The organism is Enterobacter sp. BNK-16, from assembly GCF_048684955.1.
Lineage (GTDB): Bacteria > Pseudomonadota > Gammaproteobacteria > Enterobacterales > Enterobacteriaceae > Enterobacter > Enterobacter bugandensis.
On record NZ_JBLQTQ010000001.1, the window covers coordinates 3,360,897 to 3,470,723 of the forward strand.

The window sequence follows — 109,827 nt, forward strand, 5'->3', positions numbered from 1 at the left end:
GCCTGAGATTCAGGCCAGGGCATTGAGTGCATCTGCATTGTCATAACTATTCCCCGAGGCTTTGCGCCAGGATAACTTTGACGAGCCGCTCAGCAGCTGATTTCTGCGCCGGAACGGAGGCAATTATCGTTGGGCGGTCCTTTTCTGCGTTAACACAGACGCCACCCCACCGAGCAATCAGGAAGAAGTCTTCCATCTCAGAGGAGCCCGCATTGCTTGCCAGATCCTCAATCATCTGGACGATATCGACTATTGAGTGGTCAGCCATCAGCCGCTGAACGGCGTAGCCGAAGGCATTGATCATCACCGCGTGGAACTGAATGTAGTCACGCTTGTAGTCCGCCTGGCTGGTGCCGTGGCGAATCGCTTCGATCTGCGTCAGGACCAACCAGGCCTCCCAGATAGATTCGATGTCGCCCATTTCCAGCGGCTTACTGCCCGCGTTGGCAAACTTTGCCGTCGCGTCGCTAAGCGCCTTGAAGCTCACCCACAGCTTACTTTTCGCTGGAACGACGTTGTGCTCGAAGTCTGTCACCTCTGCGAAGGTGTCGTTCTGAGACAGGAACGTCACCATCCCCTGTGCAACTTCATTACGCCCGTCATAGGCCATGTTGATCGCAGCGGAAGGTTTCGAGACGTTGTTATTGATATCGGAGAAGAACTGCTGGCGTGCCTTCAGTGGGAGATTATGGGTCAGCATCAGCGGGATGCTGATTGGCTCTCCGTAAGTCCGGCAGAACTCAGCTAACCCGGCGGCGCGGTGCTGGCCGTCGAACAGCTTGATCACTGCATCCATAGGGAAGCGTGCGACGCCCACATTCGTATTGCCGAACTCTTCAAACTCAATATCCGCGTCGCAGTTGCCGACCAGTGGCGGGATGATGAAGGGCTCTTTATTTTGGTAGGCATTGACGAGGTACTGGTAAAACTTCTTCACTCGCGCCTGGTTAATTTCGCGTTGAGAACGCTCGAGCGTGCTGCCGTGATTGTCGGAGGCAAGTATGCGCGTCAGCGCGCGGGCAGGTGCAGTGATCATGTAAGTCACAGTACCACCCTGCGTGCCGCGCGACGCCGGGAACTCAAAGAAATAATCGCCTACTTTGCTCATGCCGCCTCCTGCCTTTCCCGATATTCCTCAGCGAGCCGCTGCGCCTTTAATGGATTGCTTACCACTTCACCCCATGGCATTAGCCAGCCGTTACCAATGAAGGGAAGGCACAGCGTGCCAACCCTGATGTCGTCGTGAGCGTGAGTCATAGGATGGACTCCATTTCGTCGATGTAGAGGCCCTGAGCGATCAGGCGGCTACGGCGGGCGGCACGTTCAATGCACTCCTGCCGTCGGCCTTCTTGTGACTGCTCTATGGCGCGCCGGGTGAACAGGCGCGATTTACCCTGCGGCGTTACAACCTTCGGCTTCGTTACGAGGTCGAAAGTGCGGTCACAGATGCCGTCCTCGTTGAGCCATTTTTCCGACTCAACGATCTGCGCTATCTGTCCGGTGCCGCGGGTAATGCCGTTGGCTACCCGGTTAAACTCGATGAGCGTTACGCCAAACTTCTCAGCGATTTCACTGCCGGTTACCGGGCGCCCGCGCGTCTGAATCATCCAGATAACGCGTTCACGGAGGCCGGAGAATTGCCCGGTTCGCCCGGGCCTGCGGTAGAATGGCGTGCGTTTCATTTCCACTGTTCCCCGAATGTGAATCCGATCTCCGCCAGCGCCTCGTCCATCTTCTCAACGAACTCCGGCACCATTTCGTTGAAATCGGTCATGTACTGCGGATCCCGCTCAACGACGACATGGTGAATGCCTTCGCGTTTCATGCGCGGGTCGTAGTTGGCAAAGAACCAGGCGTCTTTTCCAGTCACCCACATGCTGTACTGCACCTGGGCCATGTACGCAGACTTGATGGCTTCGAAACCGCCAAGGCGGAATTTCATGAAGTCGCGAGAGGTGAAAGGGCATTTAAGCTCAAGGCCGAACCCGTTACTGCAAAGGCCGTCAGGGGAGCACGCAGTGCGCATGCTCTCGTCACGGAACAGGATCGGAGACTCCGTGACTTTCACGTCAGTTGTGAACTCAAAGAGGGTGCGGGCGTCTTCCTCGTACTGCTTTCCCCAGGCCAGCGCCTTGGCGTTAACCTCTGGCGCTACGCCGGTGCATACCTCGGCGAGTAGGGTGTGGAAGTAGGACATCTTCATGTCTGTCCATTTCTTTCCCGATCTTGGCTTGGCGATGACGTTGTGTACTTCAGAGGCGGTGATAACGCCTAGGCGTAGCCTGTGCCATGCCTCATCACCCTGTTGGATAGTTGTTACGTCAATACCGGTCCGGGACAGGATAATTTCTGGTGTCATGCTGCCGCCTTAGCTTTTTTCTGAAGGAAGTTGAACCCTTTCTGTGCCTCTTCTTCAGTAAGGTCTGACGCCTCAAGAATTGGCCGTTTGAAGATGTCGCTGCACACTGGTAGGAAGTCTTTCTCCCAGTCTTTATCCAGGGTCGTTAAGAGATCGGTTATCGCCTGCAGCGTTTCTTCGCTTGCTGCTGGTGGAAGTGCTTCAGTGGTGTTGCGCGGCGTGACGTCACGGATATCAACGTCCAGTGATTTGCCTTCCATTTCTTCGGCGGTAGGCTGCTGTCCAATCTCAGGCCATGCCTTACGCAACGCCTGGGCTTCTGCGCATTTCGCCAGCTGGCCGTACGGGCGCTTTTTCCACATCGCGTTCGGCGCCGTAGTGTCGCGGCCGCCGGTGGCGTAGTTTTCAATCCAGTATTCTTTAGCGCTGAACTCGACGATCTCGCCGCTGGGCATGCGCTTGTAGACGGTGTATTTGCACCACTGAGGGAAGGTCACCTCGACACCAGTAAGCGTCTGAGTTACATCGGGTCCGAACTCAGGCTCCCGGGCCCCGGCATAATCGCCAGAACGGTCTGCCTGAATGCGGTAAAGCCCGATGCCCGGCATGACCACGTCGCGCCAGTCACCTTTACCTGTTTTCGAGTCTTTGACGTACATCGGAACGAGGTGGACTGGTTTGAGCAACGGATCCAGCTGGCGGGCGCGGCAGTAGTCAAGCGCCATCATTACCGATTCGTCTTTGGCGCCAGGATAGATGCTGTTCTTCAGCGCGCTCCAGGTGGAGACGTCGACGCCTATCTCCTGAAGCGACGTCGCTGTGATTGTTAATTCTTTTGCCATCGTTAATCCCCTCAAAAATTAAAACGGGCAGCCGGTACGGTGTTCCCAGTCGTATTCCGCCTGGGCGTAAGCAACTGCCGAAATGAAATCGTTGTAGGCCTTGCCAGCGTCATCGCTGCGCAGTCCTTCATATGGTCTGGAGTCAATCGGGACTGAGAAGTGGAAGAGGCCGGACGGCTCTTTCGGCATCATGTCGATGATTTCCCGAGCCCGGTCACCGATCCACTTCTCTTTCTCGTCGGTGAGCTGCTGCTCAGCCCAGCGCCGATCTTCGATGCGGTCGTAAGTGAGGTATGAGTTCATGGTTGCCTCAGTAATGAATTTTCGCGCAGGGGATCAGGTCATCTTTCAGAGCGGTGAGCACTTCGATAGCCTGTTCGCGGGTTAAACTGGTGTGGCTGGTGAGCGCGTTAACGATGTTGGTGCCGACCGTCTTGCGGTGCTTCACGTCAGCTTCACGTTTTGCCTGCTCATCGGCGATGAGCTTCTGCTCAGCCAGACGGGCTTCTTCTGCCTGTTTTGCCTTGAGGCGCTCAGCTTCCACTGCCGCGGCTTTTTCGCGTTCTGCCCGGGCTTCTGCTTCCTGCTTCTCGCGTGCCGCACGCTGTTCCGATTCAATGCGCTGGCGTTCCGCCAGTTCAGCGCGGGATTTCTCTTCGGCTTCACGGCGCGCTGCGGCCTCAATCTCCGCTTTGTGCCTCGCTTCGGCATCGCGGCGGGCTTGTTCTGCCGCTTCGCGCTTAATGCGCTCTTCGTGCTCACGCTGTGCCTGTTCCGCCTGTCGGCGCTGCTCTTCGCGGTCACGGTCAAACTTGTCATTCATCAGCAGAGCCATTTCGTGGTCTGCCTCGATCTGCGCGGCACGCTGGCGGTCGAACTCTTCGTTCATCACCAGCGCTTCGTCGTGCAGCGCGTTCATGGCTTCTTCAGCCTTAATGCGTTCCTGCTCTGCTTCCCATTCGGTGAGGGGGCGGCGGGTGGCATCACGCAGCTCGTCACAGGCATCAACGAAACGCTTAATCTCGGCCTCAGCAGGGCGCACAGCCTCTTTCAGTCGCTTCAGGTACTCACGGCCAGGCTTTTCGATTGCCGTCTTACTGCGGGACACCTGCGCCGCCAGAGAGGCGACACGATCACGGCCTTTCTTCGTGGACAGGTCCGGCACTTCGTTTACCGCCTGGCGGATTTGCTCGAGATAAGCGTCAAGGCCGCCCGCTACGTACAGCACTGGCGCCTGCTCCGGCTTGATTTCGATGACAGTTAAGTCCGTTACTTCGCTCATGGGTTCTCCTGAAATTTGGATGTGCAGATCCCGCCCGCGTAATGCCAGGCCGATCGGTTGAATAGGGTGGTTAGTGCTGCGCGATGTCTTTCGCCGGGAACTCGCCGTCGCGGAGGATGCTTTCTACTGGCCAGCATTCAGCTGTTACTTTTTGCTCTGTAGCTGCCTGGCTGCATTCCTGCTGGCTGTCGTAAACGCCGAGAATGACGTCCTGATAATCACCGTTGGTCATTGCCACGGTCAGAACGAGTGCGAATAAAGTTTCCATCAGTGAAGAGTCCTCCCGATAGCGACGGCGTAAAGGCGCTTTGCTTCTTCCCACGCCGGAGCATTGCGATGGAGCACCGCAAACGACGCGAGCCGTTGAGCCTCTCTGATCTGCTGCTGGTTTACCATGATTTCCTCTTGGCCTTATCGCGGCGAACGGAACGGTTAATACAAGACTTCAACGCATTTATTCAGTGTTTCAATGGGCGGTGGATGGCCGCCGGTTGTCATAACTAAGCCGCCTCGGTGAAGCGACTGAGGTATGAAAGTCGTTTGATTACGCACCATTGCCGCTCTCCCTGAGCCCGCCGGGCGTCCGACGCATGGTTTAAAGACGCGCCGTTCGTCTATACGGTTAACAATAGCTAAAGCGATTATTTGAGTCAATCGCCTAAACGATATTATTCATCGTTAAAGTGATAATGCATTGAATGTTAAAGCGATATTTTTTTGGGGAATGGCGAAAAAAGTGATGGCTGTTGGGTTAAAAAGTTGGGGTATGAGGGAGGGGAGGATTGAGGGCAATAAAAAACCCGCCGGAGCGGGTCGATGTTATTCTGTTTCTGGATTTAATTCTGGTGTTGAATATCCATTCAAATCGAAAGTGAACTGACGAGCCCCAGACTGATAAAAATCGGCCTCGATAATCAGTTTCTTATGTTTCGCTATGTCCTGTAGAAACACTTTTGGATTTTCTAAGTAAATAACGTCAGTACTGCCATTATTTGGCCTGAGTGTTTTGTATTTCTGTATTTTCTCGTCATCAAATTTCACATTGATATGACAACCATCATATGAAGGACAATTGAATTGCCCTTTAGTGATGATGAGGATTGCTTTATCGAGTTGAATATTATCAGGGTTTTCACCTTCTTTTAGTTCAACTCTAGGGGAGCGCAGAACCATCGCCAGCCATGATCCGCCTTGATATGGTGGCTGTAAATCAACAGGTCGCTTAGAGTTAGTTTGCAGAATTTTCTCAGTTGTACCACGCATCTCATCTTTAGAATATGTTAACAACCATCTAGCAGACATTGCCTGAGACGAAATCAATGCGGTGCTTAAAAGTGCAAATTTCAACCATTTCATGATTTTAGTATTTCCGTATTTTTTATTTAAGCGAATCTTTTATAGTCAACAGACTGCCTAAGCAGAACTTTGGCCATCACATAAAATGTATCTTCATCTTCAGGTTCAACGTACCACTTTTCGTAAATCGGGTTGTCGGATATTACTGCGAGGCGATCTCGCTGCATCTGAAGACGCTTAACATGAAGTGTTTTGCCGAAGACGAAGACGTAAACTCCGTCACCATCAAAATGCGTAACGCCGGTATCAACGAAGATCTGATCTCCAGGCGAAATGGTGCCATCCATGCTGTCGCCGTTAACCGTAATGACTTTGACGTGTGTAGCTGGCCGGTTGCCGAACAATGCGCGCGCCTGCTCATTCGTGTATTCGATGGCCCGGATGGTTTCAATGAAATCGCTGGTGACAATAGTGCCCGGTCCAGCGCTGGCTTTAACGTCGAGTACATCCACGCGGTAAATCCCATTCAATGACGGCTTAACCTGGTATAGCGCAGTAGGTTCTCTTACGCCACTGGAAGCCATTTCCCCTTCACCAGTAGATAGCCACTCCGGCCGCACACCCAGAACAGAGGCGATCTCAACAGTCTTACGAGATCCGTTAGCGTCCTTGAGTAATTTATTAACGCTGGACTGAGCCATGCCGACATCTTTGGCTAATCGGCCTTGTGTGTATCCAGCATATTTCATTGCCTGCGCCAGGCGCTCCGAGAATCCCATATTCACCTCTGTTAATGACTCCTTTAACTGTATCGCTCAAGCGATTATTTAGCAAAAAATCGCCTATGCGATTGACATTCGCTAAAGTGATAACCATAATCGCTTTAAACTGATAGCTGAGGTGATTATGAAGACCCCAACAGTAGAGAAGAACTCCGCAGTAGAGAAAGCGATCGCCATCGCTGGCAGCCAGAAAGAACTGGCAAAACGTTGCGGTAAAGCCCAGTCCACTATCTGCGATTGGCTTAACGGAAAGAAGCGCATCTCCCCGGTTCACGTTCCTGAGCTGGTGAAAGCGGTTGGTGGTGAAATCCAGGCTCATGAATTCCGCCCGGACCTGCCGTCCATCTTTCCTCACCCTGACAACCATGCCGCTTAACGGCGGCCCTAACCGCGAAAGGGAAAGCAATGCATTCACTTGCGTATCAACAAGGTAACAAATTTTCGCCAACGGCGATGATTTACCATAATCGCCGGGAACCTGATTCCACGGCGTTCAACATCGATGGGATCCGCGCGGCTGTTCGCGCCTGGGCAGCTGACTGCCGCAGCCGTGAATTTGTCGCCGCTCTGATTGTTGAAGAGTGGCGGGCTACCGGCGGCACCGGTCTGGATATCCCTACTGACTCGCACCGCCAGATGCAGAAGGTATTCCGCTGGATCGACGGCGACACCGAATACGCCGCCAACAACATTCGCCAGCTGGCCCCGGCAATCATGGCCGTCCTGCCGCTGGAGTACCGCAACCGCCTGGCACCGCAGAATGACACGATGTCGCTGATCGCCTCTGCGATGAAAGAGTGTGCCGAGGCTAAACAGGCCGTGCTTCTGGACGCTCCAGAACATCAGAAGCTGAAAGAAGTAAGCGAGGGTATAGCGTCGCTGTTCCGCCTCATGCCGGAGCAGGTAGGCCCACTCATGACGATGGTCACGTCGATGCTGGGGGTCATGTGAGAACTACAAAAATGGCGAAAGCCGGTCTGCGCGAACAGAACCGACTTTCTGGTGCAAATCGTTTGGACTCTTTGCAGGAGTAAGTATGTCAAACACCGCCAAAGTAATCAAATTCCCTGCGCAGCAACCGGCGCAGCAGGAGAATCGCATGGCCGATCTGGAAAATGGCTATCTTCGCCTTGCTAACCAGATTCAGGATGCCCTGTGTTTCGTAGAGCTTTCGGGGCGTGAGTTCCGCGTGCTGAATGCTATTGTTCGCCTGACGTATGGCTGGTCCAAGAAAGAGGACCGGATCACCAACAGCCTCATTGCAGATAAAACCAGACTGGCCGTTAAGCACGTTTCTGAAGCTGTGCTCAGCCTGGCTTATCGCAACATCATCAAGATGCGCAGAATCGGGCAGACACGTTACATCGGGATCAACACGCTTCTGGATAGCTGGGCTTACACAAAGCCAAAATGTGCAAAGTGCCCGGTCAGTTTCCCGGTCGCTGAAGTTGTAACGCAAGTTATTACCATCCCTGAAAGCGGGGATAGAAAAAACACCTTTAAAACCATCCCTGAAAACGGGGATAACCACCCCCAAAAACAGGGAGAGGTATCCCTGAAAATAGGGAACACCAAAGACATTCTTCCAAAGACAAATATAAAACCTAATACCCCCTCTAATCCCCCAAGGGGGAAGGACAAGTTTGATCCGCTCGATGTTGACGTTCCTGACTGGCTAAACCAAACCGCCTGGCAGGAATGGGTTGCTTACCGCAAACAGTCTGGCAAGCCGATCAAAACTGAGCTGACCGTCACGAAGGCATTCAAGCTGCTGAAAGAGTGCCTGGAAGACGGACACAATCCGGTCGACGTGATCAACACCAGTATTGCGAATGGTTACCAGGGACTTTTTAAGCCGAAGTTCGCTATCAAACCAGCTTCCAAGCCGGATCTCGACTTCAACAACACTGACTGGATCTATGGGGTGATGCCATGAAATCTCTTTCAGAGCAGTTACGCAATCACGACCGCGAGCAGATGAGCCGCATAGCCCACAACCTGCCTGAACAATACGAAGTTCGCCCACGGCTTGAGCAACTCGCGCTGATATTCAACAACCTGTTCAACGAGCTTCGCGTTGCATTCCCTGCAAGCATGGCGAACTTTCGCACCCAGGGTGATGTAAACGAATTCCGACGTCAATGGCTCATGGCGTTCCAGGAGAATGGAATTTACACCATGGACCAGGTTGAAGCAGGTATGCGTGTTGCACGTAGCCAGGAGCGGCCATTCCTGCCGTCGCCGGGTCAGTTCGTCGCCTGGTGCAAGCAGAGCGGCGGTGTGCTGGGCATCACCGTTGATCATGTGATCGCCGAATACTGGGACTGGCGTAACCGTTCGTTCGAATTCACCTCCAGCGAGCAATTCCCCTGGTCGCAGCCGGTCATGTACCACATCTGCGTTGAATTGCGCCACCGCAGCACAGAGCGCCAGTTAACGCATGGTGAGCTGGCGCGCGAAGCGGGCGATCTGCTGGACATGTGGGAGAAGCGAGTCACGGAGGGTAAGCCAGTGCCGCCGGTACGCCGGTCGATTGCAGCACCGGCTGCCGAACACGGGCCGACGCCGATCCAGCTGCTGCTGGCGAAGTACAACCGCAACAAGTCTAACGGGATGGTGTGAGATGACCATAACAATCCGTGAACAGGTGCTGGCAGCCCTGCGAAATAACCCAGGCCTGAACAACGCCAAGCTGGCAGGTCTTATCGGCTGGACACCAAAAAGATATCCGGGACGGTGAGCACGTTGCTGGCCGAAGGTCTGATCAGCTGCGAAGGCAAGTATGGCCAGCGTCTTTACAGCCTGACCAGTTACGGCATGCGCTTCGCCCCTGACACGATACCGGGCATGAAGCAGGGTAAGTCGAAGTTAATTCAGCGGACGGACACTAACGTGATCTGCCAGGAGTGCCGCAACAGCGCGGTTATGAAGCGAGTATTGATGGTTTGGGGGAAGGCAGGGGTATGAAAATCGAAGATATCAAAAACGTTGCGGTGTTCTTCAATATGAACGGCAAGACAGTAGCGTTACGAATGGATGCTGAGCAGAAGCGGATCGTCGCATTAATGGCGCTGAACACGGCTGATGCTCGGGCAGAACTGATTGAAGTGCCGCACATGACTTTACCAGCAGACCCAATCATGGAGGAGGCCGCCCAATGAGCAACATCGACAAACGCGCATTACGTGAAGCTGCGGATAGCGTTATCCAGAAATACGGTAGTGAATGGTTTGAAACAGGTCGTCAACTATGCACTGTCCACAAGTCAAAGATAGAGCTTATCGCCGCCGCCAACCCCGCCACCGTGCTGGCGCTGCTGGATGAGCTGGAAGCCAAAGATAAATGCATTTCTGAGCTTAAATCAGCCATCAAATCAGCAAATGAACGCTATGAAAACCGCACTCCAACACAATGGGCTTATGACCAGGCGTGTTTAGCCATTGAAAAACACCGGACACGAGCCGATTCCGCAGAGAAGCGGATTGCTGAGCTGGAGGCGAAGCTCGATACCGCAGATAAATTGCAAGACAGCGCGTTTCGTCATGGTCTTCAGCATGGCTTCAGTTTAGGTCAAACTGATAATCAGGCTGGATTTGAAGAGTGCTTATCAGCATATGGCACCGGTAAAGGAGAAGCATCATGAGCACTATTGCCAAAGAATGGCTGCAGCAGAAAATTGCCGAAATGGAAGCCACCCGCGATGAAATCCCGTTCGGCCTGGACGAAGACGACAGCAAGACGCTGGCGGCGCTTCGTATCGCGCTGGCATCGCTCGAAGCGGAGGCTGTGGGCTACCTCGACGCTGAATACGCTGAGCTCCTAAAGTCAGGGCATATCGAATCATGCTCTGTATATGCCGAGTCTGGAGAAGGATGGATAGCGCTATACGCCGCCCCGCCAGCGCCGTTATCTGTGCCTGATGACGTTAGCTGGGAAGATGTTCCAGAGGAAATAACCGAAGACGATATGGCTCTTGCATCAGCATGGGCGCATGGATTCAATCAGTGCCGCGCCGCCATGCTTCAGTGTGCCAAAAACGCCGAGTCGCGCTGCACCATGAAGACCGCGCCAGCACTGGATTCTTCGCCAGAAAATGCCGAGTCGCGCTGCAGCAACTCTCCGGTGATTCCGGATGGCGGCGAGCATGGATTCTGCCATAAGCACCCGGATACCAGGAGGCTTACACATCCGTATAAGCAACTCTCGACCTATCCTCCTCGGCCCTAAACGTACTGCCCTAAGTGCGACCCTGAAGTGGCTAAGTGGGTTGAGCTGGATAAGCAGCTTAGGAAAGATAATTAACAGGTTGTGATAAAAATAATTAGGCATCGTTGAATATGCATGACGATGCCTATTATTTTATTGAAAGCTTTGGAACTGCCTTTGTGTGCTAATCGCCGTTAGGCTTATCATTAAGTTCTTTGATCCTATTGATAAATTGCTGATTTAACTGCTCTTGGCCATGTATCACAACTCCGAGGAAAAGCTCCGGAAGCTTTTCTTTCAGTTGATTTAAATTTGTTTCAAGGTGGTGTTTGACTTGAATTTTGTCACTAAGCTTACGAGATGTATCTTGAAATGCTTCGAAGTTTTTTGAAGCTTCTTGAGTTTTTTGGTTAAGCATGTTTTTGACTTCTTGATAGTCACCAAGCATTTTTTCGGCTTGAGAAAATCTTCCTTGCAATACACTATGCTCAGCCTGAAGAGAGTGATACTTCTCCTTCAGGCTTGAGCTTTCATCTATAGTTTCTTGTATTTTTGCCTTAAGTTGTTGAACCGTCAATTCTTCATTTGCTAGTTCTCGGTTAAATGCAATAGAAGCCTTTGCTCTTAGTTGCTCGGTGTCAATCTTATTTAGAAGATTCAACCTTATTCTTGAATAGTTCTTTTTAATCACATAGCCAAGTGGTCTATTTTGAGCGAAGGTTACAATGGCTGAAAAGAGGGGAAGAATAATGAGGATTATTCCTGTCATAATGGCTGGATATCCTAGGCTAGTTCTAATATCCGAATTTTGAGCTATCCATCCGATTTTATCTTCGATATTCTTATCACTGAAGATGGTAATAAGAATGCTTTTCCAGTTAAATGCAACCCATGAGAAAGCATAAGCGCCAATGATGGGGTTTTTAATCCGTTCTAATGCATTTGCCTTTGACGCTGCTAATAGTTCCTTAAAAAAAATCAAGCATTTCTTTCCCCAGAAAATGGATGTGTGTTCATTTTTGTTAAGAAAACAGAAAGTTATCATAGAAAACTAAGTATTGGAATTGTGGTTTGATTTTCAATAATCAACCCGCCATAATCATGTCATCGGAGCCTGAACAACTCCGGTGACTTCTGCGCATTTAAGGGGACTTAAATGCGACCACAATCTGAACTCCTCACCTTGTCACAGATGCAGAAATGCACCTGCGATTTTCTGCGTTTTACGGTTTCCGTTAAGGGGGCCGTATGACTCTGCCCGTAGACGGCATCAAACTCCATCGCGGTAACTTCGCGGCCATCGGCCAGCAGATTCAGCCATTGCTGGATGCCGGACAATGCTTCCGCCTGCAGGTGAAGCCGTGGCGCGAGAAGCGCAGCCTGTCGCAGAACGCGCTAAGCCACATGTGGTACACGGAAATCAGCGAGTACCTCATCGCCCGCGGTAAGACCTTCGCTACGCCTGAGTGGGTCAAAGACGCGATGAAGCACACCTATCTCGGCTACGAAAGCAAAGACCGGGTAGACGTCGTGTCCGGAGAGGTGACTACGGTTCAATCCCTCCGCCATACCGCCGATCTGGAAACCGGCGAGATGTACATCTTCCTGTGCAAAGTCGAAGCATGGGCGATGAATATCGGCTGCCACCTGACCATCCCGCAGAGCTGCGAGTACCAGCAGCTGCGCGATAAGCAGGAGGCCTGATGTCTACTCCACTTTCCCGCGTGATCACAAACGAAATCTTCCGCGTTCCGGCGCGCCGCCAGCGCAAGCCAGCGGTTAAGCCGTCCGACATCCAGACACTGAAAGACTACACCGCCCGCCTGGTGGATCAGAAATGGCTGCGTCTAGCGGCACGGAGGGCGCATGGCTAAGTTACCGCGCCGCAAGTGCGCCCACAAACCGTGCCGCCAGTGGTTCCACCCGGTACGCGATGGGCAGGTGGTTTGCTCATTCGAGTGCGCCAGCTCGATCGGCAAAGAACAGACCGCGAAAGCCCGTGAAGCCGCTAAGCAGAAGGAAGTGCAGCGCCAGCGTACCGAAGAGAAGGCAGGTCGCCAGCGGCGCGCTGCACGTCGTAATGAGCTAAAGCCGATCCGTCACTGGGTGCAGATGACTCAGCGTGCCTTCAATGACTGGCGACGCGAAATGCTACTGGCCGCCGGGCATGGGTGTATCTCCTGCGGAACAAAGACCGCTTTTGCCTGGCATGCCGGGCATTACCGTACGACTGCCGCCGCGCCACAATTGCGCTTCAATCCGGATAATTTGTGGCTTCAGTGCTCCGCGTGCAACGTCCACAAATCAGGAAACATAGAGGCATACCGCGCAGCGCTGGTGGAGTTAATAGGCGAAGAGCACGTGCTGGCTCTGGAGTCCAACAACGAAACCCACCGATACACCCGTGAAGAGCTGGAAGGCATTCGCGCTCAGGCCAGAGCGAATCTTCGCGCACTGAAACAGCAGGAGGCCGCATGAGCCACGCCGACCTCCTCCAGTACCAGGCAGAAAGCGTTAAGCGCGCCAGCATGCCGCCAGTAGCAAAGCACAGCGAGACCAAAACCAACCAGCCACAGAAGGAAGCCGCATGAACAGTCAGCAACTGGAATACGTACGTCAGCAGCTCATTGTGGCGACAGCAGACCTCAGCGGGGCGACGAAAGGGCAACTGGTGGCCTTCGCCGAGAACGCGCAATTCACCGCGACGGCGCGCAGCCGGGGCCGGATGAAAATTGCCGACCCGGTCACCGGCCGCAAAGTTAACCCTGACGGCCCGGCGATGAGCGGCAATCAGTCCCGCGCTAAAGGCTCATCCATCGCCCTTGTCAGTCCGGTAGAGTTCGGTACTGCGTCCTGGCGCCGCGCTGTACTGTCACTGGAAGAGCACCAGAAAGCATGGCTGCTATGGAACTACAGCGAGAACATCCGATTCGAGTATCAGGTGTCGATTACGCAGTGGGCGTGGGCCGAGTTCCGCGAGCAACTCGGCGCGAAGAAGGTGGCGGGGAAGACGATGGAGCGCCTCAAGAAGCTTATCTGGCTGGCAGCACAGGACGTCAAAGCCGAGCTGGCGGGGCGTGAGACGTACGAATACCAGGCGCTAGCAGAGCTGGCGGGCGTTGCGAAATCCACCTGGACAGAAACGTATCTGCCTCACTGGCTGGCAATGCGTAACAGTTTTAAGCGACTCGATAGCGGTGCGCTTATCTCAGTAACGCGATCACGTTCACAACAAAAGGCGACAAATTTAGATGTAAGTCTTGCAAAACCGAACTGAAACGCCTATATTTCATGTAAATCTGATATCGTCGCCATAGCTTCACAGGTCGACTTAGAATTAACAGCCTCGCCATCGTGCGGGGCTTTTTTATTTGAATAAAAATGATATCCCTAGCTTTACAAGGAAGATGAAAATAGCGATATCGATAATCATATGAATAATTCGATCCGCTATGTCCGGATTCTTATTAATTCTGTACCTGCCGCGTCTACGTCTAGCCATTTGTATCTCCTTTAGGGAATGTATCGGCAGTAATGCGAAGAAACTTTATTCAAAGGCTCACTCATGTGGGCCTTTTTTAATTCAGGCTCCGGGAACCATCATCGACACGCCTACTTGTTAAATCGTCCCGAGGGCCTGACCCTTTTCAAACACACAGCACCCGCTAACGACGCGAGGTGAGAGTATGTATCGCATGGAAAAAATAACCACTGGTGCTGCCTATGGCGCTTCAGCCGGGAGCATCCTAAACGGCATTCTTAATGCCTACAGCCCCGAGCAGTGGAACGCTATCGGCGTGCTGGTGGGTATCATCATTGCCGTACTGACGTATCTGACGAATCTCTATTTCAAGATCCGCGAAGACAATCGCCGCAGCAGGAGCCGAGATGAACCCGACACTCAGGAATAAGCTGGTGGGTGCCATTGTTGGCGGATCCGGAGCCATCACCATTGCGGCAGTAATGCTGGGAAATGCGGATGGGCTGGAAGGTCGGCGCTATTACGCCTATCAGGATGTGGTCGGCGTCTGGACCGTTTGCGATGGGCACACCGGTACCGACATTCGCCGCGGTCACCGATACACAGACAAAGAGTGTGACAACCTGCTAAAGGCAGATCTGCGAAAGGTGGCAAACGCCATCGACCCGCTGATCAAGGTGCGCATCCCTGAGCCTACCCGTGCCGCGCTTTACTCCTTCACCTACAACGTGGGCTCTGGTGCCTTCGCCAGTTCCACGCTGCTGAAGAAGTTGAACGCCGGTGATGTGCCGGGGGCATGCAAAGAACTGCAGCGCTGGACATATGCCGGTGGCAAGCAGTGGAAGGGGCTGATCACCCGACGCGAGATTGAACGTGAAGTCTGCGAGTGGGGCCAGAAATGAGCCGACTAACAGCAATCATCTGCGCTCTCGTTATCTGCCTGCTGGTTTCCATGGCCTGGGCGATAAACCACTACCGCGACAATGCCATCACCTACAAAGACCAGCGCGATAAGGCGACGGTCCGGGCAGACACATCAGAGGCGATCACCAGCAACGTGATCACCACGATGAACCTCATCCGTGACATCTCACAGGCTACACAGAATGCAAAGAACAAACTGGCCCAAAAAGGTGAAACGCGCATTTTCTACATCAGGCAGGCGCTTGAAGGCGATCCGTGCGCTAACCAGCTTGTTCCTTCTGCCGCTGCTGACAGCCTGCGGGAATACGCAGACAGTTTACGTTCCAGCTCCAGTGGTGCCGATAAGCGCTGACCTGACAGCAGACACACCGATCCCCAGAATGGTGGTTCCGTTCACATGGCAGGCAAGTCTGGAGTTAAACGCTCAGCTCTACACGGCGCTGGGGCAGTGCAATTTGGACAAGGCAGGGATTAGAAGTATCGAAGAACGCCGAAGCGCTTCGCCAGTAGCAGACAGGTCAGATTAATGATCGCATTGACTCCATCGGCGTAAGCGATAGTCAGTTCGAAAAATTGGTTTTGGGACATTTTACCTCCTATAGAAAGAACGAGGCAGGTGAATCCTGCTCCTACAGTGAGGGTTAAGTAGTTTCCTCCTGCAGAGGAAAATTAATGCGACATCCCTCAAGCTCATTAAGAGGCTCTCAATGTCCGACATCTACCAAATTACGCTAACTACCCAAACAGGCGAAACCTTCACGGGCAAGATGTCACGACGCCAGCCTGAACTGGTAAACGGCTTCGTGCCGCTGGCGACGGAGACCGGCGAGTGGCTGTATTTTGCTCCGGCCGATGTGAAGCGCGTTCAGTTCACGCCAGTGGCTGAAGAGGTCTTTATATAAAAACGAATGGAGCAGTTGAACGTTGAGGTCTTTGATACAAATAGAAATGCATGAACTGCTCTAAGAAAAGCCATCTCCGCTTGGTTTAACGGAGATGGGACAGGAGTTCGATTACTCAGTTGTGTTTAAAATGTCTTCACGTAACTGTATTAGCCTATCTCTTATTGTCAATCCGCCATTTTTGTTGGGGCTATAGGAAGTGCGAATTACATCTGAAGGAGAGGATTCTGACAGGATGTTGTTAACAGCAGAACTAACTCCTTTCGCTTGTGGAATCCATAATGCAACGTCAGCTTCATAGTTAAATGGTTTCGATGTTGAAAATGCATTTCTCGTCATGTTGCTGCTGCCGATCAAGGAGAATACTGGCCCGTTTTTAGTACTTGCTATAAATACTTTTGCATGCCACTTATAGCCCTTAACTTTCCTCACAGCCAGGTTTACGCCTGCAGAAGTCAGCGAATTATTGAAGTCATCAAAAGAGAATCTCCATTGAGGATTATGTATCCCAACAGTGATTACTTCTGCATTTGAAGTGGCAAGCTTTTGTGCAAGGTTACCTTCTGTCGAGGCGCAATAAGCCGATTTAAAGTTATCTTGAAAGAAGCCGCTACATATAATTACTTCTTTTATATCAGGTAGTTGTACTGCGCTGAGTAGTAAGTTCCGAAAGACGTTAGGTACTTGCTGATTTCTTAAGAGTATTGCGATGCTCATAGTTGCTCCTTATTATGCAAATATTTTTTGTTATCGGTCATATTCTCATCATCTTTATTTAATAATAACTCCAAAAAATGGTGTCTCAGTCCCGAGTTAGGAGATTGAAAATGGATTGTCGGCCATACCCACCAGTTAACTTCATCGATTCCGAGAACTGGCAGTCATACACTAGGCTGATCCCCGCTAATGAAGTGCATGAGTGGATAAACCGCCAAATCCTCAGCGATACCGGCAGCATCCATAACCCTGACCACGAGCACCTGTTAGAGGCTGATCTCTGCTTCATGTGGGCGTCTGAATCATTCGCGAAGAAGGGACGCTACGTTCTAGGCCAGGCCGAACAGGTAATGCTCCGCGCTGGTGGATGGCAGAAAGCCAGAATGGAACAGCAGATGCATGAATGGTTCGGGCGCATCCCGAAGTTCATCATCACGCTGGCGGCCGATTACTGTTCACAATGCAGCGACCTCGAATTCTGTGCGCTGGTAGAGCATGAGCTTTACCACATTGCCCAGGCCACTGATGATTACGGCGCGCCTAAGTTCAACAAAGAGACCGGGCAGCCAGTGCTGACACTGCGCGGCCACGACGTCGAAGAATTCACTGGTGTCGTACGTCGATACGGTGCCAGCAAAGAAGTACAGGAGCTCGTTGATGCGGCGAATTCGCCAGCAGAAGTGGCTCACATCGATATAGCCAGGTCATGCGGGACATGCATGTTAAAGCTGGCCTAACAATATGACTGATTATGACAGGCAGGTAATCCATGGCGACACTGAAAGGTGAGGTCAAAGCCTTCATCGTTCAGTCCCTTGCCTGCTTCGATACTCCATCTCAGGTGGTTGAGCTGGTCAAAAAAGAATTTGGCCTGAGCATCACTCGTCAGCAGGTCGAATCTCACGACCCGACGAAAGCAAACGGCAGGGGGCTGGCGCAGAAATGGGTTGAGCTATTTCACGAAACCCGTAAGCGCTTCCAGACCGAATTAAGCGACATTCCGATCGCCAACAAAGCATATCGTCTCCGTGCACTTGACCGGATGATGACCCGCGCCGAGGGAATGAAAAACATGGCGTTGGCTGCTTCGCTGATGGAGCAGGCCGCCAAAGAGGTTGGCGACGCATATAGCAACAAACAGAAGGTCGAGCACACCAGCCCGGATGGCAGCATGTCACCGAGACCGACGACAATTCGCCTGGTAGGAGTTGACCCAGCCAATGGAAAGCCAAGTTGACCTCCAGATACCGGCCAAGTTAGTCCCCGTATTCGCGACAGAAGGGATCCGCTATCGTGGCGCTCACGGTGGGCGCGGTTCCGCCAAGACCCGCACGTTTGCACTAATGACCGCAGTTAAAGCGTACCAGGCGGCAGAGGCCAATATCAGCGGCGTGATCCTCTGCGCGCGCGAATACATGAACTCGCTAGAAGAGTCCTCCATGGAGGAGGTGAAGCAGGCGATTCGCTCTGTCCCATGGCTTGATGATTACTTCGACATTGGCGAGAAATATATCCGGACAAAGAACCGCAGAGTCAGCTACGTATTCTGTGGACTTCGCCATAACCTGGACAGCATCAAATCCAAAGCACGAATTCTTGTGGCCTGGGTTGATGAGGCCGAGTCGGTATCCGCTACTGCTTGGAAAAAGCTTCGCCCGACAGTTCGAGAAGAAGGCTCAGAGATTTGGGTCACCTGGAACCCGGAGAAGGAAGGCAGCGCCACCGATAAGCTCTTCAGAAAGAACCCGCCAAAAAGCTCCATGATTGTCGAGATGAACTATGTGGACAATCCATGGTTCCCTGCGGTGCTCGAGGAGGAGAGGCAGGAAGACCTGGCAAACCTCGATTACGCAGACTATGCGTGGATCTGGGAAGGAGCTTACCTCGAAAACTCCGACAAGCAGGTGCTGGCAAACAAATACGTCGTGCAGAGCTTCGAAGACGATCTCTGGCAGAAATCAGAGCGTTTGTTGTTTGGCGCCGACTTCGGATTCGCGAAGGACCCCAGCACGCTCATTCGCATGTTTATCCTGGATAACAACCTCTTCATCGAATACGAGGCTTACGGAAACGGCGTTGAGCTCGACGACATGTGGAAGTTCTACGCCGGGAAAACAGACGCCACGCCGAAGCAACTTATCGACTGGAAGGTTACCGATGAGGCCAAATTCCCAGGCATCCCTGAAGCGCGAAAATGGCCTATCAAAGCCGACAACTCTCGCCCTGAGACTATCAGTCACATCAAAGGGCAGGGGTTCAATATCTCCGCTGCTCAGAAGTGGCAGGGTAGCGTAGAGGACGGCATCACCTGCCTGCGCGGGTTTAAGAAAATCATCATCCATCCACGCTGCAAAGAAACAGCGAAAGAGGCGCGGCTTTACTCGTACAAAACAGACCGCATCACTGGCGAAGTTCTGCCGGTTATCGAAGACAAAAATAACCACTGCTGGGATGGCGTCCGGTACGGTCTCGATGGGTACATCAAGCACAAAGCGCAAGTCGGCGCAGTATTCTTCTAAGGAGCATCGCCAGTGAGCGAACAAGATAACGGCCTTAAACTGGCTGTGAACAACCTCGCCACTGAAATGCGGCGAGCGAATTACCTGAATGCCATCGGTATCGGTGGTGGCAACACGAAGCGACCGACGCTTTACCAGGAATTTGGCTACCCGCTCGAGATTACCTTCAACGACTTCTACAACATGTACCGCCGCAACGCCGCTGGCTTCGCTGTGGTGCATCGCCTGCTGGATGGTTGCTGGCAGGACTATCCGGTCATAGTTGACGGTGATGAAGCGCAGGAGGCGGAGAAAACAAACGCCTGGGAAAAGAAAGTCACCAAGTTCATGAAGAAGCTGTGGCCGAAGGTGAAGGATGCCGACCGCCGCAATATGGTTGGGCGATACTCCGCGCTGCTGCTGCAGGTGAAAGACAATAAGTCATGGAACGAGCCAGTAGATACCAAACTGGTGAAATCCCTGGGCGAGTCAGCGCTGGTAAAACTTATCCCGGTATGGGAGCCGCAGTTAACTGTCGCCGAATGGGATAACGACCGTCAGTCTGAAACGTTCGGCCAGCCGAAGATGTTCAACTTCAACGAACAGCCGGTCGGTGATAAGCCTTTTGTCGGTCCGATGCGCGGAGAACCGGTACACCCGAGCCGCGTTATCTTGTTCTGTGAAGGTTCTGAAGACGACAACGTGCTGTCCGGCATCCCGCTGCTGGAGGCTGGTTTCAACAAAGGCCTCGATATCGAGAAGATTTCCGGCGGTGGCGCAGAGGGCTTCCTGAAGAACGCCAGCCGTCAGATTGCCGTCGAATTCAGCAAAGAAACCGATATGAATACGCTGGCTGACCAGGCTAAGAAGGCTGGCTATGCTGATCTCGGCGAAGCGATGGGCGACAAGGTCAATAAGCTTAACCGGGGTACCGATGCGGCGGCCGTGATGCAGGCCGGGCAGATGCACGTTCTGAGCGTTACGCCTGGCGACCCGGGCCCAACGTGGGAAGTCACCGCGAACGAACTGGCCGCCTCTGTGCAAATCCCGTTCACCATCCTGTTCGGTCAGCAGACCGGGCGCCTGGCGAGCGACGAGGATAAAACGGACTGGGCTATCCGACGCAACACGCGTCGCAATGGCTTCCTGACAGACCGGATCACCGCGCTTCTGGAGCGATTCTGGACGCTTGGAATTATCGACCCACCGACCAACGGAGAGGTCACCATTTCGTGGAGCGACCTGCTGGCGCCCGGCGAGAAAGAGAAGATCGAGAACGCTTCGAAACTCGCTGACATCGTGCAGAAAACCACGCCTTACTATGGTGGAGACGCGCCGTTTACCGCAAATGAGTTGCGCGAGATTGTGGGGCTTGACCCGCTACCGGAGCCAAAAGAACCGCCGAAACCGGACGAGAAGGTGACTACCGATGATCCACTGGCCGATGACACCAGAACAGACGGCAAAGGTGGGGTTGCCGATAGTTCCGCGCAGCAAGGTTGACCCGACCCGATCGGCAAAACAGGTAACCGCGATGTACCGGGATATCGAAGGTCGGTATCTCGGCATCAAGCGTGCGCTGAAAACTCTGTTCGACCAGCGCCTGACCGGGCGAGAGCGAGAGGTTAACAGCCACAACTGGCATTTCCTGTGCCACGACCACGGCGAGGACATGCGGCTCTACCAGGTCAACGCTGGCAAGTTCATCTACGACATGTCTGCCCAGGAACTGGCTGACCTGCTGGAAGCAGTGCAGGGCATTCTCGATGACCATCTGCTGGATGGGGGCGAGCAAAACCTCTGGGCGATGGATTACGTCGTCGCAGAGGCGCAGCGTGGCACGCTGGAGGCGTTCAACAACCTCTCGCAGCAGTCGCAGGTGTACGCCAGCCAGACGACGTTACAGCAGCTTTTAAGCAGCCCCGGTCACCTTAATCAGGTGGCGGCGGCCAGGCTGACAACGTTCAGTGACTGGAAGGTCATCAGCGATACCGCCCGTGGCGACCTGACCAACATCATCACCGATGCGGTTGCGCGCGGCGTGAACCCTCGCGAGACGGCCAGCGTCATTAGTAAGCGCCTCGATGAGTCGATGTCTAAGGCGAAAACCATCGCTCAGACTGAGCAGGTCGGTGCGCTTCGGCAGGCGCAGTGGAACGAAACGGACTGGGCTGCCGACAGGCTGGGACTGAATACCGGCCTGCTATGGCTGTCAGCGCTCAAGCCTACGACGCGCACCTGGCACGCCAGCCGACACGGTAAGGTCTACACCACCGAAGAGGTGCGGGACTTCTACGCTGAAAACGGCAACCGGTACAACTGCTATTGCAGCCAGATTCCGGTGCTGCTCAACGACGACGGCAGTATTTTCAATGAAGGCCTGAAAGAAAAGTTGGCGAAAGAGCGCAAAGGTTGGAAAGGTTCTAAGTAGTGATATCATCATACTCACGAGAGAATGACATGCAGGTGAGTAATGAGCAGTGTAACTGCGGCAGAAGTAGGTTCTTTTTTTCTATCTCTGGTTGTGCCTGTTATCACAGGTGTTGTTGCGGCGGGATTCACAGCATATTTTGCCCTAACAAGATTCTACAGAGAGAAATGGTGGGAGAAAAAACATGCCGCTTATAACCAATTGATAGAAAAACTGTTTGAACTTAAAGACCTATACATCATTGCATCTGATATTACGGAGATGGAATTCGAAGCTCATAGAGGCGAACGAGACCCTCCAAAAGCTAAGGTTGATTGGCATAAACTGAATGAAGTGAGATCTCAAGTTCACAGACTTTATGTCCTATCACCTATCTCATTCAGTGGTAATGTCAGAGAGTTATTGGACAATCTTCTTACTCAAGATACTGAAAAAAATATCAGCATCTATGAAGAGGGATATCTTGAATTTATTGCTTATCACGAAATGTCAGGCGTCATACAGTCATCCATTGATGCAATAGTCGCAGATGCAAAGGAAGAGCTTAAGTTCAAATAAAATTAAATGAGGTCGCCACGGCGGCCTTTTTTATTGCCTGAAATCCACCAATGAGGACCCAGCATGAAACGCAACCGCGTTAACGTGCTGACCGTCGTCAACTCCGCTTCAAACATCACCACTGAAACCATCGACGGCAAGCCACATATCGTGGTTCGCGGCATCACGCCTGTCGTGGACGATATCGTGATGAACCGGAAGTTGTACCCGGCAGCAGAAATCGAAAAGGCCTACAACACGCTTGAGCGTAACCCGATGCCGCTGGGCCATCCGAAAGTTGACGGCAAGCATGTGTCGGCGCGCGATGTCCGGGCGGTAAACGAGTATCACGTCGGGGCCTGGCTGCAGAACGTCAGTCACAATGACGGCAAAGTGACGGGCGACATGTACGTTAACCGCCAGTACGCCGAGTCGAGCGAGAAGGGCAAGCGCCTGATTAACCGTCTGGACGAGATGCTGGCCGGTACCAACTCAGACCCGATCCACATCTCCACCGGCCTGCTGTATTCCGGTATCGCCGCCAACGGCGAGTCGAAGGGCAAAAAGTACAACGAAATCGCCACCAACATGATGTTTGACCATGTGGCGGTGCTGCTCGATGAGCCTGGCGCCGGTACGCCGGAAGAGGGTGTGGGCATCTTCGTTAACTCAGAAGGCAATGAGCAGCAGATAGAAGTTGCCCGCATTGCTGATGGTATCGACTGCACCCGCGACGGCCTGCTCAACAAAACCAAATTCTTCTTCACCAATGCCTCCAACTTCTCTTTTGACGACATCTCCCGCGCCATCAGCGACAAGCTGCGCGAGGGTGATACCGAAGATAAGTGGCTTTGGCCTGAAACGGTGTGGCCGGACAGCTTCATCTACCGCAATGACACCAAATACCTGAAACAGAAGTACCTCATCGATGATGACGGCAAGGCCGTGTTCGTCGGCGAACCTGTAGAAGTCGTGCGCAAACCCACTGAGTACGAGATTAAAACCAACGGAGAGAACGATCCGATGAAAGAACTGATTATCAATGCGCTGCAAGCCGCTGGTAAGCCGACTGAAGGCAAGTCCGACGCCGAGCTGATGGACGCATACAACCAGATGAAGGCCGAAGAAGCCAACGCCAAGAAAAAAGGCGATGAAGAAATCGACCCGGAAACCGGCAAGCCCAAGAAAAAAGAGCAGGCCACCAATAACGAAGAGATGCCAGCATGGGCGAAAACGCTTGCCGATCGCGTGGACGTCGTCTTCAACAGCCTGAACGCGAACGCCGACAAAGAGAAGGGTGAAAAGCGCGCAGCTGTGAAGCTGGCGATGAACATGAGCGATGAAGAAGTCGCAGATCTGGACGGCAAGGCGCTCGATGCTATGTACGCCAAGTGCCAGACCTCCTTCGGCCTGAACGGTGCATTCCGCCAGGCTACCAACACCCAATCAGTCAGCGAAATGCCGGAGTAAAAAATGGCTAAAGACGGAAAACACGTAATTCACGCGGGCGGTATCTTCGCAAACCCACAGCTTCACCGTGAAGGTGCTGCAGCCGCTGATACGCCTCCCGGTACGATTGGTTTCTTCGATAACACCACGAAGAAATTCACCGCCTCCGTGGATGGCAATGAAGCCGCGATCCTCTACGTAGCCAACTATGACTACCTGCGTTGCAAAACCGTAGACGACGTCATCAAGGCTGGCGATTGGGTTGTTGCTTTCCACCCAACCCCAGGCGTTTTCTTCAACGTTCCCGCCGCAGCAGGCACTTACACAAAAGGTCAGCCGCTCTCAGTTGCTAACGGTCGCGTTAAAGCTGTCGGCACTGATGAATCGGTCCGCTGCTATGTAGAAGAAGACCGCTCATACACCATTGCAACGGCAGGTGACCTCCTGCGCGTGGTCATTAAATAAGGAGCACCTGAATGTTTGTATTCTCCACTAAGCAGGCGACCGAAACCGGTAACCTCGAAGCCAACATGGCTCAGTTCAATGAACTGACGTTCGCTCGCAACTCCAGCGCTCAGGCCGTGGCAGACTTTATTGCTCGTTCCCGTGTTCGCGGTGAAGCGGCAAATGCCCCGGTACTGGATGCGGTAAACGCAGTCGACGATATCCGCCGTCTTTACAAGGCCTATGACCAGACCGTGCTGAAGCAATTCGAACCGAATACCGAATTCACGCTGCTGAACGACCTGATGCCGCTGTCTCGCTCTGTTCGTCTGGAAGAGTCTGTGTACGAATACGCTCGCACCGGCGGCCGTGGCTGGGCGCACACTTCCATGTCCGGTCAGATTGGTGCTGCGCTGGATGCGAAGTCTTATACCTTCGATGGCACTATGGTGCCGATCCATGACAGCGGCTTTAAGTTCAACTGGCGTGACCCGCTATTCAACAAAGGCTCCGCGCTCTCATCCCTTGCCGATGCTCAGGCAGGATCTGTTGATGATGTGCGCCGCCAGTATGTCGACTACATCTGGGAAGGTTTCCGCGATGCGGCAGGTAACTACATCAAATTCGATGACAAGACCTGGAAGGGTTTACGTCACGATGAGCGTGTGGCCCAAGTGACACTGACTGTTAACTTCGCAACCAGCACCGACCCGAAAGCCATGCGTGCCGCGGCGATCGCCCTGCGTGACGTCCTCAAGCTGCAAAACATGCAGTACGGCCAGCAGACGTGGTACGTCTCCAGCGAAATCATGTCCAACTGGGAACAGTACTTCGATGTGAACTCTCTCCGCACCGTGCTGGAAGAGATCTCCAAACTGTCAGGCATCGCAGCAATCAAAGAAGATGCTGAGCTGACCGGCAACGAAATCGTAATCGTGCCGCTGCAGGCTGGCGTGATTGCTCCTATCGTCGGCCAGGCGTTCGGTACCGTCGCTGATCCGCGTCAGTTCTACAACTCAGATTACGTTTGGCGTACCTGGGGGGCTGCTGGCCTGATGGTCAAGCAGGACATCAACGGCCACTATTCTGTTATTCACGCTTCAAGCTAAGGAAACAACATGGCACTCGTAAAGGTATTGGTAGCAAACCTCTTTGCCGGTGCCAGCCTTCAAAAGCTGGAGGCTGGTCAGGTTTATGACGTTGATGACTCAATCGCTGAAAAGTGGATTGAGCAGGGCAAGGTTGAGAAATCCACTGAGAAGAAGGGTGAAAAGCTCGTCTTCGAAGTGGCTACGCCGTCTGCGCCGGTTGCATCCGGTGCATCCGATTTGCAGTCAAAACTCAACGACGCCCTTGAGCAGCTGAAGCAGGCGCAGTCAGACGCAGAAACAAAAGACAAGGCTCATGCCGACGCGCTGGCAGCAGAAACCAAACGCGCTGACGAAGCCGAAGCAGCACTGGCGGAAGCAATCAAGAAGGCGAAATAACCATGGCTGACCCAATCACAGCGGCAGACGTGCAGGCGTTCCTCGGTGAATTGGGTTACTCCATCCCGGGCGCGCTGCTGGAGCCGATTCTCTGCGTGGTGAACAAGATTATCCCGTGCCTCGATGGCGCGGGGCATGACGAGTGCACCGCGAAGCTGATCCTGATGTACGCCGCCGCGCTTATGGCTACGTCGTCCGGCGCGCGCCGCATCAAATCGCAGGGGGCACCGTCAGGCGCGTCACGCTCGTTCGATTACAGCGACGACAGCATCACATGGCTGCGCGACTCGCTGGCCCGTCTCGATACCAGCGGATGCACTGGCGAGTTGCCGATCAGCGCCGGTAACAGCGTCGGCCTGTTCCTGGTGGTAGGGGGCTGATGATGACGTACAAATCAGTGACGGAAGGCAAGCCGAAGCCTCTCACCCGCGTCTGGGTGATGACCGACACCGGGCGGGAGACTACCGGCTACGTTAAGTCGGATGGCGAGTGGTTCATCAACTGCCCGCGCATCCGGGCTACTGGCGCGAAGGTGCTGCGCTGGAAGGAGGGCTGATGTCATCGGTAGCGAACTGGTCATACACAGCCACAGCGACCATCTGGCGAAAGCTGGAAGGCAATGACGAATACGGCGATCCGCTGGGCTATGCCGAACCTGAGCAAATCCTCTGTGATTACGAGGGGGGGCTCAGCAAGAAGTTAGCCAGCCTGGGCACCGAAATCGTCGTGAAAAATACCGTCTGGACGGAGTTCGCGCTGGCGGCCGCAGGTGATTACCTGCTGATTGGCGTGTCAACCGAAGCCGACCCGGTTGTGGCCGGTGCCGATGAGGTGCGGCAGGTTATCCGCTATGGCGATACATTCGATCGCCTGACTGATGATTACGCCATCCTGACTGGAATCTGATAAACCTGTGCAATAATGGCCCAAAAAATTAACTGGAATGATAGGTGATGGGCTTTCAATATTGGCTTGCGGTATGTGGGATTTTCCTGACCGGCCCCTTTGCGTTTGTTCAGTCGATTATCTTTTTGCGACGAGGTGTCTATACAAAGACATTTAAGGGGACGACGCGAAAGGAGTACATCCATAAAGACAGCAAGCCTATTGAATACTGGTTCAGCGTTATTGCTCAAATGATTATTGGCGTTGTAATGATTGGCTTTGGATTCTGGTTATTAGATGACCTGCCTGCCTTTCATAACTGGCACACTGAAATCCGCGCAATGCTCCCTTTTTGATTCAACTTTAAATGACACCAAACCTCGCTCAGGCGGGGTTTTTTTATTGCCTGGAGAAAACCATGGGCATCAAAGTGAAAGGCATCAGCCAGGCGAAGAAACACCTGAACGATATCATCAACGATGTGAGGGGGCGCAAGGTGATTCGCGCGCTGCAGTCGGCGATGATTCTCATCGGTGCGCGGGCGGCCTATTACACTCCAATCGATACCTCCACGTTGATTAACAGCCAGTTCCGCGAAATCGACGCTGGTGGCGTGCTCATCACCGGGCGCGTCGGCTACTCAGCCAACTATGCTGCGTACGTCCATGAGGCATCAGGCAAGCTGAAAGGTCAGCCGCGCGCGCACTTTGGTATAACCAGCAACCGATCTGAGTTCGGTCCGCAGAAACCGAAAGAGTTCGGCGGCGGGACCGGAACAGGCAACTACTGGGATCCGCACGGTGAGCCGCAATTCCTGACCAAAGGCGCAAATGACGAGCGCGATAATGTTGACGCGGTGATGCGCAAGGAGCTTTCGTTATGACACCCATGATGCACGAGCGGGTGCGCAACATGTTCGGCGACGCCGGACTAACGACTGGATTCACGGTGCAGCAGTTGATGTATGACGACCCGGGAGACCTGTCGAAGGCAATCATGGTATTCAGGCCAAACGGCGGGTCAAATATACGCACCGATCTGGGCTCTGAGTATCACGTCCTGGTCGATGTCGTAGGCGCGAAGGACAAGCGTAAAGACGCGCTCAGTGCCGTGCAGCGCATCGTCGATTACGTTCAGGCCAACCCCATGGCTGACGAGTGCGTCGGCTACATACAGAACATGGGCGCAATCCCAGCGCCGGTGCTCACAGAAGAAGGGCGAATAGTCTTCCGACTCCAGTTCGCCTGCACTTACGGCGAATAGCCATCCCAACCAAATAACCCGCTTCGGCGGGTTTTCTTTTTTATACGTCAAAGAGGAGTTTCACATGGCTAATTGCCAGAACTCGAACGAGCGCCTGTTCGGCGGTGCGGTCGTGCTGGAAGTCGCCGATGGTTGCCCGGACGTCAAGCCACTTGAATCTGAGTGGATGGCGCTGGCCGCTGGTACGTCGAAGGGCTTCGACTTCAACCCGAACTCGGTTACCTCTGATGCGGATGACGGCGGCGGCTATGTCGAGACCATCATCACCAACAGTGACTTTACCCTGAGCTTCGAAGGCGAAGTGCGCAAGAAGGACAAGCTGGATCAGTACGGTGTCGGCAAGTTCATCAAGTATTTCGCTGACGAGCTCAAGGCTAAGCGCCAGCCGGGTATCTGGGTGCGCATGGACTACGGCCCGGTTGAATTTATCGGCTACATGAACATCACGGCGCTGAGCTCTGACGGTGGCACCAACGATATCGTCACATTCTCTACCGAGTTCAAAGTCGGTGATGCGAGCACCATCGAAGTTAACGAAATCACTGCGGTTGCGGTGACTGGCGTGACGGTAACCCCGACTACCAGCACTGGCACGGCTGGCGGTACCAGCACCTTCACGGTGAATATCGCACCAACCGGCGCAACCAACAAAGACTTCACTGTAGCGACTACCGATGCGACCAAAGCAACGGCCACCGCCTCAGGCAACACCGTTACCGTGACGCGTGTCGCCACCGGCAGCGCGCAGATCATCATCAACACCGAAGACGGCAACTTTGTAGCCGTGCATACGGTTACCGTTACCTAACGGACATTCCAAAGGGCGGCGTGCTGCCCTTGATAATGACCGTTTACTGGAAGGCCTATGACCGCTTTAACCGATATTGGCGAACTCTCTATCAGCGACAGCCGCGAAGGCGGAAAAGATTACCTGCTGCGGCCTTCATTCGAGGCTATGACGAGAATCGGAACTCCGGAAGAGATTGTGCAGGCATACGCCACCATCCACGGCAATGATGTCGCTCAGCTCATTGAGGTTTGCGCTGGCACGCTGGGACGCTTTCCTGAATGGCTTTCTCCATCATTCAACCGCGCCGCTGAGAAACTGTTATCAACGTGTATGCTGGTTCTGCAGGCGTGCTGTGATGAGGACCTGACGCCAATGATTGGCGAGTGGAAGGGCTGGAAGCACTGTGTGGTCTATCGCCCGGGGCAGATGCCGAAGAACGACATCATCGTGCTGGCTCAGCACCTCATGCAGCACGGCGTCGTCGGCAAAGCTAAGGTCCGCCAGCTGCAGCGGCACGAAACGGGCGCGAGAACGAACGAATTTAAAGCCTTCGACTATATCAGTGCAGCGCGCAGTCACTTTGAAATGAACCGCGCTGAAGCCTCTCAGTTAACGATGACCGAGTTCCAGATGCTTCTGGCGGCAAAATACCCGGACCAGAAAGGCTTCACTCGCGAAGAGTACGACAGCATCGCCGACGAATACCTGGCTAAACAGGCCGCACGCAGGGCAAAAGCAAAGCAATAACCGGAGAATGACATGGCAGGTGAGAAGAACGCCGGTAGCATCGTTTATGAAATCAGCGCCGACGTTGAGCCGCTGCTGCAGGGCGGGAAACAGGCCATTGATGCTCTGGATAAACTGGATGCTGCAGCACAGCAGTCCGGCAAGGGGATGGATAATCTCGACCAGAGTACGTCTCAAACTGGATCCGCGTTTACTGAACTGGCCGGTTATGCCAACTCCATGGACAACCAACTGCGTAAGCTGAACACCAACGTGAGCGGCATTGCCCGCGCTATGGAAGAGGCCCGCAGCGGTACCGGCGGTGCGAGCAGCGAATTCAGCCGTGCAGAATCCATCATCGAGGCGCTGGGTAACCAGCTGGCTGTGCTGGACGAAGCGCAGGAAAATGGCGCGCGTAGTGCCGCAGTTCTTGCTGCGCAATTGCGTGCCGGGTCGAAAGCGACAGACGAAGAAAAGCAGAAGATCGGCGAATTGACCGGGCGGCTGTTCGACATGAAAGGCGCCGCTGACACATCGATGGGCAGCAACAAGGGCTGGAAGTCCAGCATGCAGCAGGCCGGTTATCAGGTTCAGGACTTCATCGTACAGGTGCAGGGTGGGCAGTCTGCGCTGGTGGCATTCGCTCAGCAGGGCTCGCAGCTTGCCGGGGCGTTCGGTCCTGGCGGTGCTGTGGTTGGTGCTGTGATTGCGCTGAGTTCTGTTATCGCAGGCGTGCTGATTACTTCGCTGAATGGCGGCAAGAACGCCATGGACGCACTGAAAGACGCAGCTGAAGCGATGGATAAGGTGATCACCATCTCTCAGAATGGTGTGGCCGCACTGTCAGATAAGTACGCCAACCTGGCAAGAACCAACGCCGAGGCAGCAACCATCCTGAGAAATCAGGCGATGATTGAGTACAACGCTGCCATAGCGAAGATCCCTAAATCAATCAACGATGCGTCAAACTCTATTGTTGGCTTCACCGATAAGCTGAAAACGTCATTCGTAGGCGGTATCGCGTCGATTGACGAATTCAATAAAAACCTTTCGACCGTCGGCGTAACAGCTGACACCTACTCTGCAGCAATGGAGCAGGCAAGGAGCGCCGGGGCGAAATTCACCGTTAACGCTAACGCGATCCAGAACACTGTTACCACGCTTGCGGATAAATTTGGTATATCGGAGCAGCGAGCATTCGAGTTAAGCAAGCAGCTTTCTGATGTAGCCAATAATCCATCACCTCAGGCACTTCAAAAGCTCGTTCTTGAACTTCAGAACACAGAAAGTTCGACAAAGTCGGGAACGGAAGCTGTTATTGCATTTTTGAGACCGCTGACTGAGTTGGTTGCTGTTGCTGGACAGGCCGCAATCAACACGGCCAGCATGAGAAAGGAGATCGATAACCTTACCGCTGGCCAGAAGAACCTGATCAAGCAGTCAGAGCGCAACCTGGCACTCTCGAAGTTGCAGGGCGAGGCCCGCGCGCGGCTGCAGGCGCAATACGCCGCTGAAGATGCCGGGTTTGCGAAGGATGATCCGCATGCCAAGCAGATGGAAGATGATGCTGCTGCTACGTACAAAAATACGCAGGCGCAGAAGACGCTTCAATCTGAGCAGAAGAAGGGAGCTTCCCAAGCTGATTCTATTTCCCAGAAGCTGGCGAACCTGAAACAGCAATCGGAACTGGCTGCCGACTCAACGAATAAGCTGAGCCGCGAGCAGGCAATCCTGGCTGCGCAGCAGTCTCTTGGGAAAGGCGCTACCAAAGAGCAAATAGCTCTGGCCGGTCAGTATGCGGCAAAAAAATGGGACACTGCCAACGCCATTAAGGCTGAAGCTGCAGCGCAGAAGCTTCTCCCTGAAGCGGCTGAGAACGCCAGTTACAAACAGGATGTTGAGGATCTGAATACGGCGCTGGCTGCGAAGAAAATCAGCCAGGAACAGTACAACCAGACCTCAGAACGACTGGCGGCAACGCACCAGGCTAACCTCGCTAAAATCCAGGCTCAACAGGCAGTGACGCCACAGCAGGAGGCTGTCGGCGGAGTTGACCCTGTTCAGCAACTGGCTAACGAGAACGCCAAGAAACTCGCGCTTATTCAGGCATACGAGCAGCAGGGGCTCATTACTCACCAGAACGCCATGGCATTGCGTGCTGCAACTGACACGCAGTATGAGCAGGCGCGCATCGCTGCCCAGTGGGAGATTTTCCGTAACCAGAGTATGGGTAATGAGTTGCTGGCCGCGAGCTTTGATTCTCTCGCAGGTAATGCATCCAATGCCTTTACCGGGATCCTGACCGGAAGCATGTCGGCGCAAGAGGCTATGCAATCTCTCGCCAGCAACGCCCTAAATAGCCTGATTAACGGCTTCGTTCAGATGGGCGTCGACTGGGTTAAATCTGCCGTCATGGGTGCTGCGGCGCAAACCTCTGCGATTGCCACCACTACAGCGGCTCAAACCGCAGGATTAGCGACAACCACTGCGGCAAGCACCGCGGCAGCCACGACCACGATGGCGGTCTGGACCCCTGCGGCGGCCGTTGCCTCAATCGGTTCATTCGGTGGTGCTGCGGCTATCGGTATTGCTGCCCTTATCGCGGCGATGGCGATGGCTGGTGGTATTGCTGGCAAGCGTAAGAACGGTGGCCCGGTATCGGCTGGACGTACGTATCAGGTGGGTGAGGGAGGTATGCCTGAAATCTACCAGGCGTCGAACGGCAGCCAATACATGATCCCCGGAGATAACGGGAAGGTCATCAGCAACAAGCAGATGAATGCCGGTGCAGGTGGTAGTTCTGTGCCTGTCACAATCAACATTCAGAACTATACCGGTGCAACTGTCGACGCGCAGGCGACCCAGAACGGTAACGGTGTGACGATCGATATGATTGTTGCCGATATCAGCCAGGGCGGCCGCATCGGTCAGGCAATCCAGCAAAATCACCAGGCGCCACGCAAAGCAAGGGGATAACATGCCAATTCCTTACCCTGACTGGCTGCCGCTGGCCCAGAAAGGGAAATCGCCAACCACCGATACCGGATTTCGCGTCGACCAGCCGACGGTCGGTGCACCGGTGTTTCAGAAATTAACCGACGACCTGAAGACGTCCTTCTCGTTGACGTGGATCTTCACACAGGATCAGCACCGGGCATTCATGCAGTGGTTGCGCAGCCCGAACTACCTCGACAACTGCAATCAGTGGTTCACGATGCCGCTTGGCACCGGGACCGGCGATACTGGCGTCGAGGTGCAGGAATTACACTTTCTCTCCTGGCCGTCTTGGTCACAGTCCGGGTCCATTTTCACGTGGAGCGGTGATGTTGTTGCGCGCGAGCTGGTTAACTCAGATGACGAGTTTGACGACATTATCGTTGAGCTGCCTCCGCCGTGGGGATCATGGTTGGACATCATTGTTACTGGCTATCCTGACGGGCGCGACCCGGAGAGTTTACCGAAGGTGCCATAATGCCGACGCTCAGAGAATTTCAGAGCCGAAGGCCAAACCGAATCCTGTACGAAACCATCACGTTTTACAGCCCGGTCTTTGGCTATATCAGGCTCGTTAATAACCAAATTTTCCCCAAAACCCTTGGCGGCCAGGTCTACACACCATGCCGCATGGAGTTGACGGAAAGCCAGCAGAGCAACACGCCGATCCTCGACAGCACCGTCAAGTTTGGCCGTCTGGCGCAGGACTTCAAGCAGCAACTCAAGCAGTGGAAAGCCTACTCGCGCATCACGCCTATCTCGGCAACGTACCAGCAGTTTGACGCAGCCGATATGTCCACGGCCATCAAGTCGTGGACGCTCTACGTCAGTGACTGCTCGATGGACGACAAGGACGTGACGTGCAGCCTGACGCGCGTTAACCCGCTCAATCGCAACGTCGGGCGGCTGTACACCGTCGAAGAATACCCGGGGCTCCAGAATGCTTAAAGACGACTTCATCTCGCGGGTTGAGGGCATCCCATGGAGTAACCGTGCCTGCAGCTTTGATGCTGCTGACTGCTGGGGCCTGGTGGTCCTCTATTACCGCCACGTTCTGGGGATCGAAATTCACCAGACGGTGGATTACGAATCCGGGCGCGACTTCATGACGTGCTATGACGCTGATGTCGTGTTCTGGCAGCCGGGCGCCACGTTCACTGAGGGCGGGATCTTCGTCGCCTGGGTTGGTAGCCAGCCTGTGCATGTCGGCCTGATTGTTGACGGTCGCGCGCTGCACAGCCGCGGGGAAAATGGACACGTCCGGTTCGACGCCATCCGGACAATTCAGAAGCTATTCACCAGAGTGGAGTTTTACACCTATGCCGGTAATCGAGATTCAGCGCGTTCCGGGGATGCCAAAGGACCGGGCGGTAGTTAAAAGCGGCACAGTATTTTCAGAATGGCTTGAGCAGGAAAGTTTTCACCGCGATATCCGCATCAACGTTAACGGCAAAGAACTGCAGCCCGATGATGAACTGGAGTTTGCACTACAGGACGACGACCGGGTAATCATTTTCGACCAGCCGAAGAACGGCGGACTTGTCGGAACGCTGCTGAACCCACTCGAGCACCTGAACCCGATCAAGTTCACCCAAAAGGTGTTGTCTTCGCTGATGCCGAAGCCAAACACGAACGCCGGGGGCGGGAACAGCAAGACCTCACCGAATAACAGCCTGAAGGGGCAGACTAACATCGCGCGCAATGGCGAGGCGAAGCCGGACAATTTCGGACAGGTCCGCTCTTTCCCTGATCTGGCTCAGGAATCGCTATTCGAATATATCAGCAACCTGAAATACATCACTGAGCTGATGGTGTTCGGCCTGGGGAAATACGACGTTACGTCAGTGCGCTTCTCTGAGTCGAATCTAGGTTCGATGGCCGGTGCCAGCTATACCATTTACCAGCCAGGCGATGTCATCCCGGTCGTGAATGAGGGCTATCAGTTCGATGATGTCGACGGACAGGAAGTGCCAGGACTTAACGAAAGCGACGATTTCCCGATCGAGACGGCGACGGCAAACACCGTCATCAGCGGCGTTTATGCCGGTGGACAGATTGCGATGAAAATCGTTAAACAGGCGGACTTCGACTACTTCGCTGACCTGACTTTCCCGCACCCGGTAACGTTCACCATTAACGTGACGTATCCGATCACCGGCGGAACGCGTACAGAAGACGTCACACTTTCCGGGCGTCTCATCAGTTTTGCTGAGACGAACGACGGCGCCGTTGTTAACCCGAAATATTACTACACGTTCACATTCGACAACCTGAATGGCCCATCCATCCCCATTCAGGATGCGACGATTAACACGACGAAGTTCATTCTGAACGATAACGCCGCGCTGATAGTCGGTCCGTTCTTCTCGCCGATACCATCAAGCCAGCTGTGGCTGCATACGCAGTCCGGGCTCGGCGGTAACAGCGAAACTAACTGGGTGGTAAACATCTGGAAAGTCGACAATGACAACAACCTGATACCCGGAACAGAGCAGACGTTTACGTACCGGCAGACGACGCCACACGACTACATGTCGGAGACGTTTAACCGGACTGACAAACTCACCCCGGCGGGCGGGTTTGGGCGCTATGCGATCACCTTCCAGAGGACGGATAACAGCAGCGACGCGAGCAAGCTGCAGGTCGAAGAGATTCATGCGGTAAACGTCAGGACGAACGTCGTTCATGCTGAAGATTCTCTGGTAATGGTGAAGGTTCGGGCTACCGAGAACGCCACAAGCGGGCGCGACAGGAAGTACAACGCGCTGATCACCCGCCACGTCATAAGCTACAACATGACGACGCAGCAGGTCGACTACACGCTCAGGCCATCGCGCAAGTTTGCAGATATTGCGCTGTTTAACTGGCTGGTCGTCGGGCAGCAGCCGGAGTCGAGCATTGATATTTATGGCCTGTATCAGATCCAGGCCGAAATTGACGCTATCGACCCGCGGCTAGGGTATTTCGATTACACCTTTGACGATGAGGATGTATCGCTCGGTTCGCGCATGGAGACCATCTGTGACGCTGCCAGCGTCTCGGTTTACGACGACAACGGCGTGCTGTCTTTCACCAGAGACGGCAAAAAGACGTCTGCGGCCACCATATTCAACCGCTCGAACACCAAACCTGATGGTTACTCGCTCTCTTACGACATGACGCTGCCTGGCGGCTATGACGGCGTTGAAGTGCAGTATCGCAACCCGGACACCAATAAGCAGGACTTTGTCCGGTACCGGATATCCGGCAATTCCATCATTGAAGGATCGCCGGCCAAAGCGAAGAAGTTCGAAATGCTGTACGTCAGGAATCGCTTTCAGGCCGACGAGCGCGCGCTGCGCGAGTGCAAGCGGCTTATCTATTCCCGTATGACCATGCAGGTAACAGCAATGGCGGACGGCGAGTGGGTAAACATTGGCGATATGGTTCAGGTGCCGGACACGTACGACACCAACCAGCAGGCCGGTTATATCGTGTCTCGGGTCGGGAATGACTTCGAGACGAATGAGCGCATCAACTTCTCCGGAACCATGTTTGTGCAGGTCACGGATTCGTTCGGCGCCACCACGGCGCGATACCCGGCTTCTCCGCGTGCTGATACTGCGTTCGGTTTTACGGCAGCAATCCCGAATATAGAGCTCAATCTGTTTGATGGTTTCGATGTCCAGTCACCTTCCCGATACGTCATTGCCACGTCTCAGGAGCTTGATGCAGGGCAGTGGACTATCACCGCCAAGCAACCAGACGGCAAGGGCAGCACCTCATTAACCCTCGCTGAGTATAGCGATCTGATTTACCAATAAGACCTATCCCGATCACCTCAACCCGGCCACTGCGCCGGGTTTTTTTATGGAATCAATATGGCTACGCAACCGACGCAAGACGCTGTACCAAGTGAATCACCTCGCGACCTGAAATTCAACGCTGGGAAAATTGACGAATTCGTCACCTCATTTACCCAGCAATACCTTGATCGTTTTGGTAATGCCCATTACACGATTGAAGGGCTAAAACAGCTGGTGCTGCAGCAAATTTATAACCTCGGATGGAGTCTTGAAGGCTCTTTCCAGGATGGCGGCACTGTGACGTCAGCTGGCGATCTTCTGCAGGATGAAAGCACTAATATCTGGTACCGCTGGGATGATCTCGAAACCCTGCCGAAAATTGTACCGGCTGGCTCTACCCCAGCGTCTGCTGGCGGAGTCGGGGAAGGAAAGTGGCAGCCTGTCGATGTGAGTGACGTGCTCAGGAAGCAACTGGCACAAGACGACGGCATGAAGCTGATTGGGCAGAAAGTTAACTATGGTATTCCATCGGGTTCGAGCTTAACGAGAGGGCTTATCTGGGCTTTTGATAAGATTAAGGGCTGGTTGCGCGTAGGTGGCTCTGATTTAACACCACTTGATGATGAGAAAAACTTTTGGCGCGGACTGCCATCTAAAAACTCGTGGGGCGATCCTGCAAATATTGGTGACTATTCTGTTTCATTCAACCGAAATGGGGCATCGTTTGCTGTTTACTCAACAACATTTGGGCATGACTGTGTGACGTATGGCGTTGCTTCATCTGCTGGTGGGGCAGGAAGTGCCACGGGCAACCCAGATGATATTACGTCGCCAAATGGTGAGGGTTATTGCTCCTTTGCGTTCGGTAAAAACGTAATTGCACTCGGAGCTAAATCCGCGGCTTTTTGTGAAGAAACAGAGGCATTGTCCAGGGCTGCTTTTGCAGCTGGTTACCTTACGCAAGCCCGACCAGGGTACACAACAGATCCTGGTGGAGTTGCCAGCGATGGTATCGGTGCGACAGCTTTAGGATATCGAACCCGCGCAGCAGGAGATGGGTCACTTGCTATAGGGAAAAATATTCAGGCTTATGGCGGTTCACTTGCGATAGGGTCTGGCATCAACGATGGCAGTCCAGCGGTGAACAGTAATGCGAAATCAGGTGCTCTTTTTGCTAACTCATTAATCCCAGCTATTTCATGGGCGCCTGCAGGTGGCGGAGCTAATGACCTGCCATTTGTTGGCATTCATACTTTATACCCTAAAGAGCCTCTTGATGTATTAATGCCCAATGGGACGAATGCTGCTTTCAGGATTGGCGGAACTGGCACAGCCAGAATCAAACTGCAGGGAACATCTAACAGCGGTGCATCATTAGATATCGCTTCTTTGGAATGGACAAGCACAAATGGCGGGAGCGCTGTAGGAACCCTTAAAATTAATATGAATGGTGGTGTAGCCTGTATTGAGTTGTCTACGAATGGTATGGTTGCGCTAAAGAACGTTAAAACGTTGGCAGAAATATCTGGTGCCCCCGCGGGCACCATTTACAAAGACGCTTCTAACTTCCTTAAGATTGTTTAAGAGAAGTCATCGCCAAGGAAGGCGGTGAGTAGCGCCTCCGCTATTACTCTGTGACCAAAATCACCAGGGTGATTTACCCCATTTCCAGTTATTGCCCATATATTCTTACGTTTCAGAATCTGATTCCACACATCTGTAATATCTATGAAAGTAGTGCGCTCATATTTTTTTGAGAGCCCACTCAGCCCCTTCCTGTATCCTTCAAAGTACTCTTTCTTAGGCAATACCCACTCTGGATTTGGGCGTGTCGGTGACATTAATACGATTCGCGCATGCTTATTTTTGTACTTAATGTCTTTAATAAGCTTTTCAATATTAGCAACAAATATTTTAGGTTCTATATCATTGCTATCATTCACGCCAAATGCAATCACATAAACGTCTGAATCAAACTTTAACATTCGACCAGTTTCATCGCTAACTGCATTGGCACTGTTCCATCCAGGTACAGATGGATTGTACCACTGCACATCCCCGCCACGAATCATCGCAAGGTACGCTGAAGTAAGGTCAGCAAAAGGTGGCTGATTTGGCGCGGAGTAGACCCCTGTAGCATTTGCGCCAAACGTTATGCTATCTCCGAAGTAAGTTATCTTTAGGTCTTTCTTATCTTTAATTATTTTCCTCAGATCTGTAATGCTGCCACTCATTAAAAGTCGCATGCTTTCATTTTTTTTGTATGAAACAGACATCTGATGGAATGGATACTCAAGAGTTACTCTTACGTTAAAATCCTTATCTTCTTTCTCCGGCTTGCTGAAACCAACTGGTGCAAGGTCAACGGTTGTTGAAGAAGGGAAAGACACTTGATCGCCATGGACGAAAAAATCTTTCCCGGCGACTAAAAGTTTCCCGGTCATCTGATTAAACATCATCACCGGACCTTCAGGAGTAAAAAGTAACCCTTCGTTCTTGTATTCCTTGGATGCGTAAACCATGTCCGAATAAACATAATGACCACCAAAGAAAGAAGGGTGGATGTTAAATTTATTAACGACATAATTGCTGCAAGAAACATCATTGCACGTTGTGTATTTATCAGCCAGCGCTGGAAGCTCCGCGCTAGAGGAAAGAGAAATAAACAGGCATGCAAGTATCTTTAAGTGTTTCATTTAGCTTTTCCGTATGCTTTTTTCTTTATCCAGCCGTTAACAGGCTTTTCAATGAGTTTATAGCAGGCAAGGGCGATAACCTGGCAGTAGATGTAATAGACGATAACATAAGGAACTACGCTCACTGTCTTATCGAGGTCAAGTTGTGTCCAGATAAACAGAAATACCGGCGCTGAAATACCGTGAGACAGGTACAGGCTGTAAGATGAGTCGCCTAGTAGCAGGAAAGTGCGGTTGTGAGGAATAACCCCTTCAAGGCTCAGCGCTGACCAGACAATCACAAACGCCGGTATGCCCCAGGTAAGAAGACGAGAATAGTCGTTATAGGCAAACACACCCGAGTTAGCGAACGCAAAAAGCGGGAAGAAAGAAGCTATGCCAATCCACGCCAACCACTTCGGCAGGACGCATCCTGCTGAGTACATGCGGTAAAGATACATGCCGAGGATGAATTCGATAAACATCTGGCTGGATAGCGTTACCAGAACCTTACTTTCGCCGTGAGCCAATGCGTTACCTGCACCGAAAACTACCAGGGCGCAGACTGAATAAAACTCGAGTGAGTTGGCTTTTTTAATGCCAATCGCAAGCAGGCCAGCAAGCAGGAAATAGAACAGGAATTCAAACTGCAAAGTCCAGCCGATGCCAAGAATTGGTGGCTTGTCGAAGTTCATGAACGTCATCGTTTTGATGATCCACATGAGGTCTAGCCGCGAGCCGTTGAAGATATATGCAAAATCTGCAGTAGGCTGGGATATGGCACCAGAATCAACCAGCCATGATATGAGCACCACTACCAATGTTGCCACAAGGTACAAAGGCCATATTCGAGTTATGCGGCGCTTTATGAAGCCCAGCGGCGTTAATTTTGGCGTCATGCCATCCTTATAGAGCCCGCCGTAAATGATGTACGGCATGATAAAACCGCTGATGATGAAAAATATGTCAACACCAACACCACCAAGGTTTGTTATCTGTGGGGTAATGCCATAAACGGCAAGATTTGCGTGAGCATAAATCACGAGGAAGGCGGCCAGAAACCGCAAATACTGAATGTTGGCAATCATCATCAACTTTCTTGTCTGTTAAAAGGCGAGTGATTTTAACAGCTAAGAGTAATCCGATCATTCTCTTTGGTTTGAACATTGACCTACCTACCAACATTAATAATACTGTGTTTATGTACAGTTAATATGTGAGGTGATCATGCCAAGCACAGCAGACATGCACGCCGACTTTGTTGCGGCCGCAGAGCCTTTCCTTCCTCCTTCTTCCAGCATTGTCGAAACGCAGGATGGCTATGATGTCATTGAGAGCTCATCGGCATACAAGCGCGGTAACACATTGCTTATCTGGTTTTGCGGCCGCCAGCAGCATGCGTGCTGGGCCGGTGACGCGCTCATTACTGATGATGGTGAGGCCATAGAAGGCGAGGCACTTGATGATGTTTGCCTAGTTGGTGTAGTTACGCACACCATTCGCCCAGTCGGTTCAGACGAAAACCCTTTCATGTAGTATCCAAAGTGAGCAAACGACACTCTTCCTTCTGAAATTTACAAAAACTAAAAAACTAATAGCGCTACAGGCTTAGAAGCGAAGCGGTCAGGAAGTAGACACACAGAAACAAGCGGCCATCTTGATCAGTACCTCAGTTAAAACTACTGTATATATAAACAGTATTGGAGGTATGCATTATGGAGTTCTTCAGACCTGCAGAATTACGCGAAATTATTGCTATCCCGCTTTTTAGCGATTTGGTGCAATGCGGGTTCCCCAGCCCGGCTGCTGATTACGTTGAGCAGCGTATCGATCTCAATGAGTTGCTGGTGTCCCATCCCAGCTCTACGTATTTCGTAAAAGCTGCCGGCGACTCGATGATTGAGGCCGGGATCAGCGACGGCGATCTGCTGGTTGTTGATAGCTCCCGGACTGCTGAGCATGGAGATATCGTCATCGCCGCGGTGGAAGGGGAGTTCACTGTTAAACGCCTGCAGCTGCGCCCGACCGTCCAGCTCATTCCAATGAACAGTGCTTACTCACCGATCATTGTCGGTAGCGAGGACACACTCGATGTGTTCGGTGTCGTGACTTTCATCGTTAAATCGGCGAGCTGAAAATGTTCGCGCTCTGTGATGTGAATTCGTTCTACGCATCATGCGAGACGGTGTTCAGGCCAGACTTGAGAGGGCGACCAGTGGTCGTTCTCTCGAACAATGACGGCTGTGTAATAGCACGCAGTGCCGAGGCCAAGGCCGCTGGAATTACAATGGGGGAACCATTCTTCAAGCAAAAGGACTTATTCCGGCGCGCTGGTGTTGTCTGCTTCAGCAGTAACTACGAGCTGTACGCAGACATGTCCAACCGGGTAATGACGACGCTGGAAGAAATGAGCCCTCGCGTCGAAATATATAGCATCGATGAAGCTTTTTGCGACCTTACTGGTGTTCGAAACTGCCGGGACCTGACAGAGTTTGGCAAAGAGATCCGCGCGACGGTTCTGAAGCGTACACATCTGACAGTGGGCGTTGGTATTGCCCAAACAAAGACACTGGCGAAGCTGGCCAACCACGCCGCCAAGAAATGGCAGCGGCAGACGGGCGGGGTAGTTGACTTGTCAAATGTCGATCGGCAGCGTCGGCTGTTGGCGATCGTGCCTGTAGAGGATGTTTGGGGCGTTGGTCGCAGAATCAGTAAAAAGCTTAATGCCATGGGCATCAAAACAGCTCTGGACCTCTCTGAGCAGAGTACGTGGATTATTCGAAAGCACTTCAATGTCGTCCTGGAGCGAACGGTTCGGGAGCTGCGCGGCGAACCATGTCTTGATCTGGAAGAGTTCGCGCCGGCAAAGCAGGAAATCGTCTGCAGCCGTTCATTCGGCGGGCGGGTCACAGACTATGAGCAGATGCGTCAGGCTATTTGCAGCTATGCGGCGCGTGCGGCCGAAAAGCTTCGCGGTGAGCATCAGTACTGCCGCTTTATCTCTGCCTTCGTGAAAACCTCACCATTCGCGCTTAATGAGCCGTATTACGGTAATAGCGCTTCAATGAAGCTTCTCACCCCAACCCAAGATTCCCGCGACATCATCAATGCTGCTGTAAAGTGCCTGGACAAAATCTGGCAGGATGGGCACCGGTACCAGAAAGCCGGCATTATGCTCGGGGATTTCTTCAGCCAGGGCGTGGCCCAGCTCAACTTATTCGATGAGAATGCACCGCGCGCCGGTAGCGATCGTTTAATGGGGGTAATAGACCATTTGAACGCAAAAGACGGGAAAGGAACGCTCTACTTTGCCGGACAGGGCATTCAGCAACAGTGGCAAATGAAACGTGAAATGCTCTCGCCGAGGTATACAACCCGGTTTTCAGATTTGTTAGTTGTAAGGTAATTAACTGCTTCTGGTTTGATTTGCTCAGATGATAGATGGAATTTTAGGCGGCAAGGTATTGCTATTACGACAAATGATTAAAATCAATTGGTTGGGTAATTTTTTGGGAAATGCAAATCATTATCTTTAAAAAAATACTATTTCTGACACCATCGTTATTGTGAGTAGTCTATAGTTAATTAGCTTCTTATGAAGCTATGCTATGGTACACAACCTTTTTCTGGATTTCAGAGGCCCGTCTCTACGAGACGGGTTTTTTATCTGCAACGAAATTCGTAAAGCATTTATTTGTTTTCGATTTATTTAAGTGCATATTCCATGCGTGAGTATATAATTTATTTGGCTTTAATTTTTGACATATCAAAAATGATGTATTACTTTTTTTACCGTGGCGAATCCCCCTAAGCGGAGGGGCGAACAGTCAATATTTTGCAGTATGCTCGCGTTTCTTTGGACTGTAAGGGAAACACCGGGAGGCACCCGGCGCCACATTTTTATTGATCCACTTCTACCCAATGATTCATTATGAATTTTATGGGTTATTCATCTTGGTAGAGATTTCATTCAATAATTGAAAAAAAAGGGGGACATCTTCCCCCAAATTAGTGTTGCTTTGTTATTGCTTTAACTGCACCGTATCATTCTTGTGCATATCGCCTTAACTTTCAATTGAATAGTATTCAATTATGTCGTGAGATAAATTACAAGAGCAATTGAAAAAGAATAACTTCACTTGTTGTTTTTATCGAATTTATAGAGATTCTTTATCGTTCTTTGTTAAATGTGAATGCAAAAGGATTTAATTTGTTATTAATCTGTTGGTCATTGTTTGTAAATGTGTTTTAATATTGAATTTTTTTATTGGTTGTGTTTTGTATGGATTAATTATTGTCTGGGGTTCATGTGTGTTTGAACTTCAGTGGCGGTGAAGGTTTATTATTTTCCTCAAATTATAGTTAAGTGTTATTTAAAATGAAAAGGTTCAGAATCCTTTTGTTTATTCCAATGTTATATTTAAGCAAACAGGGCAGCTTAAATACCTTATAGAAGATGCATTAACAAAACCGATTTTAATATATGGCTTCGATTAACTCAGCCCCCTGATTCTTCACATTACCCACGGCACGCGTCACTGCGTGCCAGATAAACTTGTCGGCTGGCACTGCGCCGTCGGCAGCTATCTCTTCAGCTTCTTTCCCTCCAATATCCTGCCGCATCCACTCGCGGGCTGCTTCCGGTGACAAAACCAGTGGTCGGCGGTCGTGAATGTCGACCAGGCCTTTGTCAGCTGCAGATGTCACTATAAGAAAACCTTCCGCTTCATCGCCACGTTCGAATGGCGTGCTGCCAATCGCTGCCATGAATATTGGCTGACCATCGGCCCGGTGGATAAAGTAGGGCTGTTTCTTGTCGCCTTCCTTCTTCCATTCAAACCATCCATCAGCAAAGCAGATCGCCCGGCCATGCTGCCAGAGAGGTTTAAACATTCTGCTGGTGGCTGCTGTCTCGACACGCGCATTAATCAATGGCGGTTTATCCCACCATCCGGGCGCGTAACCCCAGAACACAGGATCGAGGTGTAACTGCTCGTCGCGTTCGCTCAGCAGTAGGACTTTTGTGCCAGGCGACACGTTGAATCGGCCAATCGGCTCAGGGTCATAAGCAATATCTCGATCGCCTTCGTCGGCGAGATATGTCAAGTATTCTTCACGGGTTTGTGCTTGTGCAAAACGTCCACACATAGAAACCTCCAGCCAGATGTCAGACTGAAAGTATAGGGCAGGGAGAAAAAACAGGTGCGCACCGAAACATTATGATTTTAAAGCAGGGGGCATGATGATGGAAGTCAGCGAGGCGGTAAAGCGAGGCGTTTCGAAACTGGAAGGAGCTACGCAAAAGAGTGAATTTTGGGGGCAAATTTGGGGGCAAAATACGGTTTGGGGGCAGTAAAAAGACCTTTTATGTCCGATAGTGTCTTTTATGTATACCGCGTAAATGCCTGATAACCATATAAAACTTAATGTTTACATAAAGTTACTTTAGAAGATACAATACCCCCCTATAGTATCAGGAGGGCATATGCCGCACTCACCCGAAGATAAAAAACGTATTCTGACGCGCGTCCGCCGCATTCGGGGCCAGGTTGATGCCCTTGAACGCGCGCTGGAGTCGGGCGACCCCTGTCTGGCCATCCTGCAGCAAATTGCCGCCGTGCGCGGCGCTGCTAATGGCCTGATGGGCGAAATGGTTGAAATACATCTCAAAGACGAGCTGGTGACGGGAGACACAACGCCGGATCAGCGAGCCGTACGCATGGCGGAAGTCGGCCATTTGCTGCGCTCTTATCTAAAATAAATCCACACACCTGACAAAAAGGGAAGACATGATGAAATCTCGCGCAGCTGTTGCATTTGGCCCCGGCCAGCCGCTGAAAATCGTCGACATCGACGTCGCACCGCCGAAAAAAGGCGAAGTGCTGATCAAAATCACCCATACCGGCGTGTGCCATACCGATGCATTTACCCTCTCCGGTGACGATCCGGAAGGCGTCTTCCCGTCTGTGCTGGGTCATGAAGGCGGCGGGATTGTGGTGGAAGTGGGCGAGGGCGTGACCAGCCTGAAGCCAGGCGATCACGTTATCCCGCTGTACACGGCGGAATGCGGAGAGTGTAAGTTCTGTAAATCCGGTAAAACTAACCTCTGCCAGGCCGTGCGCGCCACTCAGGGGAAAGGGCTGATGCCGGACGGCACCACCCGTTTCTCCTACAACGGTGAGCCAATCTATCACTACATGGGTACCAGCACCTTCAGCGAATACACCGTTTGCGCGGAGATCTCGCTGGCGAAGGTCAACCCGCAGGCGCCGCTGGATAAAGTCTGCCTGCTGGGCTGCGGCGTAACCACCGGCATTGGCGCGGTGCATAACACGGCAAAAGTCAAAGAGGGCGACACCGTGGCGGTGTTCGGTCTCGGCGGCATTGGTCTGGCGGTGATTCAGGGCGCGGTGCAGGCGAAGGCTGGGCGTATCATCGCGGTCGATACCAACCCGGAAAAATTCAAGCTGGCGGGTGAAATGGGCGCGACCGATTTCGTGAACCCGAAAGATCACGAGAAACCGATTCAGGACGTCATCGTTGAGATGACCGACGGCGGCGTGGACTTCAGCTTCGAGTGTATCGGCAACGTCAACGTAATGCGTTCTGCGCTGGAATGCTGCCACAAGGGCTGGGGTGAGAGCATCATCATCGGCGTGGCCGGGGCAGGACAGGAGATCAAAACCCGTCCATTCCAGCTGGTGACCGGACGCGTCTGGCGCGGCTCCGCGTTTGGCGGCGTGAAGGGGCGTACCCAGCTTCCCGGCATGGTGGAAGACGCGATGGTCGGTAAAATTCAGCTCGACCCGTTCATTACCCACCGTTTGCCGCTGGAGCAGATCAACGAGGCGTTCGATCTGATGCACGAAGGAAAATCCATCCGTACCGTCATTCATTTCGGCGACAAGTAACTCTTCTGCCAGCGGTTTTTAGCCGCTGGCATTTCTTTAATAATCTTCTCTAAAGTGTGACCAGTGCGGCGTTTTTAGCCGTAATCTAAATCTCTGCCGTGCCGATGACTATCTAACAGGCGTGTTTTTGCGCATCTTACCTATAAGAGAGTCGACGGTCATGGACAACACTTCTTCGATGCAGGCGCAGCGCAAGCTGAGCTTCCTGCATCACATCAGGCTGGTTCCGCTGTTTTCCTCCATTCTCGGTGGCATTATTCTGCTGTTTGCCTTGAGTTCGGGTCTGGCGGGGTATTTCCTGCTACAGGCCGACAACGATCAGCAGGACGTTACGTCCGAAATTCAGGTGCGTATGGGGCTGTCGAACAGCTCAAACCATCTGCGCACCGCGCGTATCAATATGATCCACGCCGGCGCGGCAAGCCGTATCGCGGAGATGGAGGCCATGAAGCAGAACATCCGTGAGGCGGAAACGCGCATTAAGCAGTCCCAGGATAGCTTTACCGCCTATATGCATCGTTCCGTGCGCAGCGCTGCGGACGAAGCGCTGGATGCAGACCTGAAGGCACGCTACGACGCCTATATTGCGGGCCTCCAGCCGATGGTCAAATTTGCCAAAAACGGCATGTTCGAGGCGATCATCAACCACGAAAATGAGACCGCGCGCCCGCTGGACGATGCTTACAACGCCGTTCTGCTGAAGGCGATTAAGATCCGCACCGACCGCGCCAATGCGCTGACGGCGCAGGCGCACAGCCGCACGCAGCTGGGCCTGATGTTTATGGTGGGCGCGTTTGCGCTGGCGCTGGTGCTGACCGCGATGACCTTCGTCGTGCTCCGCCGCACTGTCATTAATCCGCTGCAGCGTGCAGCGAAACGTATCGAGAATATCGCCAAAGGCGACCTGACGATGCCGGACGACGTGGCCGGACGCAGCGAAATTGGCCGCCTGACGCGAGATCTGCAAACCATGCAGCACTCCCTTGAAACAACGGTCGGCACCGTCCGTCAGGGGGCGGAGGAGATTTACCGGGGTACCAGCGAGATCTCTGCCGGTAACACCGATCTCTCATCACGCACCGAGCAGCAGGCCGCGGCGATTGAGCAGACTGCCGCCAGCATGGAGCAGCTGACCGCGACGGTGAAGCAGAACGCCGATAACGCCCATCATGCCAGCAAGCTGGCGGAAGATGCCTCCGGGAAAGCCAGCCGCGGCGGCCAGATGGTCTCCGGTGTGGTGAAAACTATGGGCAATATCTCAAGCAGTTCGAAGAAAATCTCTGAGATTACCGCGGTGATCAACAGCATCGCCTTCCAGACCAACATCCTGGCGCTTAACGCGGCGGTAGAAGCGGCGCGGGCGGGCGAGCAGGGACGCGGGTTCGCCGTGGTGGCCAGCGAAGTCCGTACCCTGGCAAGCCGCAGCGCCAACGCCGCAAAAGAGATCGAAAGCCTGATCAACGAATCGGTCTCGCTGATAGACCAGGGTTCCGGTGAGGTCGTTGCCGCAGGCAATACCATGAATGAGATCGTCGAGGCGGTGAAGCGCGTCACCGACATCATGCTGGAGATTGCCGCCGCGTCTGACGAGCAGAGCCGCGGTATCGTGCAGGTCAGCCAGGCTATTTCGGAGATGGATAAAGTGACTCAGCAGAACGCCTCGCTGGTGGAAGAGGCCTCCGCGGCGGCGGCGTCGCTGGAAGAACAGGGCGCGCGTCTGACAGAGGCGGTCGGGGCGTTTCGTCTGAGCGGTAAGGCTCAGGGGCGTACTCAACAGCAGAACTCTGCGGCAGTAAAACCTGCTGCTTTACGTCCGGCGGTAGCGAATAACGGTGATAACTGGGAAACGTTCTGAGTCGCCGGCCGTGTCGGGTGGCGCTTCGTTTACCCGGCCGACAAAAAAGGGACCTTTCGGTCCCTTTTTTCATCCGTTACTGCTTATCGGGTAACGCGTACGCGATAACGTAATCACCACGATCCGGCGACTGGCGAGCGCCCCCGGCGTTAATGACGATGTACTGCTTACCGGTTTTCGGCGAGACGTAGGTCATCGGGCCGGACTGGCTACCGACCGGCAGGCGGTCCTTCCAGATCTCCTTCCCGGTGGCGGTATCAAACGCGCGCAGGTAGAAATCCTGGGTGCCGGCGAAGAACAGCAGGCCGGACTGGGTTGACAGCGACGCGCCCAGCGTTGGCATCCCGATTGGGATTGGCATGTGCATGCGAATGCCCAGCGGGCCGGTATCTTCCACGGTACCAACCGGTACCTGCCACACCAGCTTGCCGGTTTTCAGGTCAACGGCCGACATGGTTCCGAACGGCGGCTTCTGGCACGGAATGCCCAGCGGCGACAGGAAGCGTTCGCGCATTGCGCCGAACGGCGTGCCGTCCATCGGGACAATCCCCATCTCAATGCCGCTGGCGTTTTTCGCCACGTTCGCGCGCGGCACCATGTAGTTTGCCAGCCCCAGACGCATATCGTTGACGAACATCAGGCTGTTGTTCGGGTCAACGGAGACACTGCCCCAGTTCATCCCGCCGAGCGAGCCGGGGAACTGCAGGGAACGGTCGAGACCCGGCGGGGTGAAGACGCCCTGATGACGCATCTCTTTAAACTGAATGCGGCACAGAAGCAGGTCGACAGGCGTCGCCCCCCACATGTCGGACTCGGTTAACGTCTGGTTGCCAATCATCGGCATGCCCACGGAGTACGGCTGGGTCGGAGAGTAGCGTTCACCTTCAACGTTACCCGCCGGAACTGGACGTTCCTCCACCTTCGCCACCGGCTTGCCGGTTTCACGGTTGAGCATAAAGATCATGCCCTGCTTGCTGGTCTGCACCAGTACAGGCGTGGTGCCGCCTTTGCCGTCCGGCAGGTCGTACAGCAGCGGCTGGGAAGGCAGGTCGAAGTCCCACAGGTCGTGGTGGGTGGTCTGGAAATGCCAGCGTACCTGTCCGGTAGCGGCGTCGACGGCGACGATGGAGGAACTGTACTTATCGTCCAGCGCGGTACGCTCGCCCGCCCAGAAGTCCGGGGTGGCGTTGCCGGTTGGCAGGTAGATCAGATTCAGCTTAGCGTCGTAAGACATCGCAGACCAGACGTTCGGCGTACCGCGGGTATAAGTCTGGCCTTCCGGCGGCAGGCCGGTCAGGTTCGGGTTACCCGGATCCCACGCCCAGGCGAGCTTACCGGTGTGAACGTCGTAGGCGCGCACCACGCCCGGCGGCTCGCCGGTGGAGAAGTTATCCGCGACGCGACCGCCGACGACAACGACGTTTCCGGCCACCAGCGGCGTGGAGGTCTGCTGATAATAGCCCGGCTTGATTTCGCCCATGCCAACGCTCAGGTCAACGGTGCCATGGTCGCCAAAGTCGTCGCAGAGCTTGCCATTATCCGCATTGATGGCAATCAGACGGGCATCGGTGGTCGGCAGGAACAGGCGGCGAGGGCATGCCGCTGGCGATGTCCCGGTCTGTGACGCTGTCACGTTTGCATGATCTTCAAAGTAGCCCAGACCACGACAACGCTGCCAGTTCGGGGCGGTGGCTTTCGAATCATAACGCCATTTTTCTTTCCCGGAATCCACGTCCAGCGCCAGCACTTTACTGTACGGGGTACAGACATAGAGCGTGTCGCCAATCTGCAATGGCGTGTTCTGATCTTCCGCACCGGAGCCGTTGCTCTGCGGAATATCCCCGGTGTGCGCCACCCAGGCGACTTTCAGATCGCTGATGTTTTGCTTGTTAATCTGGTCCAGCGCGGCGAAGCGGTCGCCGTGGGTAGTGTTGCCCCAGTGTTCCCAGTTTTTCTGCTGTTCGCCGGGAGCAACGGGTTTCACCGGAACGGGCTCGTTCGCCGCCACGAGGGTTTGCGGCTTAAACATCCAGCCGAGGCTGACCAGCATCGCCAGTGCGAGAACCGCCGCAACGCCATAAGCCGGGGCTTTATTCGCTGCGCCGCGGTTGGCCGCGCGCAGGAAAGGCCAGACGATGGCGCAGAGGAAGGCCAGTACGGCAAAGGTGAACAGGCGCGAGAAGAGCGGCCAGAAATCCCAGCCCGCATCGCTTACCGCCCAGAACAGCGAGGCAATAAACGCGATGCCGTAAAGCACGATCCCGCTGCTGCGATTGAGGAAAATCAGGAGCGCGGCAATGACCATCACCACGCCCATTATCACGAAGTAAAAACTTCCGCCTACGGCGGCGAGCTTGAAGCCCAACCCGCCGACCGCCAGACCGATGAGCAACATCAGTCCGGCAAGGAGCCACTGCAAAATACGAGGTATCCCGCGCGGCGCGCTGCCAAATGCCATTTCTGTCTCCTTTGAATCTCTCCGCATTGCTGGGTGTGTACCATCTGGATAATAAATGCGGGTAGAGCAATGATTAAAACGAGTGAATTCTTGTTTATATAACGATTAACGAACCAAATGGTGAATCCGCCGTTATGATAAAACTGTTAATTTGTTTTACGCAATTGTTAATGAATCATTCCGCATTATTTGATTAACGCACAGCCCAGTTCCCTCTCCCATAAGGGGAGAGGGAACTGGGTAAGGGATGAGGTGAATCAGACAGGCATAGATTTACGGATAGCGCTCAGCAGCGTTTGTGCGCCCGTGGAAAGGGGAGTATCCACCCGGGTCAAAATACCGATGGGTTCACCCGCACCCGGGGAGGCGATCGGCAGGGCGGTCAGCGTGCCCTGACGCAAATCATCTTTTACCGCACCGGAGGGGACGAACCAGACGTAGTCATAATCCAGTGTAAGCTGGCGCGAAAGAGAAGCCGAAAGCGTTTCGATGCACCCTGAGGGTAGCGTACACCCCTGCATCTGCAGCAAGGTTTCGGCGGCCTGGCGCGGAACGGTCCCTTTCGGGCAAACCACCACCGGCCACTCCATCACCCGGCTTAACGTCACCGTGTCCTGCAGCAGAGGATGATCGGGTCGAACCACCAGCTTCAGGGATTCCAGGAACAGCAGTTCATAATTGAGACCGCCCATCAGCTCGGGGTCGGACATTCGACCGATACCGAGATCAAGCTCACCCGATTTCAGCCCCGCGAGCAGCATGGTGTTATTCATGGTGGCAACCTGAATAGTGGTATTTCGCTGCTGCTTGTGGAACTGACCAATAACGGGCGGTAGGATCCCCAGCGCCGCGGTTGGCAGGGCGCCGACGCGCACCACCTCGCTGGTGTGCTCTTCTTTTCGGTGCAGGGACTGGCCTGCGGTGTTGAGCGCATCCAGCACCTTCACGGCGTGCGTCAGGAACTGTTCGCCCACCAGAGTCAGCTGTGCCCCCAGCCGACCGCGGTCAAATAGACGGGCACCGGTCAGCTGCTCCAGCTCGTTAAGGGTTTTCGAGAGCGCGGGCTGGCTCAGGTTAAGAGTTTCAGCCGCGCGCCCCAGCGTTCCCTGTTGAGCGACGGCCACAAATGTATGCAAATGGCGCAAGCGTATGCGCTGACTGAACAGACCATTTTTTTCCATAGGCGATGTTAAAAACAGAGCGATGCGGGTGACAAGTTAAGTTGTTTAATTTTGATAACTTGATAGCAAAATATTTTTAACATTTGATCTGTTTGAGTTACAACATGTTTTTCAGGCGAGGTGGGTGATGAACGTCCTTGTTCATTTATTGCTCACTGCGGAGGGATAAACTACAAACCGGTTTAGATCACGCCGTCGCCGCCGTCAGAGCACCATACCTGACCGGAGGTAAAGGAACACTCATCCGAGGCCAGCGTGACGTACAGCGGGGCAATCTCGACGGGCTGTCCCGGACGACCCAGCGGGGTATCACCCCCGAACTCCTTCACTTTCTCCATCGGCTGGCCGCCGCTGGACTGGAGTACCGTCCAGTACGGGCCGGGGGCGACGGCGTTGACGCGAATGCCTTTCGGACCCAGCTGTTTGGCTAAGGATTTGGTAAACACCGCCAGACAGGCCTTCGTCTGGGCATAGTCCAGCAGTACGGGGCTGGGCTTCACTGCCTGAACGGAGGAAGTGTTAATGATCACGGACGACGCTTTCAGGTGGCGCAGGGCGGCCTTGGTGATCCAGAAGGGGGCGTAAACGTTGGTTTTAAACGTCGCGTCAAAATCTTCGGTGGTCAGCTCTTCAAGGGATTCCCGGAATTGCTGACGGCCTGCGTTGTTGACCAGAATATCCAGCCCGCCCAGCTTCGAAACGGCTTCTTCGACCAGATTCTGGCAAAAGGTCTCGTCACGGACGTCTCCGGGCAGCGCGATGGCCTTGCGGCCTTCCGCTTTGATCAGGTCGATGACCTCGGCGGCATCTTTCTCTTCTTCAGGCAGATAGTTGATGGCGACGTCTGCCCCTTCACGGGCGTAGGCGATAGCCACTGCGCGACCAATCCCGGAGTCACCACCGGTGATCAGCGCTTTTTTGCCGGCAAGGCGGCCATGCCCTTTATAGCTTGTTTCACCGTGATCGGGTACAGGCTGCATTTCAGACGCCAGTCCCGGCGGCGTTTGCGGCTGTTCCGGGAACGGGGGTTTCGGGTAAGCGTTCGTACGTTGTGTAGTATCACTCATAGCTGACTCCTTAAGCCAAGGGGTGAGATTTGATGGATAGTTGCAGCGTTAACGCTTCGCTGAATTATTTCTGCAAACGATCAACACGAACGACGGCAGGCGATGATTTTTTATCAAGCGAACCGTTGATACTGATCATCTGATCGGGTTTTACCGTTCTGCCGTCGAAGACTGCCTGGGGAATAATAACGTCGATTTTTCCGGTTTTATCCTGGAATACAAACTTATCGCCGCTACCGTCAATAAGATTACCGCGCAATGAAATTGTCGCGCCATCGTGCAATTGTTTTGCCTGATCGATGGTCATAATACGCGCGTCGTCGGTTCCACGATATCCGCTGTCCAGCGCGTGGGGCGGTGGCGGTGCTTCACCTTTTTGTAACCCGCCGTTATTATCTGCCCATGCAGCTGGAACCAGAAATATCAAAAAAGCGGAAATAAGTGATAATTTCATCTGATATCCTTCATTTTTGAGTGTCTTGACTTATTAAGTATTGTTGCTATTCCTTTATGTGGCAAATGTGATAAGTCTTAAAAACATTCTCTTTGGAAATCAAAACTATCATGAAATAAGCGAAACGGTGACAACGACCATGAAGCATGAAAATGAAAAGTTACCCGGGATAGATGAGAGTTATCGCTTGTTGAGGTTTGAATATTCATTTCGCCAGGTGGGCTTTGTGGTCCTCCTGGCTATTATCATCGCAGCGGTTGCTGGTCTGTTTTCCAGCGGAATGGTGAGCGATACGGCCAAAACCAATTCCGCTAACTCATTGAGCATAAACTATGAACGCTTTGGCCGACGGGAGACGGAGTCAAGAATGCAGGTCACCTTCCCGGTGAAAACGGAGGGCAGCTATACCCTCAGCCTGACCACCGACAGCAGCGACGTGTACGAGCCTGGCAGCGTCTGGCCGCAGCCAGACAAAATGTATAGCCACGGCAAAACCCTCTATTTGGTCTATGACGACCTGCAAAAATCAGACAACTTCTCTGTTTTATACTTCACGACACCTTCCAGAGCCGGTAAATGGAACACCGTCATCCGCGTCAACAACGAGCCGGAAATTAACCTCTGGCAATTTATTTACCCCTAGGAGGCTGATATGGATATGGTCTTTCGCGCGCTGGCGATTTATCTGTTTCTCGTGGTGGTATTTAAAGTGGCAGGGCGACGGGCGCTGCTGCAGATGACCAGCTTTGATCTCATCCTCCTCTTAATTATTAGTGAGGCGACGCAGCAGGCGCTTTTGGGGCAGGATTTCTCCGTTACCGGCGCAATGATTACCATTACCACGCTGGTGGTCGTTGACATTATATTTGGCCTGATGAAGAAATATTTTTCCCCGGTGGAGAATATTCTTGATGGGACCCCTGTGATTCTGGTTGAGAATGGCGTTCCATTAGCTGATAAGCTAAAAAAAGTCGACGTATCTTGTGATGATATTCTGGTGTCAGCGCGTCAAAATAATGGCATTACAGAACTTAGCGAAATTAAATATGCCATACTTGAGCGCAATGGACATATTTCAATCATTCCTGTTGAAAAATAAGAGGCGGTAAGATGAGCAATCTTTTACACGACAGTCATTATACCGTGAGTGAACTCACCAAAAAGCTGGCGAGTAAATTAACCGATGCCGGGCTGCGCTTAACCACCGCGGAATCCTGCACGGGAGGAAAGCTCTCGGTGGCGCTGTGTGCAGAGGAAAACACGGCCGATTTTTATGACGTCGGGCTGGTTGTGTTCAGCGATGAAGCCAAATCGCGGATCCTCGGCGTGCGTCAGGAGACGCTGGCGCGCTATACCGCCGTCAGTGAACAGACGGTGACCGAGATGGCCGCCAGCATCCGCGACATTGCCCAGGCGGATATCAGCATCGCCATCAGCGGCTACGCGGGTCCGGAAGGGGGCGATGACGGCACGGCGGCGGGAACGGTCTGCTTTGCCTGGAATATCTGCGGTGAGACGAAAACCCGCACCGTCCTTTTCTCCGGCGAGTGCCAGGATGTGGTGGAAAAAGCGGTGCAATTTTCGCTCGCTGAACTGGTGACAACATTGTCGGACGGCAATAACGGCTAAATTCACGCGGAGGTTCTATGGCGGTCATAGTGATTACCGGCGGGACGGCGGGCGTGGGAAAAGCTACGGCGCTGAAATTTGCAAAGGCAGGTTACGATGTGGGGCTTATCGCCCGCGATGAAGCCAGCCTGCACTCCACCCAGGAAGAGCTGCGCCGCTTCGGCGTTAATGCCCACGCGGTGCAGGCGGACGTCGCCGACAGTCAGGCGGTGGTGGATGCGGCTAACGAGATCGAGTATCGCCTCGGGGCGATTGATGTCTGGGTCAACAATGCGATGGGGGCCGTGCTGGCGCCGTTTCGTACCCTGACGCCGGATGAGTTTCGTCGCGTGACAGATGTTACCTATCTCGGATTTGTTAACGGCACCCGCGCCGCGCTGGAGCTGATGGTGCCCCGCGACAGGGGGGTGATTATTCAGGTGGGGTCCGCGCTGGCCTACCGTTCCATCCCTTTGCAGTCGGCCTACTGCGGGGCCAAAGCGGCGATCCGCGGGTTCACCGATGCGGTGCGCACGGAGCTGATGCATGAGAACAGCCGGGTTCAGCTTTCCATGGTGCAGATGCCGGGGCTCAATACGCCGCAGTTCGAATGGGCAAGGAATAAGTTCGCCTGGGCGATGCGACCGGTGCCGCCGGTCTTTGAGCCTGAAGTGGCCGCCAGCGCCATCTTTAAGGTTGCGCAGAAACCGGTGCGCGAGCTGTGGGTGGGCAGCAGCACTATCCAGTCCATCGTCGGGCAATTCTTCTTTCCGGGCTACCTTGACCGTCTGATGGTAAAAAAAGCCTGGGAAGGCCAGATGACCGACGATCTGAACGCAGCGGATCGGCGGGACTATCTCGACCAGCCGATTGACGACCTGCACAAAATCCATGGTCGTTTTACCGACGAAGCGAAGAACCGCGCTACGTCCGTCACCTCCGGTATGCCGGGCAAGGTGGCGCTGGGGGCCCTCGCGGTGGCGGGGATTATGCTGACGCGTCTGATAACCCGCCGGAAACGCTAATCAGCGCAGCGCGCTGCGGTGCGTCCAGAACCAGCGGTAGCCGTAGGCGCCAATACTGAGTTCGACGGTTTTGCCGCAAACCAGCGCGTCGTCGTAGCGTTTGTCCGCGAGGCAGGCGGTCCAGGTGGCGTTGCGGATCCCTCTGGCGGTGAACTGCACCGGCTGGTCGCTGAAGTTAACGAAGGTCAGAATGCTGCGCTCGTCGGTCTCGTAATAGATCCCCAGCACCGCGTCATGATTGAGGGTGATGAGGCGAAAGGGCGCCACGGCAATTTCGGGGAACTCCGATCGGGTATTGGCAATATCAATAATCCGGTGCAGGAGCGAGTTGCGGTGGAGCAGCGAATCGGCGACGTTGATTTTCTGATAGCGGTAGGGCCCGTGGTCGATTATCGGCGCAATAAATTTTTCAGGATCGGCCGCCGAAAAACCACCTCCCTGTGAACCTGCCCACTGCATTGGGGTGCGAACGGCGTAGCGCTCCTCCAGTTCAAGGTCGTCACCCATGCCGATCTCATCCCCGTAGCGCATCACCGGGACGCCCGGCAGGGAAAAGAGCACCGCGTGGCAGAACGCCAGCCGCTTTGGATCGCCATTCAGCATCGGGGCCAGACGTCGGCGGATCCCACGCTGATAGACGTTCATCTCCTCGTCAGGGGCGAAGGTGTCGAGCACGAACTGTTTATCTTTCTGGCTAATCCCTTCCAGATCCAGCTCGTCATGGTTGCGCAGCCAGTTGGCAAAACAGCATGAATCTGGCGGGACGATCATCTTCTTCACCGCGTTGCGCAGCGGGCGGGCGCTTTTTCTGGCCAGGCTGACGTAGAAATACTTGTTGAGCCAGAAGTTGAGCACCAGATGCAGGCGGTCGTTATTGCCGAAATAGTCTTTATAAACCTCAACGTCTACGTCCACTTCGCCGAGCAGGATCGCGTCCGGATTACGCTGTTCGATAAGACGGCGCATGTGCTCCAGGATCCACAGGCCCTTTTTCTCGTCACCGCTGCCCGCCTGCTTCGTGAGGTGTGATGCGGCATCCAGTCGAAATCCCGATACCCCCAGCTTGAGCCAGAAGAGGATAATATTCTCAATCTCCTTAAGCACGGCGGGCGAGGTCAGGTTCAGGTCCGGCTCGTGGCGGTAGAACATGTGCCGGTAATACTGTCCCGCTTCGTCGTCCCAGCTCCAGACGCTCTTTTCCACGCCGGGAAACATGGGGGGCGTATCATCGTCGTCGTTATCCGACCAGATATAGTAATCACGATAGGGCGAGGCGGGGCTACGTCGGGCCTGCTGGAACCAGGGATGGGCGTCCGAGGTGTGCTGGATCAGCAGCTCAATAATGACCTGCATGCCCAGCTCCCGGGCCTGTTCGATAAAAGCGATGATATCGGCCAGTTTTCCGAAGCGGGGGTCCACCTGCAGATGGTCGCTGACGTCGTAGCCCTCATCGAGAAAGGGCGTGAGGTAAAACGGGGTGATCCAGATAACCGTCGCCCCCATGCGACGAATATAGCGCAGCTTGGCCGCGATCCCGGCGATGTCCCCGCAGCCATCGCCGTTCATATCGTAAAAAAGCGCGGTATCAATCTGGTAGATAATGGCCCGTGTATGCCAGTCCGTCATAGCGTTCCTCAGTGATAGCCTTCAGTATCCGAAACTTTGCCCCGGAAGACGTAGTAGCTCCAGGCGGTGTACACCAGAATCACCGGAATTATCAGCAGGGTCCCGACCAGCATAAACAGCTGGCTGGCGGGGGGCGCCGCGGCTTCCCACAGGGTGATGCGCGGCGGAATAATGTTTGGCCACAGGCTGATACCCAGGCCGCTAAATCCGAGGAAGATCAGCCCCAGCGTCAGCAGGAAGGGGCGCGAGTGGCTGACCGGGTTGCGGGTCAGCCGCCAGATCAGCACGCTAAACAGGCCTACCAGCAGGGGAACCGGCAGGAACCAGAAGAAGTTGGGCAGGGTAAACCAACGGTCGGCCACGTACTGCCAGCCGAGCGGCGTCCAGACGCTGACAACCGCGATCACCACCATCAGGGCCAGCAGCACGTGGCGGGTTAGCTCGCGCATGCGGCGTTGCAGGGCGCCTTCACTTTTCATGATAAGCCAGGTGGTGCCCAGCAGCGTGTAGGCGACCACCAGGCCGATACCGCAGAAAAGGTTAAAGGGCGTCAGCCAGTCAAGCGGCGAGCCCACAAAGCGTCTGCCCTCTACCTCAAAGCCGTTGATCACCGCCCCCACGACGATCCCCTGGCTGAAGGTGGCGAGCAGAGAGCCACCGGCGAAGGAGTAGTCCCAGAACTTGCGGTGCGAAGGCGTCGCTTTAAAACGAAACTCAAAGGCGACGCCGCGAAAGATGAGACCGATCAGCATCGCGGTAAGGGGGATAGTGAGCGCATCAATGATCACCGCGTAAGCCAGCGGGAACGCGCCGAACAGCCCCGCGCCGCCGAGCACCAGCCAGGTCTCGTTGCCGTCCCATACGGGCGCTACGCTGTTGACCATCACATCGCGCTCTTTCGCATCGCCCACGAAGTTAAACAGCAGGCCGATGCCCAAATCAAAGCCATCCATAATGATGTACATCAGCGTGGCAAAGACGATGATGGCAAACCAGATAACAGAGATATCGACGCCCATCAGTTTCTCTCCTGTTCCGGAACAGACTCCGCGGCAGACAGCGGACGGGCGGGGGTGCCCGACGTGTTTGACGTCAGCGTATCGACGGGCTGCGGGCCTTTCTTAATCAGCCGGATGAGGTACACATAGCCCACGCCAAACACCGACGAGTAGACAACGAAGAACGCCAGCAGGCTGATGCTCATCTGCAGGGTGCTGTGCAGGGAGACCGCGTCAATCGTGCGCAGATAACCGTAAACCACCCACGGCTGGCGGCCTACTTCGGTGGTCACCCAGCCGGCGAGCAGCGCCACCAGACCCGCGGGCCCCATGCAGAGGGCAAACCACTGGAACGGACGCGAGTGGTAGAGCCGGTGGCGATAGCGTAGCCAGAGGCTGACCAGACCGAGGGTAATCATCAGCAGGCCCATTCCGACCATGATGCGAAACGACCAGAAGACGATGGTCGAGTTTGGGCGATCCTCTTTCGGGAAGTCCTTCAGCGCCGGGACCTGCTTATCGAGGCTGTGCGTCAGGATCAGGCTGCCGAGCGCGGGGATTTCAAGACCGTATTTGGTGCGCTCCTCGTCCATATCGGGCAGGCCAAACAGCAGCAGCGGCGTGGCTTCGCCGGGCGGATTTTCCCAGTGCCCCTCTATGGCGGCAATTTTGGCTGGCTGATGCTCAAGCGTGTTCAGACCGTGCATATCGCCCACGACGGCCTGAATGGGGGCAACCAGCAGCGCCATCCACATCGCCATGGAGAACATGGTGCGTATGGCAGGAGTATCGTTACCGCGCAGGAGGTGCCATGCGCCCGACGCGCCGACAAACAGCGCGCTGCTCAGAAATGCGGCGATGGCCATATGAATCAGGCGGTAAGGGAAGGAGGGGTTAAAGATAATCGCCAGCCAGTCCTGCGGAATGACCTGCCCGTTCTCGATAGTAAAACCCTGCGGGGTGTGCATCCAGCTGTTTGAGGCGAGGATCCAGAAGGTCGACATCAGCGTGCCGAGCGCCACCATGCAGGTTGAAAAGAAGTGCAGCCCAGGGCCGACCTTGTTCCAGCCGAACATCATTACGCCAAGAAAGCCGGCTTCCAGGAAGAAGGCGGTTAACACCTCGTAGGTCAGCAGGGGACCGGTAATACTGCCTGCGAACTGGGAGAACCCGCTCCAGTTGGTGCCGAACTGATACGCCATGACCAGCCCGGAAACGACACCCATCCCGAAGTTAACGGCAAATATCTTGAGCCAGAAGTGATACAGCGAGCGCCAGACGTCGTTTTTGGTGCGCAGCCACATGCCTTCAAGCACGACCAGATAGCTGGCAAGACCGATGGTGATCGCCGGGAAAAGAATGTGAAACGAGACGGTAAAAGCGAACTGAATTCTGGCGAGATGAAATGCATCAAGTTCGAACATGGTCCGTACCTCTGAAGCGATGGGGCACGAGAATTGCCGGGCAGGTCAGGATGCCCGGCAAAACCGATTACGGTTTACTCTTTCCGGCACCCAGCTCGGCACCGGTCAGCGGGTCGGAATGGGGATCGGACTTGGTGCGGGCAGACATCGCCTTAACCAGGGTTGCCTGTTCAGCTGTGAGCGTCACGCTGGCGCTACCGTCTCCGCCATCAACCGCAGGCTGGGGGGACTCAACGTAATCAAAGTGCTTATCGCTGTTCCAGCTTCCGCGAACCTCTCCACCTTCAGACATATTGTAGTACTTGTTGGTGAATTCCTCGATTGGCGGCAGTTTTCCCGGCGGGAAATTATTACGAATGGACTGCAGCGCCTTCTCAAAGGAGAGCTGATGCGCCGCCTCACGCGTCATCAGAAACGCCAGCGCATCCTTCACTCCGGGATCGTCAGTGACGTTAATCAGCCGTTCATAGATGATTTTCGCCCTGGCCTCTGCCGCCACGTTCGAGCGCAGATCCGCCGTCGGCTCGCCGATGGTATCGACGTAGGCTGCCGTCCAGGGCACGCCCGCCGAGTTAGTGAGCGGGGTACCGCCGCCGTAGAGCAGGGAGGTGATATGGCTGTCGTTACCGTTTTCGGTCATGGACCGATACAGTTCAGCCTCATTTTCCACCCCTTCCGCCAGCGCGCCTTTGGCACCTTTGTTCAGCATACCAACCAGCGTACCGATGATTTCGAGGTGGCTTAGCTCCTCGGTGGCGATATCCATCAGCATATCCTTGCGGCCCGGATCGTCATCGCTCAGGCCCTGAGTGAAGTAACGGCAGGCGGCAGCCAGTTCGCCCTGCGGCCCACCAAACTGTTCCAGTAAAAGGTTAGCAAGACCGGGGTTGGGTTCGGCGACGCGAACCGTATATTGCAGCTGTTTGACGTGTCGAAACATAGGCACTCTCCTGTGGATTATTTTTTCGCTTCGACACCGTCTGCGTCTGAACGCAGCAGGAACTGTTCCGTCGTTTGCGGGATATGGCGAATCAGCCAGTCGGCCATTTCGCGCTCTTCTGCGAGGATCGTCTCAATGGCAGGCACAGAGGCGGTATCGCCCGCTTTTTTCGCCGCAGCGAGCAGGGAGGTGTAGCAGGCGATTTCAAACTGTTCGAAGACATAGCCGCTGATCGAGCCCTTAACGATCTCATCGGACGGGAACATACCGCCGATGGATTGACCCAGGGCCGCCATTTTGCTCATCGAGTCTTTTAAGACCGAACGAGAAATATCATTACGGTCGAGGATTTCCTCCAGCAATGTAATTTGCCGTTTTGTCTCATTAATATGTTGCTCAATTCTGGCGCGAACATCAGGATAATTATCAATACGGCTGGCCATGGACTCCAGCATAGATTCGGCTTGCTTTTCCATTGCATGGGCATCGCGTAGCCAGTCATGGTAGTGTTCTACGTGATTCATCATTGTATCCTCATTAGGGGTTCGCTTATTTGGTCTCACTTTCAGCAGCCTGATCGGCACGTGCGGCACTGTAGCCAGATAAGTGGCCGACAATATTGGCGTAAATGCTGATGATAATGACCCATAGTACGCTATTCTTCCACCATATTACGGAAGGGATAGCGAGAATGAACCATATTATTGCTGCCGCTAAATGGCACCGTTTAATTGTCCTGGGACTGATGCTCATTTTATTTAACCTGTCTTATCGCGTCATTTCTGCGCTTTTTGGTTAATATTGCCAACGGCCAGGTCGGTGAGTTTAAGGTCGGTCTCTTTCTCTTCTTCCAGCGTTTCGGCAAGAAGTTTAACGGCTTTTTTGTAGCCCAGTTGTTCTGCGAGGGTCGCAAGGGTACCGTAGCTGGCTATTTCGTAATGCTCCACTTTTTGCGCAGCGGCAATTAACGCGGCATCACGCACTTCATTTTTTTCCGTACTTTCGATAACTTCGTTGGCTTCTTCAATTAAGCCTTCCATTGCCACGCACTTCATGCGCTTGAGCTTAATACCGTCTTCCTGTTCGACGATCTGGTCAATACGTTCAATCTGACCCTGCGTCTCCTCCAGGTGCGCGGTGAAGGCGGCGCTCAGCTTTTCGCTGGAGGCGGCGCGAGCGAGTTTGCTTAACGCTCGGGTAAGTTGTTTTTCAGCGCTGTAGGTATCGGACAGAAGATGAATAAATACATCCTCAACACTTTTCATATTCATAATAATTACGCTCCGGTAAAATAAGGAAAGGGTACTGCGAGCTTTTCAGCCCGCAGCATGCTCTCAGGTTTTATTAAAAGAGTACTAAATAAGATCAGGAGTTATCAGATTTACGGCCTCCGCCGTGACTGTTCTGTCCCCCTTTCTTACCCGCTTCAGATGCGCGTTGCGGATCGTTTTTGAAATTACCACCGCTGTGCTGGCCGCCTTTACGTCCAGCTTCTGATGCTTTTTCACGGTCTTCAGCGAAATTACCGGAACCACCACGATGCTCTGCCATATTAAACCTCATAGTCATATATTGGTTATGTCAGTACGATACGAAAATATTCCGTATCACTCGTCGTTCGAGTAATAACTCTAGTCGCTGTGAGGCATACGTCAAATTCGTTTCGCCATTAGCGGTTGCGTTATATTTAATTATTGCTGCGTTTGCGCTTCGCTTGGTTTAGAAATATGGAAGTGTGGGAAGGACTTGTAAACAAATGATCGGATTAGTCCTAAGTTTCATTTAAAAAGCGGAAGGTTGAGGCCAATAATAATGACTTAGCAAAAACGAATAATTTGCAAGCGGTGATAAGGAGAAAATTACCCCTTAAGGGCTAGAAAAAATAGCCGCTACGAATCATAAGGAAAATCCTGGAAAAAGATGACGAGGTGGCTGACAGGGGTCGGTAGCACACGGTTTAACCACTGGCGTCTTAAGATCACAAATCAGAAATTCTTCCCCCCGGAAGGAACGGCCTTCTCTACACTCCAGGTAATATTCACTGGAGGCATGACATCATGGCGAACACCATCACGGCTGATGATATTCGGGAACATTTTTCGCAGGCTATGTCGGCGATGTACCAGCAGGAAGTTCCGCAGTACGGCACCTTGCTTGAGCTGGTCGCGGACGTAAACCTGGCGGTTCTGGAAAATAATCCACTATTACATGAACAACTGGCGAACGCCGACGAGCTGGCGCGCCTGAACGTGGAGCGTCACGGGGCGATCCGCGTCGGTACGGCACAAGAGCTTTCCACCCTGCGTCGTATGTTTGCCATCATGGGCATGTTCCCGGTCAGCTATTACGATCTTTCTCAGGCGGGGGTACCGGTCCACTCAACGGCGTTTCGTCCGGTTGACGATGCGGCGCTGTGCCGCAATCCGTTTCGTATCTTTACCTCACTGCTGCGCCTTGAGCTGATTGAAAACGTGGCGTTACGCGAGCGGGCGGCAGAAATTCTCTCTCAGCGGAACATCTTTACGCCGCGCTGTCTGGAACTTATTGACCTCCATGAGTCGGAAGGGCACTTTACCGAAGCGCAGGCGCACGAGTTTGTGCAGGAAGCGTTAGAAACCTTCCGCTGGCACCGTCATGCAACGGTCGACCAGGAGACCTACCTGGCGTTGAGTAACGAGCACCGCCTGATAGCTGACGTGGTCTGCTTCCCGGGGTGCCATATCAACCACCTCACGCCGCGCACGCTGGACATTGACCGTGTGCAGGAGCTGATGCCGAAGTACGGGATTGAGCCCAAAATTCTGATCGAAGGGCCGCCGCGTCGTGAAGTGCCGATCCTGCTGCGTCAGACCAGCTTTAAAGCCCTCGAAGAGCCGGTGCTTTTCGCCGGGGAACATAAAGGCACCCACACCGCGCGCTTCGGTGAAATTGAACAGCGCGGCGTGGCACTGACCCCGAAAGGCCGTGAACTGTACGATAGCCTGCTGGCCCAGGCCGGAACCGGAAAAGATAACCTCACGCACCAGCTGCATTTGCGGGAGATTTTCAGCGCCTTCCCGGACAGCGAAATGTTCCTGCGCCGTCAGGGGCTGGCGTATTTTCGCTATCGCCTGACCCCGGCGGGAGAGGCCCATCGTCACGCGTTTCGTCCGGGGGATGACCCGCAGCCGCTGATCGAGCGCGGGTGGGTGGTGGCCCAGCCGATAATTTACGAAGATTTCCTTCCGGTCAGCGCGGCGGGGATTTTCCAGTCCAATCTCGGGAATGAAACCCAGGCGCGCAGCCACGGAAATGCCAGCCGCAATGCGTTTGAAGCCGCACTCGGCTGCCCGGTGTATGACGAATTTACGCTCTACGAGGAGGCGGAAACGCGCAGCAAACAGCGTTGCGGTTTGCTCTGAAATCGTTACTCTTCAGGGGTGTGATGGAAAAAATAAGGTCGTTATGCAAAATCCTTCCGCCCCTGTGGTTGAAACGCGCCAGGGCGCACTGTCTGGTTTAACCGATGAAAACGTTCACCTCTGGCGCGGTATTCCCTATGCCGCACCGCCCGTTGGCGACTGGCGCTGGCGCTCACCCCGGCCGCCGGAACGCTGGGATGGCGTGCGTGCAGCTACCGACTTTTCGCCCTCAAGCTGGCAAAGCAGTGAATATTGTCAGGAGTTGGGCGGGGGCGATCCCGGCCAGTTTTCTGAAGACTGCCTCTATCTGAACGTCTGGTCCCCTATCGACCGTACCGGGCCGCTGCCGGTCATGGTCTGGCTGCACGGCGGCGGGTTTACGATCGGCGCCGGAAGCCTGCCGCCGTATAACGGCAAGGCCCTGGCATCCCGCGGGGTGGTTGTCGTCACGATTAACTACCGTCTCGGCCATCTCGGCTTCTTCGCCCATCCCGCTCTGGAAGGTGAAGAGGAGCGGGTGGTGCATAATTTTGCCCTGCTGGACCAGATCGCCGCGCTCGAATGGGTGCGGGATAATATTGCCGCGTTTGGTGGCGACCCGAATAACGTGACCCTGTTTGGTGAATCCGCCGGCGCGCGCAGCGTGCTGTCGCTGCTGGCCTCGCCGCTGGCGAAAGGACTCTTCCATAAGGCGATAGTGCAAAGCGGGTACACATTGCCGGATACGCCGCGCGCGCAGGCCCTGCAAAAAGGGGAAGCGCTGGCCGCCCACTTCGGGCTGAAAAATGCGACGGCAGAGCAGCTGCGCGCGATCCCGCCCGAGGCGTTCTGGCCGCTGACCGCGCCGCTGAACGTCGCCCCGGCCCCTATCGTTGGGGATTGCGTTTTGCCGGAGGCGATGCTGGACGTCTTTTTCGCCGCCCGCCAGCATCCCGTGCCGGTGATGATTGGCTCCAACAGCGATGAAGCCAGCGTGATGGCGGTGTTTGGTGTCGATCTCGCCGGGCAGATCCAGAAGCTTCGCCGGGAGCGCCGCTTCGGGCTGGGGCTCATCAAGCTGCTTTATCCGGGCGTGAAGGGCGACGAGGAGCTCGGCAGGCAGGTGTGCCGCGACATGGCCTTCACCACTATGGGCTACGTGGTGATGCAGGCCCAGCAGCGCGTCGGCGGGCTTTGCTGGCGCTACTGGTTTGACTATGTGGCCGAAGCGGAACACGCCACCTATATCAACGGTGCCTGGCACGGCAATGAGGTGCCGTACGCGTTCGATACCCTCGGGCAGGTGGAGCCTTCGCGCCAGTACGTTAACGAACGGGATCTGGCGTTTGCCGCCCAGGTGGCTGATTACTGGGTGAGCTTTGCGCGCGATGCCGGAACGCATGACAGCCTTCACGGGCCGACGCGCTGGCCCGCCTGCCGCAAAGGGCGGGACGTGCTGTTACGTATTGGTGTGAATAAACATGCAGGTTTCAGGCTTGAAAACCGCTTTATGCGCGCCCGCATGAGCCTCTTCAAGCGCGTAATGAAGCACCACGTCAGCCTCGATTAAGCAAACAGGCGCGAAACGCCGCCAGACCATTCTCCTGACAAGGCGTTTCGCGCAGCACCAGCCGGTAGCTCGCGCCGGTTTTAATGCTGGTCTCATAGGGCCGCATTAGCCTTCCGGCGCGGATATCTTCTGCCACCAGCGTTTCGTCGGCAATGGCTACGCCCAGCCCCTGAATGGCGGCGGTAATGGCGAGATCCATCGTATCGAAGTGTTGATTTTTGTGCATAGCAAAGCCCGTACCTTCCTGATTCGCCAGCCACAGTGACCAGTCTGTCTTATCCCTTGTCGGATGAAGAAACGTCAGCGAACCCAGCGCGGCACCCGCTCGCACGGGGCTGAACACCGGCGTCAGCGCCTCTTCGAACAGCAGATCGCCTGCGCTCATGTGCGTGCCGAAGACGATGGCGGCATCGTATGATTCGGTTTTGAAATTGACGTTATGATCGGTCGTGGTGGTGAGCGCGATCTGCAGATCCGGCTGCTCGCGCTCCACTTCCAGCAGGCGCGGCACCAGCCAGCGCATCGCGCAGGTGGGGGCCTTGAGGCGGATCACCGTGTGCTGGCTGCGGGCCTGGTCGGCCACGCTCAGCAGCTGTTCGAAGGAGGACTGCAGTTCGGGAAGCAGGGCGCTGCCCTGAGGGGAGAGGCGCAACCCGCGCGCGTGGCGCTCAAACAGCGGAAAGCCAAACCAGGCTTCAAGGGAGGCAATCTTACGGCTCACGGCCCCCTGCGTCAGGCAGAGTTCCGCGGCGGCGTGGGTAAGATTCAGATGACGCGCGGTGACTAAAAATGCGTCGATGGCATTGAGCGGGAGCGAACGGCGTGACATTGAAACACCTCAGCTATGCATTTTTCTCATGGCTATTATGACAACAATTCGATTGTCCCGGCAACGGAGTTGTTGTTTGAATAGTTATGCAATATCCATGAGAAGGGAAAGAGGATGACTTTACGAACGCCGGTGCAAACGCGCTCCAAGCTGCCAGACGTGGGGACCACCATTTTTACCGTTATCGGCCAGCTTTCGGCCCAGCATAACGCCATCAACCTTTCTCAGGGGGCACCGAATTTTTCCTGCGACCCGAAGCTGATCGACGGCGTTACCCGCGCGATGGAGGCAGGGCATAACCAGTATGCGTCGATGACCGGCCTGCAGCCGCTCAAAGAACGCATCGCCGATAAGATTGCCGCGCTCTACGGCACGCAGTATAACCCTACCAGCGAGGTGCTGGTCACCGCCAGCGCCAGCGAAGGGCTCTATTCGGCGATAAGCGGGCTGGTGCACCCTGGCGATGAGGTGATCTACTTTGAGCCGTCGTTTGACAGCTACGCGCCGATTGTTCGTCTGCAGGGGGCAACGCCTGTCGCCATCAAGCTCACGGTGCCGGATTTTGCCGTCAACTGGGATGAGGTCCGTGCGGCAATCACCCCGCGCACGCGCATGATCATCATCAATACGCCGCACAACCCGAGCGGCCAGGTCTTCTCCGCTAATGACCTGCAGCAGCTGGCGGCGCTGACGCGCAATACCGACATCATTATTTTGTCTGACGAAGTGTACGAACACGTCGTGTTTGATGGGGAACCGCACTACGGGATGGCCACGCACCCGCAGCTGGCGGAGCGTAGCGTGATTATTTCTTCTTTCGGAAAAACCTATCACGTCACCGGCTGGCGCGTGGGTTATTGTGTGGCACCCGCAGAGCTGATGGACGAGATATGTAAAGTCCATCAATTTTTGATGTTCTCTGCCGATACGCCAATGCAATACGCGTTTGCAGAACACATGACCGATCCGCAAACCTGGCTGTCGCTGTCGGCGTTTTACCAGCGTAAGCGCGATCTGCTGCACGGCCTGCTGGCCGATTCGCCGTTTACCCTGCTGCCGAGCGCCGGGTCGTTCTTTATGCTGGCGGACTACAGCCAGTTTAGCGACGAGCGCGACAGCGAGCTGGTGAAGCGGTTGATTGTTGAGTACGGTGTTGCCACCATTCCGCTGTCGGCGTTTTATGCCGACGGCACGGATAATAAATTGATTCGCCTCTCTTTTGCGAAAGATGAGGCGACGTTACGGGCAGGCGCTCAAGCCCTGTGTCGGGTTAAACCACGCTGAGATAGGCTCTGAGGAGTTTGAAATGAAATTACGCGCGCTAGTTGTCGGCATGGGATTGCTGTGTACCTTTTCCTCCTTCGCGGCCACCGAGCTGCGCTACGGTCTGGAAGCGGAATATCCGCCGTTTGAAAGCCGTAATGCGGCAGGCGAACTGGAAGGGTTTGACGTAGAGCTGGGAAATGCCATCTGCAAAGCGGCAGCGCTGAAGTGCAGCTGGGTCGAAACCTCGTTTGACGCGCTGATCCCGGGGCTGGTGGCGAAGAAGTTTGACGCCATCAATTCGGCGATGAACATTACCGAGCAGCGCCGCAAGAGCATCGATTTTACCCAGCCGATCTACCGCATTCCGTCTCAGCTGGTGGGCAAGGCCGGTACGGCGGTCGAAGCAACGCCTGAAGGGCTGAAGGGGAAAACCATCGGCGTGCTGCAGGGGTCGATTCAGGAAACCTATGCCAAAGAGCACTGGGAAAAGCAGGGTGTCACCGTGGTGTCGTATAAAGATCAGAATATGGCCTGGGGTGACCTGCTGAATGGCCGCATTGACGCCTCGCTGGTCATGTCCGCGGCCGGGCAGGCAGGTTTCCTCAGCAAGCCGCAGGGGAAAGGGTTTGGCTTCATCGGCAAACCGGTGTCTGACGACACAATCCTCGGCAGTGGGATCGGCTTTGGGTTGCGCAAAGGTGACGAGGCCACCAAAAAGCAGCTTGATGCCGCCATTGATAAAGTACGTGCCGACGGCACGATCGCCAAACTCGCTGATAAGTACTTCCCGGGTATCGATGTCAGCGTAAAATAACCGCCTCATTGGCCCCGTCAGCTGATGTCCTGACGGGGCATTTTTCTACACATTTTCCAGGCTTTCTTTACACCACTTTCGGGCCGTTCTGGTCGACAGAAAATATTTCTCACTTTGTTCAGATAATCACCGGCCAACAATTGGATTCTTAACCATTTTTGTTTAGGCTGTGCGTTCTTTCTTGCCGTCATTTCGCCGAGCGCGAAACACATTCACACGACCATAAGGACGTTTTTCCAGGCATGAATCGCAGACGTTTTCTAAAAGGCTCGCTGGCTGTGGCAGCCCTGAGCGGCACCTCCGGCCTTGCTTCCCTGTTTTCCAAAGCGGCATATGCGGCTGACTCTGACATCGCTGACGGTCAGAGCCGTCGGTTTGACTTCTCCGTACTGCAATCCATGGCGCATGACCTGGCGAAAACCCCGTGGGGTGGCGCGCCGCGTCCGCTGCCGGAGACGCTGGCGACCATGACGCCGCAGGCGTATAACGCCATCCGCTACGATGAAAAACAGTCTCTGTGGAACAACATTGAAGGGCGTCAGCTGGACGTGCAGTTCTTCCATATGGGAATGGGGTTCCGCCGCCGCGTGCGGATGTTCTCGCTGGACCAGTCTACCTCTATGGCGCGCGAGATCCACTTCCGCCCTGAGCTGTTCAGCTACGGTGACACGGGCGTCGATACCAAACAGCTGGAAGGGCAAAGCGATCTCGGCTTTGCGGGCTTCCGCGCCTTTAAAGCGCCTGAGCTGGCGCGCCGCGATATCGTCTCTTTCCTCGGGGCGAGCTATTTCCGCGCGGTGGACGACACCTACCAGTACGGGCTTTCCGCGCGCGGTCTGGCGGTAGATACCTTTACCGACACCCCGGAAGAGTTCCCGGACTTCACCTCCTTCTGGTTTGAAACCGTCAAGCCTGGCGATACCACCTTTACCGTCTATACGCTGCTGGACAGCCCGAGCGTCACCGGTGCCTATAAATTCGTGATCCACTGCGAGAAGAGCCAGGTGATCATGGAGGTGGAAAACCATCTCTACGCGCGTAAGGACATTAAGCAGCTGGGCATCGCGCCGATGACCAGCATGTTCAGCTGCGGCAACAACGAACGCCGCATGTGCGACACCATTCACCCGCAAATCCACGACTCCGACCGCCTGGCAATGTGGCGCGGCAACGGGGAGTGGATCTGCCGTCCGCTCAATAACCCGCAGAAGCTGCAGTTTAATGCCTATCTGGACAAAAATCCGAAAGGGTTCGGCCTGCTGCAGCTCGATCGCGATTTCTCGCACTATCAGGACGTGATGGGCTGGTATAACAAGCGCCCGAGCCTGTGGGTTGAGCCGCGCAACGACTGGGGGAAAGGATCTATCGCGCTGATGGAGATCCCAACCACCGGTGAAACGCTGGATAACGTGGTCTGCTTCTGGCAGCCGGAAAAACCGGTGAAAGCGGGCGACGAGCTGGACTTTAAATATCGTCTCTACTGGAGCGCGCAGCCGCCGGTGCGTTCCCCGCTGGCCAACGTTTACGCGACCCGTACCGGCATGGGCGGCTTCCCGGAGGGCTGGGCGCCGGGCGAACACTATCCGAAAGTGTGGGCCCGTCGCTTTGCGATTGATTTCGTCGGCGGCGACCTGAAGGCCGCTGCGCCGAAGGGCATTGAGCCGGTGATTACGCTCTCCAGCGGTGAAGCGAAGCAGGTTGAGATCCTTTACGTTGAGCCGTTTGACGGGTATCGCATTCTGTTTGACTGGTACCCAACGTCGGATTCGACGGAGCCGGTGGATATGCGCCTGTTCCTGCGCTGCCAGGGCGATGCCATCAGCGAAACCTGGCTGTATCAGTATTTCCCGCCAGCGCCGGATAAACGTCATTACGTTGATGACCGGGTAATGCGTTAACGATCGATTCCCTCTCCCACAGGGAGAGGGTTAGGGTGAGGGGCAATGACCGCAACACAATCCGAAACTATTCCCGTATCTGACGCTCTCGAGCTTCGCGCCGTCGAAGAGCGTTACACCGACGAACTGCATAACCTCGTCGTCAAAAACAGGGCCTATCTGCAAACCGCCTTTGACTGGGCGCAGCACGTGGGGACTGAAGATGACACCCGACGCAACGTGCAGAGTAACCAGATGCTGCACCAGCGCGGCTACGCCAAAATGTTTTTGATCTTCAGGGAGGATGCGCTGGTCGGCGTACTGTCGTTTAATGCGATTGAGCCTGCCAACAAAGCCGCGTACATCGGCTACTGGCTGGATGAAGCGCACCAGGGGCAGGGGATCCTCTCGCAGTCGCTGCAGGCGTTTATGCGCTACTACGCTGAGCGCGGAGAGATCCGCCGTTTTGTGATCAAGTGTCGGGTGGCGAATCAGCACAGCAACAGCGTGGCCCTGCGCAACGGTTTTACGCTGGAAGGGTGCCTGCGGGAAGCGGAATACCTCAATGGCGCCTATGACGATGTGAACATCTACGGCAAAATTTATACCCTATAGCGCCCCCAGCAGCGGCGTGCGGGTGATGCGCTGGTCGCCGTTGATCACCTTTTCACCGCGCAGGTGAATGCTCTCACCAGCAAAGGCCTCTATCACCGCATCGTCGGTGATTTCTACCTGATGCTCAATCAGCACGTCGCCGCTGATCCGCGCGCGTCCCTGAATCACCACTTTATCATCCAGCATGATCGGCCCGCCGCGCAGCCATGCCTGACCGCCGATCAGGACGTGGTGCTTGATGATGCAGTTTCCTTCCACCACGGCGTTCTCGGCAATCTGAGAGCTGTAGCGCACGGTAGGGATGGCGTCATCGTCGAAACCGGCTATCACGCGGGCGTTGCCGTACACTTTGGCGCAGTCGCACACCCAGACGTTGTTGAGTTCGTTACCTTCGAGGATCGCGCAGTCGAACACTTCGGCGCGGTGCTCAACAAACGCGTTATTCACCATCGCCTCGCCGTATATTTGTGCCTGATGCACAATGCGCGATCGGCTTACCGTCGCCTTGCCGTAGATTTGCAGGATCTGGTCGTGGTCCGGCGTGAGGCCTTTAGCGGCAATGATGACGCTGTTGTGCAGGACGCGCGCGTCGCCGTAAAGATGGCACTCACCCCGCACGCAGGAGTGCTGAATTGTGACGTTGTCACTTATTAGCGCCCCGTGGCTGACCTCTGCGGCGTCAAGCCAGCAGTTATCGCCGATATGCGCGTCATGGCTGACGGTGCACGGCAGGGTCAGGCGCGCGTTGCCGGACACGGTTGCGCCAGCGAATACCACGCTGTTTTCATCGTAGATCCAGCAGTCTCCGTCCTGCGCAAGGGCGCGCTCATCGTCAATCCAGCCGCCTTTCGTGCCGGCCTTCACATCGTTAAAGTCCACCGTAGCGATAATCTGCCGCAGCGTCGTTGAGTGGGATGTTTCGCCATTTTTCCATTGCCAGAGCCGGGTTTCATCGCTGAGCCGATACTTATTCATCGTGGGGTCCCTGATATGCGTCTTCACTAAACGTAGCAAACTTTCGGCTTTCCGTTGTGCTGGCATCCGTTGCTGAAACCCCTTAAAATGGCATTTAAAATACATTTTAAAAATTCAAATTAATGAATAAATTAAACAAACCTGAACAGGCGCTTAACCTTCCCGCAGGCTATTTTGGCATGGTGCTGGGCATCATCGGCATGGGTTTCGCCTGGCGATACGCCAGCACCCTGTGGCCGGTGACGCGCTGGCCGGGTGAGATTCTGGTCGCTCTCGCAGTTGCCTGCTGGTTTTTACTGACGACGGCGTTTATTACCCGTGCGATCCGTTTCCCGCACAGCGTGCTGGCAGAGATGCGCCACCCGGTAATGAGCAGCTTCGTCAGCCTTTTTCCGGCTACCACCATGCTGGTCGCCATCGGTTTTGTGCCCTGGTTCCGCCCGGTATCGCTGGCGCTGTTCGGCGTGGGCGTGGTGTTACAGCTTGCTTATTCCGCCTGGCAAAGCGCCGGGCTCTGGCGAGGCAGGCACCCGCAGGAGGCTACCACGCCCGGATTGTATCTGCCGACGGTGGCGAATAATTTCATCAGCGCGATGGCGTGCGGTGCTCTGGGGTTCAACGATGCAGGGCTCGTTTTTCTCGGCGCGGGCGTCTTTTCCTGGCTCAGCCTGGAGCCGGTGATCCTCCAGCGTCTTCGCAGCGCCGGGGAGCTTCCCACCGCGCAGCGCACCGCTTTAGGCATTCAGCTGGCGCCCGCGCTGGTGGCGTGCAGCGCCTGGTTTAGCGTCAACGGTGGGGAAGCCGACACCTTCGCCAAAATGCTGTTCGGCTACGGCCTGTTGCAGTTGCTCTTTATGCTGCGCCTGCTGCCGTGGTATGTGTCTCAGCCGTTTAACGCCTCCTTCTGGAGTTTCTCGTTTGGCGTGTCGGCTCTGGCTACCACCGGGCTGCATCTGGGTCACGGCAGTTCGTCTGGATTCTTCCACGCCATTGCCGTGCCGCTGTTTATCTTTACCAATCTCATCATTGGGATGCTGTTGGTCCGTACGTTTATTCTGCTGATTCAGGGCAAACTTCTGGTGCGCACTGATAAGGCACTGCTTATGCAATCTGAGGAAAAATAATGGCTGTCGATGAAAATTACTTCACAGAGAAATATGGCTTAACCCGTACGCATTCAGAGGTGCTGTACAGCGCCGGGATCGTAAAGCCCGGAAAGACATTGGATCTGGGCTGCGGAAATGGCCGCAACAGCCTTTACCTGGCGGCCAACGGCCACGAGGTGACCGCCTGGGATAAAAACCCGATGAGCGTTGATAACATTGAGCGCATCAAGGCGGCAGAAGGGATTGAGAATCTGCACACTGCCGTCAAAGATCTTAACAGCCTGAGCTTTGACGGCGAGTACGACTTTATTCTCTCCACCGTGGTGCTGATGTTCCTGGAGGCGAAAACCATTCCGGGCCTTATCGCCAATATGCAGCGCTGCACCAAACCCGGCGGCTACAACCTGATCGTTGCCGCGATGGACACGGCGGATTACCCGTGCACCGTCGGCTTCCCGTTTGCGTTCAAAAGCGGTGAGCTGAGCAGCTACTACGAAGGCTGGGAGCTGCTCAAATACAACGAAGAGGTTGGCGAACTGCACCGCACCGATGAAAACGGCAACCGCATCAAGCTGCGCTTTGCCACCATGCTGGCGCGCAAGCCCGCTTAACGGGCGGCCAGCAGGCAGATCTGCAGGGCAGTCTTGTAAGACGCCTCGAACGACGACAGCGGCAGGAACTCAAACTTCGAGTGGAAATTATGCGCGCCGGTGAAGAAGTTCGGGGTGAGTAGCCCTTTTGCCGACAGCGCCGCACCGTCCGTGCCGCCGCGCATAGGGATCGGTTTTGGGGTGATGCCGAGCGATTCCATCGCCTCAAACATCAGGTCGATGGCGCGCCGGTCTTCACCAATCGCATTGCTGATGTTGCTGTAGGTATCTTCAATGCGATAGTCGACCTTCGCCGTCGGGTGTTGGGCGGCAATCAGCGCGGCGACGTCCGCAATCTGCTGCTTGCGGGCGTCAAAGCTGGCTTTATCAAAATCGCGAATATTAGCCTTTAGCACGGCGTCGTTCTGTCCGGCCTGAATGCCGTTAAACCAGATATAGCCCTCGCGGCCCTCGGTGCACTCCGGGGTTTGCTGGCGGTCGAAATGGCTGATGAAGTCGGTCGCCATCAATAACGGGTTCACCAGTACCCCTTTGGCGGACATCGGGTGCGCCGTCACGCCGGTGAAGTGGATCTCTGCCGCTGCCGCGTTAAAATTCTCGTAAACAATTTCTCCCAGCTCACAGCAGTCGATGGTCCAGGCAAAGTCCACGTCGAAGCGTTTCAGATCCAACGCCTTGGCGCCGTTCAGGCCAATCTCTTCGTCGGGCACAAACGCGACCACAATGTCGCCATGCTGATGCGCAGCGGTGAGGTTTTCCAGTACGGTCATTACCACCGTCACCGCCGCTTTATTGTCTGCGCCCAATACGCTGGTACCGTCGCTGAAAATAATCTCCTCATTCGGATAAGCCAAAATTTCCGGGTGTTCGTTCACGCGCAGCCAGATGTCTTTTTCCTTATTCAGACAGAGATCTTCACCATTAAACGTTAATATTTGTGGATGAATATTCGGTGATAAACCGACGTCTACCGTATCAATGTGGGTAATAAAGCCGATGCGCGCCGCGCCGGGCACGTTGCCCTTTTTCACTGCCGTCACGGTCGCGAATTCGTCAATCACGATGTCGTCTAAACCCAGCTGCGCCAGCTCCTGCGCCAGCTCTCGCGCCATGTCGTGCTGGCCCGGCGTCGAGGGCAGAGTTTTTACTTTCGGATCGCTCTGGCTGGTAATCGCAAGATAGCGGAAAAAACGGTGCGTTAATTGTCTGGAAAGCGGCGAGCCCATAGTGTTTTCTTCCTTATTTATTTTTCGGGTGTTTGCCACTTCACTTTAATGTTATTTATGAAATGGCAAAAGAATTAATTAGCCGTCGAATTAAAAAGACAGGAATAAATGATGACAAGCAAACGCACAACGTTAACGCTGGCACTCGCTGCGCTCACGGTCAGTTCCACCGTAGCCGCGAAAACGCTGGTGTATTGCTCCGAAGGGTCACCGGAAAACTTTAATCCCCAGTTATACACCTCGGGCACCAGCGTGGATGCCAGCGCAGTGCCGGTTTACAACCGGCTGGTCGATTTCAAACCCGGCACCACGGAGCTGGTGCCGAGCCTGGCAGAGCGCTGGGAGGTGAGCGACGACGGCAAGGTTTACACCTTCCATCTGCGTAAAGGGGTGAAGTTTCAGAGCAATAAATTCTTCACGCCGACCCGCGATTTTAACGCCGATGACGTGATCTTCTCGTTTATGCGCCAGAAGGACGTGAACCATCCCTATCACAATGTCTCAAACGGCAGCTATTCCAACTTCGAAAGCCTGGAGTTTGGCAGCCTGATTACCGCTATTGATAAAGTCGATGACCACACGGTGCGCTTTACCCTGGCGCACCCTGAAGCGCCGTTTGTTGCGGATTTGGCATGGTATTTTGCCTCGATCCTCTCCGCGGAGTATGCCGATGCAATGTTGAAAGCGGGCACGCCGGAGAAGGTGGATATGCAGCCCATTGGCACCGGGCCGTTTAAGCTGGCGCAGTATCAGAAGGATTCCCGCATTCTGTTTACGGCGTTTGCCGACTACTGGCAGGGGAAATCAAAGCTGGACAGGCTGGTCTTTACCATCACCCCGGATCCCTCCGTGCGTTTTGCCAAAATTGAGAAAAACGAATGCCAGGTGATGCCGTTCCCGAACCCGGCGGATCTGTCGCGTATGAAGGCTAATAAAGATATTACGCTGATGAGCAAGGCCGGGCTGAACACGGGTTTCCTGACGTTTAATACCCAAAAGCCGCCGCTGGATAACGTGAAGGTTCGCCAGGCGCTGGCGATGGCGATCAATAAGCCGGCCATTATCGACGCGGTGTTTCACGGCACCGGCACCGCGGCGAAAAACCTGCTGCCGCCGGGCGTCTGGAGCGCTGACAGCGAGCTGAAGGATTACGATTACGATCCTGAAAAAGCCAAAGCGTTGCTGAAAGAGGCCGGTTTAGCCGGCGGCATGAGTATTGACCTGTGGGCGATGCCCGTCCAGCGGCCCTATAACCCGAACGCCAGACGGATGGCGGAGATGATTCAGGCTGACTGGGCGAAGGTGGGGGTGCAGACCAAAATTGTCACCTACGAATGGGGCGAATATCTCAAGCGCGTGAAGGACGGTGAACATCAGGCTGCCCTGATGGGCTGGACGACCGCAACGGGCGACCCGGATAACTTTTTTGGCCCGCTGTTTACCTGCACCTCGGCCAACGGCGGTTCGAATTCGGCGAAGTGGTGCTATAAGCCGTTCGATAAAATTATCGCGGAGGCAAAATCAACTACCGATCGCGACAAGCGCGTGGCGCTGTATAAAGAGGCGCAGCAGATCATGCATGACCAGATGCCGGCGGTTATGATTGCGCATTCAACGATCTTCGAACCGGTGCGCAAAGAGGTGACAGGTTACGAAATCGATCCGTTTGGTAAACATTTGTTCTGGCAGGTGGATATTAATCAGTAATTTTCTCTGCCCGGTACGCTGCCGGGCATTCTTTTCGCAATTTGTGCTCCCCACGTCATTTTTTGTCACAACAAACCCACCGAACTTTTGCTATAACTTCAAATGCATACTTGCAGATTACATGGAAAACTATCATGCGTACTCAAACTTTTTTTAAAGTTGCAGTGCTTACTGGTTTATTGGCAGTGGCGGGCTGTTCTTCAAAAGTCGCGGCTCCAGAACAATATTCAGGCTTTTTAAAAGATTATTCCGGCTTGCAGCAGACGACGTCTGCAACGGGTAAACCAACGCTGCGTTGGGTTGACCCTTCCTATAACGAAGCCAACTATGACAGCATTATCTGGACGCCAATCACCTATTATCCAACGCCAAAACCGACGACTCAGATCGGGAAACAAACCCTTGATGAACTGCTGAATTACACCAATAACAAAATGAAAACGGCTATTGGTACCCGTAAGCCGATTGTGACCACGCCGGGTAAACACAGCCTGATTTTCCGCGGTGCTATCACCGGGGTGAGTTCGCAGAAAGAAGGCCTGCAGTTCTATGAAGTGGTGCCGGTCGCGCTGGTTGTAGCGGGCACGCAGATGGCTACCGGCCATCGCACCATGGATACCCATCTCTACTTTGAAGGTGAGCTGATCGACGCGGCCACCAATAAACCAGTGATGAAGGTGGTTCGTAAAGGTGAAGGTAAAGAGCTGAATAACGAAAGTACGCCGATGACCTTTGCGACGCTGAAGCAGGTTGTTGACGACATGGCGACGGACGCCACCATGTTTGACGTGCATAAAACAGCGAAATAACGTTAAGCGGCCTGCATTGCGCAGGCCGTTTTTTTACGCCGTACGCAGGCGCCTGAACCAGGTCTCTGGTTTCGTGAACATCACCATATTCCCGCCCAGAATCAGCAGCAAACCGACGATACCGTTGATATGCCAGACGTAGCCTTCATACACCGTTGAGATAGAGAGCGCCACCAGCGGGAAGAGCAGCGTACTGTAGGCCGCTTTCCCGGGGCCGATACGTCCCACCAGCGTGAAGTAGGCGCCAAAGGCAATCACCGAGCCGAAGAGGGCCAGATAGAGCAGCGCGCCCATATAGGTGACCGTCCATTCCGGGGTAAAACTGTCGCCTCTGAAGAGCGCAATACCCCCCATCACCAGCGTGCCGTAAAGCATAGCCCAGGCGTTGGTGGTCATGGTTTCCAGACCTCTGCGCTGATGGCGCATGCTGATCATATTGCCCAGCGAGAAGCCGTACGTGCCGAGGGCGGAAAGGCCAATGCCCGTCAGGAGCGATACGCTCCAGCCGCTGGCCAGCAGGTCGTCCCAGAAAAGGGTCACGATCCCCACAAGACCCAGCGCCGCCGCCGTCCAGAAACGCGCGGGCGGGCGCTGTCCAAAGAAAATAAAACAGTTAATAGCGTTGTAGAGCACCGCCATGGAGAAGATCACCGATTCCAGCCCGGTGTTGATGTGTGCCGCCGCGGTATAAAAACACCAGAAGTTAAAGCAGAAGACGCAGCATCCCTGAAGCATGCAGAACAGATGATCCCGCAGCGCCAGCTTACGCAACCGGCGCAGGGCAAGTAACACCACCATCATCGTGGCGCTGGCCACCGCGAAACGCCAGAAAATAGAGACGGGGGCGGGTACGGGACCCTGCTGCAGGAAAATGGCAATCCAGGTGGTTCCCCAGATGATCACCACCAGTCCGTATAATAACGCGTTCATATTTTTTCTCTTCTCAAACCACGGAAGCCCGCAGTATGGCGCTGTCATCGCTCTGGGGCTTTCACCGGCTTGCGGTAGACTTGCAAAATCTTGCGCTTTTTTCTTTTCCGGGGGCTGGCAACGGGGAACAACAGTTCTTAGACTGACAGTTCACTCAATAACGCGCTAACGGTTATGTCTCACGCTTACGATACCTTTGAAACGCTTCGCCAGCAGAATGCGGTCCTGCGGGAAACGGTCGCGCTCAATTCCGGCATTCAGTTGGCGGCGTGGTACAACAAGCACGATACGATAACGGTTAAAAGCAATCATCATACCCTTAGCCTGTACGTTGCCGACGGTTACGAGAGCTATCAAAAGACGCCGGGCGGCTGGAAGAACGGTGGGGGACCGGACCGTTTCTGTCTGATGCCGAAAGAGAGCGAATCGACGTGGGACATCCGCGATGACCTGTCGTTTGTCCATCTCTACTGCACCGATGAACACCTGCGCGATGTGGGCGAAAAAATCTGGGACAAGCGGCCCCTGTCGCTGACTCTGGACGAGCGCATTTTTGGCAGCGACCCGAAGATCACCGCGCTGTACCGCCAGTTTCTGCTCGGCTGCGACTGGCAGCAGCAGGCCAACCAGCTCACCCTGAGCACGGCCTCAACGCTGCTGTTGACCCACCTGCTGCAAAACTACGCCAACGTTCAGTGGAAGCTCCCGGTCGTTACCGGCGGGCTATCGCCGTTTGTTCTGCGCAACGTGCTGGCTTTTATTGAAGAAAACCTCGGGCAGCCCATGACGCTGGCCGATCTGGCGGCGCAGGCCGCACTCAGCGAATACCATTTTGCCCGCATGTTCCGCCAGTCGACGGGGCTGGCGCCGCATCAGTACGTTATGCAACGGCGCATGGAAAAAGCGAAAAACCTGGTGCAGCATACCTCGACGCCGCTGACGGATATCGCGCTGGCCTGCGGGTTTAACTCCGCCAGCCACTTCAGTAACCGTTTTCGCAGCGTCATGGGCATCACGCCGTCACAACTGCGCGCGGCGAGCGCGTGAAAACAGGGCATAGCTTACGCCGCCCAGCACCAGCCCCCAGAATGCCGAGCCGATGCCCAGGATCGTGACGCCGCTTGCGGTCATCAGAAACGTGACGATAGCCGCGTCGCGCTCCGCTTCATGATTCAGCGCCTGATATAAACTCCCGCTGATGGTACCCAGCAGCGCCAGACCGGCCAGCGTCTGGATCCAGCTGAGCGGCAGCGCAGCCATTATCCCGGTGATGGATCCGCCGAACACTCCCGCCAGCAGATAAAACCCGCCCGCGGCGATAGCCGCCAGCCAGCGTTTACCGGCATCGGGGTGGGCATCCGGGCTTTGACAGATAGCGGCGGTAATGGCGGCTATGCAGATGGAAAAGACGCCGAAGGGGGACAGCAGCAGCGCCAGCCCGCCCGTAAAAATAATGAGCGGTGAGACCGCCAGCGGATAGCCGGACGCTTTCATGGTCGCGAAACCGGGCGCATTTTGCGAGGCCATGGTCACCAGGAAGAAGGGCAAGCCGATGCTCACCAGGCTGGTGAAGGTGAACGTGGGCGCAATAAACTCAGGTGTCACGAAGGAAAGGGTGATTTTATCGGTGACAACGTCACCTCCCGCCCACGCCACGATCCCGCCCACCAGCAGCGTAACGACGATCGCATAGCGCGGTGCCAGCGCTTTCGCCAGCAGCCACGCGGCAATCATGCTGCCGCACAGCAGAAAGTGCCCGTCCAGATGGGCAAACGCATGCAGCCCAAACTGCAGGAGTACGCCTGCCAGCATGGCCGCAGCCAGTGAGTGTGGGATCAGCTTCATCAGGCGGGCGAAAAGCCCGGTCATGCCGCAGAGTAAAATGAGCGCGTTGGCGAAGATAAACACGCCTATTGTCTCGGCCAGCGTCACGCCGTGCAGGCTGGTGGCGAGTAGCGCCGCGCCGGGCGTAGACCAGGCGGTCAGCACCGGAGCTTTATACCACCAGGAGAGCGCCAGCGTGCTGACGCCCATCCCAACCCCCAGCGCGGTCATCCAGCCCGCAATCTGCTGCGCGCTGGCGCCTGCCGCCGCGGCGGCCTGCCAGATGATGGCTGCCGAACTGGCGTAACCGACCAGAACGGCGACAAATCCAGCCAGTACGACTGGAACGAGATGAGAGGTAGGGCGCATAGAAACTCCGCTGTGCGTTATAACGTCCGCGATAAGGTAACACTGTGCGCTATAGCGTACAAGTGGTATGCTCAGGGCCATCAGGAGGGAGCATGGATATTACACAACATCTTGCAGCAACGCTGAAAACGCTGCGCCAGGCGCGCGGCTGGAGTTTGTCGAAGCTGGCGGACGAAACGGGCGTGTCGAAAGCGATGCTTGGGCAAATCGAGCGCAATGAGTCCAGCCCGACGGTGTCGACGCTGTGGAAAATTGCCACCGGGCTGAACGTCCCGTTTTCCGCTTTCATTACGCCAGAGGCGGACAGGCCAGCTGTGTTTGATTCACAGCAGCAGGCGATGGTGGTCAAACCGCTCTTTCCCTGGGATGAGACGCTCCGGTTCGATCATTTCTCCATTACGCTGGCACCGGGTGCCCTGAGCGAGTCCACGCCGCATGAGGCTGGCGTGATTGAACATGTGGTGGTCATCAGCGGCGAGCTGGAGATGAACATCAACGACGAGTGGCAGACGGTGCATGCCGATTCTGGCGTCCGTTTTGCCGGCGATAAACCGCACGCCTACCGCAACAGCAGCGACAGGCCGGTGCATTTTCACTCTCTGATCCATTATCCCCGCTGAGGCTACGCAAAACTGTTTCGCTGGCGCATACTTCTGACTACAATAGCCGCCATTTTGACCATAACGGATAACGACGAAGTATGCGCCTGCAATCCCATCATCTTGAACTTTTAAGCCCGGCCCGCGACGCCGCCATTGCCCGTGAAGCGATCCTTCATGGCGCTGACGCCGTCTATATCGGCGGCCCTGGCTTCGGTGCCCGCCATAACGCCAGCAACAGCCTGCGCGATATTGCCGATCTGGTGCCGTTCGCCCACCGTTTCGGGGCGAAAGTGTTCGTGACCCTGAACACCATTCTTCATGATGATGAGCTGGAGCCCGCGCAGCGTCTGATTACCGATCTCTACCAGACCGGCGTCGATGCCCTGATTGTTCAGGACATGGGCGTGCTTGAGCTGGATATTCCGCCTATCGAGCTGCATGCGAGCACCCAGTGTGATATCCGCACGGTTGAGAAGGCGAAGTTTCTCTCCGACGTGGGCTTTTCGCAGATCGTTCTGGCCCGCGAGCTGAACCTCAATCAGATCCGCGATATTCACCAGGCAACCGACGCGACGATCGAATTCTTTATCCACGGCGCGCTGTGCGTGGCCTATTCCGGCCAGTGCAACATTTCCCACGCCCAGACGGGCCGCAGCGCCAACCGCGGCGACTGCTCGCAGGCCTGCCGTCTGCCGTATACCCTGAAAGACGATCAAGGTCGCGTGGTGGCGTTCGAAAAACACCTGCTTTCCATGAAGGATAACGATCAGACCGCCAACCTGGGCGCGCTGATCGACGCGGGCGTGCGTTCCTTCAAGATTGAAGGGCGCTACAAAGATATGAGCTACGTGAAGAACATCACCGCGCACTATCGCCAGATGCTGGACGCCATCATCGAAGATCGCGGTGACCTGGCGCGCGCCTCGGCCGGTCGTACCGAACATTTCTTTATTCCGTCAACGGACAAAACCTTCCACCGCGGCAGCACGGACTATTTCGTGAACGCCCGCAAAGGGGATATTGGCGCGTTTGACTCACCGAAGTTTATCGGTTTACCGGTCGGTGAAGTGCTGAAAGTGGCGAAAGATCACCTGGACGTTGAAGTGACCGAGCCGCTGGCGAACGGCGACGGCCTGAACGTGATGATTAAGCGTGAAGTGGTGGGCTTCCGCGCCAACACGGTCGAAAAAACCGGCGAGAACCGCTACCGCGTCTGGCCGAATGAAATGCCTGCCGATCTCTACAAGGCAAGGCCGAACGCGCCGCTCAACCGTAATCTGGATCATAACTGGCAGCAGGCGTTGCTGAAAACCTCCAGCGAGCGTCGCATCGCGGTGGACATTGAGCTGGGCGGCTGGGAAGAGCAGCTGATCCTGACCATGACCTGCGAAGACGGCATCAGCGTAACGCATACGCTTGATGGCCTGTTCGAGGTGGCAAACAACGCGGATAAAGCGCTTAACAGCCTGAAGGACGGCGTAGCGAAGCTGGGCCAGACGATTTACTACGCGCGCGCCATCGAGGTTAATCTGCCGGACGCACTGTTCGTGCCGAACAGCCTGCTGAACCAGTTCCGCCGCGAAACCGCAGAGATGCTGGATGCCGCACGCCTGGCGCAGTATCCGCGCGGCAGCCGTAAGGCCGAATCCGTTCCTGCGCCTGTGTATCCGGACACCCATTTATCGTTCCTGGCCAACGTTTACAACCATAAAGCGCGTGAATTTTATCATCGCCACGGCGTGCAGCTTATCGACGCGGCCTATGAAGCGCACGAAGAGAAGGGCGATGTGCCGGTGATGATCACCAAGCACTGCCTGCGCTTTGCTTTTAACCTGTGCCCGAAACAGGCGAAAGGGAATATTAAAAGCTGGAAGGCCACCCCCATGCAGCTGGTCAACGGTGACGAAGTCCTGACCCTGAAGTTTGACTGCCGTCCTTGCGAAATGCATGTTATCGGAAAAATGAAAAACCACATTTTCAAAATGCCACCGCCGGGCAGCATCGTTGCGTCCGTGAGCCCGGACGATCTGATGAAAACCCTTCCGAAACGCAAGGGCAGTTAATTACCTTACGTGCGTGTCCGGTTTGCGCGATTTCTGCCACAGGTGGTGTTCGCGCAAACCCTCCGCTGACTCTTCCGCTACACTGCGTAACTCGTCACTGTCGGCCTCATGCCGCAGCTGATACTCCACATTCTTTACCCAAACATATTCATGGCCTTTGTGCCCGGCCATCAGCTGGCCGGAAAAGAGGGCACAAATAAGCATGATAAAAGATAGCCCTTTTTTGAACATACATTCACCGAATAAGAACAGCGCGGGGAAATCATGCCAATTATTGTTTAGGGTTATTATTCAAAATTTCAAAATAGCGCAAAGAAAATGTCAAATAACGTGGGTTCATAATACCGATTAGGATTTTTCTTAAAATATATGTGCGTTTTTGTAAACCTCCTATTTCTGGTCCATAGTTGGATGTTCGCATTAAGGATAAATCCTATATAATAGTGAATCTCTGGCTAAGGAATGGGTCATTCATAAATGAAAAAAATAATAGCGTTTTCGCTTCTGGCTGTTGCGGTAGGTGCCGTTGCAGCGATTCGTTATGCAGGTAATGACGAACCAGAATATATTCAGTCCGCTGAAATTCGCGTTGGTTCCTATTTAACCAGCGACTATGGACGCGTAGCCTGCACGAGTAAAAGAGTAAATGAACAGCGCTGGGAATTAGACTGCACCCATCCGGCACGGGGAAAAACATTCCAGTTTGCGGTTTATCCCTCTGAAAAGGCTCCCTATGGCGTATCGCGATCGTTTTATCTCGAGGCCCTTAACGATGATGCCAGGCAGAGCGCTGAGCAGGGCCTGATGCGCTATTTACAAATCAACACCAGCGCGAGTTAATCAGGCTGTTTAGCTTTCGTTGAGACAGCCAGTGTTAGTTTGTATGAGATCCGCTGCCCGACCATGGAGCGTCGGGGACGTAGAGACCAAAATACAAATCTATCCATGCAAGCATTTACCGCCAGATAATGGCGGTTTTTTTTGCGCTTTTGCCGCTAGCGGGCAGTATCAGAACGTGAAAATTGTTTGCGATACTGAGCCGGGGAAAGCGCAAACTGCTGACGAAAATGATGACGCAGCGTCGACGCCTGACCAAACCCGGTCTGTTCCGCGATGCTGTCGATGCTTAAACGGCTGCTCTCCAGATAATCTTTTGCTCTCAGCAGGCGTTCATTAAGCAGCCAGCGAGCAGGCGTCGTGCCCGTTGCCGCCTCGAAGCGACGAAGAAAGGTACGCTGGCTCATGCCGACCCGACGCGCCAGCGAGTCGACGCTGTGCGGCTCGACAAGGTGCGTGTGCAGAAAATCAAATAGCTGGCCCAGGCGCTGGCTCTCACGCAGCTGCGCCACCGGGCGGCTCAGCTGCTGCGGCTGTGAACCATCCCGGTGAGGGGGGATCACCAGCCGACGCGCCACGCTGTTGGCGGTTTCCAGCCCATAATCCCTTCGTACAACATGAAGGCAGAGATCGATCCCCGCCGCGCTGCCCGCGGACGTCAGGATATCGCCCTCGTCCTGGTAGAGCACATCCTCAACCACCTCGATGTCAGGGTAGCGGACCTTAAGCGCGTCAATGTAGCGCCAGTGCGTCGTGGCTTTACGTCCGTTCAGCAGCCCCGTAGCGGCCAGCACGAACACGCCCGAGCAGATGGACAGCAGCTGACATCCGCGCGCGCTGGCCTGGCGCAGCGCCTCGCAGAGCGCCGGAGGAACCGGTGAGTCCAGCCCCCGCCAGCCGGGAACCACGATCAGGTCCGCCGACGCAAGCAGGCTCAAGTCCCCATCGGTAACGATGCGGATCCCGCCGGTCGCCCGCAGTTCGCCGCTATCCACGCTCGCCACCGCAAAACGATACCAGTCGTCGCCCAGCTCCGGACGCGGCAGGCCAAAAATCTCAACCGCCACGCCAAACTCAAAGGTACATAGCCCGTCATACGCCAGCACCACCACCTGCGGGCGGGTAACCTGTCTTAAGTTTGTCATCTTTTTGCTGTTTTCTGGCATAAGCGAGCGCATTCACGGGCTGAATTTGTGGATAGAGTAGTGTTAACACAAACGCCAAAGATGAGGAAGGATCATGAGCTATGTTACTGAATTTCCGGCTGCCGAGCCGCAGGAAGCCGTTACCCATTTTCTGCGTCGCCTGAGCGTCGAAACCGACTGTGCCGACGTGCATCACGCCATCGCCAATAATGAGCAGGACTTCGTGCTGCTGCACGTGGTGGGGAGCCCGGAGCAGTTTGCCCGCCGCCATGTGCCGGGCGCACTGCATATGCCCTGGAGCCAGATGACCGCTGAGCGGATGTCTCAATGGCCGGAAGGGACGCTGTTTGTCGTCTACTGTGCTGGGCCACACTGTAACGGCGCGGACAGGGCGGCGCTGAAGCTGGCGCGTCTCGGGCTGCCGGTCAAAATCATGCTCGGCGGCATCACCGGCTGGGAAGATGAACGCTACGCCTTTGCCAGCCAGGCGCACGCTGACGCGCTGTGAAGATGAATTTTTTTCAACACCCGTGAAATTTTCTCGTTTGCCGGAAACAGTAAGGTATGACATCTTTTTTGGACATTTAGACATCCAGAAGTCTAAAGATTCAAATAATGAATTATCACTGCGGGCAATTAATACCGGCAGACTGAGGAGATTTCCATGCAACGACAGCACGCCCCATACCGCGCCGACGTAGTCGGCAGCTTTTTACGCCCGGATGCCATCAAGCAGGCTCGCCTGAAGTTCGCCAGCGGCGAGATTGATGCCGGACAGCTTCGCGCGGTGGAGGACGAGGCTATTCGCCACGTCGTCGAGCAGCAGTGCGCGTGCGGTCTGCATGTGGTGACCGACGGTGAATTTCGCCGTGCCTGGTGGCACTTCGATTTCTTCGACGGTCTTCAGGGCGTTGAGCGTTACGATTCACAGCAGGGGATTCAGTTCAACGGAGTACAAACCAAAGCCCACGGCGTGCGCGTGACCGGCAAGCTGGGCTTTGGCGACCACCCGATGCTGGAAGACTTCCGCTATCTGAAAAGCATCAGCGGCAATGCCCAGCCGAAGATGACCATTCCCAGCCCAAGCGTGCTCCATTTCCGCGGCGGGCGCAAAGACATCGACGCGACGGTGTACCCGGATCTGAACGACTATTTCGACGATCTGGCAACCACCTGGCGCGACGCCATCCGCGCATTCTACGACGCGGGCTGCCGTTATCTGCAGCTGGACGACACCGTCTGGGCCTACCTCTGCTCGGACGACCAGCGCCGTCAGATCCGCGAGCGCGGCGACGATGCCGATGAGCTGGCGCAAATCTATGCCCGCGTGCTGAACAAGGCCCTGGAAGGCAAGCCGGAGGATCTGACCATCGGGCTGCACGTCTGCCGCGGTAACTTCCGATCAACCTGGATTTCCGAAGGCGGCTACGAGCCGGTAGCGGAAGTGCTGTTCGGGACGGTCAACGTTGACGCATTCTTCCTGGAATACGATAACGACCGCAGCGGGGATTTCGCGCCGCTGCGCTTCGTTCGCCCGGGCAAGCAGCAGGTGGTGCTGGGCCTGATCACCACGAAAAACGGTGAGCTGGAGAACCCGGAAGGCGTGAAGGCCCGTCTGGAAGAGGCGACGAAATACGTGGCGAAAGAGCAAATCTGCCTCAGCCCGCAGTGCGGTTTTGCCTCCACCGAAGAGGGCAACAGCCTGAGCGAGTCCCAGCAGTGGGATAAGGTCCGTCTGGTGACGCAGATCGCCAGCGAAGTCTGGTAAAACCGCTTCCTCAGCGCTGCATTATAAAAGTGCAGCGCTGTGCCATTCTGAGTCGTTCTCTTTACATCCTGCCGTCTGTCTCCTGCAATAGCGCTTCCTCCATTCTGGCATCCTTTTTGCTCCTGCTTCGCTGACACCTTTATTTCCGCGTCCATGCCGTAACGGACGTTTTCGCATAGCGTTCTTTTTCAGGAGTGAAAATATGCAGCGTCGTACCTTATTAAAAGCCTTTGCGTTATCCGCGTCCGTCGTGGCGATGGGAATGAGTTTTGGCGTGCAGGCGGCCGACACCATCAAAGTGGGGATCATGCACTCTCTGTCCGGCACGATGGCCATCTCCGAAACCCCGCTAAAGGACGTCGCCCTGATGACCATCGACGAGATCAACGCCAAAGGCGGCGTGCTGGGTAAGAAACTGGAGCCTGTGGTGGTGGATCCAGCCTCAAACTGGCCGCTGTTTGCCGAGAAGGCTCGCCAGCTGCTGAGCCAGGATAAAGTTGCGGTGGTGTTCGGCTGCTGGACATCGGTTTCGCGCAAATCCGTGCTGCCGGTGTTTGAGGAGCTGAACGGCCTGCTGTTCTATCCGGTGCAGTATGAAGGCGAAGAGATGTCGCCAAACGTCTTCTATACCGGCGCGGCGCCGAACCAGCAGGCCATCCCGGCGGTGGAATACCTGATGAGCGAGGACGGCGGCGGGGCGAAGCGCTTCTTCCTGCTGGGTACCGACTACGTTTACCCGCGCACCACCAACAAGATCCTGCGCGCGTTCCTGCATTCGAAAGGGGTTGAGGATAAGGACATCGAAGAGGTTTACACCCCGTTTGGTCACAGCGACTACCAGACCATCGTCGCCAGCATCAAGAAATTCTCCGCCGGCGGCAAAACCGCCGTGGTGTCGACCATCAACGGCGACTCCAACGTGCCGTTCTACAAAGAGCTGGCTAACCAGGGGCTGAAGGCCACCGACGTGCCGGTGGTGGCGTTCTCCGTCGGCGAAGAAGAGCTACGCGGAATCGACACCAAACCGCTGGTGGGTAACCTGGCGGCGTGGAACTACTTTGAGTCCGTGGATAATCCAACCAACCAGGCGTTCGTCGCGGATTACAAAGCCTATGCGAAGGCGCACAAGCTGCCGAATGCCGATACCGTGGTGACAAACGACCCGATGGAAGCGACTTACGTGGGGATCCATATGTGGGCGCAGGCGGTGGAAAAAGCGGGCACCACCGACGTGGATAAGGTGCGCGCGGCGATGGCCGGTCAGTCATTTAAGGCGCCGTCTGGCTTTACGCTCACCATGGATGCCACCAACCATCATCTGCATAAGCCGGTCATGATCGGTGAAATTGAAGGCAACGGCCAGTTCAACGTGGTCTGGCAGACGGAACAGCCGGTGCGCGCCCAGCCGTGGAGTCCGTTCATCGCTGGGAATGACAAAAAGCCCGACCAGCCGATGAAAACCGCCAGCAACTAGGCCATTGCCTCAGGGAGAAACGTCATGAACGCCATGCGCATGTTCATCGCTCTTGTATGGCTTTCCGGACTGCTGCCAGGGATGGCGCAGGCATCGGATGCCGATCGTTTTGTTGCCGCCAGCCGCGGCCAGCAGGCGGAGCTCCTCACGCAGTGGGCCGCCGCGCCGGATGCCGCCAGGCTTCCGCTGCTTCAGTCCCTGCAAAAGGAAAACCTGTATACCGACAGCCAAAAGCACGCCTTTGCGAAGCGTAATGGCGAAATGGTTTCGCTCGGTGACGCCCGCGCGGCAGTAGGGCAAACCAAAGCCGTACGCCTGACAAACCGGCTGCGTGTGCTGGCTGCAACGGCCATTGCCACGCATCAGCTTGTTAGTGACAGTGTCACCGAAAGACGGGCGGCAGCCCGTCAGCTCCAGCGTGATGCTCAGCCCGACATGCTCGCTTTTATGGAAAAGCGCGCCGGGGATGAAGCGGACGCCGTGGCGCGTCAGGCGCTGCTGCTGGCGGTGGCAAACCTCCAGCTGGCGAGCCCGCAGCCGGAAGTGCGCCGCAGGGCCGTCGAACTGCTGGGCCAGTCAGACGATCCGGACGTACAGTCCAGACTCACTCCGTTTACCCAGGCGCAGACCGAGCCGGATGCCGGCGTGCGCGCTGCCGCAGAAGAGAGCCTTAGCCAGATTACGCATCGCCTGATGTGGGGCGATCTGCTGGGCCAGGCGTTTATGGGGCTTTCTCTGGGGTCGGTGTTGCTGCTGGCCGCGCTGGGGCTTGCGATCACCTACGGTCTGCTGGGCGTCATTAACATGGCCCACGGCGAGATGCTGATGCTGGGGGCGTACGCCACGTGGATGGTGCAGCAGGCAATGGCCGGGCTTGCCCCTCAGTGGCTGGCGCTCTATCCCGTTATCGCCTTGCCGGTAGCGTTCTGCCTGACGGCGGGCATTGGAATGGTGCTGGAGCGCACCGTGATCCGTCACCTGTACGGTCGTCCGCTGGAAACCCTGCTGGCGACCTGGGGGATCAGCCTGATGCTCATCCAGCTGGTGCGCATGACCTTTGGTGCCCAGAACCTCGAGGTGGCAAACCCGGCATGGCTTTCCGGCGGGGTGCAGGTTTTTGCCAACCTGACACTGCCGTGGAACCGCATTGTGGTGCTGGGCTTCGTGCTGCTGGTGCTGTTCTTCACCTGGCTGATTCTGAATAAAACCCGTCTTGGGCTGAACGTGCGCGCGGTGACGCAAAACCGCAGCATGGCCGCCTGCTGCGGGGTACCGACCGGGCGCGTCGATATGCTGGCGTTTGGGCTGGGCTCAGGGATCGCCGGGTTAGGCGGCGTGGCGTTATCCCAGCTTGGTAACGTCGGGCCGGAGCTTGGTCAGGGGTACATCATCGACTCGTTCCTCGTAGTCGTTCTCGGTGGCGTAGGCCAGCTGGCAGGCAGCGTGGCCGCCGCGTTCGGGCTGGGCATATTCAATAAAATCCTTGAGCCGCAGATGGGTGCGGTGCTGGGCAAGATCGTGATTCTGGTGGCGATCGTCCTGTTTATCCAGAAGCGTCCTCAGGGGCTGTTTGCGCTGAAAGGGAGGGTGATTGACTGATGAGCCAGCCGCTGACCTTAACGCTGGCGCGTAAAGCGCCGCGCACGACACAGATTGCAGGCAGCCTGCTGGTGGCGTGTCTGCTGATTTTACCGTTTTTCGCCTTGCTGCCCGCCACGCATCCGCTGGCGCTGTCGACCTGGATGCTGACGCTCATCGGCAAGATCCTCTGCTATGCCATCGTTGCGGTGGCGCTGGATCTGGTGTGGGGCTACGCCGGTATGCTCTCTCTTGGACACGGCATCTTCTTCGCCCTGGGCGGCTATGCGATGGGCATGTACCTGATGCGCCAGGCGTCAGGCGACGGCCTGCCCGCGTTTATGTCGTTTCTCTCCTGGAGCGAGCTGCCGTGGTTCTGGTGGGGCACCCAGCACTTTGCCTGGGCGCTGGTGCTGATCGTGATGGTGCCGGGTTTGCTGGCGCTGGTGTTTGGCTGGTTTGCCTTCCGCTCGAAGATCAAAGGGGTTTACTTCTCGATTATGACCCAGGCGCTGACCTACGCGGGCATGCTGCTGTTCTTTCGCAACGAAACCGGCTTTGGCGGCAATAACGGCTTTACCGGTTTTACCACGCTGCTTGGGTTTTCGGTGACGGAAACGGCAACCCGCATCGCGCTGTTCCTGGCGACGGTGCTGTTGCTGCTTCTGGCGTTGGGCACCGGATTTGCGCTGGCGAAGAGCAAGTTTGGCCGCATCCTGACCGCCGTGCGCGACGCGGAAAACCGCCTGACGTTCTGCGGGTACGATCCGCGCGGGTTCAAGCTGCTGGTGTGGACGCTCTCTGCCGTGCTGTGCGGCCTGGCGGGGGCGCTGTACGTTCCGCAGGTGGGCATTATTAACCCCGGTGAAATGTCGCCGACCAACTCGATAGAAGCCGCCATCTGGGTGGCGCTGGGCGGGCGCGGCACCCTGGTGGGGCCGGTGATTGGCGCGGCGCTGGTGAACGGGGCGAAAAGCTTCTTTACCGTTGCCATGCCGGAGTACTGGCAGCTGTTTCTGGGGCTGATTTTTATCGCCGTCACGCTGTTCCTGCCGCGCGGCGTCTACGGTCTGTTGCGTAAGGGAGAGAAATAATGCAGCCAACGGAAGAGTTATTTACCCGCCAGTTGCCCGGCGATCGCTACCGGGACCAGACTGACCCGGTGCTTCAGCTTGAGGCCATTAACGTCAGTTTCGACGGCTTCCAGGCGCTGACCGATCTCACCCTGAATATCGGGGTGGGCGAGTTGCGCTGCGTGATTGGCCCCAACGGGGCCGGTAAAACCACGCTGATGGACGTGATTACCGGCAAAACCCGACCCAAAAGCGGGAGAGCGATTTACGACCAGTCCATCGACCTGACCGGGCTGGAGCCTGCGGCCATTGCTCGCCAGGGGATTGGCCGAAAATTCCAGAAACCCACGGTCTTTGAAGCGCTGACGGTGTGGGAGAACCTTGAGATCGCCATGAAAACCGATAAATCCGTCTGGGCGAGCCTGCGGGCAAAACTCAACGGCGAGCAGCGGGACCGCATTGACGAGATGCTGGTTCTTCTGCGCCTTGGTAGCGAGCGGGACCGTCGCGCCGGGCTGCTTTCGCACGGGCAGAAACAGTTCCTGGAGATCGGCATGCTGCTGGTGCAGGACCCGCACCTGCTGCTGCTGGATGAACCCGCCGCCGGGATGACCGATGCGGAAACGGAATACACCGCCGAGCTGTTCAAAACCCTGGCGGGCAAGCATTCGCTGATGGTGGTGGAGCATGACATGGGCTTTGTTGAAACGATTGCCGACCACGTCACGGTGCTGCATCAGGGCCGCGTGCTGGCGGAAGGCTCGCTTCGCGAGGTGCAGGCCAACGAGCAGGTAATTGAGGTCTATCTGGGCCGCTAAGGAGCGATGATGTTACAGGTTAACGAACTGAATCAGTACTACGGCGGCAGCCATATCCTGCGCGGCGTGAGCTTCGAAGCCGCTGCCGGCGAAGTCACCTGCCTGCTGGGGCGCAACGGCGTCGGGAAAACCACGCTGCTGAAGTGCCTGATGGGGCTGATCCCGGCGAAAACCGGGGAGGTCATCTGGCAGGGTAAAACGATCACCCACAGCAGGCCGCACCAGCGGGTGCAGTCCGGCGTGGTGTATGTCCCGCAGGGCCGCGAGATTTTCCCGCGCCTGACCGTGGAAGAGAACCTTTTGCTTGGGCTGTCGCGTTTTTCCGCCCGCGAGGCAAAGCAGGTTCCTGACGAGATCTGGCAGCTGTTTCCGGTTCTCAAAGAGATGAAGCACCGCCGCGGGGGCGATCTCTCCGGCGGGCAGCAGCAGCAGCTGGCGATTGGTCGCGCGCTGGCGAGCCGTCCGCAGCTGCTGATTCTGGACGAACCGACGGAAGGCATACAGCCTTCCGTCATCAAAGAGATTGGCCAGGTGATCCGCACCCTCGCAAACAGAGGCGATATGGCAATCCTGCTCGTCGAGCAGTTTTACGACTTTGCCGCCGAGCTGGCCGACAGCTATCTCCTGATGTCCCGCGGCACTATCATTCAGCGCGGGAGGGGCGAAAATATGGAGCAGGAGGGCGTTCGCGGCCTGGTTGCGATTTGAAATGTTATATTATAACATTCTCATTCTTATAAAACGGAATGAGGGCGTTACTTTGGCTGCACATATTGGAAAATTTGCCATGACTCTGGGGGCGCTGCTGGTCAGCGGCCAGCTGTTTGCTCACTCGCACGGCCATCAGATGACCGAAGCGGAACAGAAGGCGGCGAACGGCGTGTTTGAGGATAAAGACGTGAAGGACAGAACGCTGTCCGACTGGGACGGCACCTGGCAGTCGGTGTATCCGTTCCTGCTGGACGGTTCGCTGGATCCGGTCTTCAAACAGAAAGCGCAGAAGGATAAAAGCAAAACCTTTGACAAGGTGAAAGCGTACTACCGCAAGGGATATGCCACGGACGTGGATGCCATCGGCATTGAAAATAACGTAATGGAATTCCACAGAGGCAAGGCGGTCAGCAGCTGTCAGTATGACTACAGTGGCTACAAAATTCTGACCTACGCATCGGGCAAAAAAGGCGTTCGCTATCTGTTTGAGTGTAAGGATGCCGACAGCAAGGCGCCGAAGTTCGTGCAGTTCAGCGACCACATCATCGGGCCGAAAGCCTCATCGCATTTCCATATTTTTATGGGCAATACCTCCCACGAGGCGCTGCTGAAAGAGATGGACAACTGGCCGACCTATTATCCAAACGAGATGTACAAAGAGCAGGTGGTGGAGGAGATGCTGCACCACTGATGCGTTATTGCCGGGTGGCGGCTTCGCCTTACCCGGCCACTATTTTTTACGCCGCTTTGGGGGATTCGTTCCACGCCTTCACGCTCATTCCCCGCAAAATCATCAGCCAGGCAACGACGATGGCAACCATCATGATTGCAAACAGCGACCAGTGCGGCAGGTTGGTCAGGATAATGCCGGTGATCATCGGGTTTGCCGCCGCGCCGAGCCAGCCCAGCGCCTGCGCGGAAAAATAGCTGGCCTTCATCCCCGGCGGGGCGATGTTGTCGATCAGCATGTATTCACCCGGTGCGTAGATAATCTCACCCAGCGTAAAGATGGCGGCGGCGATGCCCCAGTAAATCAGGTTCTCCCCGGAGAGCATAAAGCCTCCCAGCCCCAGGATAAAAAACAGCGTTGCGGCGGTCATTAAAGGCCGAATATTGCTGGCGGAGATCTTCCGTCCCAGCGCGTACTGCAGCGTTACCACCACGGCGGCGTTAACGGGCAGCACCACGGCGACTACCTTCTGGGCAAAATCGCTGTCGGCATTGGCGGCCAGTACGTATTGCGAAATGCAGCTGGCGAACGATCCACCCACGTAAGACGCGAGCAGGCCGGAGAGGGTGAACCAGAACAGGGCGCGATCTTTCAGCAGCACCGACGGCTGCCAGGGCATCTTCTCCTCGGCGGTATCCAGCGCGACGCTTTTTTGCACGAAGAAATGTATAAACCCGAGCGGCAGCGCGGCGCAGAAGGCCGCCAGCCAGAACGGCAGCTGCAGGCTGTACATCACCAGCAGGGTGCCAATCGGCGGCCCTATGGTCCAGCCAATGTTCAGGAAGCTGTAGTTGAGCGAGAAGACGCGCGCTTTCTGGCTGGAGGTCAGCACGTCCGAGAACCAGGCTTTCAGCACCGTCGAAAAGACGGAATAGGCGCAGTTAATCAGGGAAAAGAACAGCACTACCAGGGTGACGTTATCCACCAGCGGAATCGCGACAAAACCGGCGATAAAAGCCACGATCGCGATCAGCATATAGCGTTTTTTATCAAACTTATCGGCCAGAATGCCAAATCCCAGGCTGAACACCACGCCAACGGTCAGCGCAATCGTCAGGGCATAACCAATATTCTCGACGCTCATATTAAACACGCGCGTGAGATAAATGGTCATGAACGGCAGCGTTGCCCCCCGACCGATGGTTAATAACAATGACGATGCCAGCAGCGCTGCGGTTGAGCGCCTGAAAGATGGTTTCATATTCCTTCCCGACGGTTGCTTATGCTTTTTTTAGACGAGTGTTAACAGGATTACCATGACATAAGGGGCTTGTATAGCACCCGATTTATCCCTAAGTGCTTCAGCTGCCTGCCAGAAATAATGATCTTCTCGCGGCACACTTTTTTCTGTTACCTTGAACTGTTAACAAATTATTAATAATTCAGGGGCAGGGTATGACGCGTAAAGACGGACTGCTGGCGTTGCTGGTGGTCGTGGTATGGGGGCTCAATTTTGTGGTCATCAAGCTGGGATTGCACAACATGCCCCCGCTGATGCTGGCCGGTTTGCGTTTTATGCTGGTGGCGTTCCCGGCGCTATTTTTCGTCGCCCGTCCGAAAATCCCGTTAAAACTGCTGCTGGGCTACGGTCTGACCATCAGCTTTGGCCAGTTCGCGTTTCTCTTCTGCGCCATCAAGTTCGGCATGCCGGCCGGTCTGGCCTCGCTGGTGTTACAGGCGCAGGCGTTCTTTACCATTATTCTCGGCGCGTTCGTGTTTGGCGAACGCCTGCAGGGCAAGCAGCTGGCGGGGATAACGCTGGCGGTATTTGGCGTGCTGGTGCTGATTGAAGCCAGCCTGAACGGTCAGGATGTGGCGCTGCTCGGGTTTATGCTTACGCTGGCGGCGGGGCTGAGCTGGGCGTGCGGCAATATTTTCAACAAGCTGATTATGCAGCACGAGGCGAGGCCTCAGGTGATGTCCCTGGTGGTCTGGAGCGCATTGATTCCGATAATCCCGTTTCTAGTGGCGTCGTTTATTCTGGATGGCCCGGAGGTGATGCTGAATAGCCTGGTCGAGATCGATCTGACCACGATCCTTTCTCTTTTCTATCTGGCGTTTGTCGCCACCATCGTGGGCTACGGGATCTGGGGTTCGCTGCTGGGGCGCTATGAGACCTGGCGCGTCGCGCCGCTGTCTTTGCTGGTTCCGGTAGTGGGGCTTGCCAGTGCGGCGATACTGCTGGATGAAACGCTGAGCGCGCTGCAGCTGCTCGGTGCCGTGCTGATCATGGCCGGGCTGTACATCAACGTGTTTGGCCTGCGGGTTCGCCGGGCGGCGCGGGTAAGGGGATAGGGCATAAAAAAGCCCCGCGGCTGCGGGGCAAAAACGAATCAGAGGCCGTGCTGATTATAATAAGGCACGCCTAATTCGTCGGATTTGTCGCTACCAGCACCCATGTGGTTGAAATCATAAGGCGACTGGTCATGTGCTGACGGCAAAATCATCGTGTCATGATTATTTTGCTGCGTTGCACCTGGGGTTTGCTCCGCGAAGGTCTGGCTGGAAAACAGCACCAGCAAGGCGAGGGCGGCGGAGGCGGTAACTTTCATTTTTTCCTCGGTTACGTCTTTTACAGGCGATGATTAACTACAGTGTTTTAACGGATACAGGTAACGGGATTCACCCGGCACGCTGGTAATTCGGTACTTATGAGGCGGCACGTCAAAATAGTTCTTGAACGTACGCGTGAGGGTTTGCTGTGATTCAAATCCGTAACGCTCCGCCAGATAAAGGATCGGTTCATTGCTTTCTTTCAGTTTCTGGGCAATTTCCGTCAGCTTGCGGCTGCGAATATATTGACCTAATGAATGACCGGTCTCTTTTTTGAACATCCGTTGCAGGTGCCATTTGGAGTAACCTGAACGCTCAGACACTTTTTCAAGGGAGAGCGGCGATTCCAGGTTATCTTCGATCCAGTCCAAAATGCTATGAATAGTGATAGCGTCAGTATTGCGTCTGGACATCGTCATACCTCTTTTTCTGTTTACGGCAGTATTTTCTTCAGCAAAAGCTCAAGGGTAGCCACTTCATCTGCCGTTAAGTTTTTTGTTAGTTCCTGATGCAGTGTTTGTCCTACTAATTGATGACATTGCTCGCACATAGCCGCACCATCGCTGGTGAGCCTGACCAGTACGCCGCGTTTGTCATTCGGGTTAGGGCTTCGTTCTACCCATCCTTTGCAGACGAGACGATCGAGCATGCGGGTTAACGCACCCAGATCGACAGAGAGCACCTTTTTCAGCTCAACCGGCGTGATACACACTTCGCAGCGAATGGAACACAGCACTTTGAACTGTGTTGCGGTGATATCCAGCGGTGACAGGTAGTCATTGAGCAGGCGATCTTTTTTCTGGTTAACCATATGAATAAGACGACCCAGCGGAACAACGTCGTTAAAGATATCACTGGTGCTTTTCACAATGGTTGCCCTGGCAAGTAGTTTAATCACGGCAGATATTATTGCTCAGGCAAGTATAAGTCAACTGAATGAATCAGCCGATGCCACGAATTGCTAAAACGTTTCATGAACGATTTTTGCAACCTTTCAAATCAGGAAGATAACAAACGGGTATCGTTCCCAAAGGAAAACTATCGTTACGTTGCGCCGATGGCTGAACGTCACACTTTCACCCTATAATTGCGATGTTAAATGTGGATAAGGACAACGACGCACTATGTTGGATTTGATTAAAGCAATTGGTCTCGGGCTGGTGGTACTGCTGCCGTTAGCTAACCCGTTAACGACGGTGGCGCTGTTCCTGGGGCTGGCAGGGAATATGAACAGCGCCGAGCGCAACCATCAGTCGATGATGGCTTCAGTGTATGTGTTTGCCATTATGATGGTGGCCTACTACGCCGGACAGCTGGTGATGAACACCTTCGGGATTTCAATTCCCGGGCTGCGTATTGCGGGCGGGCTGATTGTGGCCTTTATCGGCTTCCGCATGCTGTTCCCGGCGCAAAAAGCGCACGAGTCTCCGGAGGCAACCAGCAAATCTGAAGAGCTGGAGTCCGAACCGAGCGCGAATATTGCTTTTGTACCGCTGGCCATGCCGAGTACGGCCGGGCCGGGAACCATCGCGATGATCATCAGTTCTGCATCGACGGTGCGCGACAGCTCTACCTTCCCGGACTGGGTACTGACCGTTGCACCCCCGCTAATTTTTGCGCTTATTGGGGTTATCGTGTGGGCGTCTCTGCGCAGTTCCGGTGCGATCATGCGCTGGGTGGGCAAGGGCGGTATTGAGGCGATTTCCCGTCTGATGGGCTTCTTACTGGTCTGTATGGGCGTGCAGTTTATTATTAACGGCGTGCTGGAGATTATTAAGACCTACCACTGATGTCATTGCCGGGTGGCGGCTACGCCTTGCCCGGCACAAGCGCACCTCACCCGTGTTGCCCCTGTTCCTCCAGCGCCACCGGCCACTTGCGGAAGATGAGTACCGACCAGACGAGCGCGACGAGCGCCGGAATCGCCCCCAGATAGCCAATCGCCGACATCGATACGTGCAGGCTAATCTGATTACCCACCAGCGCCCCCGCGCCAATCCCCAGATTGAATATCCCCGAGAACAGCGACATCGCCACGTCCGTGGCATCCGGCGCCAGGGCCAGGACTTTCACCTGCATGCCGAGACCAATAATCATGATCGCCACGCCCCAGAACAGGCTCAGGATCGCCAGCTGGCTTTCGCTGCCTGACGCAGGCAGCAGCAGCACCAGGCACGCCAGCAGCAGGCCGATGGCGCTGCTCACCAGCAAGGAGGCATGCTGGTTACCCAGTTTACCAAACAGCACGCTGCCAATAATGCCCGCGCCGCCGAGAATGAGCAGTAAGAGGGTGGCAAAGTTTGCGCTAAAGCCCGCGACCACCTGCACAAACGGTTCAATGTAGCTGTACGCCGTGTAGTGCGCGGTGACCACGATAACGGTAAGCAGGTAGATACTCAGCAGCGCCGGGCGACGCATCAGCAGCGGCAGGCTTTTCAGCGAGCCGGAATGTTCGCTTGGCAGCGCGGGCAGCAGCTTAATCAGACACACCAGCGTCACCAGCGCGCCTATGCCGATGGCAAAGAAGGTGGTACGCCAGCCGAAGTACTGTCCCACGATGCGGCCAATGGGCAGCCCCAGCACCATCGCCAGCGCGGTACCGGTGGCAATCAGGCTCAAGGCCTGGGCGCGTTTACCCGCCGGCGCGAGTCGAATAGCCAGCGACGCGGTGATCGACCAGAACACCGCGTGGGCAAAGGCAATGCCGATGCGGCTAATGACCAGCACCGTAAAATTCCACGCCATAAACGACAGGACATGGCTGGCAATGAACAGGGCAAACAGGCCGATCAACAGCCTGCGCCGCTCCATCTGGCTGGTCAGCAACATAAACGGCAACGACATCAGCGCCACCACCCAGGCGTAGATAGTTAACATAATCCCCACCTGCGCCGTTTCCATCTGGAAGCTTTCTGCTATATCAGACAACAGCCCAACCGGAACAAATTCTGTGGTGTTAAAAATAAATGCCGCAATGGCCAGCGTGACCACGCGTAGCCACGCGACCCTGCGGGAAACTGTGTTCGTTGTCATAGGGATGTCGGAGATTCGTTGCTGGAAAGATGAGAAGGCGATCTTAAAACGCCATACGGCGAAAACTCAACCATTATGTGACGCAGATCTCAATATTTACCTTATGAAAGCGGTAGCCGGGGGCGTTGTTTTCATTGAATATAAAAGTACGACACAGCAAAGACAGGCGGTAAGACAATGCAGGCGATTGATTTTTATCTGGTAGATGCATTCAGCAATACCTCGTTCGGCGGCAATCCGGCAGCGGTTTGCCCGCTGAACGAATGGCTGCCGGATGAAACGTTACTGAAAATGGCGCAGCAGCATAATCAGTCGGAAACCGCATTTTTCGTCTGCACTAAGGGCGGCATTGAGCTACGCTGGTTTACCACGCTCACTGAAGTCAATCTCTGCGGTCACGCCACTCTGGCCGCCGCGTACGTTCTGTTTAATGAACTCGATTACCCCGACTCGCGGATCCACTTTGATACCGCCTCTGGCCGACTGACGGTCAGCCGGGAGGGCGAGTGGATGACGCTGGACTTCCCGGCGTGCCCGACCCGTGAAGAGACGCCGCCGCCGGAGATGCTCGCGGCGCTCGGTATCCGCCATTACGTTGAAGCCCGCAAAGGCCGCACCTGGGTGATTGTTCTGGAAAATCCCCGGCAGGTTGAAGCGCTTGCGCCGCGCTTTTCGGCAATGACGCCGGGCGAGCATAAAGTGAGCGTGACGGCACCGGGTGAAGGGGAATATGACTTTGTCAGCCGCTTCTTCTCACCGGGCGTTGCCGTTCCGGAAGATCCGGTGACTGGATCCGCGCACACGATGCTGATCCCCTACTGGAGCGAAAAGCTGGGGAAAACGGCAATGTTTGCCCGTCAGGTTTCGGCGCGCGGCGGGGATGTGCGCTGCGAGCTGAAAGGGGAGCGCGTATTGATGAGCGGTCAGGCGTCGTGCTACCTGAAAGGCACTGTGTATCTGCGCTAAAACTGATAACAAAAGAGGAAGAGACAATGCGGGAAATTGATTTTTATCTGGTGGATGCCTTCAGCGACAAAACCTTTGGCGGCAACGCGGCAGCGGTATGTCCTCTGGAAGAGTGGCTGCCGGACGAGACGCTTCTCAAAATGGCACAGCAGCATAACCAGTCGGAGACCGCGTTTTTTGTGCGAACCGACGGCGGATTTGAACTGCGCTGGTTCACCACGCTGCATGAAATTAACCTCTGCGGCCATGCGACCCTCGCGGCATCACACGTCATTTTTGAGTATCTGGACTATCCGCATACGGAAATCCACTTTACCACGCGCTTCGTAGGGGAGCTGACGGTCAAACGCAGCGGCGACTGGCTGACGCTGAATTTCCCCGCATGGTCCACGGAGGTCGTCGATAACCCACCGCCTGCACTGTTTAGCGCGCTGGGCATCCCGGCGGCAAAAGAGGTGCGTGTCGGGCGAGACTACCTCGTGGTGCTGGAGAGCCAGCAGCAGGTGGAGGCATTAATGCCGGATATTGGCGCGATGGTTCCGCTGGGCAAAATGGTCTGCGTAACCGCGCCGGGCGAAGGGGAATATGACTTCGTCAGCCGCTTTTTCTGCCCGGGCGAAGGGGTGCCGGAAGATCCGGTTACCGGGTCCACGCACAGCATGCTGATCCCCTACTGGAGTGAAAGGCTGGGTAAGACGTCTCTCAACGCCCGCCAGGTGTCGTACCGCGGCGGGGATCTTCGCTGCGAGCTGAAGGGCGACCGCGTACTCATTGCCGGTCAGGCCACCCTGTACCTGAAAGGGCGGATCTTTTTACGCTAGCGGCTGCGCGATAAGTTAATACTATGAAGTAGCCTGGCAGGCCTGCGCTATGTTGACATTGAGTTTCACAAATAAAGCAAGGAGCCTGCCATGTATTCCATTACCTCTGAATCTGCACGTCACCCGGACATTCTTAGGCTGATTGCGGCCCTCGACCGTTATCAGAGCGAACTTTATCCCGCCGAAAGCAACCATCTGCTCGATCTTTCAGAACTGCCCGCGACATCCCTTATCCTGATGATCGTCCGCGACCCGCAGCTTCAGGCCGTTGGCTGTGGAGCTATCGTGCTCAACGGCGACGGAACGGGGGAGATGAAGCGGGTTTATATCGATCCGGCCCATCGCGGGCAACATCTGGCTGAGAAGCTGCTGGCCGCGCTGGAAGATGAGGCCCTGAGCCGTCACTGCCATACCGTACGGCTGGAAACGGGCATCAAACAGCATGCCGCGATTCGTCTTTATGAACGAAGCGGCTACGATCGGCGTCCGGCGTTTGCCCCGTATGTGGACGATCCGCTTAGCCTTTTTATGGAGAAGGCGCTGGTTGAAGACGTTCGTTTAGCAGCGCTATAAACGCTTCCAGCTGGCGGGTCATCGCCCCACGTCGCCACACCAGCCAGGTAGTGAGCCAGCGCCAGTTTTCCGCCAGCGGCCAGGCTTCAACCTGATGGTGGCCCGGCATACTTTCCAGCATTGAGCGCGGCATCAGCGCGATGCCCGCGCCCGCGATGACGCAGGCGAGCATGCCGTGATAGGACTCCATCTCATGAATGCGTCCCGGGGCGGCTCTGTCTGCATGAAACCAGCTCTCCAGGTGTCGGCGATACGAGCAGTTTGCGCGAAAGGCATAAACATCGCTGCCGCTGACCTGCGCAGCGCGCGTTACCTCTGTCTGCCCGGTAGGGGTGACCAGCATCATCTCTTCCCGGTAGACCGGCATCCCCTCCAGCTCCGGGTGCGACAGCGGCCCGTCGACAAAGGCGGCGCTCAGGGTTCCCTCCAGTACGCCATCAATCATCGTCCCGGACGGCCCGGTAGACAGGGCAAACTGGATGCGCGGATAGCGCTGGTTAAACTGCGCCAGCGTCTCAGGGATGCGCACGGCGGCGGTGCTCTCCAGCGCGCCGAGGGCAAACAGCCCCTGCGGCTCATCGCCCGCGACGACCATGCGCGCTTCATCCACCAGCGCCAGGATCTGCCTGCTGTAGCGCAGGAAGTTATGCCCGGCGGGAGATAAGCGTAAACGCTGGTTCTCACGAATAAACAGCTCCACGCCAAGATCGGCCTCCAGCTGGCGGATGCGGGTCGTCAGATTCGAAGGTACGCGATGCACCTTCTGCGCCGCCTGGGTGATGCTGCCCGTCAGCGCGACGGCGTTAAACATTTCAAGCTGGGTTAAGTCCATAGTATTCTCGTTTCGTGAATAAGGTGGTCAGTATTATTCATTTTTAAGAAATAGCAGAGTGAGCCACACTTAATCAACCGAAATGCGTGGAGAACATCATGAAATATTCATCTGCTACACATGCTCTGTCCGTTAACCCTGCAACGGGTGAAACGCTCGCCTCGTATCCGTGGGCGACGCAGGAAGAGGTTGAACGTGCCATCGCGCTGGCTGATGCGGGCTTTCGTCACTGGCGGTGCGAAAGCGTAGCCCACCGGGCGCAGAAGCTGCGCGATCTCGGGGCCGCGCTGCGCGGTCGCGCGGAAGAGATGGCCCGGATGATGTCCCGCGAGATGGGAAAACCCATTCAGCAGGCGCGGGCGGAAGTGGCGAAATCAGCGGGCCTCTGCGACTGGTATGCCGAACATGGCCCGGCGATGCTGAATGCTGAACCCACGCAGGTCGAGAATGACAACGCTGTCATCGAGTATCGTCCGCTGGGGCCAATTCTGGCGGTGATGCCGTGGAACTTCCCGCTCTGGCAGGTGCTGCGCGGCGCGGTGCCGATCCTGCTGGCAGGTAATAGCTATCTGCTCAAACACGCGCCCAACGTGCTCGGCTCGGCGGAACTTATCGCGCAGATTTTTGCGGACGCCGGCTTCCCTGAAGGGGTATTCGGCTGGGTGAACGCCACCAATGACGGCGTAAGCCAGGCGATTAACGATCGTCGCATTGCGGCGGTAACCGTCACCGGCAGCGTGCGCGCCGGGGCCGCCATTGGCGCGCAGGCGGGGGCGGCGCTGAAAAAATGCGTTCTTGAGCTGGGGGGTTCTGACCCGTTCATCGTTCTCAACGATGCCGACCTGGATCTTGCCGTGAAGGCGGCGGTAGCAGGGCGCTACCAGAATACCGGGCAGGTGTGCGCGGCGGCCAAACGGTTCATCGTGGAAGAGGGTATTGCAGACACCTTTACCCGACGCTTCGTTGACGCCGTCTCCGCGTTAAAGATGGGCGCGCCGGATGAAGAAGAGAACTACCTTGGCCCGATGGCGCGCTATGATCTGCGCGATGAACTGCATCAGCAGGTGCAGGCGAGCCTGGCAGAAGGGGCAACGCTGCTGCTGGGGGGAGAAAAAATCAGCGGTGAGGGGAATTATTACGCGCCAACCGTGCTGGCGAACGTCACCCCATCGATGACGGCCTTCCGCCAGGAGCTGTTTGGTCCGGTCGCGGCCATTACCGTTGCGAAAGATGCGGCGCACGCCCTGACGCTTGCCAATGACAGCGACTTTGGCCTGTCTGCCACGGTCTTCACCGCCGACGCAGCGCTTGCGGATAAATTCTCTCGCGAGCTGGAGTGCGGCGGGGTGTTTATCAACGGATACAGCGCCAGCGACGCGCGCGTGGCCTTTGGTGGCGTGAAGAAAAGTGGCTTTGGCCGCGAGCTTTCCCATTTTGGTTTGCACGAGTTCTGTAATGTGCAGACGGTGTGGAAGGATCGCGTGTAATTTATTCGGCCCTCATCACGAGGGCCGTTGTCATTTATCTGCAATGGTTCTGTCATTTTCGTTTCGTAGACTCGCACGCGTCTAACGTCTTGTTACTGAAGAAAATTATGAACCTAACGCAAATTTTTCGCCGTATTGCGCAGCGTCTTATCCCTCGCCAGTTTGGCCTGCTGACGGGTATCTTTTGTATTATTGGCCTTTTCTCCGCGCTGCAGCTCTCCTCATCCTTTCTGCTGAACGCCTCCCTGAAGGAAGCTCAGCGCAATGAACGACAAAACCTGCTGGCGTATCAGCAGCAGAGCAAGCTGGATCTGGCGCGCGTCTCCCTGCTGGCGGCGAGCGATCTGCTCAACCGCTCCGGCGTCTGGTTTATGCAGGATAAAGAAACCGGCTCGGAAGGAAGCTGGCACAGCCTGATGGACGACGCACAAAAGTCGCTGGCGGTTTCTCAGCAGGCATGGAAGGCCTGGCTGGCGCTCAGCCCGCCAAAAGATGAGGCGCTGATTAACAGTTACCAGCTTTTCTACGATGCCATTAAGGAGCAATCGGAAGCGCTTGTCAGAACCAACTCGATTGATGCCTTTTTTGCCGTGCCGGCACAGGCGTTTCAGACCGACTTTAACGACAACTACGCGCGCTATCAGCAGGCCAGCGAGAAGCAGGCCATGCAGGGGCGTCAGGCCTTAATGGCGCAGCTCTCCGGTCTGCAAACGTTGTTCCTGCTGGCGCCGGTTCTGCTACTCGCCATCTCCGCAGCCGTCTGGTTCGGCATGTCCAGGTGGGTGATTACGCCGTTGCGTCGGCTTATTGCGCATATTAACCGGCTGGCCGCTGGAGATCTCTCCGGCACGCCGCCAAACGTGATGCGCTTTAACCGGGAGACGGGGCAGCTTAGCGACAGCGTGGCCACCATGCAGCGCGGCTTGCAGCAGCTGGTGACGCAGGTCAGCCACGCCACAGCCACGATGGTGGAGAACATTGGCTCCCTCGCGGAGGGAAACCAGAAGCTGTACCAGCAGTCGGCGCGTCAGGCAAAGGAGCTGGAGGAGGTTACAGCGCATATCGCGGCGCTGGAAACCCACGTGGAAGGGAATACCGGCTATGCCCGCCTCGCCAGCTCGCGCGCGGATGAAGCGCGTCAGGCTGCCGTAGGAGGCGACCAGATGATGTCGACCGTGAATGCCTCCATGCAGGCGATCGTCGAGCGATCGTCAGAGATGCGCGGGATCGTGGCGATGATCGACAGCGTGGCGTTTCAGACTAACATTCTGGCGCTCAACGCCGCCATTGAGGCCGCCCATGCCGGAAACCAGGGGCGCGGGTTTGCCGTCGTCGCCCGGGAAGTCGGGCTCCTGGCGCGAAAGAGCAGCCACTCGACGCAGACCATTCAGGAGTTGATCAACCGCTCCGTGCAGGGCATTGAAGACGGCTCCCGCGCCGTGAATCTGATGGAAGAGAACCTGCAGCAGGTCACCGGTCTGGTGGGCAATTTAAGCAGTTTGCTGAATGAAATCTCGACCGCCACGCTCAGTCAGGGAGAAAGTATTCACCAGATGACGCGCCAGCTACAGGCGCTGAATCAGGTCTCGCGCCAGACGGATCTGCTGGTTTCTGACGCCTCGGAGGCCTCTGAACGCCTGCAAAAGCAGTCCGATCTTTTATTGCAGGCCGTTTCGCGTTTTCGTCTTAGCGCCTGACGCAATACATTAGCCTCTGTTATACTCGCAGCCCGTTTTAGCCTGAGGGCAAGGAGCAAAGAGTGGCTGCGGTCATCCATAATGAGATGCTGGACGAGATTCTGGCGCAGGTTCGTCCGTTATTAGGAAAGGGGAAGGTAGCCGACTACATTCCGGCCCTTGCCTCGGTGAGCGGGAATAAGCTGGGCATCGCTATCTGTACCATAGACGGACAGCGATACCAGGCAGGCGATGCCACTGAACGCTTTTCTATTCAGTCTATTTCTAAAGTGCTGAGTCTGGTCGCGGCGATGCGCCAGTATGAGGAAGAAGAGATCTGGCAGCGCGTGGGAAAAGATCCGTCCGGTCAGCCCTTTAACTCACTGCTTCAGCTCGAAATCGAGCAGGGTAAACCGCGTAATCCCTTTATCAACGCCGGGGCGCTGGTGGTCTGCGATATGCTGCAAAGCCGCCTCAGCGCACCGCGTCAGCGAATGCTTGAGATTGTTCGTCAGCTTTCTGGCGTGGACGATATTGCCTATGATTCGGTGGTGGCGCGCTCGGAGTTTGAACACTCCGCCCGCAACGCGGCTATCGCCTGGCTGATGAAATCCTTCGGTAACTTCCACAACGACGTGGCGACCGTGCTGCAAAACTACTTCCATTACTGCGCCCTGAAGATGAACTGCGTTGAGCTGGCTCAGACGTTTCTGTTCCTTGCGCACCAGGGGCACGCGCCGCATCTCGATCAGGAGGTGGTTTCCCCGCTTCAGGCCCGTCAGGTTAACGCCCTGATGGCTACCAGCGGCATGTATCAGAACGCCGGGGAGTTTGCCTGGCGGGTTGGCCTTCCGGCCAAATCGGGCGTTGGCGGCGGGGTGGTGGCGATAGTGCCGCATGAAATGGCGATTGCCGTCTGGAGCCCGGAGCTGGATGAAACGGGAAATTCACTTGCCGGCGTGGCGGTTCTGGAGAAGCTGACCCAACGCCTGGGACGTTCTGTATACTGATGTCAGACCTGGATCCCCTCTTTTCCCGCCTGGCGCGATCGACGTTTCGCTCGCGCTTCCGCTTGGGCAATAAGGAACGACAGTACTGCTGGGACAAAGGCCCCGAAACCATTGACCAGCATGCCGCCGATTTTGTCGCTAAACGCCTTGCACCCGCGCAACCCGCAAACGACGGCAAGCAGACGCCCATGCGTGGCCACCCGGTGTTTATCGCCCAGCATGCCACCGCGACCTGCTGTCGGGGCTGTCTGGCAAAATGGCATAACATTCCCCAGGGCGTGCAGCTGAGCGCGCAGCAGCAACATTATATCGTCAGCGTGATCCACCGCTGGCTGGTGATACAGATGAACGCCCAAAAATGATATTTAATGCGTTCTGCGCTTACCGCCTGCAGCCTCGTACCTGGCTGGCGGACGAGCAAATCGTCATAACGCATTGACGTGAAATGGATAGCGGCTTAACAGGACGTCGAACGCTGACAATGTCTCGGTTTAAGCTACGCTTTGAGTAACGCTTTACGTCAGGAGACATTATGAAAGCACCTGCAACACCTGAAAATGAAATTGACAGACTTAACGCGCTGCGCGAATCGGGTCTGCTTGAGATTGACAGTTCCCCGGCGTTTGACCGCTTAACGCGTCTGGCAAAACGCTTTTTCCAGGTACCGCTGGCCATGGTCAACCTTATTGATGAGCATACGCTGATCGTTAAGTCTGCGGATGGGCAGGCACCCGATTCCGTTCCGCGCAACATCTCTTTTTGTGGCCATACCATCCTCACCGAAGCACCGCTGATCGTCGGGGATATGCTTCAGGACGATCGTTTTGCGGATAACCCGCTGGTGGCCGGCGAACCTCGCGTGCGGTTTTACGCAGGCTTTCCGCTGCGTTTACGCAACGGCGCAAGCGTTGGCTCGCTTTGCCTGATTGACTACGCACCGCGGGAGTTCTCAGCGACCGATCTCGCCGTGTTGGGGGATTTGGGCGCGCTGGCTGAAGATGAGTTTGCGGCAATCAGCGCGGCGACCACGGATGAATTGACCGGATTATTCAACCGACGGGGCTTTAACCAGCTCGTGCGGTTCACGCTCTCCATCGCCCGACGCCGGGCTGAGCCGTTAACGCTCGGCTGGCTGGATCTGGATCGTTTCAAGGAGATTAACGATCGCTACGGGCACGAAGAGGGGGATAAGGCGTTAAAGACCATGGCGCAGCTGATGCGCGCCTCTTTCCGCGAAGCGGATATGCTGGTTCGTTTTGGTGGCGATGAGTTTGCCGTGCTGTTTGCTGATACGGATGAGAAGGGCGCGTGGATTGCCATGCAGTATCTCGCCGAGCAGGTCGAAAACTACAATGCACGCAAGCTACATCCGTGGTCGCTTCTGTTCTCCTGGGGGCTGAGCGAATTCGATCATAACGGCAACGACCTGCAGCAGTGGCTCAAAGATGCCGATGAAAAAATGTATGCCATGAAGCAGCAGCGGCAGCGGGCCAGATGACATAACAAAAGCGTATGACCGTTCCGTTTGCGTTAATAAAATGTTAAATGCAAAGTGAGGGTATTCAACGTAAGGACAAATAATGAATACCTCACTGCAAATCAAAAACCTCACCCGCGACGACATTCTCACTCATCTTGATGCGCTGGCCGGGATCCTCGAAAACTGCGTAAACGGCGGGGCATCCGTCAGCTTTATGCTGCCCTTTAACCTGGAGAAGGCCCGTTCATTCTGGCTCGGCATAGCTGACAGCGTAGGGCGCAACGAGCGCGTGGTGCTGGCCAGTATTGATCCGCAGGAGGGCGTCATCGGCACGGTGCAAATGATTACCGACCAGCCGGAAAACCAGCCGCACCGTGCGGACGTGGCAAAGCTGCTGGTTCATGAAAAAGCGCGTCGAAAAGGGGCCGCAATGGCGCTGATGGAAGCGCTGGAAGCTGAGGCCCGGGCCAGAAACATTTCGGTTCTGGTGCTCGATACCTCCACCGGCAGCGGCGCCGAAACCTTCTACCAGCGTGCCGGCTGGCAAAAGGTCGGTGAGATCCCGCGCTACGCCCTGATGCCGGACGGCGCTATGACGGCCACGTCGGTGTTCTATAAATTCTTATAATTTTTTCACAACCACGCCGGGGATTGATCGAAACAGGGTTTCTGGTCGTAAAGTTTTGATAAGTTATCGTACCAATCTTATCAGGTTGTATGACTAATCATAAAAGGAACCCTCTTGTGAACACGCTCAACCGTCGTGATTTTCCCGGTGCGCAGTATCCCGAACGCATTATTCAGTTTGGCGAAGGCAATTTCCTGCGTGCGTTTGTCGACTGGCAAATTGACCTTTTGAATGAACATACCGATCTCAACGCCGGTGTGGTTATCGTTCGTCCTATTCAGAGCGACTTCCCGCCGTCGCTGAACACGCAGGATGGGTTGTACACCACCATCATTCGTGGCCTGAATGAGCAGGGCGAAGAGGTGAGTGAAGCCCGACTTATCCGCTCTGTTAACCGTGAAATCAGCGTCTACGACGATTACGACGCCTTTCTGAAACTGGCACACAGTCCGGATATGCGCTTTGTTTTCTCGAACACCACCGAAGCCGGAATCAGCTATCACGCGGGGGATAAGTTCGACGATGCGCCTGCCGTCAGCTACCCGGCGAAGCTAACGCGCCTGCTGTTTGAGCGCTTTAGCCACTTTAACGGCGCGCCTGACAAGGGCTGGGTTATCATTCCGTGTGAACTGATTGACTACAACGGTGACGCATTGCGTGAACTTGTGTTGCGCTATGCCCACGAGTGGGCGCTGCCTGCCGCCTTTATCCAGTGGCTGAACGAGGCAAACCACTTCTGCTCAACGCTGGTTGACCGTATCGTGACCGGTTACCCGCGCGATGAAGTGGACACGCTTGAGGCCGGGCTGGGTTATCAGGATGGGTTCCTGGACACGGCTGAACACTTTTATCTGTTTGTCATTCAGGGGCCAGCCTCGCTGGCTGGTGAACTGCGCCTGGATAAGTACCCGTTAAACGTGCTGATTGTCGACGACATCAAGCCCTATAAAGAGCGTAAAGTCGCCATTCTAAACGGTGCGCACACGGCGCTGGTACCGGTGGCCTATCAGGCCGGGCTGGATACGGTTGGCGAGGCGATGAATGATGAAGACGTGTGCGCTTTCGTCGAAAAAGCAATTTATGAGGAAATTATTCCGGTTCTCGATTTGCCCCGCGACGAACTGGAGTCGTTCGCCAGCGCGGTAACGGGGCGTTTTCGAAATCCCTACATCAGACACCAGCTGCTTTCCATCGCGCTCAACGGCATGACCAAGTATCGCACGCGTATTCTTCCGCAGCTGCTGGGAGGGCAGAAGTCCTCAGGTCAACTGCCAGCGCGTCTGACGTTTGCGTTAGCGGCACTGATCGCATTTTATCGCGCGGAGCGTAACGGAGAGAACTATCCGGTGCAGGATGATGCGTTCTGGCTGGAACGTTATCAACAGCTATGGGCGCAGCATCGCGATAATCAGCTCGCTACCCGCGAACTGGTTCACGCCGCGCTGAGCGTAGAAGCGCACTGGGAGCAGGACCTGACGAAGGTGGACGGTCTGGTTGACCAGGTGACGCGGGATCTTGATGCCATTCTGCTGAAGGGCATGCGCGCAGCGGTGAAGCCGCTTTGCTAATTACGTGACCCGGCTTCGGCCGGGTTTAAACAGGCATTATTTTAGTTACAACATACTATTTGCCCTGTTTTTAAAATCAAATGCAGCACCGTGCGGTTTTCATTCTTCAGGTGAGAGAATGCAATGTTCCGTTAACATGCTTGCAACCGTGATGGGGATCACGTTTAATAGCCACGCTCTTTTCTTGCCTG

General features: G+C 55.3%; 125 protein-coding genes and 1 pseudogene. 86 read left to right on the forward strand and 40 right to left on the reverse strand.

Annotated elements, in window-relative coordinates:
- Positions 1-46: 46 nt before the first annotated feature.
- The 10 genes from ACMGGH_RS16115 to ACMGGH_RS16160 all read right to left on the reverse strand — a co-directional run bounded on the left by ACMGGH_RS16115 (position 47) and on the right by ACMGGH_RS16160 (position 6,558).
- Positions 47-1,108, reverse strand: a complete 1,062-nt coding sequence (locus ACMGGH_RS16115) for a DGQHR domain-containing protein (RefSeq protein ID WP_126811195.1) — start codon at positions 1,106-1,108, stop codon at positions 47-49.
- The gene (locus ACMGGH_RS16120) at positions 1,105-1,257 is read right to left on the reverse strand and encodes a DUF1317 family protein (RefSeq protein ID WP_006809793.1); all 153 of its coding nucleotides are present in this window, start codon (positions 1,255-1,257) and stop codon (positions 1,105-1,107) included. Before ACMGGH_RS16120 ends, ACMGGH_RS16115 begins: the two co-directional genes overlap by 4 nt.
- Positions 1,254-1,682, reverse strand: a complete 429-nt coding sequence (locus ACMGGH_RS16125) for a regulator (protein WP_420299142.1) — start codon at positions 1,680-1,682, stop codon at positions 1,254-1,256. Before ACMGGH_RS16125 ends, ACMGGH_RS16120 begins: the two co-directional genes overlap by 4 nt.
- Positions 1,679-2,359, reverse strand: a complete 681-nt coding sequence (locus ACMGGH_RS16130) for a lambda exonuclease family protein (RefSeq protein ID WP_420299143.1) — start codon at positions 2,357-2,359, stop codon at positions 1,679-1,681. The genes ACMGGH_RS16125 and ACMGGH_RS16130 overlap by 4 nt, the downstream gene beginning before the upstream one ends.
- Positions 2,356-3,201 (reverse strand): phage recombination protein Bet, encoded by an 846-nt coding sequence (bet, locus tag ACMGGH_RS16135; RefSeq protein ID WP_420299144.1) that lies wholly within the window; start codon positions 3,199-3,201, stop codon positions 2,356-2,358. The genes ACMGGH_RS16130 and bet overlap by 4 nt, the downstream gene beginning before the upstream one ends.
- Positions 3,202-3,219: 18 nt before the next feature.
- Positions 3,220-3,504, reverse strand: a complete 285-nt coding sequence (gamL, locus tag ACMGGH_RS16140) for a host nuclease inhibitor GamL (RefSeq protein WP_420299145.1) — start codon at positions 3,502-3,504, stop codon at positions 3,220-3,222.
- A 7-nt stretch (positions 3,505-3,511) separates the two neighbouring features.
- Complete coding sequence (locus tag ACMGGH_RS16145; protein WP_420299146.1) at positions 3,512-4,483, reverse strand: hypothetical protein; 972 nt, start codon at positions 4,481-4,483, stop codon at positions 3,512-3,514.
- A gap of 70 nt (positions 4,484-4,553) precedes the next feature.
- The gene (locus ACMGGH_RS16150; RefSeq protein ID WP_420299147.1) at positions 4,554-4,751 is read right to left on the reverse strand and encodes a DUF1482 family protein; all 198 of its coding nucleotides are present in this window, start codon (positions 4,749-4,751) and stop codon (positions 4,554-4,556) included.
- 551 nt (positions 4,752-5,302) lie between these two features.
- Entirely contained in the window at positions 5,303-5,839 is a 537-nt protein-coding gene (locus tag ACMGGH_RS16155) for a hypothetical protein (protein WP_420299148.1), read from the reverse strand.
- 26 nt (positions 5,840-5,865) lie between these two features.
- Complete coding sequence (locus tag ACMGGH_RS16160) at positions 5,866-6,558, reverse strand: XRE family transcriptional regulator (RefSeq protein ID WP_420299209.1); 693 nt, start codon at positions 6,556-6,558, stop codon at positions 5,866-5,868.
- Positions 6,559-6,685: 127 nt separating this feature from the next.
- On the opposite strand from ACMGGH_RS16160, the gene ACMGGH_RS16165 reads away from it, so the two are divergent.
- The 8 genes and pseudogenes from ACMGGH_RS16165 to ACMGGH_RS16200 all read left to right on the forward strand — a co-directional run bounded on the left by ACMGGH_RS16165 (position 6,686) and on the right by ACMGGH_RS16200 (position 10,788).
- Positions 6,686-6,937 (forward strand): transcriptional regulator, encoded by a 252-nt coding sequence (locus tag ACMGGH_RS16165; RefSeq protein ID WP_001514164.1) that lies wholly within the window; start codon positions 6,686-6,688, stop codon positions 6,935-6,937.
- Positions 6,938-6,966: 29 nt separating this feature from the next.
- The gene (locus ACMGGH_RS16170; RefSeq protein WP_420299149.1) at positions 6,967-7,512 is read left to right on the forward strand and encodes a toxin YdaT family protein; all 546 of its coding nucleotides are present in this window, start codon (positions 6,967-6,969) and stop codon (positions 7,510-7,512) included.
- Between the two features lie 85 nt (positions 7,513-7,597).
- Complete coding sequence (locus ACMGGH_RS16175) at positions 7,598-8,497, forward strand: replication protein (protein ID WP_420299150.1); 900 nt, start codon at positions 7,598-7,600, stop codon at positions 8,495-8,497.
- Positions 8,494-9,183: a replication protein P gene (locus ACMGGH_RS16180; RefSeq protein ID WP_420299151.1), complete on the forward strand. Its 690-nt coding sequence runs from the start codon at positions 8,494-8,496 to the stop codon at positions 9,181-9,183. The genes ACMGGH_RS16175 and ACMGGH_RS16180 overlap by 4 nt, the downstream gene beginning before the upstream one ends.
- A gap of 1 nt (position 9,184) precedes the next feature.
- Positions 9,185-9,528: pseudogene (locus tag ACMGGH_RS16185) on the forward strand (transcriptional regulator).
- A complete protein-coding gene (locus ACMGGH_RS16190; RefSeq protein ID WP_420299152.1) occupies positions 9,525-9,722 on the forward strand; it encodes a hypothetical protein in 198 nt (65 codons plus the stop codon). Before ACMGGH_RS16185 ends, ACMGGH_RS16190 begins: the two are co-directional and overlap by 4 nt.
- Positions 9,719-10,204: an ead/Ea22-like family protein gene (locus ACMGGH_RS16195; protein ID WP_420299153.1), complete on the forward strand. Its 486-nt coding sequence runs from the start codon at positions 9,719-9,721 to the stop codon at positions 10,202-10,204. The genes ACMGGH_RS16190 and ACMGGH_RS16195 overlap by 4 nt, the downstream gene beginning before the upstream one ends.
- Positions 10,201-10,788 carry a DUF551 domain-containing protein gene (locus ACMGGH_RS16200; protein WP_420299154.1) on the forward strand — a complete coding sequence of 196 codons (588 nt, stop codon included), beginning with the start codon at positions 10,201-10,203 and terminating at the stop codon, positions 10,786-10,788. Before ACMGGH_RS16195 ends, ACMGGH_RS16200 begins: the two co-directional genes overlap by 4 nt.
- A gap of 163 nt (positions 10,789-10,951) precedes the next feature.
- Here ACMGGH_RS16200 and ACMGGH_RS16205 read toward each other — a convergent pair whose 3' ends face one another.
- Positions 10,952-11,749: a hypothetical protein gene (locus tag ACMGGH_RS16205; protein WP_420299155.1), complete on the reverse strand. Its 798-nt coding sequence runs from the start codon at positions 11,747-11,749 to the stop codon at positions 10,952-10,954.
- Positions 11,750-12,015: 266 nt separating this feature from the next.
- Between ACMGGH_RS16205 and ACMGGH_RS16210 the strand changes: the two genes are divergently transcribed.
- The 10 genes from ACMGGH_RS16210 (at position 12,016) to ACMGGH_RS16255 (ending at position 16,074) form a co-directional block, all read left to right on the forward strand.
- Complete coding sequence (locus tag ACMGGH_RS16210; RefSeq protein WP_032619423.1) at positions 12,016-12,471, forward strand: YbcN family protein; 456 nt, start codon at positions 12,016-12,018, stop codon at positions 12,469-12,471.
- Complete coding sequence (locus ACMGGH_RS16215; RefSeq protein WP_420299156.1) at positions 12,471-12,641, forward strand: NinE family protein; 171 nt, start codon at positions 12,471-12,473, stop codon at positions 12,639-12,641. The genes ACMGGH_RS16210 and ACMGGH_RS16215 overlap by 1 nt, the downstream gene beginning before the upstream one ends.
- Positions 12,634-13,245 (forward strand): recombination protein NinG, encoded by a 612-nt coding sequence (locus ACMGGH_RS16220; protein WP_420299157.1) that lies wholly within the window; start codon positions 12,634-12,636, stop codon positions 13,243-13,245. The genes ACMGGH_RS16215 and ACMGGH_RS16220 overlap by 8 nt, the downstream gene beginning before the upstream one ends.
- Positions 13,242-13,358 carry a hypothetical protein gene (locus ACMGGH_RS16225; RefSeq protein WP_420299158.1) on the forward strand — a complete coding sequence of 39 codons (117 nt, stop codon included), beginning with the start codon at positions 13,242-13,244 and terminating at the stop codon, positions 13,356-13,358. Before ACMGGH_RS16220 ends, ACMGGH_RS16225 begins: the two co-directional genes overlap by 4 nt.
- Positions 13,355-14,044 carry a bacteriophage antitermination protein Q gene (locus ACMGGH_RS16230; RefSeq protein ID WP_420299159.1) on the forward strand — a complete coding sequence of 230 codons (690 nt, stop codon included), beginning with the start codon at positions 13,355-13,357 and terminating at the stop codon, positions 14,042-14,044. The genes ACMGGH_RS16225 and ACMGGH_RS16230 overlap by 4 nt, the downstream gene beginning before the upstream one ends.
- Positions 14,045-14,453: 409 nt before the next feature.
- Complete coding sequence (locus ACMGGH_RS16235) at positions 14,454-14,678, forward strand: class II holin family protein (protein WP_149367077.1); 225 nt, start codon at positions 14,454-14,456, stop codon at positions 14,676-14,678.
- A complete protein-coding gene (locus ACMGGH_RS16240) occupies positions 14,656-15,150 on the forward strand; it encodes a lysozyme (protein WP_047723638.1) in 495 nt (164 codons plus the stop codon). Before ACMGGH_RS16235 ends, ACMGGH_RS16240 begins: the two co-directional genes overlap by 23 nt.
- Positions 15,147-15,524 carry a DUF2570 domain-containing protein gene (locus ACMGGH_RS16245; RefSeq protein ID WP_420299160.1) on the forward strand — a complete coding sequence of 126 codons (378 nt, stop codon included), beginning with the start codon at positions 15,147-15,149 and terminating at the stop codon, positions 15,522-15,524. The genes ACMGGH_RS16240 and ACMGGH_RS16245 overlap by 4 nt, the downstream gene beginning before the upstream one ends.
- Positions 15,508-15,699, forward strand: coding sequence for an Rz1-like lysis system protein LysC (gene lysC / locus ACMGGH_RS16250; RefSeq protein ID WP_420299161.1), 192 nt, complete (start codon positions 15,508-15,510; stop codon positions 15,697-15,699). The genes ACMGGH_RS16245 and lysC overlap by 17 nt, the downstream gene beginning before the upstream one ends.
- Before the next feature lie 180 nt (positions 15,700-15,879).
- Positions 15,880-16,074 carry a hypothetical protein gene (locus ACMGGH_RS16255; protein WP_248203272.1) on the forward strand — a complete coding sequence of 65 codons (195 nt, stop codon included), beginning with the start codon at positions 15,880-15,882 and terminating at the stop codon, positions 16,072-16,074.
- A gap of 111 nt (positions 16,075-16,185) precedes the next feature.
- Here the strand turns inward: ACMGGH_RS16255 and ACMGGH_RS16260 are convergent, their stop codons facing one another.
- Positions 16,186-16,791: a phospholipase D family protein gene (locus ACMGGH_RS16260; protein WP_248203271.1), complete on the reverse strand. Its 606-nt coding sequence runs from the start codon at positions 16,789-16,791 to the stop codon at positions 16,186-16,188.
- Between the two features lie 110 nt (positions 16,792-16,901).
- On the opposite strand from ACMGGH_RS16260, the gene ACMGGH_RS16265 reads away from it, so the two are divergent.
- The 24 genes from ACMGGH_RS16265 to ACMGGH_RS16380 all read left to right on the forward strand — a co-directional run bounded on the left by ACMGGH_RS16265 (position 16,902) and on the right by ACMGGH_RS16380 (position 37,664).
- Positions 16,902-17,528 (forward strand): putative metallopeptidase, encoded by a 627-nt coding sequence (locus tag ACMGGH_RS16265; RefSeq protein WP_420299162.1) that lies wholly within the window; start codon positions 16,902-16,904, stop codon positions 17,526-17,528.
- Between the two features lie 32 nt (positions 17,529-17,560).
- Positions 17,561-18,028 (forward strand): DUF2280 domain-containing protein, encoded by a 468-nt coding sequence (locus ACMGGH_RS16270; protein WP_025759834.1) that lies wholly within the window; start codon positions 17,561-17,563, stop codon positions 18,026-18,028.
- Positions 18,012-19,310, forward strand: a complete 1,299-nt coding sequence (locus tag ACMGGH_RS16275; protein ID WP_420299163.1) for a PBSX family phage terminase large subunit — start codon at positions 18,012-18,014, stop codon at positions 19,308-19,310. The genes ACMGGH_RS16270 and ACMGGH_RS16275 overlap by 17 nt, the downstream gene beginning before the upstream one ends.
- 12 nt (positions 19,311-19,322) lie before the next feature.
- Complete coding sequence (locus tag ACMGGH_RS16280; protein ID WP_420299164.1) at positions 19,323-20,792, forward strand: DUF1073 domain-containing protein; 1,470 nt, start codon at positions 19,323-19,325, stop codon at positions 20,790-20,792.
- Positions 20,719-21,720, forward strand: a complete 1,002-nt coding sequence (locus ACMGGH_RS16285) for a phage minor head protein (RefSeq protein WP_420299165.1) — start codon at positions 20,719-20,721, stop codon at positions 21,718-21,720. The genes ACMGGH_RS16280 and ACMGGH_RS16285 overlap by 74 nt, the downstream gene beginning before the upstream one ends.
- Before the next feature lie 42 nt (positions 21,721-21,762).
- Entirely contained in the window at positions 21,763-22,278 is a 516-nt protein-coding gene (locus ACMGGH_RS16290) for a hypothetical protein (RefSeq protein ID WP_420299166.1), read from the forward strand.
- 63 nt (positions 22,279-22,341) lie between these two features.
- Complete coding sequence (locus ACMGGH_RS16295; RefSeq protein ID WP_420299167.1) at positions 22,342-23,727, forward strand: DUF2213 domain-containing protein; 1,386 nt, start codon at positions 22,342-22,344, stop codon at positions 23,725-23,727.
- Between the two features lie 3 nt (positions 23,728-23,730).
- The gene (locus ACMGGH_RS16300) at positions 23,731-24,171 is read left to right on the forward strand and encodes a hypothetical protein (protein WP_047647778.1); all 441 of its coding nucleotides are present in this window, start codon (positions 23,731-23,733) and stop codon (positions 24,169-24,171) included.
- 11 nt (positions 24,172-24,182) lie between these two features.
- A complete protein-coding gene (locus ACMGGH_RS16305; RefSeq protein ID WP_420299168.1) occupies positions 24,183-25,259 on the forward strand; it encodes a major capsid protein in 1,077 nt (358 codons plus the stop codon).
- Positions 25,260-25,268: 9 nt separating this feature from the next.
- Positions 25,269-25,637, forward strand: coding sequence for a hypothetical protein (locus ACMGGH_RS16310; RefSeq protein ID WP_420299169.1), 369 nt, complete (start codon positions 25,269-25,271; stop codon positions 25,635-25,637).
- A 2-nt stretch (positions 25,638-25,639) separates the two neighbouring features.
- Positions 25,640-26,017 (forward strand): DUF7370 family protein, encoded by a 378-nt coding sequence (locus tag ACMGGH_RS16315; protein WP_420299170.1) that lies wholly within the window; start codon positions 25,640-25,642, stop codon positions 26,015-26,017.
- The gene (locus ACMGGH_RS16320) at positions 26,017-26,193 is read left to right on the forward strand and encodes a hypothetical protein (RefSeq protein ID WP_420299214.1); all 177 of its coding nucleotides are present in this window, start codon (positions 26,017-26,019) and stop codon (positions 26,191-26,193) included. Before ACMGGH_RS16315 ends, ACMGGH_RS16320 begins: the two co-directional genes overlap by 1 nt.
- Positions 26,193-26,543: a hypothetical protein gene (locus tag ACMGGH_RS16325; protein ID WP_420299171.1), complete on the forward strand. Its 351-nt coding sequence runs from the start codon at positions 26,193-26,195 to the stop codon at positions 26,541-26,543. Before ACMGGH_RS16320 ends, ACMGGH_RS16325 begins: the two co-directional genes overlap by 1 nt.
- A gap of 47 nt (positions 26,544-26,590) precedes the next feature.
- A complete protein-coding gene (locus tag ACMGGH_RS16330; protein ID WP_032657172.1) occupies positions 26,591-26,878 on the forward strand; it encodes a hypothetical protein in 288 nt (95 codons plus the stop codon).
- 62 nt (positions 26,879-26,940) lie between these two features.
- Positions 26,941-27,405 carry a hypothetical protein gene (locus tag ACMGGH_RS16335; RefSeq protein ID WP_032657170.1) on the forward strand — a complete coding sequence of 155 codons (465 nt, stop codon included), beginning with the start codon at positions 26,941-26,943 and terminating at the stop codon, positions 27,403-27,405.
- Entirely contained in the window at positions 27,402-27,785 is a 384-nt protein-coding gene (locus ACMGGH_RS16340; protein WP_032657168.1) for a hypothetical protein, read from the forward strand. The genes ACMGGH_RS16335 and ACMGGH_RS16340 overlap by 4 nt, the downstream gene beginning before the upstream one ends.
- A 64-nt stretch (positions 27,786-27,849) precedes the next feature.
- Positions 27,850-28,593: a phage tail tube protein gene (locus tag ACMGGH_RS16345; RefSeq protein ID WP_013097712.1), complete on the forward strand. Its 744-nt coding sequence runs from the start codon at positions 27,850-27,852 to the stop codon at positions 28,591-28,593.
- A gap of 57 nt (positions 28,594-28,650) precedes the next feature.
- Positions 28,651-29,322 (forward strand): DUF6246 family protein, encoded by a 672-nt coding sequence (locus ACMGGH_RS16350; RefSeq protein WP_407221901.1) that lies wholly within the window; start codon positions 28,651-28,653, stop codon positions 29,320-29,322.
- 12 nt (positions 29,323-29,334) lie between these two features.
- A complete protein-coding gene (locus ACMGGH_RS16355; RefSeq protein WP_420299172.1) occupies positions 29,335-32,277 on the forward strand; it encodes a phage tail tape measure protein in 2,943 nt (980 codons plus the stop codon).
- A gap of 1 nt (position 32,278) precedes the next feature.
- Positions 32,279-32,773 carry a hypothetical protein gene (locus tag ACMGGH_RS16360; RefSeq protein WP_343500539.1) on the forward strand — a complete coding sequence of 165 codons (495 nt, stop codon included), beginning with the start codon at positions 32,279-32,281 and terminating at the stop codon, positions 32,771-32,773.
- On the forward strand, positions 32,773-33,243 hold the full coding sequence (locus tag ACMGGH_RS16365; RefSeq protein WP_032657161.1) for a hypothetical protein: 471 nt from the start codon (positions 32,773-32,775) through the stop codon (positions 33,241-33,243). The genes ACMGGH_RS16360 and ACMGGH_RS16365 overlap by 1 nt, the downstream gene beginning before the upstream one ends.
- The gene (locus ACMGGH_RS16370; RefSeq protein WP_420299173.1) at positions 33,236-33,673 is read left to right on the forward strand and encodes an NlpC/P60 family protein; all 438 of its coding nucleotides are present in this window, start codon (positions 33,236-33,238) and stop codon (positions 33,671-33,673) included. Before ACMGGH_RS16365 ends, ACMGGH_RS16370 begins: the two co-directional genes overlap by 8 nt.
- Positions 33,615-36,098 (forward strand): host specificity factor TipJ family phage tail protein, encoded by a 2,484-nt coding sequence (locus ACMGGH_RS16375; protein ID WP_420299174.1) that lies wholly within the window; start codon positions 33,615-33,617, stop codon positions 36,096-36,098. Before ACMGGH_RS16370 ends, ACMGGH_RS16375 begins: the two co-directional genes overlap by 59 nt.
- A 57-nt stretch (positions 36,099-36,155) precedes the next feature.
- On the forward strand, positions 36,156-37,664 hold the full coding sequence (locus tag ACMGGH_RS16380; RefSeq protein ID WP_420299175.1) for a hypothetical protein: 1,509 nt from the start codon (positions 36,156-36,158) through the stop codon (positions 37,662-37,664).
- Here ACMGGH_RS16380 and ACMGGH_RS16385 read toward each other — a convergent pair.
- Both ACMGGH_RS16385 and ACMGGH_RS16390 read right to left on the reverse strand, forming a co-directional pair.
- Entirely contained in the window at positions 37,661-38,776 is a 1,116-nt protein-coding gene (locus tag ACMGGH_RS16385) for an SGNH/GDSL hydrolase family protein (RefSeq protein WP_420299176.1), read from the reverse strand. The genes ACMGGH_RS16380 and ACMGGH_RS16385 overlap by 4 nt on opposite strands.
- Entirely contained in the window at positions 38,773-39,846 is a 1,074-nt protein-coding gene (locus tag ACMGGH_RS16390) for an acyltransferase family protein (protein WP_420299177.1), read from the reverse strand. The genes ACMGGH_RS16385 and ACMGGH_RS16390 overlap by 4 nt, the downstream gene beginning before the upstream one ends.
- A gap of 136 nt (positions 39,847-39,982) precedes the next feature.
- Between ACMGGH_RS16390 and ACMGGH_RS16395 the strand changes: the two genes are divergently transcribed.
- The 3 genes from ACMGGH_RS16395 to ACMGGH_RS16405 all read left to right on the forward strand — a co-directional run bounded on the left by ACMGGH_RS16395 (position 39,983) and on the right by ACMGGH_RS16405 (position 42,161).
- Positions 39,983-40,291 (forward strand): hypothetical protein, encoded by a 309-nt coding sequence (locus ACMGGH_RS16395; protein ID WP_420299178.1) that lies wholly within the window; start codon positions 39,983-39,985, stop codon positions 40,289-40,291.
- A 179-nt stretch (positions 40,292-40,470) separates the two neighbouring features.
- A complete protein-coding gene (locus ACMGGH_RS16400) occupies positions 40,471-40,890 on the forward strand; it encodes a translesion error-prone DNA polymerase V autoproteolytic subunit (RefSeq protein ID WP_063618771.1) in 420 nt (139 codons plus the stop codon).
- Positions 40,891-40,892: 2 nt separating this feature from the next.
- On the forward strand, positions 40,893-42,161 hold the full coding sequence (locus ACMGGH_RS16405) for a Y-family DNA polymerase (RefSeq protein ID WP_420299179.1): 1,269 nt from the start codon (positions 40,893-40,895) through the stop codon (positions 42,159-42,161).
- Positions 42,162-43,231: 1,070 nt separating this feature from the next.
- Here ACMGGH_RS16405 and ACMGGH_RS16410 read toward each other — a convergent pair.
- A complete protein-coding gene (locus ACMGGH_RS16410) occupies positions 43,232-43,903 on the reverse strand; it encodes an SOS response-associated peptidase (protein ID WP_368949283.1) in 672 nt (223 codons plus the stop codon).
- A gap of 337 nt (positions 43,904-44,240) precedes the next feature.
- On the opposite strand from ACMGGH_RS16410, the gene ACMGGH_RS16415 reads away from it, so the two are divergent.
- The 3 genes from ACMGGH_RS16415 to ACMGGH_RS16425 all read left to right on the forward strand — a co-directional run bounded on the left by ACMGGH_RS16415 (position 44,241) and on the right by ACMGGH_RS16425 (position 47,521).
- Positions 44,241-44,516 (forward strand): metal/formaldehyde-sensitive transcriptional repressor, encoded by a 276-nt coding sequence (locus ACMGGH_RS16415; protein WP_028013093.1) that lies wholly within the window; start codon positions 44,241-44,243, stop codon positions 44,514-44,516.
- A 31-nt stretch (positions 44,517-44,547) separates the two neighbouring features.
- Positions 44,548-45,666: an S-(hydroxymethyl)glutathione dehydrogenase/class III alcohol dehydrogenase gene (locus ACMGGH_RS16420; protein WP_182035574.1), complete on the forward strand. Its 1,119-nt coding sequence runs from the start codon at positions 44,548-44,550 to the stop codon at positions 45,664-45,666.
- Positions 45,667-45,826: 160 nt separating this feature from the next.
- Positions 45,827-47,521: a methyl-accepting chemotaxis protein gene (locus ACMGGH_RS16425; RefSeq protein ID WP_048959568.1), complete on the forward strand. Its 1,695-nt coding sequence runs from the start codon at positions 45,827-45,829 to the stop codon at positions 47,519-47,521.
- Positions 47,522-47,597: 76 nt separating this feature from the next.
- Here ACMGGH_RS16425 and ACMGGH_RS16430 read toward each other — a convergent pair whose 3' ends face one another.
- The 4 genes from ACMGGH_RS16430 to ACMGGH_RS16445 form a co-directional block, all read right to left on the reverse strand.
- Positions 47,598-49,979, reverse strand: a complete 2,382-nt coding sequence (locus tag ACMGGH_RS16430) for a glucose/quinate/shikimate family membrane-bound PQQ-dependent dehydrogenase (RefSeq protein WP_045260480.1) — start codon at positions 49,977-49,979, stop codon at positions 47,598-47,600.
- A 257-nt stretch (positions 49,980-50,236) separates the two neighbouring features.
- Entirely contained in the window at positions 50,237-51,160 is a 924-nt protein-coding gene (locus ACMGGH_RS16435; protein ID WP_041910066.1) for a LysR substrate-binding domain-containing protein, read from the reverse strand.
- Positions 51,161-51,342: 182 nt separating this feature from the next.
- A complete protein-coding gene (locus ACMGGH_RS16440) occupies positions 51,343-52,227 on the reverse strand; it encodes an SDR family oxidoreductase (RefSeq protein WP_028013098.1) in 885 nt (294 codons plus the stop codon).
- Positions 52,228-52,291: 64 nt separating this feature from the next.
- Positions 52,292-52,681, reverse strand: a complete 390-nt coding sequence (locus ACMGGH_RS16445; protein WP_008502282.1) for a YdeI family stress tolerance OB fold protein — start codon at positions 52,679-52,681, stop codon at positions 52,292-52,294.
- 139 nt (positions 52,682-52,820) lie between these two features.
- Here ACMGGH_RS16445 and ACMGGH_RS16450 point away from each other — a divergent pair, with 139 nt between their 5' ends.
- From ACMGGH_RS16450 to ACMGGH_RS16465, 4 genes are read left to right on the forward strand one after another with little or no spacing between them, the layout of a single operon-like run.
- Entirely contained in the window at positions 52,821-53,324 is a 504-nt protein-coding gene (locus ACMGGH_RS16450) for a hypothetical protein (RefSeq protein WP_041912012.1), read from the forward strand.
- A 9-nt stretch (positions 53,325-53,333) separates the two neighbouring features.
- A complete protein-coding gene (locus ACMGGH_RS16455; RefSeq protein WP_028013100.1) occupies positions 53,334-53,780 on the forward strand; it encodes a DUF421 domain-containing protein in 447 nt (148 codons plus the stop codon).
- A gap of 11 nt (positions 53,781-53,791) precedes the next feature.
- A complete protein-coding gene (locus tag ACMGGH_RS16460; protein WP_232948225.1) occupies positions 53,792-54,310 on the forward strand; it encodes a 2-oxo-tetronate isomerase in 519 nt (172 codons plus the stop codon).
- 17 nt (positions 54,311-54,327) lie between these two features.
- Positions 54,328-55,314 carry an SDR family oxidoreductase gene (locus ACMGGH_RS16465; RefSeq protein ID WP_028013102.1) on the forward strand — a complete coding sequence of 329 codons (987 nt, stop codon included), beginning with the start codon at positions 54,328-54,330 and terminating at the stop codon, positions 55,312-55,314.
- Here the strand turns inward: ACMGGH_RS16465 and ACMGGH_RS16470 are convergent, their stop codons facing one another.
- The 8 genes from ACMGGH_RS16470 to ACMGGH_RS16505 all read right to left on the reverse strand — a co-directional run bounded on the left by ACMGGH_RS16470 (position 55,315) and on the right by ACMGGH_RS16505 (position 61,853).
- Positions 55,315-56,940, reverse strand: coding sequence for an alpha-amylase family protein (locus ACMGGH_RS16470; RefSeq protein WP_063942488.1), 1,626 nt, complete (start codon positions 56,938-56,940; stop codon positions 55,315-55,317).
- A gap of 8 nt (positions 56,941-56,948) precedes the next feature.
- Positions 56,949-57,959, reverse strand: a complete 1,011-nt coding sequence (gene cydB / locus ACMGGH_RS16475; RefSeq protein WP_232948226.1) for a cytochrome d ubiquinol oxidase subunit II — start codon at positions 57,957-57,959, stop codon at positions 56,949-56,951.
- Entirely contained in the window at positions 57,959-59,362 is a 1,404-nt protein-coding gene (locus ACMGGH_RS16480) for a cytochrome ubiquinol oxidase subunit I (protein WP_028013105.1), read from the reverse strand. Before ACMGGH_RS16480 ends, cydB begins: the two co-directional genes overlap by 1 nt.
- 67 nt (positions 59,363-59,429) lie before the next feature.
- Positions 59,430-60,302 carry a manganese catalase family protein gene (locus ACMGGH_RS16485; protein ID WP_028013106.1) on the reverse strand — a complete coding sequence of 291 codons (873 nt, stop codon included), beginning with the start codon at positions 60,300-60,302 and terminating at the stop codon, positions 59,430-59,432.
- Positions 60,303-60,319: 17 nt separating this feature from the next.
- On the reverse strand, positions 60,320-60,826 hold the full coding sequence (locus ACMGGH_RS16490; RefSeq protein WP_028013107.1) for a ferritin-like domain-containing protein: 507 nt from the start codon (positions 60,824-60,826) through the stop codon (positions 60,320-60,322).
- A gap of 25 nt (positions 60,827-60,851) precedes the next feature.
- Entirely contained in the window at positions 60,852-61,055 is a 204-nt protein-coding gene (locus ACMGGH_RS16495) for a hypothetical protein (protein ID WP_008502273.1), read from the reverse strand.
- A 23-nt stretch (positions 61,056-61,078) separates the two neighbouring features.
- Positions 61,079-61,573, reverse strand: a complete 495-nt coding sequence (locus ACMGGH_RS16500; RefSeq protein WP_008502272.1) for a ferritin-like domain-containing protein — start codon at positions 61,571-61,573, stop codon at positions 61,079-61,081.
- Positions 61,574-61,667: 94 nt separating this feature from the next.
- A complete protein-coding gene (locus ACMGGH_RS16505; protein ID WP_004150795.1) occupies positions 61,668-61,853 on the reverse strand; it encodes a general stress protein in 186 nt (61 codons plus the stop codon).
- Positions 61,854-62,359: 506 nt separating this feature from the next.
- Between ACMGGH_RS16505 and ACMGGH_RS16510 the strand changes: the two genes are divergently transcribed.
- Complete coding sequence (locus ACMGGH_RS16510; protein ID WP_232948227.1) at positions 62,360-63,703, forward strand: VOC family protein; 1,344 nt, start codon at positions 62,360-62,362, stop codon at positions 63,701-63,703.
- Positions 63,704-63,746: 43 nt separating this feature from the next.
- Entirely contained in the window at positions 63,747-65,252 is a 1,506-nt protein-coding gene (locus ACMGGH_RS16515; RefSeq protein WP_193067049.1) for a carboxylesterase/lipase family protein, read from the forward strand.
- On the opposite strand, the gene ACMGGH_RS16520 is transcribed toward ACMGGH_RS16515, so the two are convergent.
- On the reverse strand, positions 65,239-66,081 hold the full coding sequence (locus ACMGGH_RS16520) for a LysR family transcriptional regulator (RefSeq protein WP_192971053.1): 843 nt from the start codon (positions 66,079-66,081) through the stop codon (positions 65,239-65,241). The genes ACMGGH_RS16515 and ACMGGH_RS16520 overlap by 14 nt on opposite strands.
- 114 nt (positions 66,082-66,195) lie before the next feature.
- Between ACMGGH_RS16520 and ACMGGH_RS16525 the strand changes: the two genes are divergently transcribed.
- The 4 genes from ACMGGH_RS16525 to rimL all read left to right on the forward strand — a co-directional run bounded on the left by ACMGGH_RS16525 (position 66,196) and on the right by rimL (position 70,653).
- A complete protein-coding gene (locus tag ACMGGH_RS16525) occupies positions 66,196-67,365 on the forward strand; it encodes a pyridoxal phosphate-dependent aminotransferase (RefSeq protein WP_126326017.1) in 1,170 nt (389 codons plus the stop codon).
- Between the two features lie 22 nt (positions 67,366-67,387).
- Positions 67,388-68,161, forward strand: a complete 774-nt coding sequence (locus ACMGGH_RS16530) for a transporter substrate-binding domain-containing protein (protein ID WP_025756391.1) — start codon at positions 67,388-67,390, stop codon at positions 68,159-68,161.
- A gap of 242 nt (positions 68,162-68,403) precedes the next feature.
- Complete coding sequence (locus tag ACMGGH_RS16535) at positions 68,404-70,059, forward strand: glucan biosynthesis protein D (RefSeq protein ID WP_045260490.1); 1,656 nt, start codon at positions 68,404-68,406, stop codon at positions 70,057-70,059.
- A 45-nt stretch (positions 70,060-70,104) separates the two neighbouring features.
- On the forward strand, positions 70,105-70,653 hold the full coding sequence (gene rimL / locus ACMGGH_RS16540; RefSeq protein WP_232948228.1) for a 50S ribosomal protein L7/L12-serine acetyltransferase: 549 nt from the start codon (positions 70,105-70,107) through the stop codon (positions 70,651-70,653).
- Here rimL and ydcK read toward each other — a convergent pair.
- Entirely contained in the window at positions 70,648-71,628 is a 981-nt protein-coding gene (gene ydcK, locus ACMGGH_RS16545; protein WP_232948229.1) for a YdcK family protein, read from the reverse strand. The genes rimL and ydcK overlap by 6 nt on opposite strands.
- A gap of 122 nt (positions 71,629-71,750) precedes the next feature.
- Between ydcK and tehA the strand changes: the two genes are divergently transcribed.
- Entirely contained in the window at positions 71,751-72,752 is a 1,002-nt protein-coding gene (gene tehA / locus ACMGGH_RS16550) for a dicarboxylate transporter/tellurite-resistance protein TehA (protein ID WP_028013115.1), read from the forward strand.
- Positions 72,752-73,345: a tellurite resistance methyltransferase TehB gene (gene tehB, locus ACMGGH_RS16555; protein WP_028013116.1), complete on the forward strand. Its 594-nt coding sequence runs from the start codon at positions 72,752-72,754 to the stop codon at positions 73,343-73,345. Before tehA ends, tehB begins: the two co-directional genes overlap by 1 nt.
- On the opposite strand, the gene pepT is transcribed toward tehB, so the two are convergent.
- The gene (gene pepT, locus ACMGGH_RS16560; protein ID WP_232948230.1) at positions 73,342-74,571 is read right to left on the reverse strand and encodes a peptidase T; all 1,230 of its coding nucleotides are present in this window, start codon (positions 74,569-74,571) and stop codon (positions 73,342-73,344) included. The two genes, tehB and pepT, sit on opposite strands and share 4 nt — an antisense overlap.
- Positions 74,572-74,682: 111 nt before the next feature.
- Between pepT and ACMGGH_RS16565 the strand changes: the two genes are divergently transcribed.
- Together ACMGGH_RS16565 and ACMGGH_RS16570 are read left to right on the forward strand one after the other, a co-directional pair.
- Positions 74,683-76,278, forward strand: coding sequence for an ABC transporter substrate-binding protein (locus ACMGGH_RS16565; protein WP_232948384.1), 1,596 nt, complete (start codon positions 74,683-74,685; stop codon positions 76,276-76,278).
- 134 nt (positions 76,279-76,412) lie between these two features.
- Positions 76,413-77,087 (forward strand): DUF3313 domain-containing protein, encoded by a 675-nt coding sequence (locus ACMGGH_RS16570; protein WP_028013119.1) that lies wholly within the window; start codon positions 76,413-76,415, stop codon positions 77,085-77,087.
- A 33-nt stretch (positions 77,088-77,120) separates the two neighbouring features.
- On the opposite strand, the gene ACMGGH_RS16575 is transcribed toward ACMGGH_RS16570, so the two are convergent.
- The gene (locus tag ACMGGH_RS16575) at positions 77,121-78,017 is read right to left on the reverse strand and encodes a DMT family transporter (RefSeq protein ID WP_047365193.1); all 897 of its coding nucleotides are present in this window, start codon (positions 78,015-78,017) and stop codon (positions 77,121-77,123) included.
- A 174-nt stretch (positions 78,018-78,191) separates the two neighbouring features.
- Between ACMGGH_RS16575 and ACMGGH_RS16580 the strand changes: the two genes are divergently transcribed.
- Positions 78,192-79,064 carry a helix-turn-helix domain-containing protein gene (locus ACMGGH_RS16580; protein ID WP_232948231.1) on the forward strand — a complete coding sequence of 291 codons (873 nt, stop codon included), beginning with the start codon at positions 78,192-78,194 and terminating at the stop codon, positions 79,062-79,064.
- Here the strand turns inward: ACMGGH_RS16580 and ACMGGH_RS16585 are convergent.
- Positions 79,038-80,210 (reverse strand): benzoate/H(+) symporter BenE family transporter, encoded by a 1,173-nt coding sequence (locus ACMGGH_RS16585; protein WP_232948232.1) that lies wholly within the window; start codon positions 80,208-80,210, stop codon positions 79,038-79,040. The genes ACMGGH_RS16580 and ACMGGH_RS16585 overlap by 27 nt on opposite strands.
- 92 nt (positions 80,211-80,302) lie before the next feature.
- Here ACMGGH_RS16585 and ACMGGH_RS16590 point away from each other — a divergent pair, with 92 nt between their 5' ends.
- Together ACMGGH_RS16590 and ACMGGH_RS16595 are read left to right on the forward strand one after the other, a co-directional pair.
- Positions 80,303-80,830 (forward strand): helix-turn-helix domain-containing protein, encoded by a 528-nt coding sequence (locus ACMGGH_RS16590; protein WP_045260498.1) that lies wholly within the window; start codon positions 80,303-80,305, stop codon positions 80,828-80,830.
- Between the two features lie 80 nt (positions 80,831-80,910).
- Positions 80,911-82,875: a peptidase U32 family protein gene (locus tag ACMGGH_RS16595; protein ID WP_048958188.1), complete on the forward strand. Its 1,965-nt coding sequence runs from the start codon at positions 80,911-80,913 to the stop codon at positions 82,873-82,875.
- Here ACMGGH_RS16595 and ACMGGH_RS16600 read toward each other — a convergent pair whose 3' ends face one another.
- Positions 82,876-83,106, reverse strand: coding sequence for a DUF2554 family protein (locus tag ACMGGH_RS16600; protein WP_232948233.1), 231 nt, complete (start codon positions 83,104-83,106; stop codon positions 82,876-82,878).
- 246 nt (positions 83,107-83,352) lie between these two features.
- Between ACMGGH_RS16600 and ACMGGH_RS16605 the strand changes: the two genes are divergently transcribed.
- Positions 83,353-83,715, forward strand: a complete 363-nt coding sequence (locus tag ACMGGH_RS16605) for a hypothetical protein (RefSeq protein ID WP_045260501.1) — start codon at positions 83,353-83,355, stop codon at positions 83,713-83,715.
- Between the two features lie 155 nt (positions 83,716-83,870).
- On the opposite strand, the gene ftrA is transcribed toward ACMGGH_RS16605, so the two are convergent.
- Positions 83,871-84,878, reverse strand: a complete 1,008-nt coding sequence (gene ftrA / locus ACMGGH_RS16610; RefSeq protein WP_049137850.1) for a transcriptional regulator FtrA — start codon at positions 84,876-84,878, stop codon at positions 83,871-83,873.
- Positions 84,879-84,951: 73 nt separating this feature from the next.
- Between ftrA and ACMGGH_RS16615 the strand changes: the two genes are divergently transcribed.
- The 8 genes from ACMGGH_RS16615 to zinT all read left to right on the forward strand — a co-directional run bounded on the left by ACMGGH_RS16615 (position 84,952) and on the right by zinT (position 92,970).
- Positions 84,952-85,365, forward strand: coding sequence for a rhodanese-like domain-containing protein (locus ACMGGH_RS16615; RefSeq protein ID WP_047365183.1), 414 nt, complete (start codon positions 84,952-84,954; stop codon positions 85,363-85,365).
- Between the two features lie 156 nt (positions 85,366-85,521).
- Entirely contained in the window at positions 85,522-86,625 is a 1,104-nt protein-coding gene (locus ACMGGH_RS16620; protein ID WP_232948234.1) for a cobalamin-independent methionine synthase II family protein, read from the forward strand.
- A gap of 202 nt (positions 86,626-86,827) precedes the next feature.
- Positions 86,828-88,099 (forward strand): urea ABC transporter substrate-binding protein, encoded by a 1,272-nt coding sequence (urtA, locus tag ACMGGH_RS16625; RefSeq protein WP_028013130.1) that lies wholly within the window; start codon positions 86,828-86,830, stop codon positions 88,097-88,099.
- Positions 88,100-88,123: 24 nt separating this feature from the next.
- Positions 88,124-89,698 (forward strand): urea ABC transporter permease subunit UrtB, encoded by a 1,575-nt coding sequence (urtB, locus tag ACMGGH_RS16630; protein WP_048999555.1) that lies wholly within the window; start codon positions 88,124-88,126, stop codon positions 89,696-89,698.
- A complete protein-coding gene (gene urtC, locus ACMGGH_RS16635; protein WP_047368539.1) occupies positions 89,698-90,771 on the forward strand; it encodes an urea ABC transporter permease subunit UrtC in 1,074 nt (357 codons plus the stop codon). Before urtB ends, urtC begins: the two co-directional genes overlap by 1 nt.
- Positions 90,771-91,568 (forward strand): urea ABC transporter ATP-binding protein UrtD, encoded by a 798-nt coding sequence (gene urtD / locus ACMGGH_RS16640; RefSeq protein WP_059357535.1) that lies wholly within the window; start codon positions 90,771-90,773, stop codon positions 91,566-91,568. The genes urtC and urtD overlap by 1 nt, the downstream gene beginning before the upstream one ends.
- A gap of 9 nt (positions 91,569-91,577) precedes the next feature.
- Entirely contained in the window at positions 91,578-92,276 is a 699-nt protein-coding gene (gene urtE, locus ACMGGH_RS16645; protein WP_232948385.1) for an urea ABC transporter ATP-binding subunit UrtE, read from the forward strand.
- A gap of 52 nt (positions 92,277-92,328) precedes the next feature.
- Complete coding sequence (zinT, locus tag ACMGGH_RS16650; protein ID WP_232948235.1) at positions 92,329-92,970, forward strand: metal-binding protein ZinT; 642 nt, start codon at positions 92,329-92,331, stop codon at positions 92,968-92,970.
- A 46-nt stretch (positions 92,971-93,016) separates the two neighbouring features.
- Here the strand turns inward: zinT and ydeE are convergent, their stop codons facing one another.
- Positions 93,017-94,210: an efflux MFS transporter YdeE gene (gene ydeE / locus ACMGGH_RS16655; RefSeq protein ID WP_232948236.1), complete on the reverse strand. Its 1,194-nt coding sequence runs from the start codon at positions 94,208-94,210 to the stop codon at positions 93,017-93,019.
- A gap of 194 nt (positions 94,211-94,404) precedes the next feature.
- Here ydeE and eamA point away from each other — a divergent pair, with 194 nt between their 5' ends.
- Positions 94,405-95,304, forward strand: coding sequence for an O-acetylserine/cysteine exporter (gene eamA, locus ACMGGH_RS16660; RefSeq protein WP_232948237.1), 900 nt, complete (start codon positions 94,405-94,407; stop codon positions 95,302-95,304).
- A 38-nt stretch (positions 95,305-95,342) separates the two neighbouring features.
- On the opposite strand, the gene marB is transcribed toward eamA, so the two are convergent.
- Genes marB through marR form a run of 3 tightly spaced genes read right to left on the reverse strand, consistent with a single transcriptional unit; the run spans position 95,343 to position 96,430 of the window.
- A complete protein-coding gene (marB, locus tag ACMGGH_RS16665) occupies positions 95,343-95,561 on the reverse strand; it encodes a multiple antibiotic resistance protein MarB (protein WP_028013138.1) in 219 nt (72 codons plus the stop codon).
- 33 nt (positions 95,562-95,594) lie between these two features.
- Positions 95,595-95,975, reverse strand: a complete 381-nt coding sequence (gene marA, locus ACMGGH_RS16670) for an MDR efflux pump AcrAB transcriptional activator MarA (RefSeq protein ID WP_008502237.1) — start codon at positions 95,973-95,975, stop codon at positions 95,595-95,597.
- Positions 95,976-95,995: 20 nt separating this feature from the next.
- Positions 95,996-96,430 (reverse strand): multiple antibiotic resistance transcriptional regulator MarR, encoded by a 435-nt coding sequence (marR, locus tag ACMGGH_RS16675; protein ID WP_028013139.1) that lies wholly within the window; start codon positions 96,428-96,430, stop codon positions 95,996-95,998.
- A gap of 256 nt (positions 96,431-96,686) precedes the next feature.
- Between marR and ACMGGH_RS16680 the strand changes: the two genes are divergently transcribed.
- The gene (locus ACMGGH_RS16680) at positions 96,687-97,352 is read left to right on the forward strand and encodes a MarC family NAAT transporter (RefSeq protein WP_041909999.1); all 666 of its coding nucleotides are present in this window, start codon (positions 96,687-96,689) and stop codon (positions 97,350-97,352) included.
- A 46-nt stretch (positions 97,353-97,398) separates the two neighbouring features.
- Here ACMGGH_RS16680 and ACMGGH_RS16685 read toward each other — a convergent pair whose 3' ends face one another.
- Positions 97,399-98,595, reverse strand: coding sequence for a sugar transporter (locus tag ACMGGH_RS16685; RefSeq protein WP_232948238.1), 1,197 nt, complete (start codon positions 98,593-98,595; stop codon positions 97,399-97,401).
- A 177-nt stretch (positions 98,596-98,772) separates the two neighbouring features.
- Between ACMGGH_RS16685 and ACMGGH_RS16690 the strand changes: the two genes are divergently transcribed.
- The 3 genes from ACMGGH_RS16690 (at position 98,773) to ACMGGH_RS16700 (ending at position 100,955) form a co-directional block, all read left to right on the forward strand.
- Entirely contained in the window at positions 98,773-99,561 is a 789-nt protein-coding gene (locus tag ACMGGH_RS16690; RefSeq protein WP_232948239.1) for a PhzF family phenazine biosynthesis protein, read from the forward strand.
- Between the two features lie 26 nt (positions 99,562-99,587).
- Positions 99,588-100,382: a PhzF family phenazine biosynthesis protein gene (locus ACMGGH_RS16695; protein WP_048999560.1), complete on the forward strand. Its 795-nt coding sequence runs from the start codon at positions 99,588-99,590 to the stop codon at positions 100,380-100,382.
- A 90-nt stretch (positions 100,383-100,472) separates the two neighbouring features.
- Positions 100,473-100,955: a GNAT family N-acetyltransferase gene (locus ACMGGH_RS16700; RefSeq protein ID WP_049137832.1), complete on the forward strand. Its 483-nt coding sequence runs from the start codon at positions 100,473-100,475 to the stop codon at positions 100,953-100,955.
- Here the strand turns inward: ACMGGH_RS16700 and ptrR are convergent.
- On the reverse strand, positions 100,909-101,787 hold the full coding sequence (gene ptrR, locus ACMGGH_RS16705; RefSeq protein ID WP_232948240.1) for a putrescine utilization regulator PtrR: 879 nt from the start codon (positions 101,785-101,787) through the stop codon (positions 100,909-100,911). The two genes, ACMGGH_RS16700 and ptrR, sit on opposite strands and share 47 nt — an antisense overlap.
- A 98-nt stretch (positions 101,788-101,885) precedes the next feature.
- Between ptrR and sad the strand changes: the two genes are divergently transcribed.
- From sad to ACMGGH_RS16740, 7 genes are all read left to right on the forward strand, one after another.
- The gene (sad, locus tag ACMGGH_RS16710; RefSeq protein WP_232948241.1) at positions 101,886-103,274 is read left to right on the forward strand and encodes a succinate-semialdehyde dehydrogenase; all 1,389 of its coding nucleotides are present in this window, start codon (positions 101,886-101,888) and stop codon (positions 103,272-103,274) included.
- 107 nt (positions 103,275-103,381) lie between these two features.
- Positions 103,382-104,971 (forward strand): methyl-accepting chemotaxis protein, encoded by a 1,590-nt coding sequence (locus ACMGGH_RS16715; protein ID WP_232948242.1) that lies wholly within the window; start codon positions 103,382-103,384, stop codon positions 104,969-104,971.
- A 62-nt stretch (positions 104,972-105,033) separates the two neighbouring features.
- On the forward strand, positions 105,034-105,960 hold the full coding sequence (gene glsB / locus ACMGGH_RS16720) for a glutaminase B (protein ID WP_028013148.1): 927 nt from the start codon (positions 105,034-105,036) through the stop codon (positions 105,958-105,960).
- A complete protein-coding gene (locus tag ACMGGH_RS16725; RefSeq protein WP_045260515.1) occupies positions 105,960-106,322 on the forward strand; it encodes a DUF4186 domain-containing protein in 363 nt (120 codons plus the stop codon). Before glsB ends, ACMGGH_RS16725 begins: the two co-directional genes overlap by 1 nt.
- Positions 106,323-106,492: 170 nt before the next feature.
- Positions 106,493-107,458 carry a sensor domain-containing diguanylate cyclase gene (locus ACMGGH_RS16730; protein ID WP_028013150.1) on the forward strand — a complete coding sequence of 322 codons (966 nt, stop codon included), beginning with the start codon at positions 106,493-106,495 and terminating at the stop codon, positions 107,456-107,458.
- An 82-nt stretch (positions 107,459-107,540) separates the two neighbouring features.
- Positions 107,541-108,068, forward strand: a complete 528-nt coding sequence (locus ACMGGH_RS16735; RefSeq protein WP_028013151.1) for a GNAT family N-acetyltransferase — start codon at positions 107,541-107,543, stop codon at positions 108,066-108,068.
- Between the two features lie 116 nt (positions 108,069-108,184).
- Positions 108,185-109,636: a tagaturonate reductase gene (locus ACMGGH_RS16740; protein WP_232948243.1), complete on the forward strand. Its 1,452-nt coding sequence runs from the start codon at positions 108,185-108,187 to the stop codon at positions 109,634-109,636.
- Positions 109,637-109,827: the final 191 nt, after the last annotated feature.

Bases quoted from the DNA above. Each gene is read 5' to 3' on its own strand.
- urtD (WP_059357535.1), top strand. From the start codon at position 90,771: ATGCAGCCAACGGAAGAGTTATTTACCCGCCAGTTGCCCGGCGATCGC.
- ACMGGH_RS16170 (WP_420299149.1), top strand. From the start codon at position 6,967: ATGCATTCACTTGCGTATCAACAAGGTAACAAATTTTCGCCAACGGCG.
- ACMGGH_RS16425 (WP_048959568.1), top strand. From the start codon at position 45,827: ATGGACAACACTTCTTCGATGCAGGCGCAGCGCAAGCTGAGCTTCCTG.
- ACMGGH_RS16275 (WP_420299163.1), top strand. From the start codon at position 18,012: ATGGAAAGCCAAGTTGACCTCCAGATACCGGCCAAGTTAGTCCCCGTA.
- ACMGGH_RS16685 (WP_232948238.1), bottom strand. From the start codon at position 98,595: ATGACAACGAACACAGTTTCCCGCAGGGTCGCGTGGCTACGCGTGGTC.
- ACMGGH_RS16595 (WP_048958188.1), top strand. From the start codon at position 80,911: ATGCGCCTGCAATCCCATCATCTTGAACTTTTAAGCCCGGCCCGCGAC.
- ACMGGH_RS16700 (WP_049137832.1), top strand. From the start codon at position 100,473: ATGTATTCCATTACCTCTGAATCTGCACGTCACCCGGACATTCTTAGG.
- ACMGGH_RS16270 (WP_025759834.1), top strand. From the start codon at position 17,561: ATGGCGACACTGAAAGGTGAGGTCAAAGCCTTCATCGTTCAGTCCCTT.
- ACMGGH_RS16285 (WP_420299165.1), top strand. From the start codon at position 20,719: ATGATCCACTGGCCGATGACACCAGAACAGACGGCAAAGGTGGGGTTG.
- ACMGGH_RS16690 (WP_232948239.1), top strand. From the start codon at position 98,773: ATGCAGGCGATTGATTTTTATCTGGTAGATGCATTCAGCAATACCTCG.
- ACMGGH_RS16600 (WP_232948233.1), bottom strand. From the start codon at position 83,106: ATGTTCAAAAAAGGGCTATCTTTTATCATGCTTATTTGTGCCCTCTTT.
- tehA (WP_028013115.1), top strand. From the start codon at position 71,751: ATGAATAAATTAAACAAACCTGAACAGGCGCTTAACCTTCCCGCAGGC.
- ACMGGH_RS16530 (WP_025756391.1), top strand. From the start codon at position 67,388: ATGAAATTACGCGCGCTAGTTGTCGGCATGGGATTGCTGTGTACCTTT.
- ACMGGH_RS16480 (WP_028013105.1), bottom strand. From the start codon at position 59,362: ATGTTCGAACTTGATGCATTTCATCTCGCCAGAATTCAGTTCGCTTTT.
- ACMGGH_RS16145 (WP_420299146.1), bottom strand. From the start codon at position 4,483: ATGAGCGAAGTAACGGACTTAACTGTCATCGAAATCAAGCCGGAGCAG.
- ACMGGH_RS16580 (WP_232948231.1), top strand. From the start codon at position 78,192: ATGTCTCACGCTTACGATACCTTTGAAACGCTTCGCCAGCAGAATGCG.
- ACMGGH_RS16180 (WP_420299151.1), top strand. From the start codon at position 8,494: ATGAAATCTCTTTCAGAGCAGTTACGCAATCACGACCGCGAGCAGATG.
- ACMGGH_RS16240 (WP_047723638.1), top strand. From the start codon at position 14,656: ATGAACCCGACACTCAGGAATAAGCTGGTGGGTGCCATTGTTGGCGGA.
- ACMGGH_RS16385 (WP_420299176.1), bottom strand. From the start codon at position 38,776: ATGAAACACTTAAAGATACTTGCATGCCTGTTTATTTCTCTTTCCTCT.
- ACMGGH_RS16410 (WP_368949283.1), bottom strand. From the start codon at position 43,903: ATGTGTGGACGTTTTGCACAAGCACAAACCCGTGAAGAATACTTGACA.
- ftrA (WP_049137850.1), bottom strand. From the start codon at position 84,878: ATGCCAGAAAACAGCAAAAAGATGACAAACTTAAGACAGGTTACCCGC.
- ACMGGH_RS16295 (WP_420299167.1), top strand. From the start codon at position 22,342: ATGAAACGCAACCGCGTTAACGTGCTGACCGTCGTCAACTCCGCTTCA.
- ACMGGH_RS16160 (WP_420299209.1), bottom strand. From the start codon at position 6,558: ATGGGATTCTCGGAGCGCCTGGCGCAGGCAATGAAATATGCTGGATAC.
- ACMGGH_RS16725 (WP_045260515.1), top strand. From the start codon at position 105,960: ATGTCAGACCTGGATCCCCTCTTTTCCCGCCTGGCGCGATCGACGTTT.
- ACMGGH_RS16345 (WP_013097712.1), top strand. From the start codon at position 27,850: ATGGCTAATTGCCAGAACTCGAACGAGCGCCTGTTCGGCGGTGCGGTC.
- ACMGGH_RS16215 (WP_420299156.1), top strand. From the start codon at position 12,471: ATGTCTACTCCACTTTCCCGCGTGATCACAAACGAAATCTTCCGCGTT.
- ACMGGH_RS16510 (WP_232948227.1), top strand. From the start codon at position 62,360: ATGGCGAACACCATCACGGCTGATGATATTCGGGAACATTTTTCGCAG.
- ptrR (WP_232948240.1), bottom strand. From the start codon at position 101,787: ATGGACTTAACCCAGCTTGAAATGTTTAACGCCGTCGCGCTGACGGGC.
- ACMGGH_RS16150 (WP_420299147.1), bottom strand. From the start codon at position 4,751: ATGGAAACTTTATTCGCACTCGTTCTGACCGTGGCAATGACCAACGGT.
- ydcK (WP_232948229.1), bottom strand. From the start codon at position 71,628: ATGAATAAGTATCGGCTCAGCGATGAAACCCGGCTCTGGCAATGGAAA.
- ACMGGH_RS16175 (WP_420299150.1), top strand. From the start codon at position 7,598: ATGTCAAACACCGCCAAAGTAATCAAATTCCCTGCGCAGCAACCGGCG.
- ACMGGH_RS16570 (WP_028013119.1), top strand. From the start codon at position 76,413: ATGCGTACTCAAACTTTTTTTAAAGTTGCAGTGCTTACTGGTTTATTG.
- ACMGGH_RS16210 (WP_032619423.1), top strand. From the start codon at position 12,016: ATGACTCTGCCCGTAGACGGCATCAAACTCCATCGCGGTAACTTCGCG.
- ACMGGH_RS16380 (WP_420299175.1), top strand. From the start codon at position 36,156: ATGGCTACGCAACCGACGCAAGACGCTGTACCAAGTGAATCACCTCGC.
- ACMGGH_RS16515 (WP_193067049.1), top strand. From the start codon at position 63,747: ATGCAAAATCCTTCCGCCCCTGTGGTTGAAACGCGCCAGGGCGCACTG.
- ACMGGH_RS16590 (WP_045260498.1), top strand. From the start codon at position 80,303: ATGGATATTACACAACATCTTGCAGCAACGCTGAAAACGCTGCGCCAG.
- ACMGGH_RS16225 (WP_420299158.1), top strand. From the start codon at position 13,242: ATGAGCCACGCCGACCTCCTCCAGTACCAGGCAGAAAGCGTTAAGCGC.
- ACMGGH_RS16565 (WP_232948384.1), top strand. From the start codon at position 74,683: ATGACAAGCAAACGCACAACGTTAACGCTGGCACTCGCTGCGCTCACG.
- ACMGGH_RS16495 (WP_008502273.1), bottom strand. From the start codon at position 61,055: ATGAGCATCAGTCCCAGGACAATTAAACGGTGCCATTTAGCGGCAGCA.
- ACMGGH_RS16735 (WP_028013151.1), top strand. From the start codon at position 107,541: ATGAATACCTCACTGCAAATCAAAAACCTCACCCGCGACGACATTCTC.
- gamL (WP_420299145.1), bottom strand. From the start codon at position 3,504: ATGAACTCATACCTCACTTACGACCGCATCGAAGATCGGCGCTGGGCT.
- ACMGGH_RS16535 (WP_045260490.1), top strand. From the start codon at position 68,404: ATGAATCGCAGACGTTTTCTAAAAGGCTCGCTGGCTGTGGCAGCCCTG.
- marA (WP_008502237.1), bottom strand. From the start codon at position 95,975: ATGTCCAGACGCAATACTGACGCTATCACTATTCATAGCATTTTGGAC.
- urtE (WP_232948385.1), top strand. From the start codon at position 91,578: ATGTTACAGGTTAACGAACTGAATCAGTACTACGGCGGCAGCCATATC.
- ACMGGH_RS16390 (WP_420299177.1), bottom strand. From the start codon at position 39,846: ATGATGATTGCCAACATTCAGTATTTGCGGTTTCTGGCCGCCTTCCTC.
- ACMGGH_RS16435 (WP_041910066.1), bottom strand. From the start codon at position 51,160: ATGGAAAAAAATGGTCTGTTCAGTCAGCGCATACGCTTGCGCCATTTG.
- ACMGGH_RS16455 (WP_028013100.1), top strand. From the start codon at position 53,334: ATGGATATGGTCTTTCGCGCGCTGGCGATTTATCTGTTTCTCGTGGTG.
- ydeE (WP_232948236.1), bottom strand. From the start codon at position 94,210: ATGAAACCATCTTTCAGGCGCTCAACCGCAGCGCTGCTGGCATCGTCA.
- cydB (WP_232948226.1), bottom strand. From the start codon at position 57,959: ATGGGCGTCGATATCTCTGTTATCTGGTTTGCCATCATCGTCTTTGCC.
- ACMGGH_RS16290 (WP_420299166.1), top strand. From the start codon at position 21,763: ATGAGCAGTGTAACTGCGGCAGAAGTAGGTTCTTTTTTTCTATCTCTG.
- ACMGGH_RS16315 (WP_420299170.1), top strand. From the start codon at position 25,640: ATGGCTGACCCAATCACAGCGGCAGACGTGCAGGCGTTCCTCGGTGAA.
- ACMGGH_RS16485 (WP_028013106.1), bottom strand. From the start codon at position 60,302: ATGTTTCGACACGTCAAACAGCTGCAATATACGGTTCGCGTCGCCGAA.
- ACMGGH_RS16235 (WP_149367077.1), top strand. From the start codon at position 14,454: ATGTATCGCATGGAAAAAATAACCACTGGTGCTGCCTATGGCGCTTCA.
- ACMGGH_RS16440 (WP_028013098.1), bottom strand. From the start codon at position 52,227: ATGAGTGATACTACACAACGTACGAACGCTTACCCGAAACCCCCGTTC.
- ACMGGH_RS16505 (WP_004150795.1), bottom strand. From the start codon at position 61,853: ATGGCAGAGCATCGTGGTGGTTCCGGTAATTTCGCTGAAGACCGTGAA.
- ACMGGH_RS16405 (WP_420299179.1), top strand. From the start codon at position 40,893: ATGTTCGCGCTCTGTGATGTGAATTCGTTCTACGCATCATGCGAGACG.
- ACMGGH_RS16395 (WP_420299178.1), top strand. From the start codon at position 39,983: ATGCCAAGCACAGCAGACATGCACGCCGACTTTGTTGCGGCCGCAGAG.
- ACMGGH_RS16195 (WP_420299153.1), top strand. From the start codon at position 9,719: ATGAGCAACATCGACAAACGCGCATTACGTGAAGCTGCGGATAGCGTT.
- ACMGGH_RS16465 (WP_028013102.1), top strand. From the start codon at position 54,328: ATGGCGGTCATAGTGATTACCGGCGGGACGGCGGGCGTGGGAAAAGCT.
- ACMGGH_RS16525 (WP_126326017.1), top strand. From the start codon at position 66,196: ATGACTTTACGAACGCCGGTGCAAACGCGCTCCAAGCTGCCAGACGTG.
- ACMGGH_RS16200 (WP_420299154.1), top strand. From the start codon at position 10,201: ATGAGCACTATTGCCAAAGAATGGCTGCAGCAGAAAATTGCCGAAATG.
- sad (WP_232948241.1), top strand. From the start codon at position 101,886: ATGAAATATTCATCTGCTACACATGCTCTGTCCGTTAACCCTGCAACG.
- ACMGGH_RS16120 (WP_006809793.1), bottom strand. From the start codon at position 1,257: ATGACTCACGCTCACGACGACATCAGGGTTGGCACGCTGTGCCTTCCC.
- ACMGGH_RS16360 (WP_343500539.1), top strand. From the start codon at position 32,279: ATGCCAATTCCTTACCCTGACTGGCTGCCGCTGGCCCAGAAAGGGAAA.
- ACMGGH_RS16445 (WP_008502282.1), bottom strand. From the start codon at position 52,681: ATGAAATTATCACTTATTTCCGCTTTTTTGATATTTCTGGTTCCAGCT.
- ACMGGH_RS16680 (WP_041909999.1), top strand. From the start codon at position 96,687: ATGTTGGATTTGATTAAAGCAATTGGTCTCGGGCTGGTGGTACTGCTG.
- ACMGGH_RS16715 (WP_232948242.1), top strand. From the start codon at position 103,382: ATGAACCTAACGCAAATTTTTCGCCGTATTGCGCAGCGTCTTATCCCT.
- ACMGGH_RS16115 (WP_126811195.1), bottom strand. From the start codon at position 1,108: ATGAGCAAAGTAGGCGATTATTTCTTTGAGTTCCCGGCGTCGCGCGGC.
- ACMGGH_RS16355 (WP_420299172.1), top strand. From the start codon at position 29,335: ATGGCAGGTGAGAAGAACGCCGGTAGCATCGTTTATGAAATCAGCGCC.
- pepT (WP_232948230.1), bottom strand. From the start codon at position 74,571: ATGGGCTCGCCGCTTTCCAGACAATTAACGCACCGTTTTTTCCGCTAT.
- ACMGGH_RS16500 (WP_008502272.1), bottom strand. From the start codon at position 61,573: ATGAATATGAAAAGTGTTGAGGATGTATTTATTCATCTTCTGTCCGAT.
- ACMGGH_RS16340 (WP_032657168.1), top strand. From the start codon at position 27,402: ATGACACCCATGATGCACGAGCGGGTGCGCAACATGTTCGGCGACGCC.
- bet (WP_420299144.1), bottom strand. From the start codon at position 3,201: ATGGCAAAAGAATTAACAATCACAGCGACGTCGCTTCAGGAGATAGGC.
- ACMGGH_RS16190 (WP_420299152.1), top strand. From the start codon at position 9,525: ATGAAAATCGAAGATATCAAAAACGTTGCGGTGTTCTTCAATATGAAC.
- ACMGGH_RS16470 (WP_063942488.1), bottom strand. From the start codon at position 56,940: ATGACGGACTGGCATACACGGGCCATTATCTACCAGATTGATACCGCG.
- ACMGGH_RS16260 (WP_248203271.1), bottom strand. From the start codon at position 16,791: ATGAGCATCGCAATACTCTTAAGAAATCAGCAAGTACCTAACGTCTTT.
- ACMGGH_RS16320 (WP_420299214.1), top strand. From the start codon at position 26,017: ATGATGACGTACAAATCAGTGACGGAAGGCAAGCCGAAGCCTCTCACC.
- ACMGGH_RS16730 (WP_028013150.1), top strand. From the start codon at position 106,493: ATGAAAGCACCTGCAACACCTGAAAATGAAATTGACAGACTTAACGCG.
- ACMGGH_RS16375 (WP_420299174.1), top strand. From the start codon at position 33,615: ATGCCGGTAATCGAGATTCAGCGCGTTCCGGGGATGCCAAAGGACCGG.
- ACMGGH_RS16615 (WP_047365183.1), top strand. From the start codon at position 84,952: ATGAGCTATGTTACTGAATTTCCGGCTGCCGAGCCGCAGGAAGCCGTT.
- rimL (WP_232948228.1), top strand. From the start codon at position 70,105: ATGACCGCAACACAATCCGAAACTATTCCCGTATCTGACGCTCTCGAG.
- ACMGGH_RS16310 (WP_420299169.1), top strand. From the start codon at position 25,269: ATGGCACTCGTAAAGGTATTGGTAGCAAACCTCTTTGCCGGTGCCAGC.
- eamA (WP_232948237.1), top strand. From the start codon at position 94,405: ATGACGCGTAAAGACGGACTGCTGGCGTTGCTGGTGGTCGTGGTATGG.
- urtC (WP_047368539.1), top strand. From the start codon at position 89,698: ATGAGCCAGCCGCTGACCTTAACGCTGGCGCGTAAAGCGCCGCGCACG.
- ACMGGH_RS16605 (WP_045260501.1), top strand. From the start codon at position 83,353: ATGAAAAAAATAATAGCGTTTTCGCTTCTGGCTGTTGCGGTAGGTGCC.
- ACMGGH_RS16125 (WP_420299142.1), bottom strand. From the start codon at position 1,682: ATGAAACGCACGCCATTCTACCGCAGGCCCGGGCGAACCGGGCAATTC.
- ACMGGH_RS16245 (WP_420299160.1), top strand. From the start codon at position 15,147: ATGAGCCGACTAACAGCAATCATCTGCGCTCTCGTTATCTGCCTGCTG.
- ACMGGH_RS16305 (WP_420299168.1), top strand. From the start codon at position 24,183: ATGTTTGTATTCTCCACTAAGCAGGCGACCGAAACCGGTAACCTCGAA.
- ACMGGH_RS16365 (WP_032657161.1), top strand. From the start codon at position 32,773: ATGCCGACGCTCAGAGAATTTCAGAGCCGAAGGCCAAACCGAATCCTG.
- ACMGGH_RS16585 (WP_232948232.1), bottom strand. From the start codon at position 80,210: ATGCGCCCTACCTCTCATCTCGTTCCAGTCGTACTGGCTGGATTTGTC.
- ACMGGH_RS16325 (WP_420299171.1), top strand. From the start codon at position 26,193: ATGTCATCGGTAGCGAACTGGTCATACACAGCCACAGCGACCATCTGG.
- ACMGGH_RS16415 (WP_028013093.1), top strand. From the start codon at position 44,241: ATGCCGCACTCACCCGAAGATAAAAAACGTATTCTGACGCGCGTCCGC.
- ACMGGH_RS16460 (WP_232948225.1), top strand. From the start codon at position 53,792: ATGAGCAATCTTTTACACGACAGTCATTATACCGTGAGTGAACTCACC.
- urtA (WP_028013130.1), top strand. From the start codon at position 86,828: ATGCAGCGTCGTACCTTATTAAAAGCCTTTGCGTTATCCGCGTCCGTC.
- ACMGGH_RS16575 (WP_047365193.1), bottom strand. From the start codon at position 78,017: ATGAACGCGTTATTATACGGACTGGTGGTGATCATCTGGGGAACCACC.
- ACMGGH_RS16490 (WP_028013107.1), bottom strand. From the start codon at position 60,826: ATGAATCACGTAGAACACTACCATGACTGGCTACGCGATGCCCATGCA.
- ACMGGH_RS16520 (WP_192971053.1), bottom strand. From the start codon at position 66,081: ATGTCACGCCGTTCGCTCCCGCTCAATGCCATCGACGCATTTTTAGTC.
- ACMGGH_RS16330 (WP_032657172.1), top strand. From the start codon at position 26,591: ATGGGCTTTCAATATTGGCTTGCGGTATGTGGGATTTTCCTGACCGGC.
- ACMGGH_RS16350 (WP_407221901.1), top strand. From the start codon at position 28,651: ATGACCGCTTTAACCGATATTGGCGAACTCTCTATCAGCGACAGCCGC.
- ACMGGH_RS16165 (WP_001514164.1), top strand. From the start codon at position 6,686: ATGAAGACCCCAACAGTAGAGAAGAACTCCGCAGTAGAGAAAGCGATC.
- ACMGGH_RS16695 (WP_048999560.1), top strand. From the start codon at position 99,588: ATGCGGGAAATTGATTTTTATCTGGTGGATGCCTTCAGCGACAAAACC.
- ACMGGH_RS16155 (WP_420299148.1), bottom strand. From the start codon at position 5,839: ATGAAATGGTTGAAATTTGCACTTTTAAGCACCGCATTGATTTCGTCT.
- ACMGGH_RS16450 (WP_041912012.1), top strand. From the start codon at position 52,821: ATGAAGCATGAAAATGAAAAGTTACCCGGGATAGATGAGAGTTATCGC.
- ACMGGH_RS16220 (WP_420299157.1), top strand. From the start codon at position 12,634: ATGGCTAAGTTACCGCGCCGCAAGTGCGCCCACAAACCGTGCCGCCAG.
- ACMGGH_RS16230 (WP_420299159.1), top strand. From the start codon at position 13,355: ATGAACAGTCAGCAACTGGAATACGTACGTCAGCAGCTCATTGTGGCG.
- ACMGGH_RS16430 (WP_045260480.1), bottom strand. From the start codon at position 49,979: ATGGCATTTGGCAGCGCGCCGCGCGGGATACCTCGTATTTTGCAGTGG.
- urtB (WP_048999555.1), top strand. From the start codon at position 88,124: ATGAACGCCATGCGCATGTTCATCGCTCTTGTATGGCTTTCCGGACTG.
- ACMGGH_RS16335 (WP_032657170.1), top strand. From the start codon at position 26,941: ATGGGCATCAAAGTGAAAGGCATCAGCCAGGCGAAGAAACACCTGAAC.
- ACMGGH_RS16255 (WP_248203272.1), top strand. From the start codon at position 15,880: ATGTCCGACATCTACCAAATTACGCTAACTACCCAAACAGGCGAAACC.
- ACMGGH_RS16400 (WP_063618771.1), top strand. From the start codon at position 40,471: ATGGAGTTCTTCAGACCTGCAGAATTACGCGAAATTATTGCTATCCCG.
- ACMGGH_RS16265 (WP_420299162.1), top strand. From the start codon at position 16,902: ATGGATTGTCGGCCATACCCACCAGTTAACTTCATCGATTCCGAGAAC.
- tehB (WP_028013116.1), top strand. From the start codon at position 72,752: ATGGCTGTCGATGAAAATTACTTCACAGAGAAATATGGCTTAACCCGT.
- ACMGGH_RS16130 (WP_420299143.1), bottom strand. From the start codon at position 2,359: ATGACACCAGAAATTATCCTGTCCCGGACCGGTATTGACGTAACAACT.
- marB (WP_028013138.1), bottom strand. From the start codon at position 95,561: ATGAAAGTTACCGCCTCCGCCGCCCTCGCCTTGCTGGTGCTGTTTTCC.
- ACMGGH_RS16420 (WP_182035574.1), top strand. From the start codon at position 44,548: ATGAAATCTCGCGCAGCTGTTGCATTTGGCCCCGGCCAGCCGCTGAAA.
- ACMGGH_RS16370 (WP_420299173.1), top strand. From the start codon at position 33,236: ATGCTTAAAGACGACTTCATCTCGCGGGTTGAGGGCATCCCATGGAGT.
- ACMGGH_RS16300 (WP_047647778.1), top strand. From the start codon at position 23,731: ATGGCTAAAGACGGAAAACACGTAATTCACGCGGGCGGTATCTTCGCA.
- ACMGGH_RS16620 (WP_232948234.1), top strand. From the start codon at position 85,522: ATGCAACGACAGCACGCCCCATACCGCGCCGACGTAGTCGGCAGCTTT.